Below are 106,663 nucleotides of genomic sequence, written 5' to 3'. Positions count from 1 at the left end.
CAGTTACCGATGCAAGCGGAATCGCGACCTTTACGGTCAAGAGCACCAAAGCCGAAGTGGTCACATACACCGCCGCAGTGACCGCCGATGCGGTCACCGTAGCACAAACGGCAAACGTAACGTTCCAGCCGGGAGCGGTGAACGCATCGGTATCGACAGTAGCGGTCTCGAAAGCAAGCGTAGGTGCAGATGGAGTCGATAGCGCGACCGTCACCGTAACGCTGAAAGATGCGAACGGTAACGCCGTCAGCGGCAAAAATGTAACGCTGGCGCAAGCAAGCGGCAGCTCGACGATCACGCCGAACAGTGCAGTGACAACCGATAGTAGCGGACAGGCGATCTTTACAGTGACCAGCCAAAAGATGGAAATCGTCACCTACACGGCGACCGACAGCAGCGATTCTATCCCGATTACACAGACGAAACAAATTACCTTTACCGCAGGTGCCGTAAATGCTGCACAGTCGAACGTCGCGGTTTCGAAAGCGACGGTGCTCGCGGACAATAGCGATAGCGCAACCGTAACGGTCACACTCAAAGACGTCAACGGCAATGTCATTAGCGGCAAAACGGTCAGTTTGACGCAAGGAAGTGGCAGCTCGACGATTACCGCGACCCAGGCAATTACCGATGCAAACGGAATCGCAACTTTCACCGTAAAAAGCACGAAAGCCGAAGCGGTAATTTATACCACAGTTACAGGCAATGTTACGCTAGTGTTGCATCCTGTATCAGTAACGTTTACACCGGGCATTGCGGATGCGGCCGTATCGACGATTACCGCTTCCAAAACAAGTGTATCGGCTAATGCTACAGATTCAGCGGTCATTACGGTAACGGTAAAGGATGCGTATAGTAATGTTGTGCCTGGTCGTAGTGTTGAACTGTTGCAAAGTACAGGCAGTTCGCTCATTACATCAACACCAGCTATTACCAACACTAACGGAATCGCCAGCTTTGTCGTTACAAACAGCAAAAAGGAATCTGTCACGTATTCCGCTCAAATCGCAGCCGACAATGTGACGTTAACTCGTACGGTGAATGTGCAGTTTTTATCGGACAATGCCAATCTTGCCTCTTTACAATTATCGGCGGGCGTATTGATCCCGATTTTCACACCAGCTCAGACAAGTTATATGGCTTCCGTGCCAAATGATGTATACCAACTCACCTTTACGCCAACAGCAGCGGATAGCAACGCAACGATTCGTATTAATGGCAGTACGATTTCAAGCGGTACAGCGTCCATTCCGATTAGTTTGCAAACCGGCAACAATACGGTGACGATCGAATTGATTGCGGCAGATGGACAGACGCGCAAAACGTATACGATTCAAGTGATGCGTGAGCCGAACAAAGACGCTCGTCTGCAAGCATTGGCAGGTTCACCAGTAGCAATCAGTCCGGCTTTTGATCCGGCGATTACGCAATATACGGTCAATGTAGCGAATCAGGTAAATCAATACAGTGTTCAGGCAGATGTGTACAATCCATTATCTACACTGACTGTAACCGGTGCTGTATATGACAGCAGTACGCAAAACTATGTATCCAATCTGCAAGTCGGTGCCAACACGATTACGCTGAAAGTCGTCGCCCAGGATGGACAAACCGAATCCGACTACACGATTACAGTCATTCGTGCCGATGCATTAACAGAAGTGAAGGATGCGCTGAATCTTTTGCAAATTGGCTATACCGGGACAGATACATGGGAATTTGTTACTGGTAATTTGCAGCTACCAACGGTTCAGAATCAACTTCCAGTCAGCTGGTCTTCCAGTCAACCACAGCTCGTACAAGCTGATGGGACAGTGATCCGTCCAGCTACGGCAGAAGGCACCGTTATTTTGACGGCAACGATACAGCATAATGGTGTGGCATGGAGCCGTACGTTTATCGTTATTGTCAAACCGCAAAACGTAAATATTGTCAAAACAGAACAGACACGCACCGTGCCGATCCGGATTGGCGAAAATAGTACGGATATACAGCAAACGCCAATTACACGCAAAACGCTGTCTGATGGTGCCACGATCGACAAAGTGGTAGCGAATTCTGCGCAATTGTCTTCAGCCTTGCAAGCGGCAATGAGCAACAATGAGAACAGCGTCCATGTTGTCATTAGCGACTTGCCTGCTGCCCCTGCGGATGAAGTGACGGCAGATGTTCCGATTGCCGCCTATGATTCACTTGCAGGTAAAGTAAATCTGAATATCGATACCGATTATGCGAGTGTCATCCTTAACAAAGCAACGTTGGAGCAAATGAAAGATGATGGACAAAGCTTGTTTTTCCGTTTTGTACCGATTCGTCAAACCGAGCAAGTATCGTTGTTAACGAAGCAAGCGCTGGACGATACACAAGTTCAGCAGGTGGCGAGCAATGCGTCGGTCAATCAAGTCGGCACACCGATGACGATTGAGACGAATTATAAATCGTACACTACGACATTGCTGTTCCCAACTTCCAAATTGAATATGCCAGCATCCAGCTCGGAACAAGCGGCATATGTATCGACATTGTATGTGTACATTCAGCACAGTGATGGCGAGATCGAGCTGCAACGCGGCACGCCACAATATGATAGTAAAGGCAATTTGCAAGGGATTGCGGTTCAAATTAACAAATTTAGTACATTTACGATTTTGTCTGTACAGCCAAAACGGAGTACATCAAACAGTGGAACGAATAGCGGAGGCGGAGGCGCAACCAACTCAGGTAGCGGTCAAACGACACCGTCAACACCGTCCAATCCTGTGCCTTCCACTACACCAGGATCATCAACGGCTCAACCGACAGGCACGCATAGCGCTTATATTAAAGGCTATCCAAACGGTACGTTTTTGCCTGCTAAAACAACGACTCGTGCTGAAGTGGCTGCGATGTTGTGGCGGATTATGCAGGCGAACGGTGCTACGGCAACTAGTACGCTGCGTGGATACAGCGACGTACCTGCCACACACTGGGCAGCCGAAGCGATTCGCGAATTGCAAGCGAAACAGATTATGCTCGGTGTGACAAGTGATCAGTTTGCGCCGAATCGTCCGCTGACACGTGCTGAGTTTGCTACATTGGCAGTGCGCTGGCAACAGCTTGCTCCAGCTACTAGCGATCTGTCCACCTCGTTCAAAGATGTGAACGGTCACTGGGCATTGCCAAGCATTACGACGTTAATGCAGACAGGTGTTGTGAAAGGGTACGAAGATGGCACATTCCGTCCAAATGCAGGTGTGACACGCGCTGAGTTGGTTACGATGATGAATCGTTTATTGAAACGAGGCCCGTTAACCGGTGTCACAACCGCCACTTGGAAAGATGTACCTGCCACGCACTGGGCATTTGGCGATATCGAAGAAGCATCATTGACGCATACGTATACGATATTGTCAGATGGTAAGGAGCAATGGAGCGGTAAATAATACGCTGAGCTAATACAGTAGGAACGATTTGTTCGAAATGGCATAGTAGCTTATGCCGATCAGTAGATGATGTCCGATTCGTAAATGGGCATCATCTGCTGATTCGAACAAACGTGTTCTGTCATATAAAACACGATATCGATGATGTACTACGGAAATGGGAGGCGACTGTATGCTCAACTTGACCGAGGCAACTCCTAACGATGAACCGTTTTTGTTTGCAGTGTACCGCAGTACGAAAATCGATGAATTTCTATTAATGAACGTAGCCGAGGAACAATTGCATATGTTGATGCATATGCAGTTTCGCGCCCAACAACTGTCATATCGAAGTCAATATCCATCAGCTTGTCACCGCATTATTCAGATCGGTAATAAGCAGGCAGGCTATATGATTACATATTATGAAAACGAACAAGTGCGGCTTGTGTTTATCGCCTTGTTGCCGGAATTCCGCAATCAAGGTTATGGAACATTAGTATTGAATCAGCTTCAGCAAACAGCGCATACGGTATCATTACAAGTTGCGCAACATAATCCTGCACGGCAATGGTATCATCGTCAAGGTTTTACCGAGTGTGCCTATGCACCTCCTTATGTCACGATGCAATGGCAACGATCCTAATTGCTAGATTGGAGAGGGGGCGAGGCTGGCAAAGCGAATCTGAAGCCTGGAAAATATGCACATCATGATAAGCATAAATATGGAATACACCCCCGATAAGTTGAAATGCTAGATTGAGAGGAGATCGTACGATGAGCGATCATTATGTTGGCGAGATTCGCATGTTTGCTGGATTTGCAGGACAACGGACACCAGCTGGATGGAAGTTTTGCGATGGTGCTACATTACAGATTAAAGACTATGAACTGTTATATGCTTTGATTGGCACAAGTTATGGTGGTGATGGCAGAACTACGTTTAACTTGCCGGATTTGCGTGGACGGGTTCCTATTCATACAGGCATCCAACCGGTCGAAAATATCAATTATCCGTTAGCTAGCGCTGGCGGTACCGAAACAGTTACATTGTTGGGGACACAACTACCGCTGCATACGCATAGCGTGAATGTTGTAAGCGGTGCAGGCAAAGCGACAATCGATAGCCCTGCCAACGCATTTCCGGCTACAGGTACGATTGAGAGTTATGATGCGTATAATGCGTCGGCGCAAAACAAAGCGATGAACACAGGCAGTGTTAGCGCGGTTGGTGGCAATTTGCCGCATGACAATATGCAGCCATTTCTGACGATTGGTTTTATGATCGCAGTAAGCGGTACGTATCCATCACCTAACTAAATGACAGATCGGAGCTGAAAACATATGGGCGACTATTTTCTTGGCGAAATTAGACTGTTTCCTTATGGCGTAATTCCAAAAGGATGGCTTGCTTGTAATGGGCAGTTGCTAGATATTAGATCGAATGCGGCGTTGTTTAGTCTGTTGGTGACAACGTATGGTGGAGATGGCAGAAATAATTTTGCTCTGCCTGACTTGCGTGGACGTGTGCCGATTCATCTTAGTACAACTATTACCGGCGGAGCCAAAGGCGGACAAGCGAATCATGTACTGACAGTCAACGAAATGCCTGCACATTCACATACGTTGAATGTGAGTCAAGATTCTGCCAGTGAAAGTTTTGCCGGCAGCAATGTGCTGGCGAAAACCGATGGCATTCATTCGTATGCATCTACCGCGCCTAATGCTCAGATGGCGTCCACAGCAATCGGAACTGCGGGTGCCAATGTAGCTCATAACAATATGCAGCCTTATTTAACGCTTAATTTTTGTATCTCGACTACAGGCATATACCCTCAAAGACCATAGATTAGTTATACCTATTTTGAGCGACAGAAAGGAAGCTGTTAAATATGGATGCTTATATTGGTGAGATTCGTTTGTTTGCAGGGAATTATGCACCAAACGGCTGGTTGTTCTGTAATGGGCAAGAACTGCCTGTTCAAACTTATCAAGGGTTGTATGCAACATTAGGCAATCAATTTGGCGGTACTTCACCGCGAACATTTAAGCTGCCCGATTTGAGCGGCAATGTGCCGATTCATCGTGGAGCTGGGCCTGGTTTGACACCACGCAATTTTGCAGATAAAGGAGGCGTGGAAACGATCACGCTAACGACTGCGCAATTGCCGAGTCACACGCATACCGCCAATTCGGCACCGCTGGCAACTTCGCCGGAGCCGGCACAGCATATTTGGGCAAATAATGATCGAGATGCCGATAATGTAAGTTATGGCACGACGATCAATGCAGCGATGAATGCGACTGTGCTGGGAGCAAGTGGGGGCGGTAAGGCACATACGAATATGCAGCCTTATTTGGGAGTGAATTATATTATTTGTTATGACGGCGAATATCCTAGTCCTGAATGATCTAGGTGTTGTTTCGCTTGGATGTGACCGCATCGATATGGCAACGGAGTGACCACAGCGTGGCATATCGTTAAGGTTAGATGAATAGAGCATCGATGTCATCCCGACTGCTTTCAACAAGTATACATATTTTAGCAACAAGATGCACAGCAGTGGGGCGTATGAGATGAAGCGGGATAGAGACAGCGATACAGCATCGTATTGCGATTGCAAATGGATGTTTTTGAGGGCAGCATCGTTGGCGATGCTGTCCTTTTTTATTAGGTTTTATGGAAATGGAGCTTGAGTGGTATTGGATTTGAATTTGTATCGATAAAGTAAAGCGATCGTGCAGAAACGATAATCTACAGCTCGCATTTGTAACGTTTCATGTAATCGTTGAATCAATTGCCTGAGAGTAAAGCGAAATGTTCGAGGCAGTTGGAAGTTTGTGTGCGAATTTTGTTGCGAGTACATCGTCAATAAGGTTGCTTGTGCCTACCTTATTGTATTAGACTGTTCAGCAACGACCATTTTCACTGAAGTTGTATACGCCGTGTTTGTGTATGTAAGTAAAGCTCTATTAGTAGTCCACATTGGAGTTTACAGTGAAGCAGGATCGAAATGTAGATCATTTGCTAACGTATGCACGGTTGGCGTATACCCTACAGGTAAAATGGTTGGATGAACTAGAGCTGATTTTGTGTCCGTTTTATTAAAAACGGTGGTGACACAATCTGAAGTACGGAGGGGAAACAGATGGAATTTCGTGAATTGCTGGATCAAAGCTTGGAGCGTATGAACGAGGAACAGAAAACCGATTTTATTCGGCAAGTCTGTCTGATTATGCACAATCGCAACAATTCGGATTTGATCGTACGTGCGAAGATTAAAGAGATTATTCAACGCTTTGGCGTGTATGAATAAAATGCTGGATCGCTTGGTGATCATCTGAACGGCATAATCGACAATCGGCAGCATATACGCTGGAATCGATAGCTAACCGAAGCCGTCAACAGATTGCGAAGTTTGCGAGTAGCCAATAAATGAGTATAGTGAAGCTTGGACGATCAATCAGGCATATACATCGTCTGTATACCATACAGACGGTTGTATGTGCCTGATTTTGTATGTTATGGAAGTGTGTGAAGGTGAATGTAACGTTTAATCAATAAAATTATACGTTTTTTAGTGAAATTATACATTTTTTATTGTAAACCAATTGTTTGCAGTAGTAATATATTACTATGTAGTTACAATCATTTATACAATCATATGAAGATGGGCTGTTAATTTGTACTGCTGTTTTGTCGATATAGTCGGTATATAGGTAGCTACAATTATAAACAGCTCACAACAGCTACAGTATCGTTTATGTATAAAGTTAAGTCATTTACTTAAACGAACCGTTACACAGTTACATATTCGAAATGTTCTTGGCTTGAATATGCTTGTTATCCTCTGAATGATCGTCTCTCTCCAATTTGTGTGCATTATTCCATGATCCAATCTGATTTGCCGCTATCCCTTACCAGATGGCAAGCCTTATCCCCTTCCCCAGTCGTTTATCCTGTTTGATTCGTATTTCTCATCATCTACAATCACCAAGTAACCGAAGGAGCAACAATATGAAAAAATGGCTATACACGTTTATGATTCGAGCATTATGTATGCTGCTACTCATCAGTACATTTCCGGGTGCAGCGCATATTTCTTATGCAGCACCGCAAACGATCAGTTATCAGAACATGGGATCACATGATAATCAAAGTGGCTATGTGCCTTTGGGTCAGTATGACCCGATGTTTGTTGGCTATACTAGCGCAGGTAGCCTCGTTCAGATGGCTTATGGGGAATTCCAGATTTCTCCAAGCGGTTTTCCAGCTCCAGGAAAAAAAGCGGTGTTACAAGTTAAAATCACCAATATGTATAACAGTGATCCGACTACTTTCCCGCCTTCGTTGAGCGTATGGCAATATACCGGCTCACCGACGTTTGATCCATATAATGGAGGTGGAAGTGATTCGGTATCATGGCCCCCATCGGTAGATTCGATGAGAAGTAATCTGACCTATAAGCTTCTCGGAACGCAATCTGGTGATCAGGTTAAAGCAGGAGCGACGTTGACATTCGATGTGGATGCGGCGGTTAAATCAGCGGCAGGAGGATCGCTGGTGCTTCTGTTCACCGGGCCGGAAGGGGCAAGTAAAAACGGTGTTAATCGCCTCGATCTGTATACGGCTCCGGTTTTAACGGAAGTTTCCTTACCAGCCAGTGCCTCACAATCGACAGTCGCGGTCTCCAAATCAACGGTAGCTGCGGACGGAACCGACAGTGCCAATGTGACGGTAACGGCGAAGGATGCCAATGGCAATGCACTGAGTGATAAAACGGTTACACTAGCGAAAGGAAGCGATAGTTCCACCATTTCCCCTGTTCAAGCCGTGACAGGTGCAGACGGGACAGCGGTGTTTAAAGTAACCGATACGAAGCTAGAGCAAGCGACCTATACGGCGTCGATTGCGGAGGACAATATCACGATTGCACAAACGGGTACAGTAACATTTCAAGTGGGCGCTGTCAGTGCGTCACAATCTACCGTATCCGTTTCAAAAGCAACCGTAAGCGCGGACAATACGGATAGCGCTACCGTAACGGTTACACTGCAAGATGGTGGCAACCATGCGATTAGCGGACAAGCGGTAACGCTCAGTCAAGGAAGCGGCAGTTCGTCGATTACAGCAATCCAGGGTACGACCGATGCTAGTGGAACAGCGACATTTACGGTTCAAAGTAAAAAAGCCGAGTCGGTCACGTATAGTGCGACAGCGAACGGTGTGACGCTCACAGGCACTGCCAGCGTCACGTTCCAGCCTGGTGCTCCGAATGTAGCGAACTCCACCATATCAATGTCCAAAACGAGCGTAAACGCAGATGGCATTGACAGCAGTACAGTGACTGTAACTGTGATGGACGCAAACGGCAATCCCGTTAGTGGTAGATCGATCGCTTTATCACAGAGCGGCAACTCGTCGATCACAGCAGTAAATGGGAACACGACGAATGCCAGCGGACAGGTAACATTCACGGTCAAAAATACCAAAGTCGAAGCGATTATATACACAGCAAACATTGCGGGTTACCCTATGGGGATTACGGCTAACAGTGCAGTTACATTTAATGCAGGCGCGTTAAATGATACGTCCTCAACGGTGACCACTTCCACACCTAATGTGTTCGCCAACAATTTCGATTACGCGACAATTAGCGTCACACTCAAAGATGCGAATAAAAATCCGATTAGCGGTCAGGCGGTAGTATTATCACAGGGAAGTGGCAGTTCCACCATTAGAACGATTCAAGGCACAACGAATAGCAGCGGTGTCGCCAGGTTTACAGTGAAAAGCACCAAAGCCGAAACGGTCACCTATACCGCTACGACAGGCGGTACGACGCTTACCGCAACAACTGCTGTTACATTCCGGCCGGGTACCATCAGTGCATCGGCATCCAAAGTGACCGTATCCAAAGCCAATGTCACAGCAGACGGAACGGATAGCAGCACGATTACGGTCACATTGACGGATGCCAATAGCAATCCGCTCAGCGGCAAAGTTGTAACCTTGGCGCAAGTCAGCGGCAGCGGCGGCGCGACGGTTACAGCGTCAAACGGCACAACGACCGATGCCAGCGGACAGGTAGTATTTACGGTTACTGGCACGAAAGTAGGAGCCGTAACCTATGCCGCCACCGACGCCACCGATAAAATCACCTTAACCGGCACCGGTGCTGTAACATTTATTGTGGGAGCAGTGAATGCGGCATTGTCCAATGTTGCCGTCTCCAAAACGAAGGTGATCGCAGACAATACCGATAGCGCCACGATAACGGTCACATTGCATGACAGTCAATCCAATCTCATTAGCGGCACAGCGGTCACATTGTCACAAGGCGATGGCAGCTCAACGATTACAGCTGTACAAGGTATGACCGATAGTAGCGGTGTGGCTACATTTACGGTGAAAAGCAACAAAGTGGAAGCGGTCAACTATACCGTTACGGCGGGTGGTATAACGCTTACAAATACCGCCAGCGTCACGTTCCAATCGGCTGTTGTCAGTGCATCCGCCTCCAAAGTGAGCGTATCCAAAGCCAATGTTATGGCAGACGGAACGGATAGCAGTACGATTACGGTGACGTTGACTGATGACAACGGCAATCCGTTCAGCGGCAAACATGTAACATTGTCGCAAGGCAGCGGCAGCTCGTTGATCACACCATTAAGTGGTGCAACGACGGATGCTAGTGGACAGGCGGTGTTTACGGTCACTAGCACGAAAGCGGAAGCTGTAACGTATACCGCTACCGATACTACCGACAATATCCTATTAACTAATACGGGTACCGTAACATTTAATGCGGGGACGATGAATGCGTTATTGTCCAGCGTTACCGTCTCCAAAACGACGGTGACCGCAGACAATACGGATAGCGCAACGGTAACGGTCACATTGCGTGACAGCCAATCCAATCTCATCAGTGGCAAGACGGTCACATTGTCACAAGGAGGCGGCAGTTCTACAATCAAAGCTACGCAGAGCACGACCAATGCTAGCGGTGTAGCTACCTTTACCGTAAACAGCACCAAAGCCGAAAGTGTCACGTATACGGCTGCTGTTGATAGTGTAAGCTTAAGTCTGCATCCGGTACCGGTCACGTTTACAGCGGCAGCAGCGAGTGCTTCCATGTCTACCGTGACGGTTTCCAACGCGAATGCGGCGGCAGACGGAACGGACAGCAGCACGATCACCGTGACACTGAAGGATACGAACAGCAATCCGGTGAGCGGTAAAGTTGTACAACTATCACAAGCTAGCGGTAGCTCGGTCATTGCGCCAGCGACTGCTATAACGACGAATGCTAGCGGTCAAGCCATCTTTATGGTGACCAATACCAAAGCCGAAAAGGTGACCTATACCGCAACCGATGTTACGGACAGCATCACATTGACCGGAACGGGCGCTGTAACATTTGCTCCAAGTTCGGTCAATGCGGCATTGTCAACAGTAGCAATATCCAAAAACAATGCGATCGCAGACAATACGGATAGCGCGACGATAACGGTCACATTACGTGATAGTCAATCCAATCTTATCAGTGGCAAAACAGTTACACTGTCACAAGGAAGCGGCGGCTCTGTCATTAACGCCACTCAAGGCACGACAGATAGTAGCGGTGTTGCCACCTTTACGGTAAAAAGCACTAAAGCGGAAAGTGTTACCTACACCGCTAGCGTTGGCAATGTTACGCTCAGCTTACATCCGGTACCAATCACATTTACAGCAGGCGCTGCCAGTGCGGCGCTGTCTAGTATTACGGTATCCAAAGCGAGTGCATCAGCAAACGGTGCGGATGCAGCGACCGTAACCGTAACGGTAAAAGACCAATATGGCAATGTGGTCACAGGTCAAGCGGTGAGCTTGCAACAAGGTAGCAGCAGCTCGCTAATCTCTCCTGCCCAGGCAACAACCGATGTGGCAGGACAGGCAAGCTTTACGGTTACGAATACGCAAGCGGGAAATGTTGTCTATACAGCGAATGCGATCACCGCCAATGTAACGCTTAGCGGGACGGTAAACGTTAACTTTTTGTCTACTAATGCTAATTTGTCGGCAGTACAATTGTCAGCAGGTGTACTCATTCCAACGTTCATACCAGCACAGACAAGTTATCTCGCTTCGGTGCAAAATGATGTGTATGACATCACCGTTACGCCAACGACAAGCGATAGCAATGCAACGGTTCGTGTCAATGGCAATATGGTGCCGAGCGGATCGGCATCGGCTCCAATCAGTTTGCAAACCGGCACTAATACGGTGACCGTCGATGTGATTGCCGCAGACGGGCAAACACGCCAAACGTATACGATTCAGGTGATACGTGAGCCGAACAAGGACGCACGTCTGCAAGCACTGATCGGTTCATCGGCTGCATTAACACCAGCATTTGACCCGGCGATTACGCAATATACGGTCAATGTGGACAGCAGTGTGGATCGCTATTCCGTGCAGGCGGATGTGTACAATCCATTGTCCACTGTGACGGTAACGGGAGCGACGTACGACAGCAGTAAAAGCACGTATGCAACGAGTCTACAATTTGGCACCAACACGATGAAGCTGAACGTAACGGCACAGGATGGACAAACTTCTACTATTTACACCGTGAACGTAATTCGTGCCAAAGCGCTCGATGAGTTGAAGGATGCACTTGATAAATTAGCGATCGGGTATACAGGGAATGAATCATCGGCATTTGTAAGTAGCGACCTGAGCTTGCCAACGATGCAAGATGGGCTTGCTGTTACATGGAGCTCAAGTCAGCCGCAATTTGTACAAGCTAACGGTAAGGTGACACGTCCTACCGCTACTGCTGGAGACGCGACCGTTACGCTAACGGCGACGATTACGCATAATGGTGTGCAGCTTAGTCATACGTTCCTTTTGATCGTAAGATCGAAAATTATGAGTATGGTCGTTGCTCCAACGACACGGACAGGAACGAATCAGACACCGATCACACGGATCGTGTTATCCGATGGCAGTAAAGTGGATACAGCTACCGTCGGAGCAGCACAGTTATCTTCCGCACTGCAATCGGCAATGCAAACTAATACCGGCAAAGTAAGTCTGCACTTTAACGATACGTCAAGTAATTCGGCAAATGAATTGTTAGTCGATATTCCGCGCTCCGCCTATAAGTCGCTTGCTAATAAAGTCGATCTGAATGTGGGCACAAGCGATGCACAGGTGACGCTGAGCAAAAGCACATTGTCCCAGCTCGAAAATGCTGGACAAAGCTTGTCGTTCAGCTTTGCACCGGTAGATCAGACGAATGAAGCTTCCGCAGTAACGAAGCAAGCGATCAACGATCCACTCGTGCAGCAGACGGTCGGTAACAGTACGGTGACACCGGTTGGCACACCCATCACCGTTGAAACAAATTACCACTCTTACAATACAACGCTTACCTTCCCGGCATCGAAGCTTAATTTACCGCCAGGAAGCGCAGCACAGCAGGCTGCTTATGCCGCTGGATTGTATGTGTATATCCAGCATAGTGACGGTGAAATTGCGTTACAGCGTGGTACCGTACAACTGGATGCCAATGGACAAGTTACAGGCATTGCCATCCAAATTAACAAATTCAGTACATTTACAGTACTGAATGTGCAAGCGAAGTCATCTTCCTCCAGCAATAATAGTAGTTCCGGTGGAGGCGGAAGCAGTAGTGGCAGTGGTACTAGTGGTAGCAACAGTACGAATGGAAATAATAGTACCAATGGAAGTAACGGTAGCAACACAACGCCGACGCCAACACCAAGCAGTTCGGCAACACCGGCACCATCTGGAACGACAGGCGAGCATCAAGCTTATATTAACGGCTATCCTGACCATACGTTCCGCCCAAGTCAAACGACAACTCGTGCTGAGCTTGCCGCTATGCTATGGCGCATTATGCAAACTAACGGTAGTCAGCCTGTTGCGAATACAGCGGCACGTTATAGCGATGTGCCTGCTACACATTGGGCATCCGCAGCGATTCGTCAGTTGCAGGCACAGCACATTATGATGGGGGCAGCGAGCGATCAATTTGCTCCGAATCGTCCGCTGACTCGCGCTGAATTTGCGACATTGGCGGTACGCTGGCAAAAGCTGACGGCAACAGGAGCCGACAATACGGTTTCATTTACCGATGTCAAAGGGCACTGGGCAGCACCAAGCATCGCCGTGCTCATCCAAATGGGCGTCGTAAAAGGCTACTCGGATGGCACATTCCATCCGAACAAAGGCGTAACACGTGCGGAACTGGTAACGATGATGAATCGCCTGCTCAAACGTGGGCCTTTGACAGGTATAACCACATCGAAATGGCAAGATGTACCGGTCACTTACTGGGCATTTGGCGATATTGAAGAAGCATCGCTAACGCATAAATATCAACTGCTATCTGATGGAGCGGAGCAGTGGGTCGGTAATTAATGGATCGACCATAATAAAAATCACAATACAAACAAGGCATATGCGTCGTCTAAGCAAGTTGTAGATGACGCATATGCCTTGTTTTTTGGGGAGTAGGTTGCTGACGAGCTTTAGAGTGGGTTGATGCTGTCCGCTTATGACTGTGCATCGATCGATCATCACCGGAACCGAGTGGCGTTGGCATATGTCGCTACAGCGCTATGAAAATCGCGGCGCACTTGCTGGATCGATTGCTGTCGTCCATAGTGAACACGATTGGTTAGCAATACGATGACTAGTTGCTGCGGTGGATCGATGTATAAGCTTGTACCTGTAAACCCGGTATGACCAAAAGCAGCAGGTGATAACAAGCCACCTGACACATCCGCTTCATCGCCATGCAGCACCCATCCTAAGCCGCGATGTACGCCTGGCAATGGAGGCGTTTGGCTTGCGATTGCAGAGCGCAGCAGATCAATAGTGGATTGTTGAGTCAGTTGGATCGGTGGTGTTGATGTCGGTTTTGGTATTGATGGTATTGATTGAGGCTCAGTCGGCTGATCATTATTCACAAATCGTGAATGATCGGCATGCTGATTCATAATCGTCGCCTCGGTTGCAGCCAGTTGTGAATGTGAATGTGAATGTGAATGTGAATGTGAATGTGAATGTGAATGTGAAGCTGTAAGCTGGCTGGCATCGTCTGGTGGATGGAGTGGTGGCTGTTGGTGTAATAACTCCATCGACGCAGCGGCTGATTGCTGTGCTGGCGATTGCTGTGTTTGTGATGGGTATGTTTGTATTCGATTGGGCGAATCGGCGCTTGGATTGGAAGCTGGCTTGGTGGATAAATCATATTGCCCATGTACGCTGCTTACAGGCGGATTCGTCGGTAGTAAAGCAGCATGTTCAAGCCATGCACAGTGTTGCTGCGGCACGTCTTCACTCACGGCTGCCAACCAGCTTTGCCCGTAAAGCAGCAGATCGCGTGCGGTGGCAAATAAGCCTGCATGACCGGCAATTCCTCCGAGTTGGCGCGCATTTTCATCGTGTACTATGCCATGCAGCCAGCTTTGGCTTGCCGTATCATATTCGGTGGCAGCGATGCTGGATCGAAGTGTTGGAGGCGGGCAAAATAAACTTTCGTTCATGTGCAGCGGCTGCCATAATAACTGTTGTGCACCTTCCATTAGCGTCATACCGCTCACTTGCTGGAACAGCCAACCGAGCAATATAAAGCCGGGATCGCTATATATACGTGCACTGCCTGGCGAATATGCCAGCTCCAATTTGCCAATCTGTTGGATCGCTTCCATCATCGTGTAGTGCTGGCTATGACAATCGATCTCAGCAGGCAAACCGGATGTGTGCGTCAGCAAATGGCGGATCGTAATAAATCGATGTGGAGGATGGCGAAGCTCCGGTATATAATTTGCCACCGGATCATCCAGTTTGATCTTGCCCTGCTGCACCAAAATAAGAATTAAGGGTAAAGTGACCGCAACTTTGGTGAGCGACGCGCAATCGTAAAGCGTACGCTGTGTAGCTGCAATGCGCAGCTCTGCCATATCGACCGCCCAGCCGCCAGCATAATGAAACGTTTGCCCATTACAGCTTACCGCAGCTACAGCACCAGGAATGCGCCGTTCGTAAATCGCCTGTCGCAGTGGTTGCCACAGATGATCGAGCTTTGCATAGCAACTAGCCGTTACAGACGCAGCGCTATAATCAACAGACTCATGGGGAGGATGGTTCATCGGTTAATCACTCCTTTGTGAGATGAACGGATAGATGGATCATATGAATCGAAATCGATATACAACGATGTTGTCAGCCGTTTGTCCCAACGAGAGGGCGGACAGGTGTATCCGATTACGATTTGATAATAAAAGATGTACATGGAGTCTAAACGATATGTTGGATTAAAATAACGTATTAGGTAGGGTGTGTACGCAAACTCGTATGCTGCGAGCCTCACTTCACTGTAGCAAGGAAATAAGGGTAAGGACAACTTTAGTATTTGCGGTTTCCAAACACGATGTGTAATGAAAAGAAGTTTCCGTACCGCAGTAGAGATACCCCAATACACCAAGTGTGTGTCCACACTCTAGTTAATATTTATTCATTGTAGAAGCTACACAGTATAATTCAAGTTTTATAAAGTGAAGTCCATCATTAGGTGATCATTCAATTTTACTACTAGGCTGACCAGCTTACATTCAATGACTGATTAACTGCATGTTATGAAAAATATATTAGAAGCATGACATAAAAACATCTCTGCTCTGTAACATCAAACTACCTATTTAACGTGGTCAAGCTACTACATTCACTTGGAAATGAACCTGGATTTATCATTAACATGACATAAAATATATCGGATCATCTTCATTTAGTACCTTGACTGCTTTCAATATTGGCTTTGAATCCACTATATGTCCTTATTTGTAGCAGTAATCTACCCCGTTTTAAACGATATATTTAAAACGGTCAGCCTACTAGTAGGCTGTCTCAAATAAAAATCAGGTTCACACATACCTAAACGTGTTCATTGTCAAGCAATTATGAACTAGGCATACCGTGAATTTATCCGAGACAAGCTACTAGTAGTTTGTCTCAAATGGAAATTGTGTTTGAACGTACGTTAACCTATTCATCATCAAGCAATGGTTAGATCGACAAACCATAAATGTATTTGAGACAAGCTACTAATAGTCTGTCTCAAGTGGAAATTGTGTTTGAACGTACCTTAACTATTCATCATCAAGCAATGGTTAGATCGACAAACCGTAAATGTATTTGATACAAGCTATTAGGTGGTGTCTTCAAACGATCCTACTTATCTTTTTATTGTTTACAGAGGTCAGAAATAACACCTTGTACAGCTTAGTCTGACGCAAATTACCCGTATCGAACGATCTGTAAAGCAGTTTGAACTATAGGGAATAGATGCCTGCCTGTTCACGCTTGGATACGCCAATATCGATATGCTCGATACTCGATAAAATACAACCCTCTATTTACGATAAAAAATAATCACAAAAACTGGTATAATAAACAAACTGAGTCGATGGATAAATGGAAAATTTTACGTTAGTTTTACAATGGAAAAAGCAATCAAACGAGCAAACGTGTTAATAAAAGCCAAATTACAAACAGAAGGCAGGGGGGATGAGCATGACGATGGAGCAGCAAGCCGATCAGTATGGTCGCGGGATGTCGTTTATACCGGAGGGGCTGGATGAGGCGATCTGGTATTTTACCCCGTTGTTAGGACGGGATGTGTCCATTTTGGAGCCGATGGCATGGGAGGAATTGATGTGTCGTCGTGTTGGGCAAGGGCATGCGCCGATTATTCATATGTGGACGCATGAAGATGCGATGACGATCGGGTTACGGGATCGGCGTTTAAGCGGTGCGGTGGCGGCGATGGAACAATTTCGTCAGGCAGGCACATCGGTAGCGGTGCGCGCTTCAGGCGGTGCGGCTGTACCGTTGACACCGGGCATTCTCAACTTGTCGATTATGCTGCCGAATCCGAGACAACGGATCAATATTCATGATGACTTTCGTTTTATGGCGGAATGGATTAGCCGTGCGGTGCATCCGTGGACGGTGCATGTGCATACAGGGGAAGTAGAGGGCGCTTTTTGTCCAGGTGATTATGATATTAGCATTGCTGGACGTAAGTTTTGCGGAATCGCCCAGCGGCGGCAGGCGAAGGCATATATGATTACGGCGTTTGTCATTGTGGACGGCAATGGTGATGAGCTGGCGGCACAGATTAGACGATTTTACGATCTGGCGACTAGCGCTGACGATGCGGGCAAAAACTATCCGCTCGTGCGTCCGGGTACGATGGGCAGTTTAAACGAATTGGCAGGGGTGCCAACCGTTGCCGCTTATATGCTAGAGCTGCAAAAGCTGCTTCATGGCGGTAAGCCTGTGTTATTGCATCATACAGCTGGTGTGCTGGATGCGCAGGAGATTAGGGAGACGATGGTGGAGCTGCGCAGTCGTTATGACGATTGAAGTTACGGAGTGATATGGATAGCGATTTGTTATATGAACAGTAACTAATATTAGCACACTATCAAAATCGGTATTTAGCGTATTCAATGTCATGGTCGTTTAGCGCATAATACATTGACCGAGATTAATTTTAATTTTGAAGATGGATTAAGCTCTTATTTATAAGGATTTAAATATGCGATCAAATGTAGATTTTAGCTTGGTCGCTGGAATCGTACCTTGACTGCTTTCAATATTGGCTTTGAATCCACTTTATGTCTTTATTTGTATCAGTAATCTACACCATTTTAAACGATATATTTAAAACGGTCAGAGTAATAGTAGATTGTCTCAAATACATTTACGGTTTGTCGATCTAATCATTGCTTGATGATGAATAGGTTAAGGTACGTTCAAACACCATTTCCACTTGAGACAGACTAATAGTATATTGACCATGTTAAATTTTAGTTTTTATTGTTTGCTGAAATGTCTATATTTCTAAACTTAAACCAGCTTAAAAACTCAAATTAATCTCGGTCAATGGAATAGGATGATAGTTCAACCGTCAATACGTATCAATCATCTGTGTTATTGAATGACCCAAATAGCATCGTCAACGTCAGTACACTACAGATTAGAGGGATGGCTATGCAATATCGTAAGGTGAAAATTTTGGGAACCGGTAAATATATGCCTCGTACGGCTGTGACCGATGAGCAGGTAGATCATCGTCTCGGTGTGAAACCCGGCTGGGCAGCCAAAGCGGGCGGTGTCGGTACACGTTATTATGTGAGTGAAGGCGAGACCGCTTCATCGATGGGGGCGGCGGCGGCAAAGATGGCGCTGGAAGCGGCAGGGCTAGCTATCGATGATATCGATTGTCTCGTCTGCACAAGTGGCACCAAAGAGCAGCCATTGCCGAGCACGGCTTCATTTATTCAACAAGCGCTGGGTGCACAAGATTCGGGCATTCCGGTATTTGACATGGATGCGACCTGTCTTAGCTTTCTGGTCGGTTTGGATACGATGTCGTACTTGGTAGCGGCAGGGCGGTATCGTCATATTTTGTTAGTGGCGAGTGAGGTCGCTTCGGCAGGATTGGATTGGAGTCATAAAGAAAGTGCGATTTTGTTCGGTGATGGAGCGGCGGCGGTAGTGATTGGGCCGGCTGTAGCGGACGAAGCGGCAGCGATTATACATACTTCACTTCACACATACAGTCGTGGAGCCAGATATTCAGAAATTCCGGGTGGGGGCACGCGTTTTCCGCCAGAACGTCCGCAACCGTCTGAGCGTTCTTTTTTGTTCCAGATGGACGGCACGGCTATTTTTAAAATGGCATCACGGTTGTTGCCCGGCTTTATGGATGAGCTGCTGAGCGGCGCGAATACGACGATGGATCATTGTCGGCTAGTCATTCCGCATCAAGGCAGTGCGATGGCGATGCGTGTGATGCGCAAAAAGCTGGGCATTGCTGAGCAGCAATTTATGAACATTACGCCGAATCATGGCAATACGATTGCGGCTTCGATTCCGATGGGTTTGCATGAAGCGATCGTGCAACAGCGAATCCAGCGCGGCGATCGTTTACTGCTGCTCGGAACGGCAGCAGGGCTAACTATAGGAGGCATGGTGCTTGACTACTAAGACGCAGCCGCCACAATTACGGCGTATTTTGATCACAGGCGGACGGGCGCCGGTCGCGCTGGAATGGTGTCGTTTACTGCATGCAGCCGGGCATACGATTTATATAGCAGACAGCTTTCCTGCGCCATTATGTCGTTATTCCAATACGGTCAGTCGCAACTATACGGTGCCTGCGCCGCGTCAGCAGCCGGATGCTTTTATCGAAGCGCTTGCAGAAATTGTGCAGCAGGAGCGTATCGATTTGCTTTTGCCGACATGTGAGGAAATTTTCCATATTGCTGGTGGGCTGGAACGTTTGTCACAGCATGTACGGGTAATTGCGCCGCCATTGGCGCAGTTGCAGCGTTTGCATCATAAAGTGGATTTTATCGAACTCGTCCGCGCAGCCGGGTTGGTGGTGCCGGAGACGACGCTGTTGGAAAATGCGCAGCAATGGACGCAAACACAGCAACATGCCAGCCAGCACGGGCTAGCTATCGTGCTAAAACCGGTGTATTCGCGTTTTGCAGCGCATGTATCGTTGCCACCACATGCGCCGGATGAGTGGAATGGAGCAAGGGCTGTGGCGATGGAGTTGGCTGGGGTGAGTGATACGGTGAGCAGTGAAGGGGCTGCTGGGGCGCATGATAAAGGTAAAAGGGCGGAACTAACGCTAGCGGTAGGGCAAACAGTGAGTAAGGATGCGGAACGGTCCAAGCGGAAGCAGGAGCCAGAGCTGACAGTAGCGGAACTATCAGAACCAACACCAACACCAACACCAGCACCAGCACCAGCACCAGCACCAGCACCAGCACCAGCACCAGCACCAGCACCAGCACCAGCACCAGCAAAATCGGCTGCTACAACGAACTTTAGCAGGGCTAATGATGCTGCGCCAAACTCATTAACTGCTCCTGTTCCAAAAACACTATCTCCACAACAGCCGTGGGTAGCGCAACGTTTTATAGTCGGTGAGCAGCTTTGTACGTACAGTATTGTGCATGCGGGTGTAGTGGTAGCACATGCAACTTATCGGTGTCGATATCGGAATAGCCGTGCCGGAGCGAGCGTGCATTTTGAAGCATTGGAACGCAGTGATACGCTGGCATGGGTGCAGGCGCTAGTTAGCAGCTGGCGTGAGCATGAAGTCGAATATGCCTCATCTTGTTCACAAGCGCATACACAAATGAATGATGCGGCTGCATCGGGTCATGCAGCTGAGCAATATCGATGCTATCGATCGTCATCATTAGCTGCGCCATCGTTTGCCCATTTTAGCGGTCAGCTTAGCTTTGATCTGATCGAGCAGCAGCAGACAGGCAAGCTGTATCCGCTCGAATGCAATCCGCGCGCGACAAGCGGTGTACATTTGTTCAGACCGCAGGATGGATTGGAACAGGCATTGCTTAATCCGGCTCGGTTAGTGAAGCGTGGAATCATCATCCAGCCGCAGCCTGGCACACAGGTGATGCTGACAGTACCGATGCTGGTGAGCGGTATCGGCAGACGTTGGAGCAGGGCGCAGTGGCGAGAGTGGCGGCAAGCGTTTCGCAGTGCACGGGATGCGGTCTATCGCTATGATGATCCGCTGCCTGCGTACGGTCAGCTACGTTTGTTAGTAGCGGCATGGCGCATTAGCCGCAAACAACGTCTATCGATCGTTGAGGCGCTAACGTATGATATCGAATGGAATGGCTGATGGCGGAAAGGAGCGACTGATGAAAAAGGCACTTGTAACCGGAGCGACCGGTTTTCTCGGCGGCAAGCTTGCACGGTATTTGCACTGGCTCGGCTGGGAGGTGACAGCAACCGGGCGCAATGAACAGGCGGGACAGCGGCTTATGGCGGACGGGATTCGATTTGTCGCTGCCGATTTGCGTGATCGGGAATTGATTTTGGGCGCTTGTTGTGGACAGGAGATTGTGTTTCATTGTGGAGCATTATCGTCGCCGTGGGGCAAGTATAGCGACTTCTATAGCAGCAATGTAACAGGTGTACAGCATGTCGCTGAAGGCTGTAAACGCAGTGCGGTGCGCCGGCTCGTTCATGTGTCGACACCAAGCGTATATTTTGATTACAAACCGCGCTACCGGATCAAAGAAACCGATCCATTGCCTGCTCGCTCTGCTAATCATTATGCAGCGACCAAGCGTATTGCCGAGCAGTGGCTGGAGCAGCGCTGGCGTGAAGATCAACTACCTGTCATTATGCTGCGCCCGCGTGCGATCTTCGGGCCGGAGGAACAGGCGCTGTTGCCAAGATTGCTGCGGGCAAGCGAGCGATCTGGTGTGCCCTTATTAAATGGTGGCGAAGCCGAAATCGATCTGACCTGTGTGGACAATCTGTTGCAGGCGATGCTGCTCTGTTGTGAATCGGCGGACACTACATTAGGGCAAATTTACAATATTTCCAATGGTGAAGCATTGCCGTTTCGTGAGCTGGTCAGTCGGCTGTTCGGATTGCTGGAATTACCGCTACGTACGCGCCATATTCCGTATCGCGCTGCTTATGGCGTCGCAGCGATGTTGGAAGCGGCATATCGTCTGTTGCCACTGCAAGGCGAGCCGTCGCTAACCCGTTACACCGTTAGCTCAATCGCGGTGCCGCACACGCTCGATATCGGCAAAGCACAACGTGAGCTTGGTTATATGCCAACCGTCACAGTAGAGCAGGGGCTACATCAGTTTGCGCAGTGGTGGACAGATGAGCCTATCGTGCGCGAGCGGAGTTTGAACAGGTAATGACTGCTGCCTGACGGATGGAGTGATCGGTACACGGTGCGGTCGGTTGAACTATGAGGGGCATACAGGAACATAGAGTATAGGCGTTCGTAAGATGTTGTGTCTGTATGAGCCAACTGGCGGTAGCAGTATACAGACACATATAGTATAGGTATAGGTATAGGTATAGGTGAAAATAGGGCAGTATCACAGCTTAAACACAACCATGCAGTAGCACAAATATAGCTTTAAAGCTAAAGCACAGTCAGGCAATGAATAAGGAGGGATGTTGATGCAAAGCCGAATACGAGTCAAGTTATGGATTGGAGCGGCAGGGTACTGTACGCATCCCGAATTTTTGACGATTCGGGGCGGCAGCTTGCGCCCGGTGGCATTTCCGGCAGGGTTTGCTTGTATTCATCATCCGCAGCATGGGACGATTTTGTTTGATACGGGTTATAGTCGTCGCTTTTTTACGGAAACGGCTTCGTTGCCGGAGTCGCTGTATCGCTATACGACACCGGTTGTTTACGATGAGCGCGATCATGTTATACAGCAATTGCAGCAAGCCGGAGTGCGAGCGGATGAGATTCGTTATGTGATTTTGTCGCATTTTCATGGTGATCATATTGCGGCTGTGCGGGACTTTCCACAGGCGCAATTTATTTATTTGCAGGAAGCGTATGATGCGGTGCGTAAATTGCGCTCACTGCGTGCGGTAAAGGCGGGTTTTCTGCGCGGACTGTTACCGGATGATTTTGAAGCGAGATCACTGCCTTTTACGAGGCGTGATTTGAATGTACCGTATGAGCCAGGGAGCTGGAACGGTGTGGTACAAGAGCACCAAGAGCACCAAGAGCACCAAGAGCACCAAGAGCACCAAGAGCACCAAGAGCATACTGCCGTTTGTCACGATCTTTTCCGAGATGGGAGTGTGCTGGCACTGGAGCTATCTGGGCATGCGGACGGGATGATTGGGCTGGCGGTGTTGGCGGGGGAGCAAGAATATTTGCTTTGTGCGGATACGGTCTGGTCGAGTCGTGCTTTTATGGACAATCGCAAGCCACATCTGGCGGCAGGCATCATTATGTCGAACCGTCAACAATATGATCATCATATGCAGCGGCTGTGCAGATGGCATCTTCGGCATCCACAGTTGCGGATCGTACCGAGTCATTGCCGTGAGGCGCTTGATGCATGGGGAGGAGAGTGGCACGGATGAGCAACATACTGCGCATCATGTATCATTACTGGCGCACACGTCGTTTGGCACGGCGTTGGCAGGATCGAGCTGGATTGGAGCGCTGGCAGGAACGGCAAATCGTGCGCCATCTGAAATGGGTACGTCGCCATTCTACCTTTTACCGTCAGTGGTGGGCTGGAGTCCCAGACGCCGACTGGCGCCGTTTTCCGCTGATCGATAAAAGCATAATGATGGAGCATTTTGACGAGCAGAATACGGTACGATTAACGCGTACTCAGGCGCAGGCTATCGCATTGGAAGCGGAGCGGACGAGGGATTTCGAGCCGCAATTACATGGGGTGACGATCGGGCTATCATCAGGCACATCGGGCAATCGCGGATTATTTGTAATCAGTCCGCAGGAGCAAGCTGCTTGGACAGGCACTGTGCTGGCAAAGCTGCTGTCTGGCGGTTTGCGTCAGCGACATCGAATTGCCTTTTTTCTGCGTGCCAACAGCAATTTGTATGAATCGGTGCGTAAAGGCAATTTGCAATTTCGTTATTTTGATCTGACGGTGCCGATGGAGCAGCATGTTGCGGTGCTGGAACAGGAACAGCCAGACATATGGGTCGCTCCGGCTTCGTTGTTGCGCTTGCTTGCCGATGCCGCTCATGCCGGGCGTTTGACGGTCAAGCCGTGGCGAATCATTTCGGTTGCCGAAGTGCTTGATCCGCTTGATCGGGAGCGCATTGAACAAGCTTTTCGGCAGCGTGTGCATCAGGTGTATCAATGCACTGAAGGCTTTCTCGGGGCGACCTGTGAGCATGGAACACTGCATCTCAATGAAGATATCGTACATATCGAGCGTGAGTATATCGATGGGCAAAAACAGCGTTTTGTGCCGATCATTACGGATTTTTCGCGCCGGGCGCAGCCGATTGTACGCTATCGGCTTAACGATATTTTGACGCTAGCAGAGCAGCCTTGTGCATGTGGCTCGCCATTTGTTGCGGTGGAGCGTATTGAAGGACGCTGTGATGATATTTTGTACATTCGGCGGTTAGCGGAACAGGAATCGCACGAAGATGAACAGCAGGAGCAAGAAACGGCGCTTGTACCGCTGTTCCCCGATCTGGTTACGCGTGCGATCATTGCCGCTTCGCCGCACATTGAGCATTACCAGGTAATCCAGCATGATAAGGATCGGCTAGAAATTTTGTATCGGTTAAGTGGAGAGGATATCGATGCTACGGTGGAAGCGCAAATTCGTGAGCGTCTGAAACAGCTTTGCGCCGGGCTGGATGGTGCATTGCCAGCGCTTCGTTTTGGCGCATATCATTTTCAGCCGGGAACGGTCAAGCTGCGTCGAGTAGAAAGGAGATGGCAGCCGGATGGCACAAGTGGCATGGTATAACGCAGCACAGATGGAGCAAATGGTATGGCAGGAAAATGAATATGGCAGCTATGCCAGGCGCTATATGTTGCCACTGCTGTTAAACGGCGTAACGCCGTATGTGGCAAATGTGCAGACCGAGCTGCTTGTGTTGACGGTAGACGGTATTCCGCTACCGGTCACAGTGAACGAAGCCGAATATAACAATTCGTACGTATGCTCCCCTTATACGCATTATGTATCGTATGCGGAGGAGGAGCTGATAATGCTAGAGCGCCCGCGTCTTGAAAAAGCGCTTGCCTTGCTGCTGCGCGGCATCGGTAAAGGCTTGCGGCGCATTCATTTTAACCGTGTTGTGCAAATCAACAATTGGCTCGTCTCTACCAATCTGTACCCTTCATTAACCGCCGAGCAAGTTGAAGCTGTGCATAAGGCGGTACATGCCCGCTATCCGAAACATGTGATCAGCTGGCGCTCGTTAAACGAAGTGACAACGCCGATCATTCAAACGACGTTGCGGCAACAGCGCTATCGCTTGATTCCGAGTCGGCAAGTGTATTTGTTTGATCATCAGACAGGTGTCAATGCGCGCACACGCTGGGTAGTCAAGCGCGATCGCCGTTTAATCGATGCCGGACGTTATGAAGTGGTCGGGCCGGACGATATCGGTGAACATGATATTGCTCGTATTGCCGAATTGTATCGGATGCTATATATCGATAAATATTCGCAGCATAATCCGCAGTTTACGGAACGGTTTTTCCGTTTGGCACGACAGGAGCGACTGTTACATATGTATGGATTGCGCAAAGACGGGCAATTGGACGCAGTGCTTGGCTTTTTTGGTCGTGATGCGGTGATGACAACGCCGCTATTTGGCTATGATACGACTTTACCGGCGGAAACGGGTTTGTACCGCATGTTGTCAGTGCTGCTAATTGAGCTGTCTGCCACACGTGGACAGTTATTGCATGAAAGCTCCGGTGTCGGTCAATTCAAACGCAACCGCGGCGCTTATGGTGCGTTGGAAGTGTCCGCTGTGTACGATCGCGGCTGCTCGTATGCGATCCGGTGCGGCTGGTGGCTATTGGAGCAGCTATTGTATCGTATCGGTGTCCCGCTTATTCGCAAGTTGAAGCTGTAACATAGGTAGCTAATGTATAGAGCACCCAGGCGTTTGACATGATTGAAAATGAGAACTAAACAGTGAATGAGTGGCAAGCAAAAAGCGTATCATCCCCGTATTCTGCTACGTGATTTTCGCGCCAATCATCCATGATAGACAGGAGACGCTGCAATGGTAAAAGAACATCCAACAGCTCAGCCGCATACACGACAACATCGATCCACCGAATCCGCCGCTACCGGGGCAAATGAACGTTCAGGCAGCCGTGTCGCGCTAATTACCGGCAGCTCCAGCGGCTTTGGGCTGCTAATTGCACTCGTGCTGGCACGGCAAGGTTGGCATGTAATCGCCACGATGCGCGATCTGTCACGGCGCGCGGAATTAGAGCAGCAGGCAATACAGCAAGGATTGCAATCACGGATCGATTATGTACAGCTTGATGTGCATGAGGAGCATACGATCGCACAGGCAATCGCAACGCTGCTACAGCAATATGGCAGACTGGATGTGCTCATTAACAATGCAGGTTATGCGGTAGGCGGTTTTGTAGAACATGTGCCGATGGAGGCATGGCGCTCGCAACTGGAAACGAATCTGTTTGGCATGATTGCGGTAACCCGTGCCGTATTGCCAATTATGCGCCAGCAGCGCAGTGGCATGATCATCAATATGAGCAGCATTAGCGGAATCGCTGCCTTTCCGGGTTATGCGCCTTATGCAACTTCCAAGTTTGCGGTGGAAGGATTTAGCGAAAGTTTACGCCAGGAAATGTCGCGCTTTGGTGTGCATGTCGTATTGGTTGAACCAGGGGCATATCGAACAGCGATTTGGAATAAAGGATTGTCTGCCATCTATACGACCGCAGATTCACCGTATAATGATCATCTGGAAGCGGTGTTGACGTATTCGCGCCATAGCGCACTGCATGCGCCTCATCCGCAGCAAGTTGCCCAGCTGATTGGACGGCTCGTCAATAAACGCCGTCCACGTCTACGCTATGCCATCGGGCGCGGCACAGCGGTACTTGTGCTAGCAAGACGGTTGTTACCGTGGGCATGGCTGGAACGAATGATCGACCGTGTATTGCGTTAAATGAGCGCCCAGCCGTCGATTTGTTACAGTTTCTAAAATATTAAGTATCTTATTTACTGTTGCATGATTAGCTTCCCGTTTGCACGGTTAATACTACATTGGGCATGATAGTAGCGCGGGCTACCACACCCCAAGTACCGTATTAAAAACTTCTGTAGACAAAGGTGAGGACAACATGAACAACACATACAAAAGCAAAAATTTTGTCGTATGCAGCAAGTGCGGACATGAGATCGAAAATGTACTGGAGCATGTGAAATACGTATTGCACGGTCACTGTCAGCATTGTGCCGCTACACCGGAGCATAGAGGCTCTGCACAGATGGAATTGAAACGTACTTCTTGAAAGGGTTATCATTCAGCTAACGATCCAGTCACGCATTCGTATGATCGGTTTAATGGATGATCATGGATAGCGAAACTCCACTTGTACCCATGTAACGCATTAGTTGCTACCACATAATGGACGTGAACGATGTATATACATCAACATAACTTATTTTTATCTTATATATGATCGAATAAGCTCTCGTACAGGTGCCAGAGCTAGCACAAGGCGTTCTTTTCCAAGGCGGAAGGGGATGCCTTATTTGTTGTTTGCGAGCGATTGGCTCACTACAATCTATCTCCCTAGCAAAAATACAGCTTCCCGACGATATCAACACATCGATCGGGAAGCTGTATCTGTTTATTATTTTATTCGCTCCAACTTACGCTTACTTACTATTTTCCGTTGGTTGCTTCGATTGATTCGTGTTGGGGCTGCTATGAGTACCTTCGCTATTGCTGTTATTCGTATCCAAATCGGGATCAAGGTTTTTCGCGCCGCCATTATCGATGGTTGCTCCATTATCCTGCTTGCCTGCTTCGGAAGCGGGAATCGGTGACGAATTGGTGGTAGAGCCGCCTTTGGTATCATCAAGCATCGGTTCATTTTTCACATCGTCTGCTGCTGCCAGATTAATATTGCTAAGGAAGTTGGAAACATTACGCAAATATTCGCGCGGATGCTCACGGAATTCCAACTCATGATGTGCGCCAGGGATGATCCATAACTCAGAATTAGGATTCGTCTGGTTAGCGGCAAGCAGTTCAGCGATCTGATACGGTGCTTTATTGTCTTGCGTACCGTGGATAAAGAAGATTGGGAACGGATAATCTTTCTTTTTCACCTGTTGGTACGGAATTTGATTTAAGCTCGTACCGTTGACGATCGGCAGCAGCATTTCCATAATCTCAATCGATGGATGCTGCGGCAAATCGAGCTTTTGACGGATATTGTAGTATAGCGTGTCCGGCTCCAGCAGAAATGTGCTGTCCAAAATCATCGCGTCCACTTGATTGGTCAACAACCCTGCTTGTAGCGCTGTGCCTGCCCCCATCGAAAAGCCCCATACAACAAGCTCTTTGGCACCACGCTGTTTGGCGAAATCAATTGCGCCGAGCAGCTGCTGCGACTCTTTTTTGCCGCCAGTAGCGACTTCCGGATTCGTTTTGGAGGCAAAGCCATAATCGAACATAATCACATTAAAATTAAGTCGGTGTGCAAAATGAGCCAAATCATACATTGGAATCCATGTTTCTTCACGATTGGCGCCATAACCGTGGCTGAAAATAATCGTTTTGTTCGACTTGGTAGCGGCAGGGATATACCAGCCTTGCATCATCCGACTGCCGTCATGCGCAGGAAAAGAAATGTCCTCGTACGGCATGCCTTTAGCCTGCATCGGGTTGGAATATACACTCGCAACGGTCGGATAAGACAGCACCCACGCAATGTACGCATGCAAGGCTACAAAACAAAATAAAAAGAAAAAGACGATCGACAACAGAAAAGCCACAATAATATGCTTAAAGCGAAGCTGGCGCGTTAGCATAATCGGCGTTTCTTCGGGCTGAGCTGCCGGGGTCCTGTTGTTACGTTCGACAGATGTTGACATAGGAATGAGGCCCCTCCTGAAAATGAAAAAATTTGGTAAATACATGGGGTTAGCAACGATATTCAGCAATGGATCAAGCCATTTTCATAATAATTCATTGTATCATTGACATGTGGTGGTATCCAGCTTCGCCTATGCATATTACATATGTTATCGGTCTATTTTGCTTTACGTTTACACATAGCTTCGATATAATTTATGTAACCATGTTTCATCCCGTGAAACTATATGGATAAGCAATCGCAGCATAGAACGGCTGCCGCTTCTGATGCAGCCAGTGGAGGCGAATTATAATGGAAGATCGCAAGCTAACGGTGCGCGCTGTCGAGCGTGCACTTGATATACTACTTTGTTTTACCCGCTCCGGTGATCTCGGACTCACTGAGATCGCTTCGGAAATCGGTTTGCACAAAAGCACGGTTCATCGTCTGCTTGCCACATTAGAGGAACGAGGTTTTGTCGTGCGCAATAGTGCGACCGATAAATACCGTCTCGGCATCAAAATTTGGGAGCTGTCTACTCATTTATCTCAGAGCGATGACCCGGCAACGATGCTGCTGCCAGATATGGAGCAATTGCGCGATCGTCTCGGTGAAACGATTAGCTTGTACATTCGCGATGGTGCTGAGCGTCTGCGTATTCAGGCAGTACAGAGCAACCAGGCGATTCGCCGCGTCGCTCCGGTTGGCGCAAGGCTGCCGCTGACGGTAGGTGCATCGAGCAAAGTGTTAGTCGCTTTTTCCAGCGAGCAGGAGCGCGAACATATTCTCGGTATGGCAGAATGGCCGACAAATGTCGATCCAGATATGTATCGTCAGCAGTTGGATGAAGTGCAGCAGAGCGGTTATTCGACCAGTTATGAGGAACGCGAGCCAGGCGCAGCAGCGGTCGCTGTGCCGATCTTCGACAGCGCCGGGCAATTGCGTGCATCGCTATCATTGTCAGGCCCGGTCAGCCGGTTATCGATGGATAAGCTGCATGAGTATGCACCGTTGTTAATTGAAGCGGCGCATACTATGGGGATTAAGCTACGGTAGAAGGAGCTTATGTTTTATAATCTTTATATATTTTGATGTAGTAGAAGCATAGTAGATGGAAAATTAGGTTCGAGCGCACTTCAACATGTTCTTCATGATGAAGCGATCATAACATACGTATGCCATACAAATAATTATATATGATCCATGCAAAAAAACTGCCTTCATTTTAGGCAGTTTTTTGCATAATCGGTATTAACAATCTTTTGTTTGCACACCCAGTTCATTTAAAAAGTTACTTAGTGAAGAAAATGAATATTCGTAATCGCGTTTATGCCTATTTTTCTTAGCCGATTTTTTAAAGCCTTTAATATAATTGAAAGCCAGTTTCTTAATCTCATTGAAATTCTCATGGATCATTTTTTTCTGTTTATGAGAAATCTGCGCTTCTTCCACTCTATAGAGAGAAGGATCATTCACGATGACTATTTTTCTAAAATCTAGTCCGGCATTCGGTCTTTTGGTAGAAGGGACATGGTAAAATGTTTTTTTTAAATTTCGATCATGAATTGGAACCTCACTACGTAAAGGGATAAGATATGTATTGTGTTCATCTTCGATTTTAATGCACACATAAACGCGACTTTCTCTATCTTTTTTATTTTTTGTTTTGTCTAACACTTGATCATCAAGCTGCTGACTGAAAAAGGAGTCATTTAAAAATACATACTCTACTTTTTCAGCAGATTCAGAGGAGAGGCAAGACACTATATCTATTGTCGTTTCAATTTCAGTATGTAGAATACTGTTCTTTTCTATTCGTGTTACTCTTTTGTTTACTTCCAAAGTGTTCCGCCTTTCTGTTCAAAAAAGGAGAGAGCGTTATGTACGCTCTCTCCTCGAATTTTTCGATTTAATTATTTAGCCAGGGTAGAACCGCCAAACCCTCGAACTTTTCGATTTAATTATTTAGCCAGGATAAAATCGCCAAACCCTCAAACTTTTCGATTTAATTATTTAGCCAGGGTAAAATCGCCAAACCCTCAAAAATTGATGAGTTAAAAGTGTTACGTGTATAGTTTAAACTTTGTTTGCCAAAGTATCAACGAATCCACTGCTATTTTACCTAATAAAAATAGCCTGCCCACTCCATAAAGAGCGGCAGGCTATTGGCTATGCTCATCTATCAGCAACATCATTGCGTTGGATGAGGCTAATCGATCCAATCAAGCGTAATCGGCAACAAATTATACCGTTTCGCCTTTGTTAGTGTTTTGGATCATCTGACGCAGAACGGTTTGCAAAATACCACCGTTATGGTAGTAGTCTACGTCAACCGCGCTATCGAGACGAACCGTAGTCGGGAATTCGAATGTTGTACCGTCTTCGCGGGTAGCGGTAACGTTCAACGTTTGACCTGGTGTTACATCATTGCTCAGACCGGTAATATCGAACACTTCCGTACCGTTCAGACCGAGCTGTTTCCAGCTATAGCCATCTTGGAATTGCAGTGGCAGTACGCCCATACCGACCAAGTTACTGCGGTGAATCCGCTCGAAGCTTTCAGCGATAACGGCTTTTACGCCGAGCAGGAATGTACCTTTTGCCGCCCAGTCACGAGAGCTACCTGTACCGTACTCTTTACCAGCGATAACGACCAGATTTTGGTCTTCCGCCTGATAACGCATCGATGCATCATAGATGGACATCACTTCATCGGTTGGCAGGTATTTCGTTACACCGCCCTCGGTGCCCGGAGCGACTTGGTTACGGATACGGATATTAGCAAATGTACCGCGCATCATCACTTCGTGGTTACCACGACGGGAGCCGTAGGAGTTGAAGTCTTTACGCTCTACATTGTGCTCTTTCAGGTATTGACCCGCTGGTGAAGATGGGGAAATATTACCTGCAGGCGAGATATGGTCGGTCGTTACGGAATCGCCCATCAGCGCCAGCACGCGTGCATGACGGATATCTTGAATATCGTTCAAGCCGCTGCCCAGGTTTTGGAAAAATGGCGGGTTCTGGATGTAAGTAGAATTTTCATCCCACTCGTACAGTTCGCCTTGTGGTACAGGGATTTCATTCCAACGTTTGTTGGCGGTAAATACATTTTCATAACGGCTGCGGAACATTTCCGGGCTGATCGACAATGCGATCGCATCACGAATTTCTTTTGCGGTTGGCCAAATATCTTTCAGATATACAGGCTCGCCTTGTTGGTCGTGACCGATTGGATCATGAGTCAGATCGATGTCTACCGTTCCTGCCAATGCGTAAGCAACGACGAGTGGCGGGGAAGCGAGATAGTTCATTTTCACCTGGGCATGTACGCGGCCTTCAAAGTTACGGTTACCAGACAATACGGAAGCAACCGTCATATCGTTATCCGCAATTACTTGGCTTACTTCGTCTGGCAATGGACCGGAGTTACCGATACATGTTGCACAACCGTAGCCAGCGAGATAGAAGCCGAGTTGCTCCAGATACGATTCCAGACCTGCTTTTTGCAAATATTCGGTAACGACGAGTGAACCTGGTGTCAGACTTGTTTTCACATAGCCTGGCACGGTCAGTCCGCGCTCAACCGCTTTTTTGGCAAGCAGACCTGCGCCGAGCATAACGCTTGGGTTGGATGTGTTCGTACAGCTTGTGATTGCGGCGATGACAACAGCGCCTGCGCTCATTTCGCTCTTTTTGCCATTTGGATGCTGAACTGCAACCTTCTCAGCGATTTTGGCATCGGACAGACCGTAGCCACCGGATTCAACTGGCGTGCGAATCGCTGTGTTGTAGCTTGTTTTCATATCGGTCAGCTCAATGCGATCTTGTGGACGCTTCGGACCGGCAAGACTTGGTACAACGGAAGCGAGATCAAGCTCGATCACATCGCTAAATACCGGATCAGGTGTCTCGGATGTGCGGAACATGTTTTGCGCTTTGTAGTACGCTTCAACGAGTTCAACTTGCTCATCGGCACGACCCGTATTACGCAAGTAGAACAGCGTTTCATCATCAACCGGGAAGAAACCGATCGTTGCGCCATACTCAGGTGCCATATTTGCGACCGTTGCACGGTCAGCCAGACTGATATTTGCCAGACCTGGGCCGTAGAACTCAACGAATTTGCCGACAACGCCTTTTTTACGCAGCATTTCGGTAACAGTCAGCGCAAGGTCAGTCGCTGTCGCGCCTTCGCTTAGGCTGCCTGTCAGCTTGAAGCCGATAACTTCAGGCATAACGAAGTACAGCGGTTGTCCGAGCATACCCGCTTCCGCTTCGATCCCGCCGACACCCCAACCAACAACGCCAAGACCATTAATCATCGTTGTGTGGGAATCGGTACCGACGAGCGAGTCAGGGAATACTTGTGTTTCGCCATCGACGGTTTTGGTAGCCGCTACAGAAGCGAGATACTCCAAGTTAACCTGGTGCACGATACCAGTTGAAGGTGGAACAGCGCGGAAGTTATCGAATGCCGTTTGCGCCCAGCGCAGGAAACGGTAACGCTCCTCATTCCGCTCAAATTCAACGTTTACATTATATTCAAGCGCATCCGGGCTGCCGAACGCATCTACCATAACAGAGTGGTCGATAACGAGGTCAACCGGTACGAGCGGGTTGATCTGTTTTGGATCGCCACCCTGACTTTTTACATAATCACGCATAGCGGCAAGGTCAACAACGACCGGTACGCCGGTAAAATCCTGCAATACGATACGTGCAGGGATAAATGGAATTTCTTTTTCTTCGCGGCCTTCAGCCCATCCCGCGAGTTGCTTGACATGTTCTTCCGTAATCGCACGGCCGTCAAATTGACGAACGGCTGCTTCAAGCAGCACACGAATCGAGAATGGCAGCTTGTCAATGCTGGAAAAACCTTGCTCTTTCAGCGCTTCCAGGCTGAAATAACGGTAACTTTTGTCTTTCACTTTCAGTTCACGGCCAACGGAAAATGAATCTTTAACGGACATAGATGAACCTCCTTGAATGAAATACGGCTTACAAAATTACAGCAAAAAATGGAAGTGGTGAAAAAGATTCAATCTGGAGGAAACAATCGTGGATATACAGAATAGTTGTTTCACAGAATGAAACTTGATTTCAAAAACAGTCACTATGTTTAGTATACCGTTTACATCGGAGCGCGTAAAGTTCTTTTTATAGAGAATATACGATCAAAAACAGATCAAAACAGAAGCCAAACGAATGCCACGCATTGTACGTGCAAGCGCGTGGCATTCGTTTGGCGACTAGGAGATGCAATGTTTGCTATTATAAATTGGATGGATATGAACAGACTAACTATGTAACGCTTTATTCTAGCAGCATAGAAGCGTGTTGTGCACAATAAGTACGCTTAAAGTGAATCATTCGGTGTTATGCATCTTAATTTGTTATGCATCTTAATTTGTTATGCATCTTAATTTGTTATACATGTTAATAAGTACGGATGATGTTAGCGAATAGAGCAGAATAGAGCAATAGAGCAATAGAGCAATAAAGCAATAAATGAATAGATCATATGATCATACTCGCGATCATGTATCGATTCGGCACTGACGTTTGTTCATGTTCACGATATCGGTGCAGGATAAGCGGTTGAAAACAATGAATTGCCGTCATCGCTTTGTACTACCTACGCTGAAGCTGTGAGTGCATACGGTCAGCAGCGAGCAGCTCCGCTTGAACGCTCAATGTTATTGTATTCGCTTAATCGGCAGGGATAAATTTATAGCCCATTCCGCGCACATTGACGATATATTTCGGATTGTGAATATCGGACTCGATTTTTTTGCGCAAATTGCTCAGATGCACCATCACAGTGCGTGTATCACCTAAACTATCCATTCCCCAAACGAGATCGAACAATTGTTGGACAGAGTAAATGCGATTAGGATGTTGAATGAGACAGGAGAGCAATTTAAATTCTTTAATTGAGAGCATGATCACTCGATTTCCGAGTTTGACAACATGACTGGTCAAGTTGATTTCCAGTTCGCCATAGTGGATCACATTAAGCGGGGTAGCGGTGCCTAAACTGGACAGCAAGAAGTAACGTCGTAGATGTGCTTTGACACGAGCGATCAATTCGCGAGGACTGAATGGTTTGACAATATAATCGTCGCCACCGACACCAAGTCCCAAAATTTTATCGGTTTCTTCATCACGGGCACTCACAAAAATAATCGGAATATGAAGCGTTTTACGTAACTCTCGGCATACATCGTATCCATCCAGCTTGGGCAGCATAATATCAAGCAAAATGAGATGGGGCTGAAACAGCGAAGCCAGTTGCAGCGCTTCTTGTCCATCCTGAGCGGTCTGCACCTCGTATTGCTCGCGCTCTAGATAAAATGATAAAAGATTACGAATGTTTTCTTCATCTTCTACAATCAAAATACGCTCGCATGCCATACGAATACCTCTTTCATCATGGAATTCAATTAAGCAACTTAATTGCCATCGCATTCATCATAGTGCATTTTTTTATGAAGTAAAAGGGAAAAAATGGTATTTTTTTATAGTATAGTGAGAAAGTTGGGAATGAGCAAGGAGATTCAAATTTATTAAAGAAAAGTTTAACAAACTTTGATGATTACTTGATTGTTATGTACAAAGGGAAGCGATTGAAATCGCCTTTTCCAATTAAAATAAATGCTTAGCAATATTAAAGATAGTTAAAATTACCTAAAGGTTTTATAAAAATCCTTGAACGATTATTTAGCGAAAATTGGCTATACTGGATCAGATGGCAGTGATTATGATAAACGTGTAGTCCAAATCCAAAGGAGGAATAAAACAATGGCAACTACTACTAGTTGGGATGATGGCAAACTGGTTACTTTGAATCCGGGTGATACTGTGAGTAACACAAAAGGGTTGAACAAAGGGCAATTATACGCATTAGTTTTTTACAACAGTTCTAATAAGGATGCAAGTACAGATGTTAGTATTACTACAAGCCAATCTACTGAACCAATTACAGTGACCGTGCCTGGCACAACCGCTCAACAAGGTCTCGCATCACTCCTCTTTTTTAATGGTACAGACACTGACACTATTTCTGCCGCCGTTACGCAGAACCAACCGGGTGGGGAAATTCAGGCGTTCATTGCCAGCGTAAAAATGCCTACCAATACGACTGGTATTAACAATACTGAATTGCCGTCAGATGGGCAGCTTCATTTATTTAATAAATTCACTCGCTTTTACAGCGTACCTGGAAGTCATTGGTATCAAGGCACAATTAAAAGCCTGATTAATCAATTTATTTCTGTTCAATTTAAAGAACAATCTGCGATTGTGAATGTAGTAAACGCTCAATCTAATCCTGAATCTACCATACAAAAAATCGGTATTGCGAAAGAACAGGTTACTATTAACTTTCATAAAAGCAATACACTTCAATGGAACTTTCAAGGCAACGGAAATCAAATTGTTTGGTTTAATGCGGATAGCGCTCAGAATTCTGGAGATGCAGCGATTTCTTTGCAATCTCTTCAAAATTTATTCGAATAACAACCTATTGATAAACTCGAATTGTGAAGGGATTAGGGATACAATCGGAGTTGGTTATGGGGGAAGTACCTAGATGAGTATTTGTATGCACACATTGAGTATCGTATGGGGAATGATCGTCTGTCTAATTAGTGTGAGCTGTTGCGGTCTCGGTATCTGGTACTATTGCGTGTGCAGTAATAAATAATGTTGATTCACAAACTATTAGGAGGTCATAAACAATGACAGTTGTACACGTATCGCCACCGTGGTATACCGTTTGGAATCAGATTTACAATACGATCGGACAGGACGCTGCCGTTAAGGTTGAGCCGCTGGACACTTCGCACAATCCGTATGTTGTAGAGATCGCAGTCGAAGATGCAAGCAAGGGCGGAGCGTTGGCAACTATTGTTGTGCCAAGTTACTCGTTTGGCGGTGTGAGCGTTGAAGTTCGCGTTGTGGATGCAAACGGCAAGCAGTACGCACCAGCTGTAGGAGAAAATGTGCAAGGTGTAGCGAAGCTGTTTCAGGCTGCTCTAAAGGACAATCCGCTGTTCACAGGTGTTGAAGTACGTCCGTACTTACCGATTCAATCTTCCCAAGTTGTATTCCCGATTTTCGAAGCATCGGTTATCCAGTTTTACAATGATAACCTAGTTGATTTTTATGGCAATTATAACGATACTGCCGCCGCTGTGTTTCACCAGATTTTGTTAAATGCGGTAAATGGTATTACCGTATTGGCAAGCACGAAGTCGAACAAATAAGCAAGTTTGTTCGCGGTTGCCCTGCGCTGTACAGAAGCTGTGTAGCGGAGTACAGCATTGTGCCGCACAATATGCATAAATGATGAAGAAGGGCGATACGATCCGTTGTATCGCCTTTTTGTTATGATGACGGTGAAATGGTGATCGTAGTAAACTTTTTTTGCAGCCGCCCCCGTGAACATTTATACTAATTAAAGGCCATATCACAGCCTGGCTGTCCGCTTGCCGTAATGACTATTTGTGATGAGCGAACGGTGTTTTACACTTGGACAGCAACGACGACTGTACGTTTTGACCTTACTTTCAGATCATAATTCCAAATATGAACAACAATTAACGGGGGTTCCGACATGACAGCAACAAAATTAACCGTAGGGCTAATCTACGGTGGCAAATCCGGTGAACATGAAGTATCGTTACAGACGGCATTTTCCGTCATGAATGCACTTGATTATGGCAAGTATGACGCTGTGCCTGTATATATCGACAAACAAGGGCGCTGGAATATGGGACAGACGCATCATGCGGCACCGGCGCACTTGGACCAACTGCAATTGGATGGCGGCGAGCAGGCGACGGCGGAAGCGATGAATGTGCTCTGGCGCAAGCTGAGCGGTCAAGCGAGCGTAATCGATGTACTGTTTCCACTGTTGCACGGTACATATGGAGAAGACGGTACGATTCAAGGGTTGTTTGAAATGATGGATATGCCTTACGTCGGTGCCGGTGTACTCGCATCGGCGGCAGGGATGGACAAGGCGATTATGAAAAGCCTGTTCGCGCAAGCAGGATTGCCACAGTGCAAATACGAAACGTTTATCGCTGCCGAATATGAGGCAAATGCGCATGATATCCTTGGCAATATCGAGCATCATCTAGGTTTCCCATGCTTCGTTAAACCGGCGAATCTCGGTTCCAGTGTTGGCATTAGCAAGGCGCGGGATCGGAATGAACTGGAACGGGCGATTCAATACGCACTCCGTTTTGACCTGAAAGTCATAGTGGAAGAAGCGGTCGATGCGCACGAGGTGGAAGTAGGTGTACTCGGCAATGAGCTGCCGCTTGCGTCCGTGCCGGGTGAGATCGTATCGTCCAGCGATTATTATGATTATGAGGCAAAATATGTAGACGGCAATTCCCGCATGATCATTCCGGCTGAGATCGATAGCGAACTGGCGGAAAATTTGCGTGAGCTTGCTTTGCGTGCATTTAAAGCGATCGATGGTAGTGGCTTGTGCCGTGCCGACTTTTTCGTACGTCGTAGCGACCGTGCGATTATGATTAATGAAGTGAACACCATGCCAGGATTTACCGCTTACAGCATGTATCCACTGCTATGGCGCGAAACCGGCAAATCCTATCCAGAGCTGCTTGACCAGCTTATTCAGCTCGGTCTGGATCGTTATAATAAGCGTCATACTCTGCAATTCAAGCGTGATTAAGCTTGTGTGACAGACGGCGCTCCAAGTCGTAGCCCTGTCATGCTAATGTGACGGGGCTATATCAATTGGCGTTTGGATGGACAGTAATAGTAGCTTGACCGCGTTAAATAAGCCGTTTGATATGGCAGAGCAGTGATATGCTGCTGCTACGATTCCAGTGTATTGTTCATACGATGGAGTCTATCAGACATCGAATGTAAGCTGGTCAGCCTAATAGAGTCGTTGTATGTACATGGTTATAGTTGGTTGACTTGCTGTTGCTTATGTACTTGGTCGATTGTGTTTGCCTGGTGCAGGCAATGAGCTGCTGCAAGTGATGGATGCCCAACGACCTAGCATTTCAATTTACGAACATAATGAGTACGGCTGTTATATCGAGCCTACAAACGGTTTATGGTTTAATAAGGACAAGCACGCATATCAGTTACAATTTCATTTCTATAAGGAGGCGAACCAGATGGGCTTTCAAACCGAATTCAATTCCGTCTGCAAATTCAAAACGGAGCAGGAGCTGCTTGATCTGCTCGAATACGGTAAAGGCAAAATGGTCAAGCAAGGATTTCGCGTATTTCCGACTGGGCAAAAGGTGATTGCATACACCCCGCAAAATTCAGCGATTGCCATCGTCAAAATTACCGGCTGTATCGCCGAAATTAATTTCCAAGGTCAGGAAGTAACCGAAGTGGAGATGGAGCTGATTCGTAAGCTAACACCGGAGGAAGCGCGTGTGCAAACCGAGCTGGCATACGAAATGTTTTTTGGTGAACAGGAACAACCGGACGCATGATCGTGCGGTTTGGATACGTCGCCATCTCGTTACAGCTCCAAGATGCTTCTCCCTCCAAAACGATGACGATGACCCATTTTCGCAAGCTAACCGATCGTGCTGCCGGATTGCGCAGGCTGGAAGCGATCGGACGCGCCAATTTACAAACGACGTTGCGTGTGCTAAAACATAATGTCGCCGAGGATATTCATATGTACCGGATGAGTTCCAAATTGATCCCGCTCGCCACCCATGCTGAGCTGCAAGACTGGGACCCGATTACCGCGCTAGAGCCGGAGTTTGCCGATATTGGCAAGTATGTGCGCGAGCATAGGTTGCGGGTATCGTTTCACCCGGATCATTTTACGGTCATCAATACGCCGCGACCGGAAGTGCTGGAAGCGGCGGTACGCGATTTGCGCCATCATGTGCGTATGTTAAAAGCGATGGGACTGGATGCACGCGCCAAAAACAATATCCATGTAGGCGGTGCGTACGGTGATAAGCCGACAGCGGCGGATCGGTTTGTCGAACAGTTCAGCCAATTGGACGACGATATCCGCTGCCGAATTACAGTCGAAAATGACGATAAAACATTCACCACACCGGAGACACTGGACGTGGCGCAGCGTAGCGGCTTGCCGATGGTGCTGGACATTCATCATCATATGGTGAACAGCGCAGGGGAGTCGGCAGCGCTGTATTGGCCGGATATTGCCCGTACATGGGAATCGCCGCTGGCGCGTACCGATGTGCCGGAAGGCAGTTATCTGCTGCCGAAAATTCATGCCTCCAGCCCGCGCAGTGCTACCGATCAGCGCAGTCATGCCGACGGTGTGGAGGCGGCGCCGCTGCTCGACTTTTTGCGTCAGGCGGCACGCACGTCCAGCCATCTCGATGTGATGCTGGAAGCGAAGCATAAAGACTTGGCATTACTCGCATTAATGAACGATTTGCGCGCCCTTGAAGGGGATGGGGTACGGATCATCGACAAAGCCAGTATCGAAGTGTTACCTTAAAGACAGACGAACTGTCTAATACGATGCAGGCAGCGCCAACCCTTGCGAACAGGAAGCGGTGGATGCTGCATCTATACTTAATTGATGTTGACATGCAAGCATGAAGACCGGATCGCAGCTCTGGCTGTCGGTCTAATATATCCAGGGGGATTGAACATGGAAGATAACCAAAAGCAGCCCTATGTTGTCAGCAGTAAAAGCCGTGTTGCCGTTGCGATTAACGCCGCATCGAAAACAGGCGAATGGATCAAAAGCAAGCTGGGCAGCTATCGCCAATTGGACACCAAAACGTCATCACAAGATTTAGTGACCGAAGTGGACAAAGGGGCGGAGCAGATGATTCGCAAGCTGGTGCAGACGTATTGCCCTGGCGATGCTTTTCTCGGTGAAGAAAGCGCAGGTGTCGGTGCGGAAGCGTCGATCCGTGCGGTGGAAGCGGTCAAGGATGAGGAATACGTCTGGATTGTCGACCCGATCGACGGTACGACCAACTTTGTGCATGGTTTTCCATTTTATTGCGTATCGATTGCGGTTGCCCATAAAGGTGAGGTGATCGTTGGCGTTGTGTATGATCCGACCCATGACGAGCTGTTTGTGGCGGAAAAAGGTAAAGGCGCGTATGTGCACGGCAATCTGATGCATACAGCCGATCATCTGAAGCTGGCGGAAAGTCTAGTAGCTACCGGATTTCCTGCCAATACGAGCGTAGAACGCAATACGAAATCGCTGATCGACCTGCTGCCCAAAGTGCGCAGCATTCGTAATGGCGGCTCAGCGGCATTGCATCTCGCCTATGTAGCTGCCGGACGGCTGGATGCCTATTGGGAAGTCGGTTTGAACGCTTGGGATTTGGCGGCAGGTGCATTGCTCATTACCGAATCAGGCGGGCGGATTAGCGATATTTCCGGTTCGGATTATGAACTGACCGTGCGTAATGTAGTAGCAACGAATGGGCATATTCATGATGAATTATTGCAGGAGCTGCACGCATCCGGGCTAAAAGCATTGCCAAAGTGAGCAACGCGAGTATACTTTAGGACGTGAAGCGTGAAGCGTGAAGCGTGAAGCGTGAAGCGTGAAGCGTGAAGCGTGAAGCGTGAAGCGTGAAGCGTGAAGCGTGAAGCGTGAAGCGTGAAGCGTGAAGCGTGAAGCGTGAAGCGTGAAGCGTGAAGTGTGAAGCGTGAAGCGGCAAAGATGCAATATGCGGTGGACAGCATGTATAATAAATGCATCAGCATGGCGCAAACGGCAGACTGATCATGCAGGCGGTTTGCGAGCGAGCGCCAAGCTGATTTTACAGGTCGTGAAACGGGTAAATAGTCGGTAGCACTAACGCTGTCTGTACGCAGCAATGACTGGAGCGATAGCATGGATCATGGATCGCGATTGTGCCAATCATAACGATGCAGGGGAGTGACCGTATATGTCATCATCCGACGAACTGGAACGTGAACTGAGTGAACGTCTGATTGACGGGGATATGGTAGAGGAAGAACGCGACAGTCGTGAACGTCGATTGATTCCACCAAAGTATGAGATGCGCATCCAGATGGAGCATGACCCAATCGTCGAGGAAACGCTACAATACCGCAAACTGGCGCGCGAACTCGATGATCGGTACGATGATTATTTGAAACGTGCCCATCGTGCGGAGTCATCGAACGATAACCCGGAAATTAATTGATGCTGTTGACACGCAGCGAATTGTGTTGATGCTAATGAAATCGTATGGAAATGATGTTGAAAAAGATGGAAAAGCCAGACGGCTGCCGTAGTCTGCAATGTGGCTACCGCAGCCGTTTTTTGTATACTTTTGTTGGATATATTGGAATTTGGGTGTATTAGAAAAGTGATTTATCGGAAAAAGTTGTGTGTTGAAATCGTATTTTGCATATTGGAACAGACACGACATCACGGATAAACAGGGAAAAGGAGCGAGTTATGAACAAAATCAAACATAAGCATACCCGTCCTACAAGCAGCCTAACATACGAGCAGCAGCTTAGCGAAGGATGTGGCACACAACCGCTTTCTGCGGCTACGGTCACAACCGGCAAGCGTACCTGGCGCAAATTGCTGCTCTATAGCACGGTAACCGCGCTGCTCGCAAGTAGCGGTGCATTGCCGGTAGCCGTTGCGCATGGTGCAGCAACGGCGATCACCGCCAGCGCTTCCACCGTACCAAACACGACGATCCAAAATGGAGGCAATCGTGCCTATGAACATATCGTCTTTCTCGGTGACTCGCTTACGGTCGGTTATGAACCGGATCGATCGGCAGCCGATTATGACGGCTTTACGACAAGGCTGAAAGAGCAGGAGCTGTTTCGCGGGCGTGCCAGTGTGGACAATGAAGGCATTCTCGGCTTGACGAGCAGCGGTTTGCATCAATATGTAAATGCCATTACCGCTGGCAAAAAGGTCAGCACAAGCGATATCCAAAGCAATCTGCCAGGTAAGGCGCGTACACTGGATGGCGCACAGGCGGCAGCGCACATTCGTAGCGCCAATCTGATCACCATTACGATCGGCGGCAATGATTTTCTGAATGCACTCGGTTCATTGACCGCATTGCCGCAAGATTTATCCGGTCTGAATCTGGAACCGGTCTTGAACGGCTATGAAAATAATCTAACAGCCGTGCTTGATCAACTAAGCGCGCTTAACCCGGCAGCAACGATCGTGATCGCTGATCAGTACCAACCGGTGCCTGCCGTATCGGGTGCAGGTGTATATCGCGGACTGAACGAGCTAGCTGCACAATTTAGCGCTATCGTCGATCATACTGCCGCCGAGTATGTCGCACAAGGCAAAGATGTGCGTGTCGCGCATATTTCCGAAGCGTTTAAAGGCAATGAATTGGGCATGACGCATATCGCGCAAGGGGATATTCATCCGAATGCGAGCGGTTATCAGGCGATTGCGCTGGCATTTAGCCGGGCGATCTGGGGGGACAACGGATATCGTACCCCGCCTTCAACCGTTAATGCGACCGACCGTACGATCATTTATACGAACGGTCAGTTGCTGAAAAGCTCGGCGCTTCCAATCGTGCGTAACGGTCGTACGTATGTAGCACTACGCGATGTGACTACTGCACTCGGCGCGCGTGTCGCCTGGTCGGACAAAACGAAACAAGCTACCGTAACCGGCAGCAAGCAGATTACAATTCCACTAAACGGCTATGCGATCCGGGTTAACGGTCAAAACGTGCCGACCGACGCGCCTGCTTTTATGCAAACAGGCAAAACGTATGTGCCACTGGCGTTACTGGCAGATGAATTTGGCTATGATGTGCAGTATGTAAAGCGCTGGAAAGCGGTATTTATACGGCAGTAAACGATAAGAGCCCAATATAGTCGATTGACCGTGATTCATTTGAATTGCGCAGTTTGTTTAAGTTTTGAACGATAGCAATCCTGTATACAACCAAAGAGAACATTTATTTTGGTTACCGTTTCAGTTGTTTAACAGCGTTAAAATGTGAAAGTTACTGTCATACAGTATAGATTACTGTTTTATAGTATAGAAAAGTTCAGTCTATGATGTGGGGATATGTTCACCAAATAGGGGATATCGCACATTGGGTGTAAGCTGATCACGTACTGTTTACAATGCTAATTGCACTAAACTAAATTCTAGCCGGAGTGTGACCGATTATAGTCGCATTCTGGTTATTTTGGTATGTACAGGGCAGCAGCAGATAGACGCAACAGAACTCTTTTCCAGTCAAAGCGCTGTATTTTGCCATCATCCCCGCTATAATATACATTAAATTGTAATGATTACACGTCACGAACGTAATTGACGACCAGCTGCACAATCGCGCAACAGCAAACAAACGACACAAGCGTCGATTAGACAAGGCGACAACAAATCCGAATCCGATGATGGGGGAAGGAAACATGCTGGCTCGTTTTAAAAGCGCTTACATCAATTTAGGTATTCATCGTCAAATGCTGCTGCTTATCTCGGCATTGATGCTCGGTAGCTTTGCTTCATACTCGCTCGTGCTGAATATGGTGTACAACACATATGACAATCAGCTGTATGAGAAAACGTCCGAGCTGCTTAATATGTCATCGTTTGAAATTGAAAACCAACTGAAAGATATCGATAATTTGTCCTTTCGTGTTGTGACCGATGAGCAGTTGCAGCGCTATTTGTTCCAGCTACGGCAACAGACGTCCATTTATGAGAAAAATGTCATTCGCAAAAAAATAACGAATCGTCTCGCTGCCTTTGCCGGTTCAGAGAAATTCGTGTATTCGATGCTAGCGATTGATCGTGAAGGAGAGGTAATGTTTGCGGGGAACCGGGAGGGCATACCTGCGAAGCTGCGCCCGGAGCTTGTGCGGCTAGCGCAGCAACATAATGGCTCTAATGCATGGTATGCGGGCGATCAAGGCGAGCTGATCGCGGTGCGCCAGTTTAAACAATTTAGCGGTTCGACATTTACGCTGCATAATCTCGGTACGATTATGATTCGTGTGCGTATCGACCGGATCGTGCAGGAACAGGTGGAAAGCAGTTCTGGTAGCCAGCTTATTATTTCGGATGGCAGCAAAATTTTGTATCCTAACAAGCTTCCGCTTAGCCGTGAACAGATCGATGAAGGGCGAGGCGGCAGTAAGCCATATGGGGTTATTACAGGCAAACAGGAAAGCTATTTTTCGGCGCGCATTCAGTCGCCGTACACCGGCTGGACGTATTTGCATATTACGCCGTTTGATTCCGAGTTTCAGCGTGTGATCTGGATTAAGCAGTTGGTGACATTTGTATTTATCGCTATTTTCCTGCTCGCCTTGCTGCTCGGCACGAAGCTATCGCGCAGCATTACACACCCGATGGAACGATTGCTGCAAAATATGCGCACCGTCGAAACCGGTAATCTCGATCAACTGGGCGAGCTGCCTGCCGATCCAGCGATTATGAGAGCGCAAAATGAAGTCGGGCTGCTGCATCGTACGTTTAACCGGATGCTGCGGCGTATTCGCGAGCTAATCGATGAAAATTATGCCAAACAGCTGCTGATCCGCGAAACCGAGCTGAAGGCATTACAGGCGCAAATCGATCCGCATTTTCTATACAACACATTGGAATCGATCAACTGGATGGCAAAGATGAACAAACAGCCGGAAATTTCGCGTATGGTGGAAGCGCTCGGCTTTTTGCTGCGTAGCTCGGTCAATATGACCGAAAAGGTCATTCGACTTGACGATGAACTGGCGATTGTGCGCAGCTATGTGACGATTCAGCGGATGCGATTTGAAGAACGGCTTGATTTTGCGATTGACGTGCCGCCTGAGCTGGGCGATACGCTTATTCCGAAACTGACGTTACAGCCGCTCGTCGAGAACGCGATCCATTATGCATTGGAACCGAACATCGAAGTTTGCCATATTCACATTAAAGCATGGGCGCAGCAAGGTACGGTGTATATTGTAGTCGAAGATGATGGGCCGGGGATGACCGCCGAATTTTTGGAGCGACTGCATCAAGGTCAAGTGCAGACACGTGGCAAAGGGATCGGGCTAAGCAATATTATCGAGCGCATTCGCCTCACATTTGGGGCGGATTATGGGCTAGATATTGAAAGCGAGCCGGATGTGCGCACAGCTTTCCAAATTCGGATTCCAGATGAGAAAGGGGAAGATGGCGATGTACAAAGTGTTGTTAGTCGATGATGAACGGATGATTTTGGAGGGCATTTCCAGTGTGGTCGATTGGCAGGCAAGCGGAACCGTACTGGTCGGCACGGCGCGCAATGGGCTGGAAGCGTACGAACGCATCGCTGAGCAGCAGCCGGACATTGTCATTAGCGATATTTCGATGCCTGGGCTGGATGGCATTGGGCTAGTAGCGAAGACGTATGAGCGGTTTCCGAATGTGCGCTTTATTATGCTGTCCGGGTACAAAGACTTTGATTATGCGCGGCGGGCGATGCAGTATGGGGTAAAGCATTATTTGGTCAAGCCGTGCAATGAGCAGCAAATTCAGGCGGCGATTGCGGAACTGCTGTCTGAGCGGGCTGCCGAGCAGGAGCGGGAGCTGTTTGTGAGCCGGATGAGAGAGCAGTTTAGCCGGATGTTGCCACAGGTGAAAGAGCAGTTTTTGAAGGAATGTATTTCGAACAAAATGTACGGCAGTCGTGATCTCGCTTATTATGAGCGGTTGTTTCATATGCAGCTAAGCGATCGTACGGTACGACTCGTCCTGCTGCGCGCTGAACATTCACATGAATATGAGCATCTGTTTGCACTCAAAAATATTGCCGCGGATGTGCTGGACGGTGTGCTGATGGGCACGACGATTCAACTGCATGACGAGCTGTTGCTGTTGATCGACGATCCGGGCGAGATGACCGAGTTGATGGAGGGGCTGAAGCGGGTGCAAGACGTATTCGGCAGCTTTTACAAGCTGGAACTAACCGCTGCTGTCAGCGAGCCGGGCAGAATGGAGGAGCTACGGCAACTGTATCGCAATGCCCGTCAATATATGACCCAGCGTTTCTATATTGGCGGCGGCAGTCTGATCACTCGTCAAGATGTAGCACTTAGCGATGGACGCGAACATAGCGGGTTTGAGCTGGATGAGGAGCAGTTTACGATGATGATCAAGTCGGGTCAAGTGGAGGAAGTAGAAAGCGAAATCGCCGGGCTGTTTGCGACTCTCGGTGCGCAACGACACGATATCGCCGTCACGCGCTCGTATGTGCTGCAATTGTACGCGGTCATGTTGCGCCTGTATCCGGAAGACGAACGGGCTGCACCAACTGCATGTTTGGCAGAGCTATCGCGCCTCGATACATTGACCGGATTGCATGACTTTATTCGTCAAGCCGCCACCGATTTGACCGGCAGCTATTACCGCAGCAATATGAACCGCCAATCATCCGTCGTGAACAAAATGCTGCGCATTATCGAACACAACTACATCAATGCCGAGCTGTCGCTAAACGGTGTTGCTAATCAAATGTTATATATGAATCCCGACTATCTCGGCAAAATTTTCAAAAAAGTGACCGGCGATAATTTCTCCCACTATGTCAACCGTTACCGGATCGAACGCGCGACCGAACATATTCGGCGTAGCGGGGATGTGAAGGTGTTTGAGCTGGCAGAGCTGTTTGGTTTTGGTGGCAATTCGCAATATTTTAGCCAAGTGTTTAAAAAGGTGACGGGGATGACGCCGACGGAATATCGTAAAGGTGGGGAGTGAAATGCTGCTCGCAAATGGATAGGCTTGTGCATCAATTACTGCGGTACGCAATAAGGGGACGGACTCCCGTCTTGCACAGGAATCTACAGATGAGGAGTAGAATGTAGATTCCTATGCGCAAACATTAAAAGCGTAAACACTAAAAACGCAAACACTAGAAGCGCAAACACTAGAGGTAAGGTATTTTGCTACGCAAAAACCACTTTTCATTGCAACTCGTGTTTGAAAAGCGCAAACACTAGAGGTAATGTATTTTGCTATGCAAAAACTACTTTTCATTGCACCGGGACAAGCGATGCAAGAGGCATATAGGCAGTGAGCGATGTTCCATCATCTAACAACTTACCACTTTACGCCGGTGTTTTAATATAAATACGCGCTACATGATCTTTCGTAATCCAAGTCACTTGAGCGCCGGATGCTTCTGCGACAAAGCGTAAATTTACATAAAAAATACCGTCATACGGGTCGTACATTGGCGGTTCAAGCAATTGTACTGCCTGTCCGTTTACATAAGCTTGATCTGAAAGATTGGTTAGCATAATCGTTGTTTTGCCATTGGTAGCTGTGACTGATTTGCGTGTGTTATTCCAGTCTACTGTCATATCCAGCTTTTCAAATACCGGGCGAAATGGAACGTACGTAATGCCTGCGGTGGATACGACTGCGTACATATCTACTTTTTCATTATTTACATACACTTCAGGTTGATCCAGTGATGAGGCATAAGCTGGATGAGCTTGTATGACGAGCCAAGTGAGCAGGAGTAGGGTCGCATAGGTTAATTTCCATCTGTTCATTGGTGTAGCCTCCTTTGTGTAATGGTGAGTGTATGGTGGTGGGGTTACATTTAAATCATAAAGATTAGAATATCGAACCAAGTAGTGTTTGAATAAGTTTAGCACTCTGTGAGTATCATATTTAAGATAGATCGTTCAATAATAATCATATATTTTATATGTAATGTCTGAGTATAATTAAAAATAGAATACTATGTTGAATGAGGAGGTTAATATGGAGAAGCAAGGTAAGTTATTTAGAAAGTATTCTGAAAATAATGATGTGGAAATACATTTGGAACTTTATGATTATAATTCAATATCATATCATGAACTCATTTCAAAAATGAATAATAGTGGATTTAAACAAGTTATTGTGCATTCCGAAATGATGCTCGCTATTTTAGAAGAAATAATACTTAAAGATATCATTTTAGTTATTCATTTTAATGATGAGACAGATGATACTATAATTCAAGAAACGCAATCTCTTATTAAATCTATTAGAAAAAATCCAGCCTATTTTTTAAAGCTTAAAGAGCTCCTGAAATGGACAGAAGACAATAATTCAATCGATATAACCAAAATCGAGGTTTCTTTTGAAACGACTAAAATAGAAGTTCAGTCCAATGGAATAGTTATAGGCAAAAATATTGAGGGGTTTTTTGACTCTATTTTAATTGGTGTTTTAAAAGGATTTCTATGAGGGAAGAAAATAAAAAAGAACTCTGCAAAGAGTTGAAAAATTATATTAAAAATATAATAGGATGGTTTAAACACTCAGTACATAATGAATCGCTCCAATAATGCTACGACCAAAGCTATATTGAGAAAGATCAATAACTATACTAATCAAGGTGAAATAAAAGAGAGTGAATTTCAAATTACCGAAGATTTATTCATATGGATGATTTCTAAAATTCTTACTCCATCCGGTGAGTCTATTGATGAGAATGAGGAACTTTTTATAACAAAAATTGTGGGCTTTAAAGGCTGGTCAGATGATCAGCTCGCAAAAGTGGTGGGGTCAGGCAATAGAATAATGAACGCTTTAAGTACATTAGCTTTTTTATTTGAGAATGAAGAAGTTATGTATGTAAAGCCTGTTGTAGAATACAACGAACATGAGGTTGAATTACAATTGAAAATTAATGGTTCCATTGATATTAATTTTGAAAATTACGTAGGAACTTTTATGAGAGAGCATGAAGATAGAATGAAATCTAAACTAACTTTAATGACATGTTTAGAAATTGTACCTAAAATTCTATCTAGCTACACAGAAGAATGTGAAAATAGTATTTGGTCTAAAGAAAGCAAAGCAAGTATGATCAATACGATTGGTCAAATTATTCAAGATAAAGTGAACGAAAAAGTGAGTTTTTTACAAAATAAATCAGATGACAATTAAAGTTAAGGTGTAATTATATTTACTATAATTACGCCTTATTTTTTATAAAACTACAAAAATTATACTATTTGCTTATTGATTAACTTGCCAAAAATAAGTTTGAACGAGCTTTTATTAGCCTGTTTTTTAAACCAAAACCACGGATTTGTGTATTCATTTGCCCGTACACATCTGCGAAAATAAAAACACGATCATAATGTAAGCGTTAACAAAATACACATACTTTCCGCTCATTCATTCCATTCCATCGTCCATAACGAAAGGGGATCACAAGTATGAACATGAAAAAGACAGCAGCGCTTGCCGTACTGGTAGCCATTTTGCTGATGATTACGGCGTGTGGTAATTCTGGCGGTAGTACAGGCGCCAGCGGTGGGGATCAGGGCAGTAAGACGATTCGTATCGCCTGGTGGGGTTCGGATACGCGTCATAGCTATACACAGCAGGTGATCGATCTGTACAAGCAGCAAAATCCAGGCGTTAATATCGATGTGGAATATGCCTCGTTTGATGATTACTGGAAAAAACTTGCTCCGCAAGCGGCAGCTAATCAATTGCCTGACATTATCCAAATGGATATTTCGTATATTAGCCAGTATGCCCGTAACGGTCAGTTGGAAGATTTGAAGCCGTATATCGGTAATGTGATCAAGCTGGACGATGTGAGCGAAAGCGTTACTAGCACCGGTGTCATCGGTGGCACACAGTACGGCATCCCGGCTGGTGTGAACGTACTCGGCTATCAGTACAATCCGGCACTGCTGAAAAAGACAGGCATTAACGAGCTGCCAGCGAACTGGACATGGGATGATTATGAGAAGCTGGCATTGCAAGCGAAAGCTAAAGGTATTTATTTTGACGAATCGATGACACCGGATGTGTTTTTTAACTATTACTTGAGAACAAAAGGGTTTTCACTCTACAACGTACAAGGGACAGGGCTTGGTTATGAGGATGATGCACTGTTCGCTGATTTCTTCGGTCGACTGGCAAAACTGATGAAAGAAGGCGCGACACCATCCCAGGAAACGTTAAGCCAAAATAAAGGCATTATGGAAGAATCCGCTGTCGTTAAAGGAACGGCAATCGGCACATGGCAATGGTCGAACCAGTTTGTCGCCCTGCAAAAAGTATCGGATCGTCCGATGGCACTCGCACCAATGCTCGGTCCAAATATGGAAAAAGGCATTTATATGCAGCCAAGTATGTACTGGGCGATTTCCAAAAACTCCAAATCGAAGGACGAAGCCGCTAAATTTATCGACTTCTGGATCAATAATGAAGCAGCGAACAAGCTGATCAAAGGCGAACGCGGCGTGCCGATCTCCGCCGCGGTCAAAGCAGCGATCACACCGGAGCTGACTGCTGCCGAGAAACAAGTGTTTGATTTTGTAAGCAAAATGGAGCCGATCGCTTCCCCGATGAGTCCACCGCCACCGGTCGGTTCGGCTGAAGTAATCGCTAGTTTATCCGACTATGTGGAACAGATTAACTTTGGTCAATTGACCGCCGCTGATGCTGCCGCCAAATTCCGTGCGGATGCCAATTCGATTTTGGCGAACAATCAGCAGTAATTAGCAGTAAAGTTAGGCATTGATCGAGAACGCAGTCCGTACAATTGACTCGTGAAGATCGCGATTGCCTGCTTGCTGAGGTTGAAATCCGCCGCGTGCTCATCGATCCACTACGCGTCGGATTTCCATCCCTATTTTTGTCAGCGCAGTATTGTGGCTACATCACATATGAATAGCAAAAAGTACGATTGATCTGGCTCTCAAACTCATTTTGTCATTTACGGGAGGTGCATGAACGTATGCGGAACTATTCGCTTAAAGCTAATCTGACCGGCTATACGTTTATTAGTCCGTTTATTATCGGATTTTTGGCGTTCACGCTGATTCCGATGTTTATCTCGCTTTATTTGTCATTTACGAGCTATAACTTGTTCAGTCCGCCGCGCTGGGTTGGCTGGGACAATTTTGAGAAAATGTTTATGAACGATCCGAAATATTGGAATTCGGTCAAAGTTACGCTGTATTACGTATTTGTCGGGGTGCCGTTACGGCTCATGTTTGCGCTGTTTGTGGCGATGATTTTGAATACCGGTTCGCGTATGATCGGTACGTATCGTACGGTGTATTATTTGCCATCCATTATCGGCGGCAGTGTAGCGGTATCGATTATGTGGCGTAATATTTTTAGCGAGCATGGCATTGTGAACGGTTTGTTCATAGCGCTTGGCGCGGCACCGGTACAATGGTTTGGCAATCCAACCGCTGCTCTTGGGATGTTAATCACGCTGTCGGTATGGCAGTTTGGCTCGTCAATGCTCATTTTTCTGGCGGGTCTGAAAAATATTTCCGGTGAAATGTATGAAGCGGCAAGTGTAGATGGCGCCAATCCGGTGCGTAAATTTTTCGGCATTACGCTGCCGCTGCTGAGCCCGATCATTTTGTTCAATTTGATTATGCAGACGATTAGCGCGTTTATGACGTTTGTGCCGGCGTATATTATTTCTAAAGGTGAAGGCGGCCCGCTTGATGGTACGATGTTGTATTCGCTGTATCTGTTCCGGCAGGCGTTTATGTTTAACAATATGGGTTACGCCTCGGCAATGGCATGGGTGATGCTGATCTTTATCGGTGTGCTCACCTTCATTTTGTTCAAAACATCGAAGTTTTGGGTGTTTTACGAGTCGGAAGGAGGTCGCTAAACGATGGCTGAACCGAAAGTACAATCGTATGGCACGGTGGCAAATACACGTATCCAGCGCGGCGCAATATGGCGGCGGATTAAATGGCCGGTATATCATATTTTTGTCGGCGCGTTGGCACTGTTGATGTTGTATCCGATTATTTGGATGTTTTTCAGTTCGTTTAAGGAAAGTCGGACGATTTTCACGACGGCGACGACGCTGTTGCCGGTAGAGTGGATTTGGACGAACTATGTGACAGGTTGGCAAGGCATTGGCGGCTATTCGTTTGGGCATTACATTTGGAATTCGCTGGTGATCGTTGTGCTGTCCACAGTTGGTGTCGTGATTTCATCGGCGTTAATCGCGTTTGGATTTGCCCGCTTAAACTTTGCCGGGCGCACCTTTTGGTTTGGGGTGATGATGATTACGTTGATGTTGCCGCATGATGTGGTGCTTGTGCCGCAATATATTATTTTTACGAAGCTGGGCTGGCTGAATACGATTTGGCCGATTGTCGTACCGCAATTTTTCGGTGCACCGTTTTTTATTTTCCTCATGGTACAGTTTATCCGTACGATTCCAAAAGAACTGGATGAAGCGGCAACGATTGATGGCTGCGGCAAATTTAGATTGTTTTTGCAAATTATTATGCCGCTCATCAAAGCATCGCTGGCGACAGCGGCGATTTTCTCCTTTTACTGGCGCTGGGAAGATTTGCTCGGCCCGGTGCTGTACCTGAATTCACCGGATAAATACACCGTCTCAATGGGGCTAAAAATGTTCCTCGATAGCGAATCCGCATCCAACTGGGGCGGCATGTTCGCAATGTCAATGGTCAGCCTGCTGCCGGTTATTCTCGTCTTCTTCCTGTTCCAAAAGCATATCGTGGAAGGCATTAGCAGCAGTGGGATTAAAGGATAATCGGGTCGCATCACCTATCAAATCATGTATGGAGGAAAGGATGGACGATATGCCAGCATTGCAATTTGACGAGCAGCAGATCAAGCAGATCATCGATCATGTAGTAGAGCGCACATTTAAGATGGATTTTAACTGGGATTGGCCAGGTGGAGTCGCTTTTTACGGTGTATGTGAAGCGTATGAAGCGACAGGCAAACGTGAGTATTTGGACAAGCTGCGCGAATGGGTCGATGAGAATATCGCGGACGGTTTGCCGCCGTTGTCTGTTAACGGCGTGTCGATCGGACACGGTTTGCTGACGCTGTATGAAGCGACTGGAGAACAACCATATTTGCAAATCGCCACGGAAATGGCGGAGTTTCTGGATAAGCAGGCAGAGCGTTTTGCCGAAGGCATCTTTCAGCATACGGTCAATTCGGAAACGGATATTTTTCCAGAGCAAGCATGGGTCGATACGATGTTTATGGCAGGTTATTATTTGTTGCGGATCGGGCATTTGCTCGGCAATGAGCGTTATTTTGCCGATGGGTTGCGTCAGTATCATGGACATGAACAACTATTGCAGAACCCGGATACAAATTTGTATTATCATGGCTGGGACAATGTAAACGGCAACCATATGTCTTCGATCTACTGGGCACGCGGCAATGCATGGGCAGCGCTCACCATGTCCAAAGCGCTGCAATACGTACCGGTACAGCATCCGTCCTATATGATGATCGATGGCTCATTGCGCGATCAGCTGAGTGCGCTTGTCCGTTTGCAAGCACCGGAAGGGTTATGGCATACAGTGTTGGACGATAATACATCCTATGTGGAAACGTCCGGTTCGGCAGGCATTGCGACGGCACTGCTTATGCGTGGGCGTCTGTACAATAAATATTCGCAAAAAGCGATCGATGGCATTCTCGCCCGCATTAAAGAAGATGGCACCGTGACCGGTGTGTCGGCTGGTACAGCGGTCATGAATAATATCGACGGCTATCGCGGGGTGCCAGAGAAACGGATACAGGGCTGGGGACAGGGGTTAACACTGGCATTTTTGGCACAGATTTTGCGTACTCGTCAGGACGTATACGGTCAAATGACGAGCAAAACGTCCGAAGCAACCGCTACGCAAGCGACCGAAACGGCAGTTGATGCGGATTCGCTCCACAGCAGCACTGTCGATCAGGAGCATGTATCCAGTGAAACGATATAATAGACGACATAGACGATAAGGGTAAAGTCGCATGAAATGAACAGCATTGCATGACAAACGATACAAATGGCACTGCCGATCTTCAGCTTCAGTGTAGATCGGCTTTTTGCGATGTGCGATAGTCCTATTTTGATTCCTAAAATAAGGACTTGTCATTTTGCACTAGGAATGCTATAACCAATGCGAATAAGTAAATTGCTTGTTATTTACAAGTTTTACAGCTATAAAATAAGCTCGGAAAGAAGGAGATTATGCACAAAATGACACGCTACACAGGGAAAGAACATTACGGATCAATAAATTGGAGCGATTATAAACGATGCGGCAACAATAGTCTGAATTGTATTATTCGTCTAACAAGGAACTTTTGATACGGTGCGTTTTGTAATTGGTGAACAGACGATCCCCAACCGATTTTAGACGAGCAGGCTGTCTTAAGTGAACATCATGTTTAAACGTACTTTAACTTATTCAGAAACGTATTCAAAATTAAGCGCTTGTTAGATCGACTGGCTGTACATGTACTTAAGACAAGCTACGAGGAGGCATCATATGATGAATTATGATGGACATGGGCAACATAATAGAACAAGGCTGTTCGTGGTATGCTTAGTAATCGTATTGTGGGTCGGACAATTGCCAGCATTTGCCGCTGCTGCTGACGACAACACTGCTGCAACAGGGCATACATTATCTGGCAGCCAGCTACAAGTGCAGATTGGCAACTACGGGGAGATTTCGTCGCTTAAGCTGACGAATGATCTGTTCCCGACTGAATATGTGATGAACAAAACGGTCACTCCCGAACAGGATACATACGATCATCAGTGGATGGGAGAGCTGTTATTTACGTATCGGCTGGACGGGGGCGAGTGGCGCAAAGCGTCTACTAATCAGTCGGACGATGTGCGCCGGATCGAGCAGAACGGGCAGCAAGTAACGGTTACGTATGAGCATTCGCGTCATGCGGACGGCATTCGCGACTTTCGCCTGACGGAAACGTATACGATCAAGCCGGACGGCTCGCTTGGCTGGACGATCGGAATCGATAATACGAGCGGGCGCAAGCTGGAAATCGGTGATTATGGTTTGCCGATGCCATTTAACGAGCAATGGAATTATGGTGATGAAATTTATGAGACACGGGTCGTTACCCATTCATTCGTCGCGAATAACAGCTCGTACATAACAGCAAGTCGTCCGAGTGGGCTGGGGCCATATTTGCTGTTTATGCCGGACGCGGATACCGGGGCAGGACTGGAATACCAAGATCGCTGGCGGATCGAGGAGCATCCGGGCAGCAAATGGGCATGGAATCCAGGCAATGAAGGCAAATGGATCAAAGGGCTGAACGTATTTTATCCACATTCAGCGGTAATCCGTTCTACTAATCGTGGATATTTGCCGAATACGAGTCTGGTACTGAAGCCGCAGGCAAGCAGTCGGTATGGCTTTACATTTGCAGCGGTAACAGACGAAGCGCAGATGAAGCAGACGCTGTATACACATGGATTGGTCGATATGACGGTTGTGCCGGGTATGATCGTGCCGACCAATCAGCCGTTGCAATTCGATTTGCGCACAAGTCAGCCGATTCAAAGTGTCACAGATGAGCGCGGTCGCACAATTGCGCTAGATCGCACAGCAGCAGGGGATCATCATATTTATCGCTGGTGTCTCGATCGGATCGGGCAGCAAAATGTGACTGTGCTGTATGGCAACGGCAAGCGCGCGGTGATGCAATTTTACGGAATCGATCCGGTCGATAAAGCGCTGTCTGCGCATGCGAATTTTATGGTTGACCATATGCAGTGGAATGTGCCGGGGGATATGCGGGACAAAGTGTATGACGATTGGATGATGAATACGAAGCAGAAACGCAATGCGTTTAACGGCAACCAATTCGATACGCCTGAGCCGTGGGGCTGGGGTTGGGGTGATGATTGGGGACTAACACATGGGTTGTTCCTTGCCGAGCAAAATCGCAAGCAACCGGTTGCGCGCCAAGTGCAGTCATTGGATGATTACTTGGAGACAGCGATTTGGAATACGCTGATGAAAGATCATCATAACGATTATTTGGTGCCGAATTTCTTAACGGCTGACCCGAGAGCGACGTTGACGAATCGCGGATATGCGTATCCGCATGTGTACAATACGTATTTCGATATGTACCGCATCGCCCGCGATTATCCGGGGCTGATCAGCTACAAGCATGATCCGAATACGTATTTGCTGCGTGCCTATCATATTATGAAAGCACTGTATGACGGCCCGGTCGATTATAGCTTGGCGACCGGATTGATGGGCGGACAGACGACACCGGAGTTGATCGCTGCGCTTGATCGTGAAGGATACGTAACCGAAGCCGATGATGTACGCGAGAAAATGGAGCGCAAATACGCCAATTTTAGCGCGAACAAATATCCGTACGGGTCGGAATATTCATACGATAATACAGGCGAAGAAGAAGTGTACACGCTGGCTCGGATTAAATGGGAAACCGGCGCAGATACTGACAAAGCGCTGGAGATGATGCGCGAAATTAATGCGAAAACAAGAGCCAGTCGCGGACAAATGCCAGTCTGGTACTATTATGCCGATCCGGTAACGAATACGGGCGACAACTGGTTTAATTTTCAATACACCACTTCACTGGCTGGCTATACGATGGATAATTGGATTCGCGAGCATTTGGCAGCAACGCAACCTACCGTTGCCGCTGAGCAACTTCGATTGGCGTATGCGTCCAAGCTGGCGAATATCGGTGCGATCAATAGCGGGCAGATGAGCAATGATCCTGCCAATATCGGTGCCGCTTCATGGACGTATCAGGCGGAAAAAGGCAATCAGGGCACGAACGGTACCGGCGGCGGACATGATGTGCCGTTAATGAACGGCTGGCGCAGCATGACTGGTGAAGCCGATTTGGGTCTGTTTGGCGCATTGCGCGTGCTTAGTGCTGATGTTGCTAATGATCCGATCTTCGGGCTAATCGGCTATGGAGCAGACGTGCAAGATACCGGGAATACGTACCAGATCACACCGACGGATGGCGTCGATCAGAAGCTGCATGTGTTGCCGCTGAATTTTGGCGTAGAGCTTGCGCGCGATCAATACAGTCAGGCGGAGATTAGCAAAGACAAGCGTTATGTTCGTTTGCAAATGACTAACACATTCCCGGCGCAAACGCATGCGACAGCGCTTGAATTGACTGGGCTGCAACATTCAGCTTATCGCCTTAAGATTAACGGGCAAGCTGCGGGTACGTTGAATGCGTTTGCGGATCGAGTGACGTTAAATGTGTACGCACCAACGCAGTCGCACTATACGATTGAGTTATCAGCGACCGCATCCGGCAGCAATGAAGCTCCACATGTCGATGCTGGTGCCGATGTGCAAGCTGTTGCTGGCGAGCCGGTATCACTTGTCGGTACGGTCACCGATGACGGATTGCCGTCTGGTACGCTGCATACAGAGTGGAGCGTCGTATCGGCACCGGTGGGCGGCAAGGCTACATTTTACAATGCGAATGCTGCTCGTACGAGTGTAACGGCGAGCACGTATGGACAATATACGTTCCGTTTGAGTGCAACCGATGGCAGTTTGAGCAGCAGCGATACGGTGACTGTACAAGTATATGCCGCGTCGCCGCTGCCGCCGTTGCTGGCGGAGTATCCATTTGATGAAGGCAGCGGTACGGTAGCGAGCAATACGTATGGCACCAAACAGCCTGCTCTGTTAAGGAATGGAGCGGCATGGGCGGCAGGGCATAACGGTCAAGCGGTATCGCTGAATGGGCAAGGCGCCTATGTACAGCTACCGAACGGTGTGCTCGGAGGCAGTCATGAGTTGACGTTAGCATTATGGACGAAGGCGGAGTCATTGCAAGATTACAGCTCGGTATTTGATATCGGTGCCAATCGATTCCTATATTTGTATTTGGCGCCACAGGTGGAAGGGCATATGCAATTTGCAATTAGCAACAATTCGTCATCCGGTGAACAGGCGGTAGAGGCGCCCGTTATGCAGACAGGAGTTTGGAACCATATCGCAGTAACGTTGTCCGGTACGACGGCAATCCTGTACGTCAATGGGGTGGAAGCAGGACGGAATGATCATATTACCGTTGATCCTGCCAGCTTTGGCAATACAACGCAAAACTATATGGGTAAAACGCGTTATGATGATCCCCCTTATCACGGGTTGATCGATGATTTCCGCATTTATAGCCGTGCACTACGTGCCAATGAAATCGCTACGCTTGCGAATTCAGCAAGCTCTACAGCGCATGGAGTAACCGCTAAAGCAGATTAAATAAGCTAAATAGACAGCAGAGGTAAACACCAACGCAGTCTGGGCAAAATTCGTATAATCGATGCGAGAAAATGTTCATAAATGGAAATATAAGGAAAATAATAATCTAGTCTGGGCAAAATAAGGCAGTGAAGCGGATGGATCACTTAAGCTACATCCGCTTCACTGCCGGGTTAATACCTATTGTGCGTGTTGCCGCTTCTCTGTAGGAGTGAGCATTTGTAACATATACGTATAGTCGTCGGTTAGCGTCCTGGGGTGAAAGCTTGTTTCTGTTGCTTTCGCTCATTAGGACGCTATAAGGCGACTTTAATTTCTGCCAAATATCCAGGGTAACGTATATAGGTCAGCTTGTCCTACATGCTGTACGTAACGAAAAGGGTCACACAACGTTTAAACAAGTTTCCAATAACAGTCAATCCGACTATATCGTACACGAGCAACAATCCCATCGTTCTAATAGCGAACGTCGCCTGTCAAACAAACAGCTTGATCGTCCATTGCGCATATGCTGCTATTGCTGCTTGCTTGGCGTACTTATGGTCTGTCGTCTTTTCCCATTCCAGTTCGTACCTAGCACGCCGATAATAATGAGCACTGCGCCGATCATATGGTAGTACAGCAGTCGTTCATGCAGTATAACCGCTCCGGCAACCATCGACGTGATCGTGGCAAAATTGCTAAACACACTCATTTGCGTTGCTGTAAGAATGGATAGCGCATAGCTTGATAACAATGTCGTACCTAGCGATGACAGCACGCCAAGATAGAGCAGTGACATCCAGTAATTCGGCTGTGCAAGCGGCTCGATATAACTGTGTATATTACCGTGTACAATATGCATAATGATGGCAGCGCCATTGAATAGCACGGCAGCGACAATCATCGTTACCCATGTGAGTTCTAGCGGACTGTAAGCACGTGTTAGCGGACGAGCGAGCACACTATAACCGGCAAAAGAAAGCGCTGACCCTAACAGCAGCAGCATTCCACCCAGATGCTGAGCAGACAGCCCGGCACCGCCCTGCCATACAAAAATAAGGATTACACCTGACACAGATAGCAATAACGATAGCTTTTGTGTTAGTCGTGTACGTTCCTTTAGAAAATAAGCGGCAAGCAGCATCGTAAAGATCGGTACAGTCGCCTGAATAATGCCTGCTTCAGCCGACGAGGCATGCAGCAGACCGAAAATTTGAAAGGTGAAAAATAATACCGGCGATAACAGCGCAAGTGGCAGTATACGCTTCAAATCAACAAGTCGGATCGAAATGCGAATCCAGCCAAGCGCGACCGGAATCGCCATTACGAGTACAGATAGCAGAAAGCGGTGAGCAAGCACATCTAGCGGCTGTGCTACCGCAACCGTCATTTTAACGAACAGAAATGAAAAGCCAATGATCAGTGCATAAGCGATGGCGGCAACATATGCCCAGCCATTACGATGAGTGCGGGCTGGTGCGGCTGCGGATGGAATAGATGTAGATGCTGCTGCTGGTGCAGTAGACCTGTGCCGAGGCATTTTAAGCGTCATATGAATTTATCCTTTCAGTGCTGAAGACAGCGTTAATATGTGATATTTTGATTGCAGTATAAATCGATGTTGCGCAGTATAAATCGATGTGGATCGGCAGCTAAACGGCATGTGCACAGTGCCGTTCGTCTGCTTAATTGAATGTATTCTCACTATAAGCGGTAAATATGATGTGCAACAATGCGTTTATTTGCTATCTGTACCGGTACAGATGAACGTCGCATAGCAACAAATAAGCGTATAGAAGACGTATACTAAGTCAAAATGGAACCGATTCGAATGTAGGAATGATTTTGTCTGTTCATTTCGATCTCGTTAGCGTGTAGCGCAGCAAATCATTCAGCGATCACTATAAACGACGCCATCTTTACAAGCGCGGCAATTTTAATCTTATTTATCGATAGCTAATTACTAAAGGAGGAATTAATGATGAGCAAACATGAACAATTAGCTGTATTGTTACAACGACAAATCGTATCCGGTATTCGTCCGGCAGGAGCACGATTGCCGTCTATTCGTAAAATGGCAGAGCAATATTCGTGCAGCGCGGCAACGGTTATTCGTGCGTATGAACAGCTCATTCGGGAACATTTTGTATATGTAGTCGATCGCAGTGGTTATTATGTTGCCGCTCAACATCAGACGACACCAGCGATTGCTGAAGGCGAGCAGATCGATATCGCTTCAGCTGCACCGGCGGCGGAACTGTTTCCATTTGATGACTTTCAAGGTTGCTTGCATCAGGCGCTGAAGCTGTATCGGGATCAATTGTTTACGTACGGAACGCCGCAAGGATTGCCTGCGCTACTGCATGAAGTGCGCGAGCAACTTGAACGGGTACAAGTATTTGCACGTCCGGCTAATTTGTACATTACATCCGGTGTACAGCAGGCGTTGTCGATTTTGACGATGATGCCTTTTCCAGGGGGGCAGCACAAAATTATGATCGAACAGCCAGGTTATCATCTGCTGATCGAACTGCTTGAATCGTTAAATGTGCCGGTCGTACAAATGGAGCGAACATCGTGCGGGCTGGATATCGCCCAGGTGGAGGAATGGTTTCAGACCGGTGAAATCAAATTTTTCTATGTGATGCCGCGTTTTCACAATCCGCTCGGACATTCACTGGCGGCGGTGGACAAAAAGAAATTGGTTGTGCTTGCCGAACGATATGATGTATATCTGGTAGAAGACGATTATTTGGCTGATTTGGAGCAGCATCCAGGCATTGATCCGCTGTATGCATATGATCGCTCAGATCATGTCATTTATTTGAAAAGTTATTCCAAAATGTTGTTCCCTGGGCTGCGCATCGGGGTGGCGGTATTGCCGGATCGTTTGACTACAACGTTTGCCCATTACAAAAAATTGCTCGATATCGACAGTTCGGTATTATCACAGGCAGCCCTTCAGATGTATATTAAAAATGGTATGTATGCGCGTTACCGCAGACTGATGCTGGAAGCGTATCGACGTCGCACGAAGCGACTGCATGCCGCTATTTGCGAGCTAGCGACAAGCGACCCGTTATTTGCGCGTATGTATCATATCGATGCACTACATGCGGTATTGCCATTGCCGGACAATTTTCCGATGTCTGTATTGCTGCGCCGGTTGCAGGAACTGCATATTGTAGCGGATTCGCTGGAACGTTATTTTATGACGGACAGCCCCTACCGTTGGAACGGGCTACGGATTAATGTGTCTAATGTGCAGGAGGAGCGTATTGCGCCTACGCTACAGATCGTTGCCGCACAAATTAAACGGCTGATCGCTGTACCGCTCCCCACACAGGCGATAACGTCAACTTCGGTGCAGCATGCGGCAGAGCGCATAAATTCGGGTAATGACTAAAATGCGATATGCACAATTTGACATCGATCGACAAAAGCGTTATTTTAGTTACGGAACCATTCGTTTCTTAATCATGAAGGAGACTTGCTATGGAAGAACCAAAGCGCAAGCCGGGCAGACCCCCCAGCCAGAAAGCTAGAGTTGCCATTTTTAAAACGACGATGGAGCTATTGTTGGAGCATGGTCTTCGCAAAATGACGATCGACAAAGTTGCCGAGCAAGCTGGCGTCAGCAAAGCGACGATCTATCGCTGGTGGAGTGACAAGGTGGAGCTTGCAATGGAAGCTTTTGTCTATCATGTGCAGATTGAAGGCACGATTACGAACACAGGCAATGTGGTGGATGATTACATTGACTGGTTTATGAAGCTGCACCGTTTTTACGTTTGCCCCGAAGGAAGGGTATTGGCACAGATTATGGCGGAAAGTCAAAGTCGTCAAGAGATGCTGCTTCCGTTTCATAAACGTCTGCGCGAAATGATGTATACCAAATGCCTGACGATTTGGAATCGCGCGCTGGAACGCGGTGAGCTGGATGAAACGATCGATGCGATGATTATGATTGAGCTGTTACATGCACCGTCCAGTTATCGTATGTTGTCCAATCAGCCGCCGATGGACGATGATACGACAGCGGAGATGGTACGGTTGGTATTTTGCGGTATCAAAAAGCAGTGATGCTTTTTAGACGATATAAATGATACACACACTTCAAAAGGGAACACTCTAGGCGTTGCCAATCAAGGAGGAATACCTAATGAAATTTACAAGCACGATGCACAAAACAGGACTTGCCATTGCTATTACAGGCGCAGCGACACTCGGTTCATTCGCTGTCAGCGCTAGTCTGCCGGTACCAGCCGCTCATGCTGCAAGCACAAGCACGAGTCAGCAAATGACCGGAGCTACGCTGCTGAATACATTTTACAAGCCTGCCTTAAAAGGCATATTCCCGTCCGCAAATGGTAATCCAGTGAACAAATTTATCGTCGGCAAGACGACGCGCAGTACGGTGATCTCTATCTATGGTCAGCCAACGACACCACGTACGACCGCATCCGGCTACGATATGTATCATGCCGAAATGGGTACACCTGGCTACGCGATGTCGTATAACAAAGACAATGTGTTAACAGAAATTCGTTATCTCGGCACCCAGGTTGAACGTAAACAGACGATCGGCAGTATGACGATGAGTGTGCTCAAAAAAACATGGTACGCACCAAGCTCCACATCCACAATTAGGGCTGGCGGCAAAAAGCAAACAAAGCTTACGTACAATCGTGGCGATTACAAACTGGAGTTTATTTACAATAGCCCGACCGATCTCGACCATATTAATTTATTAAAACGCTAACCTTGGCATATGCGCTAGACCGCATTGCCGTTTCAGAGCAAGCCGTACCGTATTCAATTGATGCGGTGCGGCTTCTTCGTATACTTATCGCACAGTCAAACGTAATTGACATACGCAACGGCTAATTTGCCAATCACAGCTCAAATGATGAGCATAACGGCTGTCGACACAAGCAAGAGCGCCATCGTCCAATTGAACAAACGGCGATGTCGCTGTAACCACGTCTGAAACAACGCTCCACCCAAGCTCCAGCTAAATGAACTACATATGCCGACCAGACCAAGCAGTACGGCAAAACCTAAGTAGCTGAGTAGGAAGGAATAATAAGGCAGGATAAAGGTAGAAACGGTCGATAGACTGAACAGAATGCCTTTAGGGTTCAGAAATTGAATGAGCAGCCCGATGCAGAATAGCTTTGGCTGATAATCCGGTGTTGCAGCAGGTGCAGCGCCAGCGTCAGCTATCATTTGATAAGCAAGGTATAGCATATAGGCAACACCGAGCAAAGTAAGCGGTAAGCGCAGCAGTGGCAGCGATTGGATTAGCAGCAAGTTGCCCAAACTACATAGCAACAGCAGCAAGCCAAAGCCTGTACCCACGCCGAAGCAAAAAGGCAATGTAGGTCGCAATCCGTAACGATTAGCATAAGCCATCGCCATCATATTGTTCGGTCCCGGTGTAAAACTGGCAATCAAAATAAATGCCCAAAATGAAAATATAGGCATAACGATATCCCTCCTTCTAGCTTGCGGATACTATAGTGAATAAAATTCTTATATAACAGAATAATATTCATCATAACGAATAGTATGATCACTGTACAGCTTTTTATTAGCTGAGGATCAAGGACAACGATAAAACAATGATCAAGCCGCACCAAAAAGCGCCGCTACACGGTACAGGTGAAGGTTGTTCATTTCACGCTGCATCGCATATCGGCGCTGTCATTGCGGCATATACGCAAACATAGTAGACTGACTAGCTTAAATATGCTGTTTGATTCACGCCAGCGTATGAATGTATTCCTATATTATGAACTTCTTCAGGCTATACGACATTAAACTCCATATTTAAAACGGTGCAGATTATTGCTACAAATAAGGACTTAAAGTGGATTCAAAGCCAATATTGAAAGCAGTCAAGCTACTAGTAGCTTGTCTCAACTACATTGACGGTTTGTCGATCTAACCATTGCTTGATGATGAATCGGTTAAGGTACGTTCAAACACCATTTCCATTTGAGACAGTCTACTAGGACATGTACACAAACCTGGCGAATTGGAGCAGCCCCCACTGCGGTACGGAATAAGGATAAGGGGACGGACTCCCGTCTCGCACGGGAATCTACGAATAGGGAGAGGCGGTAGACTCCCGTGCACAAAAGTCCATCCTTACCCCCTATTCGTTCCCGCAGTGAAGTGCAGCTTGCCGCATACGAATTTGTGTATATGTTCTAGCCTAGCTGCTATCATACAGCCATCGAAGCTGTATTTTATCTCCCTTGTGATACGAGTTTTAGCGCTTCATCCGCAGCTTCCAGCGTCAGATCGATATCGCCGTCACTATGTGCGGTTGTCAGAAACCATGCTTCATATTTGGAGGCGGCAAGGCAGATGCCACGATCAAGCATATGGCGGAAAAAGGAAGCGAATTGTTCGCCGTCTGTAGCTTGTGCCTGCTCGTAATTGGTTACCGGATGATCGCAGAAATGCGTCGAAAATGCGCCGCGAATCCGGTTAATCGTCAGCGGTACGCCATAACGATCGGCTGAAGCTTGAATACCATCGGTCAGGCGAATCGCCAGCCGTTCCATTTCTTCATACACACCGCTGCCTTGCAGCACTTCCAGACAGGCGATTCCGGAAGCGATCGATGCCGGGTTGCCTGCCATCGTGCCTGCTTGATAAGCGGGTCCGAGCGGTGCGACTTGATCCATAATATGTTTGCGACCGCCATAGGCACCGATCGGCAGCCCGCCGCCAATAATTTTGCCGAGTGCGGTTAAATCCGGTGTAATCTCATCGTGATTGTCCAGCCCGACATACGTTTGGGCAGAGCCATAATGGAAACGATAAGCGGTAATCACTTCATCATAAATGACAAGTGCACCATGCTGGTGTGCCAGTCGGCACAATCCTTCAAGAAAGCCTTGCTCCGGCATCACCATCCCAAAATTGCCGACAATCGGTTCCACCATCACCGCTGCGACTTCATCACCCCAGCGCTCCAGCGCCTGCTGCAATCCGTCCAGATTGTTAAATGGCACTGTAATGACTTCATTGGCGATGCTGGCAGGTACGCCCGCACTGTCCGGCGTACCGAGTGTGGATGGACCAGAGCCAGCAGCGACGAGCACCAAATCGGAATGACCGTGGTAACAGCCAGCGAATTTAATAATTTTCGTGCGTCCGGTGTAGGCGCGTGCCACACGAATCGTCGACATTACCGCCTCGGTGCCGGAGTTGACAAACCGTACTTTATCAAGCGATGGAATGCTGTCTTTGAGCATTTGCGCCATTTGAATTTCCAACTCGGTCGGTGTACCGTACAGAATGCCATTTTCCGCCGCTCTAGTAATCGCTGCTGTAATATGCGGATGCGCATGTCCGGTAATGATCGGCCCAAACGCTGCCAAATAATCGATATATTTATTGCCGTCCACATCGAAGAAATGGGCGCCGCGCGCAGATGACATAAACACCGGCGCACCGCCGCCGACCGCTTTGAACGAGCGAGACGGACTGTTCACTCCACCGACGATATGCTGAAGTGCCTGTTCATATAATTGTTCAGAACGTTTTCGGTTCATACGTAATATCTCCTTTGTATTAGAGCGTGTACGCAAACTCGTAGGCTGCGAGGAGCACAGAACAGAGGAAGGAATGAGGGAGAAGGACGGACTTTTAAGCACGGGAATTTATATTCCCTCCTCATCCGTAGATTCCTGTGCGAGACGGGAGTGCGTCCGCTTATCCTTATTCCGTACCACAGTGGTGTCTGCACTAGCACGCCAAGTTTGCGTACACGCCCTAGGTTGGCTTATAGCCTAATGTTGTTTTGGGTAGCGGTGAAAGACCGTATCTATTTTAACATGACAGACGGTGTTGGCAAATGACGAGCGTATGAACAATCAGGGATAGATGAACGCGAATGGACATAGGGCTGAAAAGGTAAGCGTAACAAGTGGAATATGAAAGTAAAAGTAAAAGTGGAATTTGAAAAGTGAAGGTGTAAAGTAAGCATTGAAAAGTGAACATCCAAAAGTGAACATCAAAAAGGAAGCTTCGATCAACGAAGCTTCCTTATCTTTCTAACAAATCAATTATTTACTGGATGAAGTGGAGGAACTAGTGGAACTGCCGCTACTTGGCGTACCGGTGTTGCCTGTTGTACCACTTGTTTCCGTATCGGTCGTGTTGGTCGTTTCACCATCAGCAGCTACCGGAGTCGGAGCGGTTTCCGTTTTGCTTAGCGCATCTTGCACGAACTGTTTTAGCTTTTGTTCATCGCTAATACCGATCACTTGTGCACCGCCAACATGTTTTTCAACGAGTAATTTGTCTGGTGGCAACTGGTCACTGCCGCTCATTTTGCTATCATACGCTACGCTGGCGAGTTTCCACAGATCGTCTACACTCAAGTTTGTATCAATATACGGATTTACCTGTTGCAAAATCGTTGGCAAATTCATAATCGAAGTCGTCGATTTGAGTTTGTTGCCAACAGCGGTCAAGAAGGCACGTTGACGTTCGGTACGGGCAAAATCGGACATCGCATCATGGCGGAAACGTACATATTCGAGCGCCGTTTTGCCGTCCAGATGTTGCATACCTGCTTTAAGATCGATATCATACTCATGTTTGTCGGCAGCGCTGACATAATGCATATCTTTTTCCACGTTATAATCGATACCGCCAACCGCATCGACAAGCTTAATAAAGCCCTGGAAGTCGGTATACACATAATACTGGATCGGGATACCGAGCACATCACTAACCGTTTTCATCGCGGTATCTGGGCCATGTGTAATCGCGGAGTTAATCCGGCTTTGTTGGTAACCTGGAATATCTACGTACGTATCACGCAAAATCGAAAATAGATGGATCGTCTTTTTGACTGGATCAAGCGAAGCGACAAGCATCGTATCAGAACGCGGTACTTCACCGTCATTGGAGTTACGGGCATCCACGCCCATCAGCAAAATATTAACAGGCTCTGTGCCTGTCCAAACCGGCGGTGCCGAGGCAACAGCGGTATTGTTAGCTACGTTTTTGAATGGGGAATCACTACCTGTTTTTTGCAGCGCACCGATCTGGCTATAGATTGCTGTAAAGTAATAAATGGCATAGCCGATGACAGCCACGGCGATAATGCCTAGGCTCCATAATAGCGTACGCTTTGTTTTTAATTTCATGCATGTTCTTCCTTTCAAAGATGGGGTTCGCGATGTATAAGGTTGTACCTCATCGTCGGCTACATAAATAGTGCTTGAACTGTGCTCTACCACTGCATTCTGCGAGATGCAGGGCGGATCAAAGTTAACGCAGTTTAATGCATTTGCATTGTGTTAACAATACCCGTACATTATAATTTCTTTTTGGGCAACAATCAATTTTCGCGCGACAGTGGAACAGGGATACATATTGCTGTCAATCCCCTTTTGCTGTTCACTATCATACGGTGGTTTTGCTACAAAAAAAAGAGCGTAAAAATGACAATCTTGTTACTGTGCAATATCTTTTGCAAAGCTGTTAGCGGCAGTACGACTTTTGCCTGTGATACGCCTCGTGAAAGTCGATCAACTATACATGTTGACACGATGATGTCCATACCAAAGGAGTGCATTATGCAAGCAATCGAAGTTCATCAACTACGCAAAACATTCCGTATTCAGCAAAGTCGTGGCGGGCTGAAGGGAGCATTACAAGACCTGTTCGCCAGACAATACCGTGAGGTGGCAGCGGTTAATGATATTAGCTTTACGATTCCACAGGGGGAAATATGTGGCTATATCGGTGAAAATGGTGCTGGCAAATCGACGACGATTAAAATGCTGACCGGCATTCTCGTACCGACATCCGGCGATATTCGGGTAAATGGCTATATTCCATATGCGGAGCGCGAGAAATTTGTCAACGGCATCGGCGTCGTATTCGGTCAGCGCAGCCAGCTGTGGTGGGATATCGGGGTGATCGAGTCATTTCAATTGTTGCGCAAAGTATATGGGGTAACCGAAAGCGATTTTCGCAAGCGGCTGGATGAGCTAGTTGAACGATTGGAGCTGCAAGAACTGCTTAGCCGTCCGGTACGCAAACTTAGTCTCGGACAGCGTATGCGCTGCGAATTGGTAGCGGCGCTGCTGCACAATCCATCGATCGTCTTTCTCGATGAGCCGACGATCGGGCTGGATATTGTAGTTAAGTCGGAAATTCGTGAGTTTCTGAAAGAGCTGAATCGTACGCAAGGCACGACCATTTTGCTAACGACCCATGATTTGCAAGATATTGAAGCGCTGTGCTCGCGTGTCATTATGCTCGATGCAGGCAGCATTATTTACGATGGCGGGCTGGATGAATTGAAATCACGGTGGGGCAGCGGACGGGCGGTACGGTTTCAGTTTGGCAAGGCGGTAGCAGCGGCACAGCTAGCAGCGTGGACGGAGGGGTTGCCAGTCCATTGGAGCCAGGAGAGCGAGCTGGTCGCGACCGCACTTGTGCCCGCGGACACGGCTGTATCCGAACTGTTTTCGCGTGTGTTAGGTGCGGCGGAAGTGACGGATGTGCAAATTTCCGAGACGAGCACCGATGAAATCGTGCGCCAGATTTACAGCTCTGGTTCAGCGGAAAAGCCGGCAGCAGGAGGCATCATTCATGTCTAGCTTGTATTTTGACTTTATTCGGATTCGCTTTTTGACGATGCTGGCGTATCGGGTTAATTATTATTCCGGCATTCTCGTGTACACGCTTAATATCGGTGTTTATTATTTTACATGGCAGGCGATTTACGGCGGTAAAGAGCAGCTTGCCGGATTTACGGCAGCGCAGATGACGACTTATGTGGCAGTATCGTGGATGGCGCGGGCGTTTTATTTTAACAATTTGGATCGGGAGATTGCGACCGAGATTCGCGACGGTACGATTGCGATTCAATTTATCCGTCCGTACAATTATTTGCTCGTCAAAATGATGCAAGGCTTTGGTGAAGGGCTGTTCCGGTTCACGATGTTTATGATTCCGGGTATGATCATTGCGATCTTGTTGTTCCCGGTACAATTGCCGACAAGCCTGATCTCATGGATCGGTTTTCTGATCATGCTGTTTTTTAGCTTTTTGATCAATACACAGCTGAATATACTCGTTGGGTTAATGGCGTTTTTTATTGAAAATAACGATGGACTGATGCGCATGAAACGCGTCGTTGTCGATCTGTTTTCCGGGCTGCTCATTCCGATTAGCTTTTTCCCCGGTTGGCTCGTATCGATTATGAATTTTTTGCCGTTTCAGGCGATTACGTATTTGCCGGGTTCGGTGTTTACAGGACGTGTGCAAGGGACAGGCATTTTGGCAGTGCTCGGGATTCAAGTATTATGGTTTGCGATTTTGCTTGTACCGATGATCATCGTCTGGCGCGCCGCCCGGGTGCGACTGTTCGTACAGGGAGGTTGAGTCGATGCGCAGCGCTTATTATGTAGGCTTGATTTGGGAGTATTTTACGAATTATATGAAAACAAGGCTGACGTACCGTGCCGACTTCTGGGTGGAAGTGATCTCGGATTTGCTGTTTCAGGCGACGAATTTGATCTTTATTTTCGTTGTGTTTGCCCATACGAATACGCTTGGCGGTTTTACCGAAGCGGAAGTGGTGTTTGTGTACGGTTATTTTATGGTGCCGTATGGGCTGTATAGCTGCTTTATTAATCTGTGGAATTTTGGTGATCGTTATATCGTCAAAGGCGAGATGGATCGCATTCTGACCCGTCCGGCGCACAGTCTGTTTCAAATTTTCCTCGAAAATCTCGACCCGCCTTCACTGATCGGTTCGGCAATCGGACTGATAATTATGGTGTGGAGCGGTGGGCAGCTTGGATTGGAGATGCAGTGGTGGTTTATTCCGGTATTGATCGTCATGGTAATTGGCTCGACGCTCATCTATGCGGGTATTTATATTATCCTCACCTCCGTCTCGTTTTATTCCGATTCACCAACCGGCATCATTCCGCTGATGGTCAATATTCAGACGTACGGACGATATCCGATTACGATCTATAACCGCGTAATCCAGATTGTTTTGACATGGGTATTGCCGTTTGCATTTGTTGGCATTTATCCAGCGGCATTGTTTTTGGAGCGGCAGGAAATGGTGACGATGGCATGGTTAACGCCGGTGATGGGGGTTGTGTTTTTTACGGTGAGTTTGTTGCTGTGGAATAGTGGGGTGAAACGGTATCGCGGGGCAGGATCGTAGGGGCGCGGTGGATTGAGTAGAGGGATGATGGATAGTTGGTTTGGTTGATGGTGATTTGGGGATAGTAGGTTTTGGGGATAGGAATGCAAAAAACAGCTTGCTTTGACATCAGTTTCCGGCGGAATAGGCTGGGAGATGATGGGGAGGGGCTGTTTTTTGTGTTTTATTTTTGGTGTTTAAATCTCATGCTTTTTTATGAGAGTCGCGCTTGAAATCTTTAATCGTGCAGATTACAAACAGAGTTCAATCTGTGCTTCCGCACGGAAAGCGACTTTTGACTGCCGCAGCGGGTCAAGTCCCCAGAGGGATTTCAATCCACGCTCCCGCACGGAGAGCGACCAAACTGGTTTAGCAAAACCACCCCTAAAGTTAAATTTCAATCCACGCTCCCGCACGGAGAGCGACCTGATGAGGTAGTACCTTATATCCTAGATCCTTATTTCAATCCACGCTCCCGCACGGAGAGCGACTAATTTTAATTATGCTCTAGAGTATAAAACAACAATTTCAATCCACGCTCCCGCACGGAGAGCGACATTGATCCGATTAGTAATTGCCATCCGCGTCACTCCAAATTTCAATCCACGCTCCCGCACGGAGAGCGACATCATATCGACCATTATAAATCATTCATAATGATTTCAATCCACGCTCCCGCACGGAGAGCGACTGCGGGCACTTTCAGCCCTTACACCCCAACGTCTTTCACGCCCAAAAGCGCGAACCTCCCTTTTAGGGTAGCCGAAAAGTCAGCAAAATACAACAAAAACGCCGCAATCCCTTGCCCAGCAAGGAGCGCGAACCTCCCAGGGATTTCATGTGAGCTTAGGGTTCGCGCTACAATCGGCTAATCATCGAATATTGAACGGCAGTTAGCAAGTATGCATAAACGTCTATACTGTCTCCAGCATCATTCCCTCAATCATGCGGATTCACAATCGCCATTGTCACATGATCTTGCCACACACCATTAATACGCACATTTTTCCGTGCCAACCCTTCACGCTCAAAGCCCGCCTTTTCCAGCACACGAATCGAGCCGATATTATGCGGCATTACCCCTGCTTCAAGGCGGTGAAAATGCAGCTGTTCGAACGCATATTGCACGACCAACTTCACCGCTTCGGTCATCAAACCTTTACCATTATGCTGCTGATCGAGAAAATAGCCGATCCAGCAGCTTTGCAAATTGTCGCGCACAACTTCGCTAAGCATGATCAAACCAATGATCTGCTCCGTCTCCCGCTGAATAATCACAAACCAATACCCATGATCTTGTGCCGCTCGTTCCATCCGTGACTGCGCCAATTCCCGCTGCCCTGCCAACGTATAAAAAGATTCAGCACGCGCACCCGTAAAATGCTGGAAAAAGTCACGATTGCGATTTTCCAATGCCAATACTTGCTCAGCATCACGCGTATCGATTAAACGTACTTGGATGCGTTCTGTTTGTAATAGGTTGGATGTTGGGTTCATCGAATCAAGCTCCTTTGCTAGTGGATGATAGTAACCGATGTAGGTTAAGGTTAGGTGTCGGAAAAGTGTAGGCACATCTATAATGTAGACGTCTCTTTTCATCCTAACATATCAATGAAGCGATCCCCATCTGATACGCATAACAGCCTGTAGTTAAATGGGTATATACGCTTAAGAACGTGATACTACCGATTGTACATAACGCCAATCCGATCTGTCCACACAGCATTGTTACTTGTTGTCGTGATTACACGTCAGCTAGCCAATTCATTGCGATTGAAAAACTGCCAGTCTGACACATCCAATAACGATGGGCAGGCAGACATGCTCTACGCTGACACGAACGCTCCTTTTCACAGCACCATCTTTCCACTATCATAAAAGTATGAACCGCTTCAGTTTCCATAATATAAATAAAAAGGAGTTATGATAATGAGCGAATTGCAAATTGGACAGCCTGCACCAGACTTCACGCTGGAAGCATCTGGCGGCAAAGAAATTTCATTAAGCGACTATCGCGGACGCAAAGTCGTACTGTATTTTTACCCGAAAGACAATACATCAGGCTGTACCCAGGAAGCATGCGATTTCCGCGATAGCACCGCAGGTTATGAACAATACGGCGCTGTCGTACTCGGCATTAGCCCGGACAGCGTAAAGTCACACGACAAATTTGTCGCCAAATACGAACTGCCTTTCCCACTGCTTGCCGATCCCGACCACGCAGTCGCTGAAGCATACGGCGTCTGGCAACTGAAAAAGATGTACGGCAAAGAATACGAAGGCATCGTGCGCTCTACGTTTCTAATCGATGAAGACGGAAACTTGCAACAGCAATGGCGTAATGTGAAAGTAAAAGGGCATGTGGAGGCAGTGTTGGAAGCGATTCAGTCGTAAAATGTGCTAACGCGTATGCGTACAGGATGAGTTTGACATCATCTTTGTCATCTTTGATGATGTTCAAATCTCTGTACATCAAACAGGAGCCGGTTATGATCAACCGCTCCTGTTTGTATTGTTGTTAGCCTCACGAACATCGACACAACACATGTAATTACAATAGTCGAATGCCAGTAGTGGAATAAAATAACGTTTCTTGTTGTAGTGGTGTCTTCAAACGATCCTACGTATCATTTTATTGTTCACAAAGGTCGGAAATAAGACCCTGTGCAGCTTAGTCTGGCGAAAATTACCCTTATCAAATGATCTGTAAAGGAGTTTGAAGACACGCCCTAGTACATTATTCCGATGTTGTAGCTGCTTTTGTATGAATCTGCACTGTATAACTTGCACGATCCCAATCGACATGAGCACCAATCGTTTCCGAAATAAAACGCAGTGGAATGAAAATGCTCTCATTCGCATATAACGGTGGAGCCGATAAAGGTACTTCTTTGCCGTTGACGATTGCTATGTTTTTGCCTTTGGTCAGAAGAATGCTAGTTGAACCGCTCGTAATCGCCACATCATTTTTATTCTTTCTATTCCAGACGACCGTTGCATTCATTTTCTCGAACAAACCGCGTACAGGCACATAAACTGCATTGTTAACGAGTATGGGAGCATTGGGCAGACGAAGTTGCTGTCCATTTAACTGTACAACAATCGCTTTTTGCACGATAACTGGTGTATTTGTGCCTTTCATAAATGGATTTCCGATGCCGAGTTGACCAGCGTCATTTATGCCAAAACTATGCACTATCCCAGTATTGTCGAGTGCCAGCGTAAATGCGTTACCGGATACTACTTGAGTAACATCGTTTAAACCGACGACCTGTGTAATCGCAGGAGGGGTAGTGGTTGGATCGATTTTCCATAACTTATGATCACTTGTTACTGCATAAATAAAGCCCCTTGAGCCATTATCTACTGAAATCACAGACGATGTTAACGTATAAACTGTCGGTTTCGGATTACCAGAAGATAAATACCAATAAAGGATTTTTCCTTGTTCATTCGTCGCTATAATCTCCTTATAACTCATTTGTATAGATACAATATGGTCACCGCCTTGAAGCTGGACAGGTGCTGTAACCCAATCATCGGCAGACCCCCATCCCCACAATGTACCATCTTTCTTTAAAGCAACCGAGTAATTATCATAGGAAGCAATCGCTTTGACCTGATCTAGCCCGGATAAGCGTACAGGCTTGTTAAAAACAGGTGTGTTCGCGATCTTGAGTTTGTCTAGTTGTCCCGCATTATTTCCGCCCCAGCCCCATACTTGCCCACTGTTGTCCAGAGCAAGAAAATGATCGGTACCTGTAGCCGTAGATACAATGTCTGTCAAGCCTGGAACTTGTAAAGGTGCTGTAGTTTTAAGACCGCTAGGATCATCAACACCCCATGTGTAAACCAACCCTTTGTTAGTCACTGCACTAGAATATACGCCTGCTCCAGGAGCAATGCTTGTAAAGACGATAGATGGGTCTGGAAAAGAAAGAGGAGAGAAGTGAATGTAGTTGTCGCCTGTCCCAGCATACTGCCCCGATCCTCCCCATGTCCATGTCGTTCCCTGCTTATCAATTGCGTAAGCGTTACCTAATGAAGCTTGTATGTAAACGATCGATTTCAAGGCATGAGCTGTGTTGTCTTGAGCTGCTGTTATGCGAACAGGTAACAACAAGCTAAAACAAAGGCAAAAGCATAAAAGTATAGTATATTTGCTGGCTTTCATAAATTGTTCCTCCTGAGCTAATATGGGTTTTATTACATAAAGAGTATATCGTATTACAGAGAAACAAACAAACTAAATTACTAAATAAAAAATAGATTTACAGATTGCTAATTAACTGATATAAGAATATTGTTGAGTAATAAAATACATAACTGAAGGAGGATAGAAGTCGGAATTATTGAATGAATAATACTTTAGAGGTGAGCGAATGAGAAAATTTATGTTGCTATTTATGATCACTTTTTTACTGCTTCAACTATTTTCTTTACAAAGTACAGAAGCCAGTAGTAATGACTGGAATGGTACTGTAACAGGAAATACATATGAGCAAAATAATAATTTGCCATCAACGTTTGTTAAAGTAACTAACTCAGCTAATGTCTCCAATCAAGATGTAAATGATTTTATTTTAAAAGCCCAGCAAATTATAAAAAATGAAAAACAAGCTCAAAATCCTCAAATATCACTTTTTTCTCAAAAAACATTAACCCCAAAAGAAGTCTATGATTATTTTTACATTGATGAATCCGATAAAGATTTATATTTTTATGAAGACGGTTCAAATCCAATAGCTAAAATTGTGGATTTGGATACTACAGTAGTAGGTAATACCTATATCAATCAAAATTCTAGCAATACGTATATGCAAAGTTTAGCTGCAACTTCTACAATCTCAGGTGGACTGGGAGCAAGAGTAATCATTCCTTCTTCTGGTAGTCTTTTAGAAGCGAGAATACACACTGATGGTAATGTAAAGCAATTAGATAATAATAAAGGTACGACATACACATATGTAGGTTTTACAGGAAATACAGAAGCTGATGCAGGATTACAATACAGTCCTTTACGTACGGATGGAAGTGGTGTTCAAGCTTGGAAACCTTATTTAAAAGTAGGCGGGGGAAGTCCATGGTCAACTGATACTATGCTAAAAGGTTATGATGCAGTACAGTATAAAAATGGATATATTCCTGGAGAGGATGTGCAAGTTAGTTTTTGGAAAAACTATGTTCATGATAATGTTAGTACAACTAGACTCAAACTACAAGGCACTGCTAAGTGTACCAATTATACATGTACAAATACGACTCCAACTAAACTAGCGGTTATAATGGAGAAAAATGGAACAGGAGTTTCGAATATTAGCGGTTATAAAATACTAGCTACTATAGCCGATACATCGGATTCTAAAGCTTTTGGTCAATTAAATACGTCCATAAACAATATTACTGTGGATGGGATATCTCAAGTACCTAAAGAATCCGCTCGAAGCAGTAACAGTAGCATGAGAGTATCGTCAAACAGTGTCACTTTTAATATAAGATAGTTATAAGAACAGAGTACCGATTGATTATATTCAATCGGTACTCTGTTTCATTGCATTGCTATCTTTTCATCAATAAAGAGACTCATTCCTCCGACTTCTTCTTCCCAAACCGATTCAGCAGCCAAACCCCCAGCTGCCGCCGATACTTCACAATTACCGCTGCCACAATCAGCCCGACGATAATCGTAATCGCCTCACCGGAATACCGGTGAAGCCAGTGGAAGATCAAATTCCATTGTGGCCCGAACAGCTTGCCGAGCAGCGAAAATGTTAACACCCACAGAAACGCTCCACTATACGCATACGCGGCAAAACGCCAAAACTTATAGTTCATAATGCCTGAGAAATACCCGGTAAAATGCCGTACCCCTGGAATAAAATAACCGACAAACACAAGTGTATAACCGTATTTATTAAACCACGCCTGCGCCTTATCGAGCTTATGCTCTGGCAGCAGTATCCATTTGCCGTATTTGCGCATAAACGGCAAACCGGCTTTTTTACCGATAAAATACGTAATCATCATCCCGATCGTCGTGCCTCCAAATGCACACAACAGTACTATACCAAACTGCAAATGTCCCATATACGATAAATAGCCGGCATAAGCCATCGTCGTTTCACCTGGAAAAGGTAAGGCGATAAACTCGAGCAGCAAGCCGAGAAATAGCACCGAATAACCATGATGCGTGAATAAAGACTCCAAATATTGCACAATTCCCATAAACTGGCCTCCACAAGCTAGAATGATTATTAGTATAATGCATGAAAGTGGCGCTTTTGTGCCCAAAAACGAGGCAGTAGTGTATTCATTTATTAACAGAAATTTCCAGTCCGATGTTTATATTATAGTATGATATCGGTGTAAAGCCAGTTGCTCCTATACGTGTGCGAGAGCGTAGATTGAAATTGTTGCACTACATGCTTATTTGCGGAACTAATCTCTGTCGCTCTCCGACTTATGGATTGCTCCTGCTATACTCTAATATTCAGCAACAGATAATCACGTTGAATAGGTAATATGATGCGTATCGACCCAGTTTTGAACCGCCTCGAACATAGCACTTTTGCGCGTTGCATAACAGACTAAATGTCCGCTTCCAGGGACGATTATCACTCGGGTATGCCGTGTACCTAGATGTGTTGCCAAATAAGCAGCACTTTTCATTTTGACCAGATGATCGCGATCTCCTTGTACGATTAGGACAGGGATTTGCACCTGCGGATAGATCGCCAATGATTCACGTACGATCCGATAAAATTCGCGTGTTGCTGTAGCAGGCACAACGCAAAAATTACGGATATACGCCTTCACCATCTGCCATTGAAACAATGTGCGTATAATCTGCTGCGGATTGAGCGGGAATACAGGCGCAGATAACATCGTTAACGAGCTAATCTGATTCGGATATTTCACGACCAGATGAGCCGCAATTAATGCGCCTGTTGAAAAGCCGATCAGGTGTATAGTGGAATAGGTCGTTAACAATTGCTTGCATTGCACTTCAGCGCTATGTATCCAATCGTGCCGAGTCGCCTTGCGAAGATCGGCTTTACTGCCACCATGTCCTGGTAAAGTAAACATTTGCACAATATACCCTTGTGCCTCTAAATATGCAGCTATCGGAGAGACTTCATGTTCTCCTCCTGTAAACCCGTGGATGAGCAAACATACTTTCACAATAAGCTCCTTTGGTGTTGAATAATGTAAAATGTGATCCAGTGCGTTGATTCATACAGTGGAACGATCCAAATGCTAGATTCCTATCATAACGGTTTATCGTATCGTATGAAAAGTTTGGCAATAGAGAAGAAGTTATCGTACTACCATCAAAACTACGATCAAAGTGATGGCAGTTATATAAGTATATGCGTACAAGAGAAGGCGGTGTGCTGCTGCTAATCAACCTGCTTTTATTATAACGGAAGCTTCCAGCCAGATGTGGATATCATAGTTGCACTTCATCTTTAACGGTTATGAAAAAAATAATGAAATCATTTGAAAAATGCTGAAATCTAGGTACGACAAGCCTTGACGGTCTCTTTTGGGGATAGGTATAATTAGACTCATTGAAAAGTGGGAGGCACATGAATGAACAGTCCAAATGAAATTATCGTTGTCCTTGATTTTGGTGGACAATACAATCAGTTGATTGCAAGACGTATTCGCGATCTTGGCGTGTACAGTGAACTTTTGCCTTTTAATACCCCTGTCGAGAAAATTCGTGAACTGGCTCCAAAAGGAATCGTGTTCTCCGGTGGCCCATCGAGCGTGTACGCAGAAGATGCTCCGCATGTGGACCCGGCTATTTATGATCTGAATGTGCCAATCTTCGGTATTTGTTACGGTATGCAGTTAATGGCTCAACAATTGTCCGGTAAAGTAGAACGTTCCGCCAAGCGTGAGTACGGCAAATCCGATGTTGATTTTATGCCGCATTGCGCGCTCAACAAAGGCATGGAAGCAAGCCACACCGTCTGGATGAGTCATGGTGACCATGTGGTCGGTCTGCCGGAAGGTTTTGTCGTCGATGCAAGCACCGAATCCGCACCGATTGCAGCGATGAGCAATGCAGCACGTCAATTGTATGCGGTACAGTTCCACCCGGAAGTACGTCACTCCGTATTTGGTAACGAAATGATTCGCAACTTCCTGTACGAAGTGTGTAACTGTCATGGCGAATGGAGTATGCAAACATTTATCGACGATACGATCGCAGATATCCGTAAGCAAGTTGGCACCAAAAACGTATTGTGCGCACTAAGCGGCGGCGTAGATTCGTCCGTTGTAGCCATTTTGCTGCACAAAGCGATTGGCGATCAGCTCACTTGTATGTTTATCGATCACGGTTTGCTGCGTAAAGGTGAAGCCGAGAGCGTTATGGAAACATTTGTCGGCAAATTCGATATGAAAGTCGTCAAAATCGATGCACAGGAGCGTTTCCTGTCCAAACTTGCTGGCGTAGACGATCCTGAGCAAAAACGTAAAATTATCGGTAACGAGTTTATTTATGTATTTGACGAAGAATCGAAAAAGCTGGGCGACTTTGCTTATTTGGCACAAGGTACACTGTATACCGATATCGTCGAGAGCGGTACGGCAACAGCACAAACGATCAAATCCCACCACAATGTCGGCGGTCTGCCGGAAGATATGGAATTTGAACTCGTTGAGCCACTGAAAACATTGTTCAAAGACGAAGTGCGCAAAGTCGGTGAAGAATGCGGCTTGCCACGCGCCATCGTATGGCGTCAACCATTCCCAGGCCCAGGTCTGGCAATTCGCGTACTGGGCGAAGTAACCGAAGACAAACTAACGATCGTCCGCGATTCCGACTACATCCTGCGCGAAGAAATCGCCAAAGCAGGTCTGGAAAGTGAAATCTGGCAGTACTTTACAGCACTGCCGAATATGAAAAGCGTCGGCGTCATGGGCGATGCACGTACGTATTCGTACACGGTAGGGATTCGTGCCGTAACGTCGATCGATGGCATGACAGCAGACTGGGCACGCATTCCGTGGGATGTGTTAGAGAAGATTTCGGTGCGTATTGTGAATGAAGTAGATAATGTGAATCGGGTTGTGTATGATATTACTTCGAAACCGCCGGCTACGATTGAGTGGGAGTAGGAAGAATTTAATATAACTAGTGAAAAAACAGTCTGGTCATAGATCATGCTGTTTTTTTTATATTTTTAATATTTCGTCCCAAATAAATTTTTTTTGTCCCTTATTGTGTTATGATATTATATGAAAAGGAGTGAGAAAAATGAAGAAGAAAAATGTTTTAAATTTAATAAAGTATCATGTCGAGAGTAATAACTTACAATTTAGGAATGAAGCAATTGAAATTGCACGTTACTTCGATTCGATTGGTGATCATCAATTAATGGAGTATATTATGAGTTTAGTTTCAAATACTAACACATTTGTTCCACAGAATTATGAATTTGAAAGTTTGTTTTTGAGGGAACTTGAATTGAATATTGATCCTTTGCCTCTTCCTAAATTAATTGCAGAAGATATAAAAGGGATTATAAATGCCGTTAATCATAGAATAGGTATTAATAAATTTTTATTTAAAGGCTCTCCAGGTACAGGTAAAACAGAAACTGTTAAACAAGTTGCAAGATTATTAGAAAGAAAGCTGTATATGGTTGAGTTTAGTGAATTAATTGATAGTAAAATGGGACAAACGTCAAAAAATATTGTGACGATATTTAATGAAATCAATAAAATGCCTAACCCCTCTAAAGTCTTAATATTATTCGATGAGATAGATGTGATAGCTTTAGACAGAATTAATTCTAATGATCTTAGAGAAATGGGACGTGTAACATCCACTATCTTAAAGGAACTAGATAAATTAAATGAAGATGTAGTATTGATAGCTACGACTAATTTATATGATAATTTTGATAAAGCATTAACTAGAAGATTTGATACTGTAATCGACTTTGATAGATATGAAAAAAATGATTTAATTGAAATTTCAGAAATTATTCTAAATTCATTACTAAGAAAATTTAAAAATTCTAGTAGAGATATGAAACTTTTCAAAAAAATTATAAGTAATATGGATCCTATCCCCAATCCAGGTGAATTAAAAAATATAATTAAGATATCACTAGCATTCAGTGATCCCAATAATGAATTTGATTACCTTAAAAGACTATTGAATTTTATAATAACAAAACCTAATGAAATTGAATTGAAAGAATTGCAGAGTATGGGATTTACTTTGAGAGAAATAGAAATATTAACTGGTGTGTCAAAAAGTCAGGTTTCTAGAGAATTAAAGGGAGAATAATATGAACGATATCTTGCAATTAAAAGGTAACTTTGAACAAAAATCATCTACTGGACCACAAGGCGCTCCCAAACTAGCCAATAATAAAGTTGTTACTGCAACTCATTTAGAACAACTCGTATCTGATTTAGTTGAAATGAATAATTTTTGGAGTTCTCAAACTATTATAAAAGGTTCTTTGATTAGCGTTTACTATAATAAGATAGTAGCTAAGAGTAATAGAATTAGTGGTTTTTTTTCATCTACCAATAGTCCTTCGAATTCTACAATAGTTGGTGCGAAATTTTCAAAGGAACGTAATAAACATATCATTACGCATTATGTTTCTTTAGCATGTGTTCAAAAAACTATAGATTTTTCTAGAAAGACGACTAAAATTCTCGTCGAAAAATTTAATGGTTCTATAGATCATATTGAATTTAATGCCAAAGGAAGTTTAAAACATATTGATTTTAACGCTTACGGTATATCAAAATCTAAATTTCAACAATTTATTGTAGATGCTTCTTATATCGAGAAGTTTGATATTGAAAATAGTGAGGTTAAACCCAAGCAAACTTCAATCGTTACTCTTTATGATATTGGTACTGATACAAGAGAACTTTTAAATAAACTCGGTATTAAAGTTCTTAGTCATAGAGTTCTCGATAATACAACCATTCTATTAGATGAGAATTATTTGGAGTTACTATTGGAAAAAGCACCTTATTTAGTTGCAATGGCTATTGAGAATATTTCTGAACTAGCTCCTATTGATTTTGTAGAGACTTTTGACGAGGAAGAAGCTTTAATACCAAAGCCTGAAAACGAACCCACTATAGGAGTGATTGATACACTTTTTGATAAAAGAGTTTATTTTGGAGATTGGGTAGAGTTCCATAATATGATTGATAAGAATATTCCTATCGATGCTTTTGACTATAAGCATGGTACTTCGGTTTCATCTATTATTGTTGATGGTCCGTCAATAAATCCTAACCTTGATGATGGTTGTGGTAGATTTAAAGTGCGTCATTTTGGAGTGGCTACAAGTAAGGCTTTTAATTCTTTTACTATAATTAGGGCTATTAAAGAAATAGTGGCAAGTAATAAAGATATAAGAGTATGGAACTTATCTTTGGGTTCAAATGATGAGATTAATGAAAATTTCATATCAGCAGAAGCATCTGTTCTTGATCAAATCCAGTTTGAGAATGATGTGATTTTTGTGGTCGCTGGTACAAATAAGCGAATAACTGAAGGTAATAAGCGTATTGGGGCACCAGCAGATTCAATAAATTCATTAATCGTAAATTCAGTTGATCTGAAAAAACAATCAGTTGCTTATTCAAGACAAGGAATCGTTTTGTCTTTTTTTACAAAGCCCGATATAAGTTACTATGGAGGTTCAACTGGTGAGTATATGTCAGTTTGTGAACCGCTTGGAAAAGCACTTGTTACCGGCACTTCTTATGCTGCCCCTTGGATGGCAAGAAAATTATCATATTTAATTGACATCATTGGAGTTAATAAAGAGATTGCTAAGGCAATGTTAATAGATTCTGCTATTGGTTGGGAGCCTAATGAGGATTTTTTGGAATTATCTTTAAAGGGGCATGGAGTTGTTCCTATAAGAATTGAAGACATCATTACATCTCCAGACGACGAAATCAAATTTGTAGTTTCAGGTGTATCAGAAAAATATGATACATTTAATTACAATTTCCCTGTTCCAGTTCATAATAATAAGCACCCATTTATTGCAAAAGCAACATTGTGTTACTTTCCAAAATGTTCAAGAAATCAAGGTGTTGACTACACAAATACTGAGCTGGATATTTACTTTGGAAGAATTAAAAATGATGGGAAGCTTGAAAGTATTAATAAAAATAAACAAAGTATTGAAGGAGAAGAAATTTATTTACATGAACAAAGTGCTCGAAAGGTGTTTAGAAAATGGGATAATGTTAAGCATATTTGCGAAAAGTTGAAGTTGAGTTCTAGAGGAAAAAAAGTGTATGAGAATAAGATGTGGGGTATGAGTATTAAAACAAAAGAAAGATTGAATGGACGAGATGGCGAAGGTATTCGTTTTGGTGTGGTAGTCACTCTAAAAGAGATAGATGGGGTTAATCGAATCGAAGAATTTATTCAGCAGTGTAGCTTAAGAGGATGGTTAGTTAATAGAATTAATGTAGAGAATAGAATAGATATTTATGAAACTTCAAATCAAACATTAGATTTAGAATAATTTAATTATTCGTATAAAACTAATCTACATTCCTTCACTCTTGAATCTTAAGTAGTTTTGTTCTGATAAGAGCTTACGACTAAAGACTAAATTTATTATCTTTTTTCTTTTTATTAATAATTATGATAAAATAACCCCCTACATCAAAAAAGGAAGTGACCACCACTTGATCCAAATCACGATCCCTGAGCCGGACGTATCGATTACAAAACAAAGCAATCCACAACTGAGCCACATCTACGGATTTACCGATTTTCACCTTATTACGCGCGAACTTGGCGGCATCTATATGTTCTACAATGAACAAGATGAGCTGCTGTTCGTCGGTAAAGCTCGCAAACTTAGACCGCGTATTAAAAAGCATTTTGAAGATACCGTTTCACCGATCAAAAACCATCGTGACGAAGTGACACGAATCGACGTTTGCGTGGTGGAGGATGCAACCGAGCGCGAAATTTATGAGACTTATATCATTAATAGCCTGCATGCGCGTTACAATGTGGATAAAGTGTTTTATAAGTAAATTGCATATTTATGCGATATAAGCCCAAAACAGGCAAAAAAGCTGCTTCTCTGATCGAGAAACAGCTTTTTTTGTTGAATTACAGTTTGTACGCAAGCCCGCCTATGACGATGATCCCTTTAAATATATAGCATGATGTTATACAAATTCCGACTATAACTAAAAACATCTAGTAGTCTGTCTCAAATGGAAATTGTGTTTGAACGTACCTTAACCTATTCATCATCAAGCAATGGTTAGATCGACAAACTATAAATGTATTTGAGACAAACTACTAGTACCTTGACTGCATAGCATATTGGTTTTAATTCTACTGCCTGTCCTGATGAATAGAGGGAATCTGTGCAACATCAAACTATATATTTAAAACGGTCAGAGTATTAGCAGATTTAAAGCCAATATTAACAGCAGTCAAGCTACTACAACGGACGCGGTGTATAATCCAAATCATGGAACAATTGCTCCCGTTCCTTATCCGTCAAATCCCGCCATTTGCCTACTGGTAAGTTACCGAGCTGGATATTCATAATCCGTGTGCGGCGCAGTCCATGTACTTCATACCCAAGCGCTGCACACATACGGCGAATTTGGCGATTCAACCCTTGTGTCAAAATAATTTTAAACACATATTTGGATTGCTGTGTCACTTTGCAAGGCAGTGTCACCGTATCGAGAATTTCCACACCGGACGCCATTTTTTGCAAAAAAGCATGGGTGATCGGACGATCTACGGTGACGATATATTCCTTCTCATGCTTGTTTTCGGCACGCAAAATCTCATTGACGATATCGCCGTCATTCGTCAGCAAGATCAGTCCGTCGGAGTCTTTATCCAGACGACCGATATGGAAAATACGCAACGGATGATTGACAAAATCGACGATATTGCCTTTAATATGGCGCTCGGTCGTACTCGTAATGCCGACCGGTTTGTTGAGTGCGATGTACACATGTGCTTTTTTCTGCTCAGCACCGATTTTTTGACCGTTGTAGCGTACATCGTCACCTGGTTGTACTTGACTGCCAAGTTCTGCTATTACACCATTGATCGTTACTTTGCCTTCATTGATCCATTTATCCGCACCACGGCGGGAAGTCGCTCCGGATTCGCTAATATATTTATTAATTCGCATGTAGGACACACCTTTCTTTAGTTCCGCGATTGCTGATCTAGTTGCTGCAAGAGGGGGATAATAGTTGCAGCTGTGAACTGAATGATATTATATTAAGCACGCAACAATGATAGCCTGCTGCCTAGTTCGCTTCAGTCTATATCTAAGATACCCTTTTTGTCGTTTTTTTGAAAGGTTCTGCCTTGCTTAATGCTTAATATGCATCTTAATCGACTCATAATCACTTATAATGCTAGTTAGCAATAAAATGGTTTCGCCCACAAAATGGGCTCTGCTTAACATCTGAATCTACCGAATATGGATGGATTTCGGCGCTTTAGATAAGCGGGCGCGAGTGTTCTATTCGTAGTTGCGCTTAGCGTTTTTATTGATAAAGTGTATTCTAAATTGCTAAGTAACATGGTATGATTTTACTATTCATCCAGCAAAAAGTGGCTTGCAATTCCGATATTTTTAATTGCTTTATACATAGAGAGATTAACAAAGGACGACAAAGCAAACTATAAGCGAATGAATATGAATGAAGACACCACCTAGTCAAGCTAAGGCGTGTGCTCAAACGGCTTTACAGGCAGTTCGATGCGGTTTGTTTTGTCAGATTACGCTGTACAGGCACAGGCGGCTCATTTCATTTGAAGACGGTTTAAAAACGCCGCTTAATCTCTGGATCATCATCCATACTAATTGTGGACGAATAATGATATCGATCATTGACGAATAACGCACGCTGCTGATCAATAATGAGCTAGTTGGAAGGGGAATAGTAGCTTGGAACATTTTATTTTATCGATCATGACTACTTTGATCATCATCGCAGTCATTGCTGGCTCTGTCATTTACTTTAGACATAATAACCGAGCGAAGAAGCTTAGCCCGCAACAGGTAAAACAATACAATCTGAAAGACATCACCATCGAGCATATCGACCAAATGCAAGACGGTTTTGAATTTGAGGAGTATTTATATCGGCTATTTCTAGAACTCGGTTATGATGGCGTGTATAAAACGCAAGGAAGCCGTGATTTTGGTGCGGATGTGGTGTTTACGGATCGGGAAGGGGTTAGAAATGTGATTCAAGCGAAGCGTTACACTCTGCCCAATAAAGTAGGATTAGGTGCTGTACAAGAAGCCTTTTCTTGTATGAGATATTACAAAGCGAAAAAGTCGATGGTCATTACATCATCCAAATTTACAGACTCCTGTGAAACATTAGCCGGTATTAATCACGTCAAGCTGTTAGATCGTGATGATCTGATCGCAATGATCAAGGCGCTCCAAACAGACGATCACATTTCGATCAAAAATCGTATTGAAGCAGAACCACGCATGATTTTGGAAACATGGAACGAATTGAATGATCCGATATTGCGTGATATTAAAAAGGATTATAAGGCAGAGCAGCGGGTGAATAAGCTGCGACAAAGTTAAAGATTGAGGAGAGGGAAAAGATGCAAATTTTAATTAATGTTTTCATCATCTTTGTTTCTGCTCTTGTTATGGTTCTGTTGTGGCTAGCCTTAAATTGGATTTTTAGTAAAGTACTTGTGCCTATAACGGAATGGTGTGGGGAATTTTTAGGTAGAAGAATTAAAAGAAAGATAACCGTCTTAATTTTGGAGTGGTCATTGGTCTCTTTGCCTGTTATTTATGCATTTATACTATTGTTTTTTTATATTATTACAGGTTTTGGTGGATCATCTTTATTTAATGTGTTATTCATTTTTTGTACGTTACTTTTTCTTGTAATTTGGTTTATTATGTCGGCAACATATATTGAGTATAGAAAAATTAATCCTTCATACGAACCTAAGAGAGTACTTAAAACTGAACAAAAAATAGATTTTAGTAAATCAAAAAAGTATTATGTATTTAATCGTATATATTTATTGATGGATCAAATTCCAGACTTTTTGAAATCTATTATGATTCTGATTATATCTTTAACGTTTTTAACTAAATTGAAATGGCCAGATAGTTTTTATTTTCTTCTTGTATGTTTTGCTCCGCTATACGCAAATTATTGGGTCTATTTTGTGAGGATTTTTACAATAAATCAAAATGGAGAGGAAGTATTTGTTAGAAGATTCGTAGCATATTCTATACTAATGACCATTGCTGTATATCAATTATTTATTCAATTTCAAGGTTATATTCATGGTGCTACCTATGTTATTGATTTAAATACATTCATACTCACAGGTTCGGGTGTGCTGTATATTTCTCTTGACAGAATCCTTAAAGAAGTAACTGTTGATTATATTAATTTCAGAAATAAAAAAGACGAAGTCACGAATAACAGCCCTGAAACAAGTTATGAAACATAAAATTTTTGTGGAAAAGAATGTAAATATCAGATTGAGCACAAGTAATTATTAATTATCTTTTTTAAACTCTTTATTGATAAAAAGCGTCCTATTATAGGAGTTTCGGCTAAAAAGCATATTTTTCTGTATATGACGCTTATTATACGAGTATTTCTAAAATTCACTTTGATTATGCATGATAGTACACAATTCCCTGAATTCCTGCCGTCGCCTTACTATATAACGTCACCGGCAAAGTATACTGTTTCCCCCATTTTTTCTCATGGTTGTCAATCCGCTCAACCAACAGTTCCACAATATCCGGAATCGGCTGCACATCTTTTTCATCATTAGCGATATTTGAAACGGGATGTTGATCGGTTTGTATATAATCTGCTGCTGCTCCATCTTTTCCGCAAAAGTGTTAATCTGATCATCGGTTGGCGACATTTCGCTCAGGCTGGTGGAGATCAGCAGTACGCGTTTGGCATGGCCGCGGATGATCGCTTTGGCAGCAAGCTATCCGCTCTTGAAGTTGTGCGAGCTAACGGCCGGAATATGATTACCGATACGATCGGCGAAGTAAGCTTACGGTATTTCGTACTATTTTCATTCAATGAGCTGGTTATTGATTACATGGGAAGCGGTCATTTTGAATACCGTGGCGAGTTGCACGACTTCATCCAGTGTAGCAGCCATAGGTGTACCACTCATTAAGTAATATCAAATCGAATAATTAAGGTTAATAGTAAAAATCAAGCGTCTGCTCATACAACAACATATGGAATCGACATCGTAGCAATTCGAGCTGGGTAGTTTTGATTGAGGCGATTATAGTATAGAATTAACTTTTTGACTAAAATATATATGCCAACTGCGAATACGTTGCTTATATTGCTGAAACGATCGCTTTTGTTTCTTTGAGTGAGTTTATATCTAATCATGCTGGAAGCGAGCATGATTAGAATAGATTCGAAAGGAGGACAGGAAGTGAATACGATGCCACTGGCACTGCTAATGAGTTGCGGCGGCTTGTTCGTGCTGTTTGTGCTTGCGATTGTCGTATTGCCGAAACTACAGCGGCGTGAAAATCGTGATTACCAAGTCGAGCGAATTTTGGATGAAGGTTATGCGGCACAAGGTTTGATTTTGGATGTGATTCCAAGTGGACGTTATCACTCCGGACAGCCGGAACTGCAATTGCGCTTGCGCATTGAATCGAGAACCCGTTTGCCTGTGGAAGCGATCGCTACCGTAACCGTGTATTCGATGAACCGAGGGCGGTTTCAAGAAGGGATACGTGTGCCAGTACGGGTGCTGGAAACACGTACAGGTTTGCGCATTGCGGTGAAAGGCACGGTGGATTACCCTTGAGTATGAGTATGAGTATGAGTATGAGTATGAGTATGAGTATGAGTATGAGTATGAGTATGAGTATGAGTATGAGTATGAGTATGAGTATGAGTATGAGTATGAGTATGAGTATGAGTATGAGTATGAGTATGAGTAGAAAGCAGATAGGGTAGAGGAACAACGCATTTAAGGAATTGCAGTACGGGAAATTCAAGATTCCATTAGCTACTTTGATTTTGTGAAATAGACTATTTAGCGCAGAACCCTTTACTTCACGTATAGGTAAATCCTACCAACTTTATTTGTAAACAGGTTCAAGTAAATTCGACCCTCATTTTACTTAAGCCAGCTCACTATTACATTGACCAAGTTGAAATTCAACTTTGATTGTATACTGCAATCTGTATCCATAAAAGCTTAAGCCAGTTTCAACACTCCAATGAATCTAGGTCAAGATAGTATATGTACAAAAGTTGAAAAATGAGGGATAGGCGCCATGATACGATGCCTATCCCTTATTTTTATTACGCTATCACACCGTCGTTATTCCAATACATTCCGACGATCAGGCAGTCATATTCCATCCTACAATTCTACCTATAACTGCTCTCGTCATCCAAACTACAGCCTGATCCTTCCCCATCTATCTATCGTCTCTCCAACTGCCCTATCATGAAGCAGAATCAGCGGCGATCGTGGACATCGAAGTATCCGCTAACAGTCCAAATGAACCGGCTGTTTCACCCTCTGGGCTATGCACAGTAAACGTATACTGGCTGCCATCTTTAGCTTGCCATACCCAAAACTCATGTGTGCCTTTTTCATCGGACGTTTGCAAACAGAGCAAGGCAGGTGCCATCGGGCTTTCGTACAACTGGTCGCCACTGTATTCTCTGACTTCGCCATATTGTTTAAGCTGAGCCTTTCCTTGTTTGCGCAGATCATCGATCACTGCTTTGCTGTCCAATTTTTTAATGTTCACATGATATGCAGGAGTGGCGGTTAGTCGTAATTGATTTTTGTTCGCATCAAGCGTATAGCCATCAAACACATACATGGAATAGCCGTCACCATGTTGAAGCTTGGCGGTTCGTTTCACCAGTGTTCCTTTTTCCATCAGCTCGAATGTTTCGGTAGCAGGACGTGTGCTGGAAGCGGACGGTTCCGCTGCATTGCTCGTATTGGCAGCGGATGATTCCGCAGAACTGTTCGTGCCGCTCGCACCTTCTGTCGTGGACGACTCTGTTGCTACTGGGTTGCTCGTCTCGTCAGTAGCATTGGTCGATGCGGCGGAGTCGGTAGTCGTACCGCTCGTTGCTTCAGATGTTGTGCCTGTTGCTGGTGAATTGGATGGTTCCGTTGTACCTGTGGCAGCTTCATTGCTGCAAGCACCGAGTAAAAGTACGGCTGTGAGCGCGGCACTAATTGTTGCGATATTGTGGGTCGATCTCATGTTGAACACTCCTCTTAGTGGAATTGTCACTTCATGCTGCGACTTATATGTATAGACGTACTGAAACTGGAAAACGTTACCGTTTTAACCAAAGTAATAGGGGGATAACATAAAAAAGCTCCATATCCCCTTGTCAGCTGTCGTAAACAGACGGCAAGGAAATATGGAGTAAAATAACACTGCATCCCATGGGGAAGGATGAGGGCGAAGCGGTAAAGCCGCTTTTCCGCCATGACCGAATATGCTCGACAACAGAACGATTGCCAAACTGGTCACAGCACGAAAAGGTAAAGCTATGCTAAAACAGAGCGAATCGGAGGCGATGAGGCATACGACCCGTTCTGTAGCATACGGGGAAGGAGAGTAAAAGAAAACTGCATAAATGATCACAATAAGCGTGACCGCTGCTCGGTATTACGAATAAAGGATACGAGATACGAAGCAAAACTAAGCAATAAGCGAGTATATGGAGCATCACTAGTAGGCTGACCAGCTTACATTCAGTGTCTGCTTCACTCCATCTTTATGAAAGATACACTGGAATCATCGCAGGAGAACATCGCTGCTCTGCACGATCAAACTACTGATTTAACGCGGTCAGCCTACTAGAATGAATGCGATTCATAGGGCGTGGTACGATTTGCTTTGAGCGATCGTTCTATTTATGGCTACAAATAGGCTTCGACATCATTCATCCTGTCGTCTGTACTTGACTGGCAAACAGCAATGTTGTCACATATTTGCGCGCATCAGCGGTTAAAATCTGCAACTGGGTACGTTCCTGTTCCGGGCGAGCCTGTACGAAATGCACCAGTGCACCATCCAAATTTTCCTCAATGGCAGCGATCCTATAGCCCTGAGTGAGGATGGCATCGATTTGCTGTTTTTCCCGTTCAAATTCGGCAAAGGCAGACATTATGACACCCCTCCACTGGACACTTTGTCGGTAGCAGTAGCAGCATGAACGCTATGCGCAGCAGGCGCTTCAAAGCGATTCCGGTGTATATACTGTCCGCTGCCCGGCACACCGACAAATTGCTTATCTTTAATTACAAATTCGCCCCGGCTTAGCACGGAGACGGGTTCACCAGTCACTTCCAAGCCTTCAAATGCACTGTAATCGACCTTCATATGATGTGTACTGGCAGACAGCGTACGTTTTACCGTCGGATCGAAAATAACGATATCCGCATCACTGCCGATCGACAGTGTACCTTTTTGTGGAAACATGCCGAACAGCTTAGCGCTAGTCGTAGAGATCATCGACACGAATTGATTGAGTGAGATGCGCCCTTTGGCGACGCCTTCGGAATATAAAATGCTAAACCGATCTTCGATAATCGGGCCGCCATTCGGAATTTTGGAAAAGTCGCCACGTCCGAGTTCCTTTTGCCCGTGAAAATCGAATGAACACTGATCCGAACCGATCGTTTGCAAACTGCCGCTCCACAGGCAATCCCATAACACATCTTGATTCCATTGCTCACGCAGTGGAGGAGACCAAACGTATTTGGCGCCTTCAAAGTCGGGCTTTTCGAGCGCAGTTTGATCAAGTACGAGATATTGCGGGCATGTTTCGCCATAGATACGTAGCCCTTTTTTGCGACCTTCGGCAATTTTTAGCGCGGCATCAGCACAAGTGACATGCACGACGTACAATTGTGAATCGGCAAGTTCGGTCAGATAGATCGCCCGCCCGGTCGCTTCGCCTTCCAATTCCGGAGGACGGGTTAGCGCATGGTAGATCGGATCGGTCTGTCCAGCAGCGAGTGCTTGCTCGATCAAATATTCGATCACATCGCCATTTTCAGCATGTACCATTACGAGTGCACCTTCACGGCGCGCGGTTTGCAATGTTTTGAACAATGTACCGTCATCGGCTTGAAAAGTATTTTTGTACGCCATAAATACTTTAAAAGACGTAATGCCTTCCTGTTCCATAATGAGCGGCAGCTCGGACAGCACATCGTCATTGATTTCCGAAATCATCAGATGAAAGCTGTAATCGATCACCGCTTTATGCTGAGACTTGGCGTGCCAGCTGTCGACCGCACTTTGCAGCGAAGCGCCTTTTTGGGTCAGGCAAAAATCGATAATCGTCGTTGTGCCGCCAAATGCCGCTGCAATCGTACCGGATTCAAAATCATCCCGTGTCACCGTACCGCCAAACGGCATATCTAGATGAGTATGCGGATCGATGCCACCAGGAAACACATAACAACCAGAAGCATCGATGATCTCGGCATCCGGTGCATCAAGCTGCATGGCAATGCTTGTAATGATGCCATTTTCGATTAACAAATCGGCGGTATACGTTTCGGAGGCGGTGACGATCGTGCCGTGTTTAATTATCTTTTTCATCACAACACCTCCATCGTGTAGGAATCGTTCAGCGTTGCAATTGTGCGTTGGCGTTCGTTCCATGTCATCGGCGGCAAACTATTATCGATCGCCACCATATCGATCGCACCATCGACCGGGCAGACGATCGAGCACAGATTGCAGCCGACACAATCTTCTTCGCGCACTTGTAATATATTTTTGCCATCGGCATTGGTAAGCATATCGATGCACTGATGGGAGGCGTCTTCGCAAGCGATATGGCATTTATTGCAATTAATACAGTTATCTTCATTAATGCGTGCGACGACCTCGTAATTCAAGTTCAGATCGCCCCAGTTGGAATACTTTTGCACCGAGCGTCCGATCAGTTGTTCTACCGAAGACAATCCTTTTTCATCTAAATAATGGCTTAGACCGTCGATCATATCTTCGACGATGCGGAAGCCGTGATGCATAACGGCGGTACACACTTGCACGCCGGTTGCACCCATTAGCATAAATTCGACTACATCTTGCCAAGTCGAAATGCCACCAATCCCGGAAATCGGTACCCCGATATCCGCATGACGCGCACATTCGGCAACCATATTGAGCGCAATCGGCTTTACGGCAGGACCGCAATAACCGCCATGCGCGCCTTGTCCGCCCACATGTGGAATCGTATTCCATGTATGAATGTCCACTCCGGCAAGACTGTTGATCGTATTGATCATACTGATCGCATCTGCACCGCCGCGCACAGCATGACGGGCGACTACGGTAATGTCGGTAATGTTGGGCGTTAGTTTGACGATGACCGGTGTGGTGGCGACTTCTTTTGCCCAATGGGTTTGCGCTTCGACCAGATCGGGTTGTTGACCGGAGGCAGCGCCCATGCCGCGCTCTGCCATGCCGTGCGGACAGCCAAAGTTTAGCTCCAGTCCGTCCACGCCGACATCTTCGACCCGTTTGACGATTTCATGCCATTTTTCCTGCTTTGGTTCGACCATAAGTGAGGCGATAATGGCATGGTTAGGGAAACGCTTTTTCGTTTCATAAATTTCCTTCAGGTTCACATCCAGTGGACGGTCGGTAATTAGCTCGATATTGTTAAAGCCGGCAACACGCTGCCCGTTAAAGCTGATGGCGGCAAAGCGGGACGATGTGTTAATGATCGGATCGCCCAGCGTTTTCCAGACCGCACCACCCCAACCTGCTTCAAAAGCGCGCTGTACTTGATAGCCGGTATTGGTCGGTGGCGCAGAAGCCAGCCAGAACGGATTTGGAGAACGGATGCCTGCAAGATTAATGCTTAAATCTGCCATAGTTCATAACCTCCAGTCATGTAGGAAACGCTGCTGTGCTTGACCGATTGCGCGCGGATCGCTGTGTTTCCCCATCGTCGATCCGCTTAGAGTGCTTATTTTATCGCGTCCTGATTCGTATGCATCGATGTACCAATGTCGCTTCGCCTTATCTGGCAGAGCTTACCGGCTGGATCGTCTGCGGCAACAGCGTACGAATGATCGCATGTGCCGCCAGTTTGCCTTGTTGTGCGGCAGACACGACCATCGCTTCTCCACGTCCGGCACCGAAAATAATATCGCCTGCCGCATACACTTTCGGATGCGATGTGCGGTACGTATAATCATCGACCTCGACTACACCTTTTGTATGTTCCAGCCCGAAATGCTCAATCAATCCGTGCTGACGCTCCTGACCGATCGCGAGTACAACCGCATCCACCGGCAACAGAAACTCCGAGCCTATTACAGCTGTAGAGGTCATTCGCCCGTCTTTGCCTGTTTCACCGGTTAATGTCATCTCTATACATTCCAGATGAGTCACTTTGCCGCGCTCATCACCGATGATACGTTTAGGCGCAGTCAACCAGCGGAATTCGACGCCTTCCTGCTTGGCAAATTCATATTCAAAATCATATGCCGTCATTTCTTCACGTGTGCGGCGATAGACCATTTTCACATTGGCGGCACCGAGCCGTACCGAACAGGTAGCGGCATCGATCGCGGTATTGCCCGCTCCGATTACAGCGACGTGTTGCCCGATCATATCGACGGAAGGCAAGCCTGTTTTCGTTTGCTCCACCAGTTTGATCGCATCATACACACCGTCAAGTTGCTCGCCTTCAATGCCGATCGGCGGCACATAGCCCATACCGGCAGCCAGTACGATCGCATCGTATTGTTGTAGCAGTTCGGCGGCAGCGATATCGGTGCCGACACGCACACCGGTTTTGATCTCGACGCCAAGCTGTTGCACCTGCTCGACTTCCCATAATGAGATCGATTGTGGCAAACGGAACGATACGATGCCATATGTATCCAATCCGCCTGCTTGCTCGCGCGCTTCATAAATGACAACGTTCATCCCTTGCCGTGCCAACTCGCGGGCAGCGGACAAACCTGCTGGCCCACCGCCGATCACAGCGACTTTGTAGCCGTTATCGACGCCACGTTTGAACAGTGTTGCCTCGTTAGCGATCGCCCAATCGGTCGCATAGCGCTGCAACAGCCCGATCTGGATCGGAGCGGACGCATCGTTTAGCACACATGCGCCCTCGCATAATTCCTCGGTTGGACAGACGCGGGCACAACTGGCACCGACCGGATTGGAATCCATAATCGTCGTGGCGGCACCGCGCAAATTGTCGGTCGCAATTCGTTTAATAAAGGAGGGGATATTGATGCTGGTCGGACACGCTTTAATACAGGGCGCATCATAACAGTACAGACAGCGATTGGATTCCTCCAAAGCCCCTCTAGGTGTCAGCCCTGGCGCTGCCTCGGCAAAATTGTGCATAAACATATCCGGCGCAAATGCGGTAATTGCAGCATGATTCATAAGTCAGCCTCCTTTTGGAATGTCAGGCATTGTTTTTGAGATAGGGGGATAGATATAGTAATGTATGTTATTTAATATAACTCAATTGAATAGATTTAATAAAAATAAACAATATAAAAGTATAAAATACGTAACTTTTATTAACAAAATGAAATATAATAAATTATTATAGCACCGGATTTACTTTTTGAAGTTATAAATACTAACATTAGATATATAAACTATAGTAAATTGGAGGTTTTATTACATTAGACAGTCTGTCTAATTTCAAAAGTTTTATTTTTACGGCAGCATACCATTCAACAGGTGGGGGGAGAACAAATGAATGGACAACGTATGTTTACGATTGCTGATGCGCTGATAAGACCGCTTTTTACGGAAGCAGAAGTGGTGGGCGGTGGAGAAGGGCTGGATCGTACGATTCGCTGGGTACATGTGCTTGAAAGTGCTAATATTGAAAGCTTGATTCATGGCGCAGAAATGATTTTGACGACAGGCAGTGGCTTTCATACTGATCTGGATTCAGCATTGTCATTTATGCGCGATTTGGTGCATAAACATGCCGCATGTCTCTGTATTGAGCTGGGGCAATATTTTCAGCATATTCCGCAGCAAATGATTGAGCTAGCGGATGAGCATCATTTGCCGCTAATCGTATTTACAAAGACGGTCCGCTTTGTAGATATTACGCTCGATTTGCATTCGCTGCTAATTAATCGGCATCATCGGCTACTACAGGAATTGGAACGTACGTCGCGTGAATTTAACCGTTTGACGCTTAGCTCGCAAGGTACGAGCAAAGTGTTGCAGCTGTTGCAACGCAGTACCGGGCATCAGATCGTCTATGTGCAGATGGGTAGTAAGCGGGTGTTTCACCCGGCACTTGCGCCAGACAAACAGCACAGTTTGTTAGCACATATTGCTGCTTTTGAAGCGGACAGGGAAGGAATGGAGCCGGATGCGGCACCTTATGTACGCGAGCTTGGCAATGAGACGGTTGTGCTGAAGCCGGTCGGTGCGCTCGATCAGACATGGGCGTATATGATGATGGTTTGTCCGCATCGTCCGCAGGAGTACGATTGTCTGTTGCTCGATTCGGCGGCATTGTCGATTGCGCAGGAGTTGCTGCGAACACGGTATATGGAAGAACGGCGTCTATTTTCGGAAAATTTGTGGGTAGAGGAATTGATCAATGGACGGCTGGGGGAAGAACAGCGTCTAAAAAGCTTGATCGGGCGCGATTTTGGTGCGATGAATGAGCTGCCCTACCGCGTCTGTCTAATCGAAATCGAAAATCCACAAGATGTACGTTGGAGCAGCTCCGAGTATGAATGGGAATCGATTACGTTTCATCTGTCGATCATGCTGCGCTCCATATTCGAGCAATATTTATTTCATCCGTTCATTACACTCAAAAATAACCGCTTGGCGGTCATCGCACTGGACAAACAGGCACGTATGCCCGCCAAACCACGTTTGGAGCAAGCATTGCACGCCTTGCAGCATATTCGTTCTGATGACAAACTCAAAGATTTGCAACTGCTCATCGGCGTCAGTAAAGCAAACAAACAATTGAAAAACGCCTCCACCGGCTATCAGGAAGCGGTACAGGCGTTATCGGTCTATTCATGTTCAGGCAGTCGGGTACTCTTTTATGAAGAACTAGGCGTGTATCAGTTGTTGCTTAGCTTAAATGATGGTCAGCGTTTGCAAACGTTTGTGCGTAATTATCTAGGACCACTTATCGATCATGATGAATCAAGAGGCAGTGAGCTGTTGTTAACGCTACGTGTCTATCTTGATCATGACGGCTCCAAACAGATTGCCGCCCAGAAGCTGTTCATCGTGCGCCAATCGTTATACTACCGACTGGACAAAATTACCGAGCTGCTGGGCGAAGATTTTATGGCACCGGAAAATCGCATTTCTATTCAAGTCGCCCTACGTGCTTATCAACTGCTCTATCCGGAAAAGCTTAGTTTGCCGCATGTGCATTCATCACTGTAACGGATCAATGCTCGCTCATTACCCGCAAAAAAGTAGCGATCAAAAACTCCATATCTTCATCCGTACACACAAGCGGCGGTGCAAACGTAAGTACATTGTTAAAGCCTGCGACCGTGTCGCCATTTTTGCCGATAATCAGACCATGTTGCTTACAGCCAGCGATAATACTTTTTACGATATCGAGTGCAGCGGGCTGGCGCGTCGTTTTGTCCGCGACTAGCTCCACACCAGCCAGCAAGCCAAAGCTGCGAATATCGCCTACTAACGGATGTTCCAGCAGCGGTTGCAGCGCTTCACGCAATCGTTGTCCGAGCACTTGTGCGCGCTCAATAAGCTGTTCGTCTTCCATCAGCTGCAAATTGCGCAGCGCCAGTGCACATGCTGCCGGATTGCCACCAAATGTATTCACATGGCGAAAATGCGCATATTCATCATCCGGGTCTTTAAACGCTTCATAAATGTCTTTGCGTACCGCCGTAGCCGACAATGGCAAATAACCGCTCGTTAATCCTTTGGCCATCGTAACGATATCCGGCTTGATGCCGAAGTTATGGTGGCCGAACTTTTGCCCGGAACGTCCAAATCCGCAAATAACCTCATCGATAATGAGCAACACCCCATGACGCTTGCAAATGTCCGCTACACGATCCAAATACACTTGCTCCGGCACGATCATACCGCCGCCTGTAATGACCGGTTCCATAATGACCGCGCCAACCGTCTCCGCGCCTTCCCAGATGATCGTATCTTCAATCGCCTGTGCGCATTGCAAATTAAATTCCTCCACCGATTGCCCTGCCGGACGACGATAACTGTCCGGTGGTGCAACATGCAAAAAGCCGGTTGTCAGCGGCTCGTATTTGTATTTGCGCTGTGCCTGTCCAGTTGCTGACAATGCGCCAAGTGAACTGCCATGATAGCCACGATAGCGGGAAATGAATTTATGGCGATAATGCTGTCCGGTTTGCTGATGGTACTGACGTACGATTTTAAAAGCAGCTTCATTCGCTTCCGAGCCGCTGTTCGAGAAGAAGATCACATACTCATCGCCTAGCCATTCATTTAACTTTTCCGCCAATCGAATCGCCGGCAGATGACTTTGTGTTAACGGGAAATAAGGCAGTTGTACCATCTGCTCATATGCTGCCTCGGCAAGCTCTTTGCGTCCGTAACCGACATTGACGCACCATAGCCCGGACATGCCATCCAGATAACGATTGCCGTTCAGATCGGTAATCCATGCACCTTGCCCGGATTCGACAATCATCGGCGGAGCGGTTTCACTGTAAGGCGTAATATTATGCCATAGATATTGACGGTCTTTTTGCAAAGCGGCTTCGCTGTTGATGGCTGACTTGATCATCATGTATGCCTCCTGAGTATCCGTAGACAGCTTGGCAGCAATATAAATAAAAGTTGCCTACGGATGATAGTGTGATGGAATAAAACACGAAATGGAGTGCGGATATGAACGATTACATCGACCTACTTGGACTGTGTAGCCATATCCATAATTTCATTCGTATACGCCTTTTGCGGATCGACAGCCTGCTTGATCACGCCGAATTTAAGCGCAATATCGGCGGTTTGTTTGAACATCGCCTCATCGGTATAGCCCATTTTGGTTTTATCGAAACCTTCCGGTAGAATCAGCTTGGCGACTTCCTGCATCATTTTGAGCTGATGTTCTTTAGTCGTACTGCCGGATTCCGTCTGTTTCATGACGATATCGACCGCGCTTTCGGGATCGTTAATCGCATCTTGCCAGCCTTTGAGCGAAGCGCGTACAAATTTGGCGGCAGTTTCCTTATTGTTCGCCAGCCATTCGCTATTGGCAAACAGATTATCTTCCAGCATCGCCACGCCTTCTTTGTTCATATCGATCACATTCATATCGTCCGCTTTGACACCGGATTCGATCGCCACCTGATATTCGTTATATGTCATCGCGGAAGCGGCATCCAGCTCGCCATTCAGAAACTGATCCATCGTAAAGCCTTGTTTCGTAAAACTTAGGTCTTTATTCGGGTCTAGCTTGTATTTATCGAATAAAGCGAGCACTTCAAACTCGTTGCCGCCCATCCAGTTGCCTACCTTTTTGCCTTTTAGATCAGCTGGTGACTGGATATTGGCTGCTTTTTTGGAAATAAGCACGAGCCCGCTTTTTTGAAAAATTTGCGCGATTTGCACGAGTGGCATTTCTTGCTCCTGACTCGTAAGCAGACTGGCGACCCAATCGACGCCGATATCCGCTGAACCGCCAGCCACTTGCTGCTCGGGCACAATGTCTGGGCCGCCCGGCAATATTTGCACATTTAATCCTTCATCTTTGTAATAGCCTTTGTCCAGCGCTACATAATAACCGGCAAATTGCGCTTGTGGCACCCATTTTAACTGCAATTTAACCGTAACTGGTTCGGTGGAGCTTTCGCTGCTACTTGACGATGTGGCGGCATTGCTGCTTTCATTGGCACTGCTTCCACAGCCTGCCACAATCAGACATAACGACAATACGACCGCCAGCAGCATATTCATCCGTGCATTCCCAATGTTTTTGTTCATCTATTCATGCCCCCTGTATAATCAGTTCACTATATTGCGTCAACGCATTAATATATGAAATTAAATAGTACTTCCGTATAAACTGGTGTATTGACCAAGTTAAATTTAAAATTTGATGGTCTGCTAATATCCTTATCCATAATAGCTTGAGCCAAATTCGAAATTTAGATTAATATCGGTCAATGCGCTAGTAGTTTGTCTTACGCACATGAGTCGGTCGATCTAACTATCGCTTGATGATGAATCGGTTAAGGTATGTTCAAATAGATGTTCATTTGCGGCAGCCGATTAGAAGGTTGACCACGCTAAACGTAGAGTTGAATGTTATATAGTCTAGAGACTTGTCTCAAGCAGATGTAAGGTTGCGTCCATCTGAACCCTGCTTGAACCGGGCAGGATTCAGATGGACGCAATCCCTGAATAAATTTGAGACAAGCTACTAGGTAGTGTCTTCAAACGATGCTACGTATCATTTTATTGTTCGTAAAGGTCGGAAATAAGACCCCGTACAGCATAGTCTGACGCAAATTACCCGTATCGCACGATTTGTAAAGCAGTTTGAAGACACGCCCTAGAGGCGTTCATTGTGTGATACATGTATCTGTGCAGACGATGGAGTCGATCAGATAATACATGTACATGTAAGCGAATCAAGCGACTAGCCAATACGCTGCGAGGAATGCCAGCGAATAAACATCTTTTCCAGTCGCTCCACGATCAGGTAAAAGATCACCCCCGCAATCGCCGCCAGTACGATACATGACCAGCCGAGCGGCATTTTGGCAACTTTAATCGAATTGGACAGCAAATAGCCAAGCCCTTGAGATGAGAAAAAGAATTCACCAACGATCGCACCGATCATACTTGCGGTAGCATTAATTTTTAACGCGGTAAACACATGTGGCAGACTGTTTTGAATGCGCAAATAGCGGAAAATGCTTCCTTGCCTGGCAGCATAAGAATGCATCAGATCAAGCGCAAGCGGATGGACCGATGTCATGCCTTTATAAGCGTTGATCGCCATCGCCGCCATCGTAGTGACGGTAACGATCGCTACTCTAGAGCCGATACCATCGCCAAACCATAAATTCATTACCGGTGCGAGCGCAACGATCGGCACCGCATTCATTGCCGCCACGACGATCAAACTTGCACCACCCCAGCGTGGCGCTGCTGTCGCAATAAGCGCGATCCCGAAGCCAAGCGCCGAACCGCACAGCATGCCGAGCACCGCTTCGGTTAGCGTATAGCCGGTATAGGTGAGCAGCATGCTCCAATTGTCGGTCATCGCATTCATAATTGCAGAAGGAAGTGGAAGCTGATATTTTTTCAAATCGAGCAGGTGATGAAACACTTCAAGCTGCCACAGTAGCACAAACAACACGCCCGCCAGCAGCGGCAGCCAAATATAAGAGCTATTCACGAACATAGATAGTGGAGCGAAACGTCGTTGTCGTGTCTGGCTGTGTGCAGCGTGTAAATGTGCATCGGTTAAAGACGGCGAATGCGATGGTGTACCGGACGTGTTGCCAGACAGCAGGCTTGCGTTTGTTTCCGCAGCGCTGCCGCCTGGCTCAGCAGGTGCGGTGGTTGGAGCGCTTGTGTCTGGATAACGATTCTCCATTACGATCCACCTCCATGTGAGCGAAATTCCGGTTGCCACGGAGCGACGAACCGTTCGATCAGCCCGATTACCCAATAGCTGATAATGCCCAGCAATGCCCCAACGATCACAGTTGACCAGAACATATACACATGGGAAGGCCCATAATACAGGTTGCGCAGCATAATGACGCCGATGCCGTGCTGTGCACCCATCAATTCCACCAGAATTGCCCCTGTAACAGCGAGCGGTGCGGCGATTTTTAGTCCGCTGAACAGACCTGGCAATGCTGCTGGCAACCGAAGCTTCCAGTACACCGACCACGGTTTGGCAGCATACGAGTACATTAATTCCAGTGCGGATGGTTCAACACTGCGCAGACCGCGCAACATATTGAGCGCAACCGGGAAAAAGGTAATATAACCGGAAATGATAATCCGCGATATGTATTCATCGCGCACAATGCCATAGATGATCGGAGCAAGTCCCAGAATCGGAATCATTTGCGAGGCGACCGCATACGGAAACGTCAGTCGCTCGATCCAGCGCGACACGCTCATTAAGATAGCGAGCAGCACACCAGCTGCCGCTCCAAGCACAAAACCGATCGCTGCATTGCCAAAAGTGGCACTCCCTTCCTGAAGTAATGTGCCGCTATACTGCACACCGGTCGTCACAATCGCATGCACATAAGGCAGCTTCGATTGAGCAAGCGGCACTTGAGCGATATGCAGTAACGCCCATGAACCTGCTTCCCATAACACCAAAATCGCCACGACCCATACCAATACAGGTACGAATCGGGAACGCATCAACCATACAGGTGCTTTCATACCGCTGCTCACACCCCTTCAAAGCTGAAGCGATCAGCTCGAAAAATTCAGGGCTATTGCGCATCTCCGGTGTGCGTGGACGTGGCAGCGGGATGTCCACTACAGCGGAAAGTCGCCCCGGATGAGGAGACAGTACAAACACCCGATCCGACAAAAAGATCGATTCCGGAATGCTATGTGTTACAAACACAATCGTATTTTGCACCTTACTCCAAATCGTTAGCAGTTCTTCATTCAAATGCTCACGTGAAAACTCATCCAATGCCGAAAATGGCTCATCCATAAGCAAAATTTCCGGTTCCATCGCCAACGCACGTGCAATCGCGACCCGTTGCTGCATACCGCCACTCAGTTGCCACGGATATTTGTCCGCAAAATTTTGTAGCCCAACCAGTTCCAGCAGCTCCAGCGCCCGTGTATCACGTTCCTTTTTGGGCACCTTCATCATTTCCAGCGGCAGTGCCACATTATGTCTGACTTTACGCCAGTCATACAGCACCGGACTTTGAAACACAATCCCATATTTGCGAGCAATGCGCGCCTCGTGTGCACTTGCGCCCGCAACCGTCACCGAGCCACTCGTTGGCGCAAGCAGGTCTGCCATCAGCCGCAGCAACGTCGTTTTGCCACAACCGGACGGGCCAAGCAACGATACAAACTCCCCTTTGGCGATGTCCAGACTGACTTCATGCAAAGCAAGCACGTCAGTATTGCCTGTCCTATAGCGCATCTCCACATCTTTCAACTGAATTTCCGGCATCGTCGTCATCGCTGAAGGTACAGGCATCATAGACATAACGAATCTCCTCCTAAATTGCTATATAGAATAGGAACACTATAGAATAGGAACACTAAAATATCTCTAAATGACCAAAACATGCCCCAAACTAACTAAAGTTATATCCAATCACCTATTCCATATAAGCATAATGTAATAAAATAATGAATAAATCTAACATAATCATTACTAGAGATCGATTTATAAAGCGTATATGCAACTTTCCTATTTATGTCTTGTACTAATAACTAACATCATACGTACTCATCCCACTGTATTCATTAGACAAAAAGTAAGATAGCTCCCATTAAATTGAGTCAGTTTGTCTATTTTGCTTCATGATCAAAGTGGTAAAATAACAATCAAGTAATTTTTTCACAAAACAACATGCAAAAGAAGGTGAATTGCCAAAGCATTACCGAACAATAGAAGAATAACATAATATAAACATTCGTATTTTCTGATTGACAATGACTAAGCAGTATCCTAGAATGTAACAGGTAAGTCATAGCGATATGGCAAAAACAACATGAACACGGATAAGCTATACCAATTTCGACAACTGTAATTTTTCGTATAATCCTATGAATGGGCATAGGAGTCTCTACGTGATCACCGGAATGATCTCTCTACGGAATTCAGAATATGACTTGTTGCTTCTGGGCTGGATTAGTAAAGTAGTGCATCGTTTGTTGACTACATAATCGGGAACTGAAACACAGGTGCAATCTGACCATGAGACCCCGATGAGTAACCGTACACATCGGGGTCTTTGTCGTTTTCTTATCCATATTCAAAATGGGGGGACATGTATCATTATGGAGCGTTTCTTTAAGCTGCGGGAACACGGTACGAATGTAAAAACAGAGATGATCGCCGGTCTGACCACATTTATTACGATGGCGTACATTTTGTTCGTCAACAATCTGTTTTTGGGACCGGACGGTGCCGGTATTCCTGCACAGGGCGTATTTTTTGCGACTGCAGTAGGGGCAGGTTTGGTAACGATTTTGATGGGCTTATTTGCCAACATTCCGGTTGCGCTTGCTCCGGGGATGGGATTGAATGCTTATTTTATGACGGTCGTACTTAGCTCAAACGGTATGATCACATGGCAAGCTGCACTTGGAGCGGTATTCCTGTCCGGCATCATTTTTATTATTTTGACGATTACTAAAGTTCGTCAGTTGCTGCTTGTAGCGGTTCCTCATTCACTGAAAATGGCGATTACCGTCGGGATCGGTTTGTTCGTAACGATCATCGGCTTGAAGCTTGGTAATGTGATCTCAGTATCCGCTACTGTGCATGGCGTCACTAATGTAAGCCAGCTCGCTGCTCCAGTAACGGTAAAAGGCGGCGACTTCCAGCTCGCCCTGAGCGACTTTGTTCACAATAAAGATACATTGCTGTCGCTGATCGGTCTGTTCGTAATCGGTGTGCTGATGGTTATGCGTATCCGTGGTGCATTGCTGATCGGAATTATTTTGCTAACACTGCTCGGTATCCCGATGGGACTTACCGATGTGAGCAGCTTGTCTCATGCGCAATGGCTGCCGTCATTTAATAATCTGGCTGTCGGTCAACTGGATATTAAAGGCGCGATTGGTCTCGGCTTGTTCGAAATCGTATTTATTTTCACATTTGTAGAATTGTTCGATACATTCGGTACATTAGTCGGTACGGCAGAACGTGCAGGTCTGTTCAAAAATCGCAAAGAAGGCGAAAAGAAAGTCAGCAAAGCGATGCTCGTTGATGCGGTAGGCGTAAGTGCCGGTGCAGTGCTCGGTACAAGTACAATCACTTCTTATGTAGAAAGTACATCCGGTGTTGCCGCAGGCGGACGTACAGGACTGACCGCTGTAACGACTGGCGTGTTGTTCCTGCTGGCGCTATTTATCGCACCGTTAGCATTGATGGTGCCATCGGCAGCAACTGCTCCCGCACTTGTCATTGTTGGCGTACTGATGATGAGCCAAGTTCGTAACATCGTATGGGATGACTTTATGCAAGCTTTCCCGGCTTTCCTAACGATCATCTTTATGCCATTTACAAACGGGATTGCCAACGGAATCTCGGCAGGTATATTAGCTTATGTCGTATTAGGCTTCTTCGCTAACACATTTACAGGCTACAAAGTGAAAGTGCACTGGCTGATGTGGATTTTGGCAATAATCGTCGTAGCACGTTACGTATTCCTCGGTTCCGAGTAAGCAGATCGTGTTTTCGTAGAGACGAGCCAAGCAATCTGTTCGTGTCGATGGAGTATTTTCATTAGAGTGGGTAGAGAGTGGAAAGTAAGAACAGTTATAAGAGTGGAACGTAAGAACAGTCAGTATGAATAGTGAACAGAAGAACCCCATCGTTAAGTATGATCAACGATGGGGTTCTTCTGCACATGTATGTATAGACTGTTTATATAGATATAATTGTTCTATATCTTCTATAAGTATGAACTTCTAATAGTATAAAATAGATGCTTTTTACTAACTAATTTAACAGGACTGCTCATTTCATGCGGTCTTTGCTAAAACGATTTGATAGATGAGATAAATCGAAACGATCCCTAAGATCAAGTTCTAGCAACAGACTATGTATTGCAATACACTGGCATATGCATATCCTACATAGTAGACACATCCTGTGTAGTAGAAAAGACAAACTACCCCTATACAGGCGAGGGTGCAGGAAAGAACAGTTTTTGGATACAATGAAAAAGAGCTTGCTTTCTTAATTTGATTTATGATATGATCTATTTCTGGTCGATAAACGAATACATTTGTCGGCTGGATCAATATAATCTTCTTAACTATTCGTTTCTCTAACTTGTTTCCAAAACGAGTTTAAAACAACTTTAAAAAAGTGGTTGACGAATGATTGAAAAGATGATAAAATATAAAAGTTGTCATGAACGAGTGACAATGAAAGAAAACATATCATACGCTTCGTCCATGAAGCATGTTGAAGCTGAAAAACACTTCAAAAAAAGTGCTTGACGAACGAAACACAACATGATATGATATAAGAGTTGCTGCGAGAGACACCGAGCAGCGACGAAAGAGTTTGATCTTTGAAAACTGAACAACGAGTGAGTGAAGAACTTCGGTTCTTCAAACTATAGAGAACAGCAATGTTCTCGCCAGCAACAAAATGAGCAAGTCAAACACTTTATTGGAGAGTTTGATCCTGGCTCAGGACGAACGCTGGCGGCGTGCCTAATACATGCAAGTCGAGCGGACTTGACGAGAAGCTTGCTTCTCTAATAGTTAGCGGCG

At 46.1% G+C, this 106,663-nt stretch carries 75 protein-coding genes, 1 rRNA gene, 1 pseudogene, 1 CRISPR repeat array and 1 riboswitch; of the genes and pseudogenes, 52 read left to right on the top strand and 25 right to left on the bottom strand.

Annotated features, from left to right (window positions below; genetic code table 11):
• The 7 genes from U1I11_RS19940 to U1I11_RS19910 all read left to right on the top strand — a co-directional run.
• Window positions 1-3,422, top strand: a 3,422-nt coding sequence (locus tag U1I11_RS19940) for an Ig-like domain-containing protein (RefSeq protein WP_322907883.1), incomplete at its 5' end; no start/stop codon positions are given.
• A gap of 172 nt (window positions 3,423-3,594) precedes the next feature.
• Complete coding sequence (locus tag U1I11_RS19935) at window positions 3,595-4,047, top strand: GNAT family N-acetyltransferase (RefSeq protein WP_322907882.1); 453 nt, start codon at window positions 3,595-3,597, stop codon at window positions 4,045-4,047.
• A gap of 131 nt (window positions 4,048-4,178) precedes the next feature.
• Window positions 4,179-4,721, top strand: a complete 543-nt coding sequence (locus U1I11_RS19930) for a phage tail protein (protein WP_322907881.1) — start codon at window positions 4,179-4,181, stop codon at window positions 4,719-4,721.
• Window positions 4,722-4,745: 24 nt separating this feature from the next.
• Window positions 4,746-5,249, top strand: coding sequence for a phage tail protein (locus tag U1I11_RS19925; RefSeq protein ID WP_322907880.1), 504 nt, complete (start codon window positions 4,746-4,748; stop codon window positions 5,247-5,249).
• A gap of 44 nt (window positions 5,250-5,293) precedes the next feature.
• Window positions 5,294-5,812: a phage tail protein gene (locus U1I11_RS19920; RefSeq protein ID WP_322907879.1), complete on the top strand. Its 519-nt coding sequence runs from the start codon at window positions 5,294-5,296 to the stop codon at window positions 5,810-5,812.
• Window positions 5,813-6,550: 738 nt separating this feature from the next.
• Window positions 6,551-6,718, top strand: coding sequence for a hypothetical protein (locus U1I11_RS19915; protein WP_322907878.1), 168 nt, complete (start codon window positions 6,551-6,553; stop codon window positions 6,716-6,718).
• Between the two features lie 701 nt (window positions 6,719-7,419).
• Window positions 7,420-13,833, top strand: a complete 6,414-nt coding sequence (locus tag U1I11_RS19910) for an Ig-like domain-containing protein (protein ID WP_322907877.1) — start codon at window positions 7,420-7,422, stop codon at window positions 13,831-13,833.
• A 158-nt stretch (window positions 13,834-13,991) separates the two neighbouring features.
• Here U1I11_RS19910 and U1I11_RS19905 read toward each other — a convergent pair whose 3' ends face one another.
• Entirely contained in the window at window positions 13,992-15,569 is a 1,578-nt protein-coding gene (locus U1I11_RS19905) for a serine hydrolase domain-containing protein (RefSeq protein ID WP_322907876.1), read from the bottom strand.
• Between the two features lie 1,420 nt (window positions 15,570-16,989).
• Between U1I11_RS19905 and U1I11_RS19900 the strand changes: the two genes are divergently transcribed.
• The 9 genes from U1I11_RS19900 (at window position 16,990) to U1I11_RS19860 (ending at window position 27,313) form a co-directional block, all read left to right on the top strand.
• Entirely contained in the window at window positions 16,990-17,844 is an 855-nt protein-coding gene (locus U1I11_RS19900) for a lipoate--protein ligase family protein (RefSeq protein ID WP_322907875.1), read from the top strand.
• A 630-nt stretch (window positions 17,845-18,474) separates the two neighbouring features.
• Entirely contained in the window at window positions 18,475-19,473 is a 999-nt protein-coding gene (locus U1I11_RS19895) for a beta-ketoacyl-ACP synthase III (RefSeq protein ID WP_322907874.1), read from the top strand.
• Window positions 19,463-21,151, top strand: coding sequence for an ATP-grasp domain-containing protein (locus U1I11_RS19890; RefSeq protein ID WP_322907873.1), 1,689 nt, complete (start codon window positions 19,463-19,465; stop codon window positions 21,149-21,151). Before U1I11_RS19895 ends, U1I11_RS19890 begins: the two co-directional genes overlap by 11 nt.
• Before the next feature lie 19 nt (window positions 21,152-21,170).
• Entirely contained in the window at window positions 21,171-22,193 is a 1,023-nt protein-coding gene (locus tag U1I11_RS19885; protein ID WP_322907872.1) for an NAD-dependent epimerase/dehydratase family protein, read from the top strand.
• A gap of 271 nt (window positions 22,194-22,464) precedes the next feature.
• Window positions 22,465-23,394 carry an MBL fold metallo-hydrolase gene (locus U1I11_RS19880; protein WP_322907871.1) on the top strand — a complete coding sequence of 310 codons (930 nt, stop codon included), beginning with the start codon at window positions 22,465-22,467 and terminating at the stop codon, window positions 23,392-23,394.
• Complete coding sequence (locus tag U1I11_RS19875) at window positions 23,391-24,770, top strand: F390 synthetase-related protein (protein WP_322907870.1); 1,380 nt, start codon at window positions 23,391-23,393, stop codon at window positions 24,768-24,770. The genes U1I11_RS19880 and U1I11_RS19875 overlap by 4 nt, the downstream gene beginning before the upstream one ends.
• Window positions 24,748-25,893, top strand: a complete 1,146-nt coding sequence (locus U1I11_RS19870; protein WP_322907869.1) for a GNAT family N-acetyltransferase — start codon at window positions 24,748-24,750, stop codon at window positions 25,891-25,893. The genes U1I11_RS19875 and U1I11_RS19870 overlap by 23 nt, the downstream gene beginning before the upstream one ends.
• Before the next feature lie 153 nt (window positions 25,894-26,046).
• The gene (locus tag U1I11_RS19865; RefSeq protein ID WP_322907868.1) at window positions 26,047-26,967 is read left to right on the top strand and encodes an SDR family oxidoreductase; all 921 of its coding nucleotides are present in this window, start codon (window positions 26,047-26,049) and stop codon (window positions 26,965-26,967) included.
• A 175-nt stretch (window positions 26,968-27,142) separates the two neighbouring features.
• Window positions 27,143-27,313: a hypothetical protein gene (locus tag U1I11_RS19860; RefSeq protein ID WP_322907867.1), complete on the top strand. Its 171-nt coding sequence runs from the start codon at window positions 27,143-27,145 to the stop codon at window positions 27,311-27,313.
• Between the two features lie 616 nt (window positions 27,314-27,929).
• Here the strand turns inward: U1I11_RS19860 and U1I11_RS19855 are convergent.
• Window positions 27,930-28,844: pseudogene (locus U1I11_RS19855) on the bottom strand (alpha/beta hydrolase); the annotation flags it as partial.
• Between the two features lie 356 nt (window positions 28,845-29,200).
• Between U1I11_RS19855 and U1I11_RS19850 the strand changes: the two are divergent.
• Entirely contained in the window at window positions 29,201-29,944 is a 744-nt protein-coding gene (locus U1I11_RS19850; protein WP_322907866.1) for an IclR family transcriptional regulator, read from the top strand.
• 195 nt (window positions 29,945-30,139) lie between these two features.
• Here the strand turns inward: U1I11_RS19850 and U1I11_RS19845 are convergent, their stop codons facing one another.
• The 3 genes from U1I11_RS19845 to U1I11_RS19835 all read right to left on the bottom strand — a co-directional run bounded on the left by U1I11_RS19845 (window position 30,140) and on the right by U1I11_RS19835 (window position 35,305).
• Complete coding sequence (locus tag U1I11_RS19845; RefSeq protein WP_322907865.1) at window positions 30,140-30,730, bottom strand: type III toxin-antitoxin system ToxN/AbiQ family toxin; 591 nt, start codon at window positions 30,728-30,730, stop codon at window positions 30,140-30,142.
• A 401-nt stretch (window positions 30,731-31,131) separates the two neighbouring features.
• Window positions 31,132-33,861: an aconitate hydratase AcnA gene (acnA, locus tag U1I11_RS19840; RefSeq protein ID WP_322907864.1), complete on the bottom strand. Its 2,730-nt coding sequence runs from the start codon at window positions 33,859-33,861 to the stop codon at window positions 31,132-31,134.
• 739 nt (window positions 33,862-34,600) lie between these two features.
• The gene (locus tag U1I11_RS19835) at window positions 34,601-35,305 is read right to left on the bottom strand and encodes a response regulator transcription factor (RefSeq protein ID WP_322907863.1); all 705 of its coding nucleotides are present in this window, start codon (window positions 35,303-35,305) and stop codon (window positions 34,601-34,603) included.
• Window positions 35,306-35,692: 387 nt separating this feature from the next.
• On the opposite strand from U1I11_RS19835, the gene U1I11_RS19830 reads away from it, so the two are divergent.
• The 10 genes from U1I11_RS19830 to U1I11_RS19785 all read left to right on the top strand — a co-directional run bounded on the left by U1I11_RS19830 (window position 35,693) and on the right by U1I11_RS19785 (window position 47,606).
• On the top strand, window positions 35,693-36,409 hold the full coding sequence (locus U1I11_RS19830) for a hypothetical protein (RefSeq protein WP_322907862.1): 717 nt from the start codon (window positions 35,693-35,695) through the stop codon (window positions 36,407-36,409).
• Between the two features lie 221 nt (window positions 36,410-36,630).
• Window positions 36,631-37,158, top strand: coding sequence for a hypothetical protein (locus U1I11_RS19825; RefSeq protein ID WP_322907861.1), 528 nt, complete (start codon window positions 36,631-36,633; stop codon window positions 37,156-37,158).
• Between the two features lie 350 nt (window positions 37,159-37,508).
• Window positions 37,509-38,600 carry a D-alanine--D-alanine ligase gene (locus U1I11_RS19820; RefSeq protein WP_322907860.1) on the top strand — a complete coding sequence of 364 codons (1,092 nt, stop codon included), beginning with the start codon at window positions 37,509-37,511 and terminating at the stop codon, window positions 38,598-38,600.
• Window positions 38,601-39,057: 457 nt separating this feature from the next.
• Window positions 39,058-39,387: a hypothetical protein gene (locus tag U1I11_RS19815; protein ID WP_322907859.1), complete on the top strand. Its 330-nt coding sequence runs from the start codon at window positions 39,058-39,060 to the stop codon at window positions 39,385-39,387.
• Window positions 39,384-40,385 carry a UV DNA damage repair endonuclease UvsE gene (gene uvsE / locus U1I11_RS19810; protein ID WP_322907858.1) on the top strand — a complete coding sequence of 334 codons (1,002 nt, stop codon included), beginning with the start codon at window positions 39,384-39,386 and terminating at the stop codon, window positions 40,383-40,385. Before U1I11_RS19815 ends, uvsE begins: the two co-directional genes overlap by 4 nt.
• Before the next feature lie 156 nt (window positions 40,386-40,541).
• On the top strand, window positions 40,542-41,402 hold the full coding sequence (locus U1I11_RS19805; RefSeq protein ID WP_322907857.1) for an inositol monophosphatase family protein: 861 nt from the start codon (window positions 40,542-40,544) through the stop codon (window positions 41,400-41,402).
• Between the two features lie 406 nt (window positions 41,403-41,808).
• Window positions 41,809-42,069, top strand: coding sequence for a hypothetical protein (locus tag U1I11_RS19800; protein ID WP_322907856.1), 261 nt, complete (start codon window positions 41,809-41,811; stop codon window positions 42,067-42,069).
• 257 nt (window positions 42,070-42,326) lie between these two features.
• A complete protein-coding gene (locus U1I11_RS19795) occupies window positions 42,327-43,724 on the top strand; it encodes an SGNH/GDSL hydrolase family protein (protein ID WP_322907855.1) in 1,398 nt (465 codons plus the stop codon).
• 566 nt (window positions 43,725-44,290) lie between these two features.
• Entirely contained in the window at window positions 44,291-46,072 is a 1,782-nt protein-coding gene (locus U1I11_RS19790) for a sensor histidine kinase (protein ID WP_322907854.1), read from the top strand.
• Window positions 46,047-47,606, top strand: coding sequence for a response regulator transcription factor (locus U1I11_RS19785; protein WP_322907853.1), 1,560 nt, complete (start codon window positions 46,047-46,049; stop codon window positions 47,604-47,606). Before U1I11_RS19790 ends, U1I11_RS19785 begins: the two co-directional genes overlap by 26 nt.
• A gap of 350 nt (window positions 47,607-47,956) precedes the next feature.
• Here U1I11_RS19785 and U1I11_RS19780 read toward each other — a convergent pair whose 3' ends face one another.
• Window positions 47,957-48,406 carry a copper amine oxidase N-terminal domain-containing protein gene (locus U1I11_RS19780; protein WP_322907852.1) on the bottom strand — a complete coding sequence of 150 codons (450 nt, stop codon included), beginning with the start codon at window positions 48,404-48,406 and terminating at the stop codon, window positions 47,957-47,959.
• Window positions 48,407-48,620: 214 nt separating this feature from the next.
• On the opposite strand from U1I11_RS19780, the gene U1I11_RS19775 reads away from it, so the two are divergent.
• The 7 genes from U1I11_RS19775 (at window position 48,621) to U1I11_RS19745 (ending at window position 58,930) form a co-directional block, all read left to right on the top strand.
• Window positions 48,621-49,091, top strand: a complete 471-nt coding sequence (locus U1I11_RS19775) for a hypothetical protein (RefSeq protein WP_322907851.1) — start codon at window positions 48,621-48,623, stop codon at window positions 49,089-49,091.
• 120 nt (window positions 49,092-49,211) lie between these two features.
• Entirely contained in the window at window positions 49,212-49,796 is a 585-nt protein-coding gene (locus U1I11_RS19770; RefSeq protein ID WP_322907850.1) for a hypothetical protein, read from the top strand.
• Window positions 49,797-50,077: 281 nt separating this feature from the next.
• Window positions 50,078-51,370 carry an ABC transporter substrate-binding protein gene (locus tag U1I11_RS19765; protein ID WP_322907888.1) on the top strand — a complete coding sequence of 431 codons (1,293 nt, stop codon included), beginning with the start codon at window positions 50,078-50,080 and terminating at the stop codon, window positions 51,368-51,370.
• A gap of 239 nt (window positions 51,371-51,609) precedes the next feature.
• Window positions 51,610-52,509, top strand: coding sequence for a carbohydrate ABC transporter permease (locus U1I11_RS19760; protein ID WP_322907849.1), 900 nt, complete (start codon window positions 51,610-51,612; stop codon window positions 52,507-52,509).
• Between the two features lie 3 nt (window positions 52,510-52,512).
• Window positions 52,513-53,412, top strand: a complete 900-nt coding sequence (locus U1I11_RS19755; protein ID WP_322907848.1) for a carbohydrate ABC transporter permease — start codon at window positions 52,513-52,515, stop codon at window positions 53,410-53,412.
• A gap of 49 nt (window positions 53,413-53,461) precedes the next feature.
• On the top strand, window positions 53,462-54,613 hold the full coding sequence (locus U1I11_RS19750; protein WP_322907887.1) for a glycoside hydrolase family 88/105 protein: 1,152 nt from the start codon (window positions 53,462-53,464) through the stop codon (window positions 54,611-54,613).
• Window positions 54,614-55,165: 552 nt separating this feature from the next.
• Window positions 55,166-58,930, top strand: a complete 3,765-nt coding sequence (locus U1I11_RS19745; protein WP_322907847.1) for a DUF5695 domain-containing protein — start codon at window positions 55,166-55,168, stop codon at window positions 58,928-58,930.
• A 514-nt stretch (window positions 58,931-59,444) separates the two neighbouring features.
• Here the strand turns inward: U1I11_RS19745 and U1I11_RS19740 are convergent.
• The gene (locus U1I11_RS19740; protein WP_322907846.1) at window positions 59,445-60,464 is read right to left on the bottom strand and encodes a DMT family transporter; all 1,020 of its coding nucleotides are present in this window, start codon (window positions 60,462-60,464) and stop codon (window positions 59,445-59,447) included.
• A gap of 426 nt (window positions 60,465-60,890) precedes the next feature.
• Between U1I11_RS19740 and U1I11_RS19735 the strand changes: the two genes are divergently transcribed.
• The 3 genes from U1I11_RS19735 to U1I11_RS19725 all read left to right on the top strand — a co-directional run bounded on the left by U1I11_RS19735 (window position 60,891) and on the right by U1I11_RS19725 (window position 63,674).
• The gene (locus tag U1I11_RS19735) at window positions 60,891-62,318 is read left to right on the top strand and encodes an aminotransferase-like domain-containing protein (RefSeq protein WP_322907845.1); all 1,428 of its coding nucleotides are present in this window, start codon (window positions 60,891-60,893) and stop codon (window positions 62,316-62,318) included.
• An 89-nt stretch (window positions 62,319-62,407) separates the two neighbouring features.
• A complete protein-coding gene (locus U1I11_RS19730; protein ID WP_322907844.1) occupies window positions 62,408-62,995 on the top strand; it encodes a TetR/AcrR family transcriptional regulator in 588 nt (195 codons plus the stop codon).
• Window positions 62,996-63,074: 79 nt separating this feature from the next.
• A complete protein-coding gene (locus tag U1I11_RS19725) occupies window positions 63,075-63,674 on the top strand; it encodes a YjgB family protein (RefSeq protein WP_322907843.1) in 600 nt (199 codons plus the stop codon).
• Window positions 63,675-63,814: 140 nt separating this feature from the next.
• Here U1I11_RS19725 and U1I11_RS19720 read toward each other — a convergent pair whose 3' ends face one another.
• From U1I11_RS19720 to U1I11_RS19710, 3 genes are all read right to left on the bottom strand, one after another.
• Window positions 63,815-64,399, bottom strand: a complete 585-nt coding sequence (locus tag U1I11_RS19720) for a LysE family translocator (RefSeq protein ID WP_322907842.1) — start codon at window positions 64,397-64,399, stop codon at window positions 63,815-63,817.
• Window positions 64,400-65,166: 767 nt separating this feature from the next.
• Window positions 65,167-66,483: a glutamate-1-semialdehyde 2,1-aminomutase gene (locus U1I11_RS19715; protein WP_322907841.1), complete on the bottom strand. Its 1,317-nt coding sequence runs from the start codon at window positions 66,481-66,483 to the stop codon at window positions 65,167-65,169.
• 513 nt (window positions 66,484-66,996) lie between these two features.
• Window positions 66,997-68,088: an LCP family protein gene (locus U1I11_RS19710; protein ID WP_322907840.1), complete on the bottom strand. Its 1,092-nt coding sequence runs from the start codon at window positions 68,086-68,088 to the stop codon at window positions 66,997-66,999.
• Window positions 68,089-68,520: 432 nt separating this feature from the next.
• On the opposite strand from U1I11_RS19710, the gene U1I11_RS19705 reads away from it, so the two are divergent.
• From U1I11_RS19705 to U1I11_RS19695, 3 genes are read left to right on the top strand one after another with little or no spacing between them, the layout of a single operon-like run.
• Complete coding sequence (locus U1I11_RS19705) at window positions 68,521-69,552, top strand: ABC transporter ATP-binding protein (protein ID WP_322907839.1); 1,032 nt, start codon at window positions 68,521-68,523, stop codon at window positions 69,550-69,552.
• Window positions 69,545-70,339 (top strand): ABC transporter permease, encoded by a 795-nt coding sequence (locus tag U1I11_RS19700; RefSeq protein WP_322907838.1) that lies wholly within the window; start codon window positions 69,545-69,547, stop codon window positions 70,337-70,339. Before U1I11_RS19705 ends, U1I11_RS19700 begins: the two co-directional genes overlap by 8 nt.
• Before the next feature lie 4 nt (window positions 70,340-70,343).
• The gene (locus tag U1I11_RS19695; RefSeq protein ID WP_322907837.1) at window positions 70,344-71,138 is read left to right on the top strand and encodes an ABC transporter permease; all 795 of its coding nucleotides are present in this window, start codon (window positions 70,344-70,346) and stop codon (window positions 71,136-71,138) included.
• 240 nt (window positions 71,139-71,378) lie between these two features.
• Window positions 71,379-71,808: a CRISPR direct-repeat array (repeat unit 32 nt; unit sequence ATTTCAATCCACGCTCCCGCACGGAGAGCGAC).
• A gap of 248 nt (window positions 71,809-72,056) precedes the next feature.
• On the opposite strand, the gene U1I11_RS19690 is transcribed toward U1I11_RS19695, so the two are convergent.
• On the bottom strand, window positions 72,057-72,614 hold the full coding sequence (locus U1I11_RS19690) for a GNAT family N-acetyltransferase (RefSeq protein WP_322907836.1): 558 nt from the start codon (window positions 72,612-72,614) through the stop codon (window positions 72,057-72,059).
• Window positions 72,615-73,046: 432 nt separating this feature from the next.
• Here U1I11_RS19690 and bcp point away from each other — a divergent pair, with 432 nt between their 5' ends.
• Window positions 73,047-73,511: a thioredoxin-dependent thiol peroxidase gene (gene bcp / locus U1I11_RS19685; protein ID WP_322907835.1), complete on the top strand. Its 465-nt coding sequence runs from the start codon at window positions 73,047-73,049 to the stop codon at window positions 73,509-73,511.
• 343 nt (window positions 73,512-73,854) lie between these two features.
• Here bcp and U1I11_RS19680 read toward each other — a convergent pair whose 3' ends face one another.
• The gene (locus U1I11_RS19680) at window positions 73,855-75,291 is read right to left on the bottom strand and encodes a stalk domain-containing protein (protein ID WP_322907834.1); all 1,437 of its coding nucleotides are present in this window, start codon (window positions 75,289-75,291) and stop codon (window positions 73,855-73,857) included.
• Window positions 75,292-75,499: 208 nt separating this feature from the next.
• Here U1I11_RS19680 and U1I11_RS19675 point away from each other — a divergent pair, with 208 nt between their 5' ends.
• Complete coding sequence (locus U1I11_RS19675) at window positions 75,500-76,618, top strand: YrpD family protein (RefSeq protein ID WP_322907833.1); 1,119 nt, start codon at window positions 75,500-75,502, stop codon at window positions 76,616-76,618.
• Window positions 76,619-76,700: 82 nt separating this feature from the next.
• Here U1I11_RS19675 and U1I11_RS19670 read toward each other — a convergent pair whose 3' ends face one another.
• A complete protein-coding gene (locus U1I11_RS19670; protein WP_322907832.1) occupies window positions 76,701-77,342 on the bottom strand; it encodes a DedA family protein in 642 nt (213 codons plus the stop codon).
• A 279-nt stretch (window positions 77,343-77,621) separates the two neighbouring features.
• Window positions 77,622-78,299, bottom strand: coding sequence for an alpha/beta hydrolase (locus U1I11_RS19665; RefSeq protein WP_322907831.1), 678 nt, complete (start codon window positions 78,297-78,299; stop codon window positions 77,622-77,624).
• 411 nt (window positions 78,300-78,710) lie between these two features.
• Here U1I11_RS19665 and guaA point away from each other — a divergent pair, with 411 nt between their 5' ends.
• The 4 genes from guaA to U1I11_RS19645 all read left to right on the top strand — a co-directional run bounded on the left by guaA (window position 78,711) and on the right by U1I11_RS19645 (window position 84,182).
• Window positions 78,711-80,249: a glutamine-hydrolyzing GMP synthase gene (guaA, locus tag U1I11_RS19660; protein ID WP_322907830.1), complete on the top strand. Its 1,539-nt coding sequence runs from the start codon at window positions 78,711-78,713 to the stop codon at window positions 80,247-80,249.
• Window positions 80,250-80,388: 139 nt separating this feature from the next.
• Complete coding sequence (locus U1I11_RS19655) at window positions 80,389-81,429, top strand: ATP-binding protein (protein ID WP_322907829.1); 1,041 nt, start codon at window positions 80,389-80,391, stop codon at window positions 81,427-81,429.
• Window position 81,430: 1 nt separating this feature from the next.
• Entirely contained in the window at window positions 81,431-83,659 is a 2,229-nt protein-coding gene (locus tag U1I11_RS19650; RefSeq protein ID WP_322907828.1) for a S8 family peptidase, read from the top strand.
• 166 nt (window positions 83,660-83,825) lie between these two features.
• Window positions 83,826-84,182, top strand: coding sequence for a nucleotide excision repair endonuclease (locus tag U1I11_RS19645; RefSeq protein WP_322907827.1), 357 nt, complete (start codon window positions 83,826-83,828; stop codon window positions 84,180-84,182).
• Window positions 84,183-84,601: 419 nt separating this feature from the next.
• Here the strand turns inward: U1I11_RS19645 and rluF are convergent, their stop codons facing one another.
• Entirely contained in the window at window positions 84,602-85,315 is a 714-nt protein-coding gene (gene rluF / locus U1I11_RS19640) for a 23S rRNA pseudouridine(2604) synthase RluF (protein WP_322907826.1), read from the bottom strand.
• A 768-nt stretch (window positions 85,316-86,083) separates the two neighbouring features.
• Between rluF and U1I11_RS19635 the strand changes: the two genes are divergently transcribed.
• From U1I11_RS19635 to U1I11_RS19625, 3 genes are all read left to right on the top strand, one after another.
• A complete protein-coding gene (locus U1I11_RS19635; RefSeq protein ID WP_322907825.1) occupies window positions 86,084-86,743 on the top strand; it encodes a restriction endonuclease in 660 nt (219 codons plus the stop codon).
• Window positions 86,744-86,763: 20 nt separating this feature from the next.
• Window positions 86,764-87,639, top strand: a complete 876-nt coding sequence (locus tag U1I11_RS19630) for a hypothetical protein (protein WP_322907824.1) — start codon at window positions 86,764-86,766, stop codon at window positions 87,637-87,639.
• Between the two features lie 969 nt (window positions 87,640-88,608).
• Window positions 88,609-88,992 (top strand): hypothetical protein, encoded by a 384-nt coding sequence (locus tag U1I11_RS19625; protein ID WP_322907823.1) that lies wholly within the window; start codon window positions 88,609-88,611, stop codon window positions 88,990-88,992.
• Window positions 88,993-89,641: 649 nt separating this feature from the next.
• Here the strand turns inward: U1I11_RS19625 and U1I11_RS19620 are convergent.
• The 5 genes from U1I11_RS19620 to U1I11_RS19600 all read right to left on the bottom strand — a co-directional run bounded on the left by U1I11_RS19620 (window position 89,642) and on the right by U1I11_RS19600 (window position 95,608).
• Window positions 89,642-90,424, bottom strand: coding sequence for a hypothetical protein (locus U1I11_RS19620; protein WP_322907822.1), 783 nt, complete (start codon window positions 90,422-90,424; stop codon window positions 89,642-89,644).
• 691 nt (window positions 90,425-91,115) lie between these two features.
• Window positions 91,116-91,340: a hypothetical protein gene (locus U1I11_RS19615; protein WP_322907821.1), complete on the bottom strand. Its 225-nt coding sequence runs from the start codon at window positions 91,338-91,340 to the stop codon at window positions 91,116-91,118.
• A complete protein-coding gene (gene hydA, locus U1I11_RS19610) occupies window positions 91,340-92,785 on the bottom strand; it encodes a dihydropyrimidinase (RefSeq protein ID WP_322907820.1) in 1,446 nt (481 codons plus the stop codon). The genes U1I11_RS19615 and hydA overlap by 1 nt, the downstream gene beginning before the upstream one ends.
• Window positions 92,785-94,071 (bottom strand): NAD-dependent dihydropyrimidine dehydrogenase subunit PreA, encoded by a 1,287-nt coding sequence (preA, locus tag U1I11_RS19605; RefSeq protein ID WP_322907819.1) that lies wholly within the window; start codon window positions 94,069-94,071, stop codon window positions 92,785-92,787. The genes hydA and preA overlap by 1 nt, the downstream gene beginning before the upstream one ends.
• A gap of 148 nt (window positions 94,072-94,219) precedes the next feature.
• A complete protein-coding gene (locus U1I11_RS19600; protein ID WP_416235640.1) occupies window positions 94,220-95,608 on the bottom strand; it encodes an NAD(P)-dependent oxidoreductase in 1,389 nt (462 codons plus the stop codon).
• 321 nt (window positions 95,609-95,929) lie between these two features.
• On the opposite strand from U1I11_RS19600, the gene U1I11_RS19595 reads away from it, so the two are divergent.
• Window positions 95,930-97,615, top strand: a complete 1,686-nt coding sequence (locus U1I11_RS19595) for a PucR family transcriptional regulator (protein ID WP_322907818.1) — start codon at window positions 95,930-95,932, stop codon at window positions 97,613-97,615.
• A 4-nt stretch (window positions 97,616-97,619) separates the two neighbouring features.
• Here the strand turns inward: U1I11_RS19595 and U1I11_RS19590 are convergent, their stop codons facing one another.
• The 5 genes from U1I11_RS19590 to U1I11_RS19570 form a co-directional block, all read right to left on the bottom strand.
• Entirely contained in the window at window positions 97,620-98,978 is a 1,359-nt protein-coding gene (locus U1I11_RS19590; protein WP_322907885.1) for an aspartate aminotransferase family protein, read from the bottom strand.
• A gap of 122 nt (window positions 98,979-99,100) precedes the next feature.
• Window positions 99,101-100,177 carry an ABC transporter substrate-binding protein gene (locus U1I11_RS19585; RefSeq protein WP_322907817.1) on the bottom strand — a complete coding sequence of 359 codons (1,077 nt, stop codon included), beginning with the start codon at window positions 100,175-100,177 and terminating at the stop codon, window positions 99,101-99,103.
• Between the two features lie 658 nt (window positions 100,178-100,835).
• Entirely contained in the window at window positions 100,836-101,801 is a 966-nt protein-coding gene (locus tag U1I11_RS19580) for an ABC transporter permease (protein WP_322907816.1), read from the bottom strand.
• Window positions 101,801-102,547 carry an ABC transporter permease gene (locus U1I11_RS19575; protein WP_416235639.1) on the bottom strand — a complete coding sequence of 249 codons (747 nt, stop codon included), beginning with the start codon at window positions 102,545-102,547 and terminating at the stop codon, window positions 101,801-101,803. Before U1I11_RS19575 ends, U1I11_RS19580 begins: the two co-directional genes overlap by 1 nt.
• Entirely contained in the window at window positions 102,435-103,409 is a 975-nt protein-coding gene (locus tag U1I11_RS19570; protein ID WP_322907815.1) for an ABC transporter ATP-binding protein, read from the bottom strand. The genes U1I11_RS19575 and U1I11_RS19570 overlap by 113 nt, the downstream gene beginning before the upstream one ends.
• 534 nt (window positions 103,410-103,943) lie before the next feature.
• A riboswitch (purine riboswitch) is annotated at window positions 103,944-104,043 on the top strand.
• Between the two features lie 166 nt (window positions 104,044-104,209).
• Between U1I11_RS19570 and U1I11_RS19565 the strand changes: the two genes are divergently transcribed.
• Together U1I11_RS19565 and U1I11_RS19560 are read left to right on the top strand one after the other, a co-directional pair.
• Window positions 104,210-105,601: an NCS2 family permease gene (locus U1I11_RS19565; protein ID WP_322907814.1), complete on the top strand. Its 1,392-nt coding sequence runs from the start codon at window positions 104,210-104,212 to the stop codon at window positions 105,599-105,601.
• A 955-nt stretch (window positions 105,602-106,556) separates the two neighbouring features.
• Window positions 106,557-106,663 (top strand): 16S ribosomal RNA (locus tag U1I11_RS19560); the annotation flags it as partial.

The sequence above is a fragment of the Paenibacillus campi genome (genome assembly GCF_034659835.1).
GTDB lineage: Bacteria > Bacillota > Bacilli > Paenibacillales > Paenibacillaceae > Saccharibacillus > Saccharibacillus campi.
This window is presented reverse-complemented; position numbering and strand designations above follow the sequence as displayed.

Coding starts and splice junctions, on each gene's coding strand:
- U1I11_RS19935 (WP_322907882.1), top strand. CDS start 3,595: ATGCTCAACTTGACCGAGGCAACTCCTAACGATGAACCGTTTTTGTTT.
- U1I11_RS19930 (WP_322907881.1), top strand. CDS start 4,179: ATGAGCGATCATTATGTTGGCGAGATTCGCATGTTTGCTGGATTTGCA.
- U1I11_RS19925 (WP_322907880.1), top strand. CDS start 4,746: ATGGGCGACTATTTTCTTGGCGAAATTAGACTGTTTCCTTATGGCGTA.
- U1I11_RS19920 (WP_322907879.1), top strand. CDS start 5,294: ATGGATGCTTATATTGGTGAGATTCGTTTGTTTGCAGGGAATTATGCA.
- U1I11_RS19915 (WP_322907878.1), top strand. CDS start 6,551: ATGGAATTTCGTGAATTGCTGGATCAAAGCTTGGAGCGTATGAACGAG.
- U1I11_RS19910 (WP_322907877.1), top strand. CDS start 7,420: ATGAAAAAATGGCTATACACGTTTATGATTCGAGCATTATGTATGCTG.
- U1I11_RS19905 (WP_322907876.1), bottom strand. CDS start 15,569: ATGAACCATCCTCCCCATGAGTCTGTTGATTATAGCGCTGCGTCTGTA.
- U1I11_RS19900 (WP_322907875.1), top strand. CDS start 16,990: ATGACGATGGAGCAGCAAGCCGATCAGTATGGTCGCGGGATGTCGTTT.
- U1I11_RS19895 (WP_322907874.1), top strand. CDS start 18,475: ATGCAATATCGTAAGGTGAAAATTTTGGGAACCGGTAAATATATGCCT.
- U1I11_RS19885 (WP_322907872.1), top strand. CDS start 21,171: ATGAAAAAGGCACTTGTAACCGGAGCGACCGGTTTTCTCGGCGGCAAG.
- U1I11_RS19880 (WP_322907871.1), top strand. CDS start 22,465: ATGCAAAGCCGAATACGAGTCAAGTTATGGATTGGAGCGGCAGGGTAC.
- U1I11_RS19875 (WP_322907870.1), top strand. CDS start 23,391: ATGAGCAACATACTGCGCATCATGTATCATTACTGGCGCACACGTCGT.
- U1I11_RS19870 (WP_322907869.1), top strand. CDS start 24,748: ATGGCACAAGTGGCATGGTATAACGCAGCACAGATGGAGCAAATGGTA.
- U1I11_RS19865 (WP_322907868.1), top strand. CDS start 26,047: ATGGTAAAAGAACATCCAACAGCTCAGCCGCATACACGACAACATCGA.
- U1I11_RS19860 (WP_322907867.1), top strand. CDS start 27,143: ATGAACAACACATACAAAAGCAAAAATTTTGTCGTATGCAGCAAGTGC.
- U1I11_RS19850 (WP_322907866.1), top strand. CDS start 29,201: ATGGAAGATCGCAAGCTAACGGTGCGCGCTGTCGAGCGTGCACTTGAT.
- acnA (WP_322907864.1), bottom strand. CDS start 33,861: ATGTCCGTTAAAGATTCATTTTCCGTTGGCCGTGAACTGAAAGTGAAA.
- U1I11_RS19835 (WP_322907863.1), bottom strand. CDS start 35,305: ATGGCATGCGAGCGTATTTTGATTGTAGAAGATGAAGAAAACATTCGT.
- U1I11_RS19830 (WP_322907862.1), top strand. CDS start 35,693: ATGGCAACTACTACTAGTTGGGATGATGGCAAACTGGTTACTTTGAAT.
- U1I11_RS19825 (WP_322907861.1), top strand. CDS start 36,631: ATGACAGTTGTACACGTATCGCCACCGTGGTATACCGTTTGGAATCAG.
- U1I11_RS19820 (WP_322907860.1), top strand. CDS start 37,509: ATGACAGCAACAAAATTAACCGTAGGGCTAATCTACGGTGGCAAATCC.
- U1I11_RS19815 (WP_322907859.1), top strand. CDS start 39,058: ATGGGCTTTCAAACCGAATTCAATTCCGTCTGCAAATTCAAAACGGAG.
- uvsE (WP_322907858.1), top strand. CDS start 39,384: ATGATCGTGCGGTTTGGATACGTCGCCATCTCGTTACAGCTCCAAGAT.
- U1I11_RS19805 (WP_322907857.1), top strand. CDS start 40,542: ATGGAAGATAACCAAAAGCAGCCCTATGTTGTCAGCAGTAAAAGCCGT.
- U1I11_RS19800 (WP_322907856.1), top strand. CDS start 41,809: ATGTCATCATCCGACGAACTGGAACGTGAACTGAGTGAACGTCTGATT.
- U1I11_RS19795 (WP_322907855.1), top strand. CDS start 42,327: ATGAACAAAATCAAACATAAGCATACCCGTCCTACAAGCAGCCTAACA.
- U1I11_RS19790 (WP_322907854.1), top strand. CDS start 44,291: ATGCTGGCTCGTTTTAAAAGCGCTTACATCAATTTAGGTATTCATCGT.
- U1I11_RS19785 (WP_322907853.1), top strand. CDS start 46,047: ATGTACAAAGTGTTGTTAGTCGATGATGAACGGATGATTTTGGAGGGC.
- U1I11_RS19780 (WP_322907852.1), bottom strand. CDS start 48,406: ATGAACAGATGGAAATTAACCTATGCGACCCTACTCCTGCTCACTTGG.
- U1I11_RS19775 (WP_322907851.1), top strand. CDS start 48,621: ATGGAGAAGCAAGGTAAGTTATTTAGAAAGTATTCTGAAAATAATGAT.
- U1I11_RS19765 (WP_322907888.1), top strand. CDS start 50,078: ATGAAAAAGACAGCAGCGCTTGCCGTACTGGTAGCCATTTTGCTGATG.
- U1I11_RS19760 (WP_322907849.1), top strand. CDS start 51,610: ATGCGGAACTATTCGCTTAAAGCTAATCTGACCGGCTATACGTTTATT.
- U1I11_RS19755 (WP_322907848.1), top strand. CDS start 52,513: ATGGCTGAACCGAAAGTACAATCGTATGGCACGGTGGCAAATACACGT.
- U1I11_RS19750 (WP_322907887.1), top strand. CDS start 53,462: ATGCCAGCATTGCAATTTGACGAGCAGCAGATCAAGCAGATCATCGAT.
- U1I11_RS19745 (WP_322907847.1), top strand. CDS start 55,166: ATGATGAATTATGATGGACATGGGCAACATAATAGAACAAGGCTGTTC.
- U1I11_RS19740 (WP_322907846.1), bottom strand. CDS start 60,464: ATGACGCTTAAAATGCCTCGGCACAGGTCTACTGCACCAGCAGCAGCA.
- U1I11_RS19735 (WP_322907845.1), top strand. CDS start 60,891: ATGATGAGCAAACATGAACAATTAGCTGTATTGTTACAACGACAAATC.
- U1I11_RS19730 (WP_322907844.1), top strand. CDS start 62,408: ATGGAAGAACCAAAGCGCAAGCCGGGCAGACCCCCCAGCCAGAAAGCT.
- U1I11_RS19725 (WP_322907843.1), top strand. CDS start 63,075: ATGAAATTTACAAGCACGATGCACAAAACAGGACTTGCCATTGCTATT.
- U1I11_RS19720 (WP_322907842.1), bottom strand. CDS start 64,399: ATGCCTATATTTTCATTTTGGGCATTTATTTTGATTGCCAGTTTTACA.
- U1I11_RS19715 (WP_322907841.1), bottom strand. CDS start 66,483: ATGAACCGAAAACGTTCTGAACAATTATATGAACAGGCACTTCAGCAT.
- U1I11_RS19710 (WP_322907840.1), bottom strand. CDS start 68,088: ATGAAATTAAAAACAAAGCGTACGCTATTATGGAGCCTAGGCATTATC.
- U1I11_RS19705 (WP_322907839.1), top strand. CDS start 68,521: ATGCAAGCAATCGAAGTTCATCAACTACGCAAAACATTCCGTATTCAG.
- U1I11_RS19700 (WP_322907838.1), top strand. CDS start 69,545: ATGTCTAGCTTGTATTTTGACTTTATTCGGATTCGCTTTTTGACGATG.
- U1I11_RS19695 (WP_322907837.1), top strand. CDS start 70,344: ATGCGCAGCGCTTATTATGTAGGCTTGATTTGGGAGTATTTTACGAAT.
- U1I11_RS19690 (WP_322907836.1), bottom strand. CDS start 72,614: ATGAACCCAACATCCAACCTATTACAAACAGAACGCATCCAAGTACGT.
- bcp (WP_322907835.1), top strand. CDS start 73,047: ATGAGCGAATTGCAAATTGGACAGCCTGCACCAGACTTCACGCTGGAA.
- U1I11_RS19680 (WP_322907834.1), bottom strand. CDS start 75,291: ATGAAAGCCAGCAAATATACTATACTTTTATGCTTTTGCCTTTGTTTT.
- U1I11_RS19675 (WP_322907833.1), top strand. CDS start 75,500: ATGAGAAAATTTATGTTGCTATTTATGATCACTTTTTTACTGCTTCAA.
- U1I11_RS19670 (WP_322907832.1), bottom strand. CDS start 77,342: ATGGGAATTGTGCAATATTTGGAGTCTTTATTCACGCATCATGGTTAT.
- guaA (WP_322907830.1), top strand. CDS start 78,711: ATGAACAGTCCAAATGAAATTATCGTTGTCCTTGATTTTGGTGGACAA.
- U1I11_RS19655 (WP_322907829.1), top strand. CDS start 80,389: ATGAAGAAGAAAAATGTTTTAAATTTAATAAAGTATCATGTCGAGAGT.
- U1I11_RS19650 (WP_322907828.1), top strand. CDS start 81,431: ATGAACGATATCTTGCAATTAAAAGGTAACTTTGAACAAAAATCATCT.
- rluF (WP_322907826.1), bottom strand. CDS start 85,315: ATGCGAATTAATAAATATATTAGCGAATCCGGAGCGACTTCCCGCCGT.
- U1I11_RS19630 (WP_322907824.1), top strand. CDS start 86,764: ATGCAAATTTTAATTAATGTTTTCATCATCTTTGTTTCTGCTCTTGTT.
- U1I11_RS19620 (WP_322907822.1), bottom strand. CDS start 90,424: ATGAGATCGACCCACAATATCGCAACAATTAGTGCCGCGCTCACAGCC.
- U1I11_RS19615 (WP_322907821.1), bottom strand. CDS start 91,340: ATGTCTGCCTTTGCCGAATTTGAACGGGAAAAACAGCAAATCGATGCC.
- hydA (WP_322907820.1), bottom strand. CDS start 92,785: ATGAAAAAGATAATTAAACACGGCACGATCGTCACCGCCTCCGAAACG.
- preA (WP_322907819.1), bottom strand. CDS start 94,071: ATGGCAGATTTAAGCATTAATCTTGCAGGCATCCGTTCTCCAAATCCG.
- U1I11_RS19600 (WP_416235640.1), bottom strand. CDS start 95,608: ATGAATCATGCTGCAATTACCGCATTTGCGCCGGATATGTTTATGCAC.
- U1I11_RS19595 (WP_322907818.1), top strand. CDS start 95,930: ATGAATGGACAACGTATGTTTACGATTGCTGATGCGCTGATAAGACCG.
- U1I11_RS19590 (WP_322907885.1), bottom strand. CDS start 98,978: ATGATCAAGTCAGCCATCAACAGCGAAGCCGCTTTGCAAAAAGACCGT.
- U1I11_RS19585 (WP_322907817.1), bottom strand. CDS start 100,177: ATGAACAAAAACATTGGGAATGCACGGATGAATATGCTGCTGGCGGTC.
- U1I11_RS19580 (WP_322907816.1), bottom strand. CDS start 101,801: ATGGAGAATCGTTATCCAGACACAAGCGCTCCAACCACCGCACCTGCT.
- U1I11_RS19570 (WP_322907815.1), bottom strand. CDS start 103,409: ATGTCTATGATGCCTGTACCTTCAGCGATGACGACGATGCCGGAAATT.
- U1I11_RS19565 (WP_322907814.1), top strand. CDS start 104,210: ATGGAGCGTTTCTTTAAGCTGCGGGAACACGGTACGAATGTAAAAACA.